112 protein-coding genes, 2 other RNA genes and 4 pseudogenes (1 of these 118 running past the window's edge) are annotated in these 115,343 nt (G+C 38.6%); 91 read left to right on the plus strand and 27 right to left on the minus strand.

All coding sequences use genetic code 11. The features are described from left to right. Positions 1-204: 204 nt before the first annotated feature. Both ACQ5H4_RS14540 and ACQ5H4_RS14545 read left to right on the plus strand, forming a co-directional pair. Positions 205-348: a hypothetical protein gene (locus ACQ5H4_RS14540; RefSeq protein WP_430775709.1), complete on the plus strand. Its 144-nt coding sequence runs from the start codon at positions 205-207 to the stop codon at positions 346-348. Positions 349-411: 63 nt separating this feature from the next. Then, positions 412-1,095, plus strand: coding sequence for a DUF421 domain-containing protein (locus tag ACQ5H4_RS14545; RefSeq protein WP_430775710.1), 684 nt, complete (start codon positions 412-414; stop codon positions 1,093-1,095). Between the two features lie 48 nt (positions 1,096-1,143). Here ACQ5H4_RS14545 and ACQ5H4_RS14550 read toward each other — a convergent pair whose 3' ends face one another. Continuing rightward, complete coding sequence (locus tag ACQ5H4_RS14550) at positions 1,144-1,314, minus strand: hypothetical protein (RefSeq protein ID WP_430775711.1); 171 nt, start codon at positions 1,312-1,314, stop codon at positions 1,144-1,146. 228 nt (positions 1,315-1,542) lie between these two features. Here ACQ5H4_RS14550 and ACQ5H4_RS14555 point away from each other — a divergent pair, with 228 nt between their 5' ends. After that, on the plus strand, positions 1,543-1,860 hold the full coding sequence (locus ACQ5H4_RS14555) for a hypothetical protein (protein WP_430775712.1): 318 nt from the start codon (positions 1,543-1,545) through the stop codon (positions 1,858-1,860). Positions 1,861-1,954: 94 nt separating this feature from the next. After that, complete coding sequence (locus tag ACQ5H4_RS14560; protein ID WP_430775713.1) at positions 1,955-2,587, plus strand: class I SAM-dependent methyltransferase; 633 nt, start codon at positions 1,955-1,957, stop codon at positions 2,585-2,587. 433 nt (positions 2,588-3,020) lie between these two features. Here the strand turns inward: ACQ5H4_RS14560 and ACQ5H4_RS14565 are convergent, their stop codons facing one another. Further along, positions 3,021-4,727: a methyl-accepting chemotaxis protein gene (locus ACQ5H4_RS14565; protein ID WP_430775714.1), complete on the minus strand. Its 1,707-nt coding sequence runs from the start codon at positions 4,725-4,727 to the stop codon at positions 3,021-3,023. A 314-nt stretch (positions 4,728-5,041) separates the two neighbouring features. Between ACQ5H4_RS14565 and ACQ5H4_RS14570 the strand changes: the two genes are divergently transcribed. Further along, the gene (locus ACQ5H4_RS14570) at positions 5,042-5,536 is read left to right on the plus strand and encodes a GNAT family N-acetyltransferase (protein ID WP_430775715.1); all 495 of its coding nucleotides are present in this window, start codon (positions 5,042-5,044) and stop codon (positions 5,534-5,536) included. Positions 5,537-5,577: 41 nt separating this feature from the next. On the opposite strand, the gene ACQ5H4_RS14575 is transcribed toward ACQ5H4_RS14570, so the two are convergent. Together ACQ5H4_RS14575 and ACQ5H4_RS14580 are read right to left on the minus strand one after the other, a co-directional pair. Further along, positions 5,578-5,769, minus strand: a complete 192-nt coding sequence (locus ACQ5H4_RS14575; RefSeq protein WP_119708017.1) for a hypothetical protein — start codon at positions 5,767-5,769, stop codon at positions 5,578-5,580. 31 nt (positions 5,770-5,800) lie between these two features. Continuing rightward, positions 5,801-6,322: a hypothetical protein gene (locus ACQ5H4_RS14580; protein WP_430775716.1), complete on the minus strand. Its 522-nt coding sequence runs from the start codon at positions 6,320-6,322 to the stop codon at positions 5,801-5,803. A 265-nt stretch (positions 6,323-6,587) separates the two neighbouring features. Here ACQ5H4_RS14580 and ACQ5H4_RS14585 point away from each other — a divergent pair, with 265 nt between their 5' ends. Further along, positions 6,588-7,607, plus strand: coding sequence for an STAS domain-containing protein (locus ACQ5H4_RS14585; RefSeq protein ID WP_430775862.1), 1,020 nt, complete (start codon positions 6,588-6,590; stop codon positions 7,605-7,607). 147 nt (positions 7,608-7,754) lie between these two features. On the opposite strand, the gene ACQ5H4_RS14590 is transcribed toward ACQ5H4_RS14585, so the two are convergent. The 3 genes from ACQ5H4_RS14590 to ACQ5H4_RS14600 form a co-directional block, all read right to left on the minus strand. Beyond that, entirely contained in the window at positions 7,755-7,877 is a 123-nt protein-coding gene (locus ACQ5H4_RS14590) for an FbpB family small basic protein (RefSeq protein ID WP_430775717.1), read from the minus strand. 747 nt (positions 7,878-8,624) lie between these two features. Then, positions 8,625-8,804: a hypothetical protein gene (locus ACQ5H4_RS14595; RefSeq protein WP_430775719.1), complete on the minus strand. Its 180-nt coding sequence runs from the start codon at positions 8,802-8,804 to the stop codon at positions 8,625-8,627. Positions 8,805-9,146: 342 nt separating this feature from the next. Then, complete coding sequence (locus ACQ5H4_RS14600; protein ID WP_430775720.1) at positions 9,147-9,539, minus strand: hypothetical protein; 393 nt, start codon at positions 9,537-9,539, stop codon at positions 9,147-9,149. A 252-nt stretch (positions 9,540-9,791) separates the two neighbouring features. Here ACQ5H4_RS14600 and ACQ5H4_RS14605 point away from each other — a divergent pair. The 3 genes and pseudogenes from ACQ5H4_RS14605 to ACQ5H4_RS14615 form a co-directional block, all read left to right on the plus strand. Then, positions 9,792-10,862, plus strand: a pseudogene (locus tag ACQ5H4_RS14605) (PDC sensor domain-containing protein); the annotation flags it as partial. Positions 10,863-10,874: 12 nt separating this feature from the next. Further along, positions 10,875-11,801 carry a methyl-accepting chemotaxis protein gene (locus ACQ5H4_RS14610; protein WP_430775863.1) on the plus strand — a complete coding sequence of 309 codons (927 nt, stop codon included), beginning with the start codon at positions 10,875-10,877 and terminating at the stop codon, positions 11,799-11,801. Positions 11,802-11,906: 105 nt separating this feature from the next. Further along, positions 11,907-12,680 (plus strand): SDR family oxidoreductase, encoded by a 774-nt coding sequence (locus ACQ5H4_RS14615; RefSeq protein WP_430775721.1) that lies wholly within the window; start codon positions 11,907-11,909, stop codon positions 12,678-12,680. A 26-nt stretch (positions 12,681-12,706) separates the two neighbouring features. Here ACQ5H4_RS14615 and ACQ5H4_RS14620 read toward each other — a convergent pair whose 3' ends face one another. Together ACQ5H4_RS14620 and ACQ5H4_RS14625 are read right to left on the minus strand one after the other, a co-directional pair. Next, complete coding sequence (locus ACQ5H4_RS14620) at positions 12,707-13,975, minus strand: MFS transporter (RefSeq protein WP_430775722.1); 1,269 nt, start codon at positions 13,973-13,975, stop codon at positions 12,707-12,709. A gap of 5 nt (positions 13,976-13,980) precedes the next feature. Continuing rightward, positions 13,981-15,282 (minus strand): ATP-binding protein, encoded by a 1,302-nt coding sequence (locus tag ACQ5H4_RS14625; RefSeq protein ID WP_430775723.1) that lies wholly within the window; start codon positions 15,280-15,282, stop codon positions 13,981-13,983. 154 nt (positions 15,283-15,436) lie between these two features. On the opposite strand from ACQ5H4_RS14625, the gene ACQ5H4_RS14630 reads away from it, so the two are divergent. The 25 genes from ACQ5H4_RS14630 to ACQ5H4_RS14750 all read left to right on the plus strand — a co-directional run bounded on the left by ACQ5H4_RS14630 (position 15,437) and on the right by ACQ5H4_RS14750 (position 36,204). Continuing rightward, complete coding sequence (locus ACQ5H4_RS14630; RefSeq protein ID WP_430775724.1) at positions 15,437-15,892, plus strand: hypothetical protein; 456 nt, start codon at positions 15,437-15,439, stop codon at positions 15,890-15,892. A gap of 409 nt (positions 15,893-16,301) precedes the next feature. Then, positions 16,302-16,607: a PTS sugar transporter subunit IIB gene (locus ACQ5H4_RS14635; RefSeq protein WP_251518333.1), complete on the plus strand. Its 306-nt coding sequence runs from the start codon at positions 16,302-16,304 to the stop codon at positions 16,605-16,607. A 12-nt stretch (positions 16,608-16,619) separates the two neighbouring features. After that, complete coding sequence (celB, locus tag ACQ5H4_RS14640) at positions 16,620-17,933, plus strand: PTS cellobiose transporter subunit IIC (protein ID WP_430775725.1); 1,314 nt, start codon at positions 16,620-16,622, stop codon at positions 17,931-17,933. Positions 17,934-17,955: 22 nt separating this feature from the next. Further along, positions 17,956-18,702: a chitin disaccharide deacetylase gene (gene chbG / locus ACQ5H4_RS14645; RefSeq protein WP_430775726.1), complete on the plus strand. Its 747-nt coding sequence runs from the start codon at positions 17,956-17,958 to the stop codon at positions 18,700-18,702. A 13-nt stretch (positions 18,703-18,715) separates the two neighbouring features. Continuing rightward, the gene (locus ACQ5H4_RS14650) at positions 18,716-19,042 is read left to right on the plus strand and encodes a PTS lactose/cellobiose transporter subunit IIA (RefSeq protein ID WP_430775727.1); all 327 of its coding nucleotides are present in this window, start codon (positions 18,716-18,718) and stop codon (positions 19,040-19,042) included. Further along, complete coding sequence (locus tag ACQ5H4_RS14655; protein ID WP_430775728.1) at positions 19,039-20,355, plus strand: 6-phospho-beta-glucosidase; 1,317 nt, start codon at positions 19,039-19,041, stop codon at positions 20,353-20,355. Before ACQ5H4_RS14650 ends, ACQ5H4_RS14655 begins: the two co-directional genes overlap by 4 nt. A 142-nt stretch (positions 20,356-20,497) precedes the next feature. Continuing rightward, positions 20,498-20,719 (plus strand): hypothetical protein, encoded by a 222-nt coding sequence (locus ACQ5H4_RS14660; RefSeq protein WP_430775729.1) that lies wholly within the window; start codon positions 20,498-20,500, stop codon positions 20,717-20,719. 23 nt (positions 20,720-20,742) lie between these two features. Continuing rightward, the gene (locus ACQ5H4_RS14665) at positions 20,743-22,899 is read left to right on the plus strand and encodes a transglycosylase domain-containing protein (RefSeq protein WP_430775730.1); all 2,157 of its coding nucleotides are present in this window, start codon (positions 20,743-20,745) and stop codon (positions 22,897-22,899) included. Positions 22,900-23,115: 216 nt separating this feature from the next. Next, positions 23,116-24,981 (plus strand): GAF domain-containing sensor histidine kinase, encoded by a 1,866-nt coding sequence (locus ACQ5H4_RS14670; RefSeq protein WP_430775732.1) that lies wholly within the window; start codon positions 23,116-23,118, stop codon positions 24,979-24,981. Continuing rightward, positions 24,956-25,543, plus strand: coding sequence for a response regulator (locus ACQ5H4_RS14675; RefSeq protein ID WP_430775733.1), 588 nt, complete (start codon positions 24,956-24,958; stop codon positions 25,541-25,543). The genes ACQ5H4_RS14670 and ACQ5H4_RS14675 overlap by 26 nt, the downstream gene beginning before the upstream one ends. A gap of 38 nt (positions 25,544-25,581) precedes the next feature. Beyond that, a complete protein-coding gene (locus ACQ5H4_RS14680) occupies positions 25,582-27,453 on the plus strand; it encodes a S8 family serine peptidase (protein ID WP_430775864.1) in 1,872 nt (623 codons plus the stop codon). A 120-nt stretch (positions 27,454-27,573) separates the two neighbouring features. After that, positions 27,574-28,080 (plus strand): SH3 domain-containing protein, encoded by a 507-nt coding sequence (locus ACQ5H4_RS14685; RefSeq protein ID WP_430775734.1) that lies wholly within the window; start codon positions 27,574-27,576, stop codon positions 28,078-28,080. A 43-nt stretch (positions 28,081-28,123) separates the two neighbouring features. After that, positions 28,124-28,339: a hypothetical protein gene (locus ACQ5H4_RS14690; RefSeq protein WP_430775736.1), complete on the plus strand. Its 216-nt coding sequence runs from the start codon at positions 28,124-28,126 to the stop codon at positions 28,337-28,339. Between the two features lie 18 nt (positions 28,340-28,357). Next, positions 28,358-28,888: a GNAT family N-acetyltransferase gene (locus ACQ5H4_RS14695; RefSeq protein ID WP_430775737.1), complete on the plus strand. Its 531-nt coding sequence runs from the start codon at positions 28,358-28,360 to the stop codon at positions 28,886-28,888. A gap of 11 nt (positions 28,889-28,899) precedes the next feature. Beyond that, entirely contained in the window at positions 28,900-30,156 is a 1,257-nt protein-coding gene (locus tag ACQ5H4_RS14700; protein WP_430775738.1) for a hypothetical protein, read from the plus strand. Between the two features lie 167 nt (positions 30,157-30,323). Next, the gene (locus ACQ5H4_RS14705; RefSeq protein ID WP_430775739.1) at positions 30,324-30,767 is read left to right on the plus strand and encodes a MarR family winged helix-turn-helix transcriptional regulator; all 444 of its coding nucleotides are present in this window, start codon (positions 30,324-30,326) and stop codon (positions 30,765-30,767) included. Next, entirely contained in the window at positions 30,767-31,279 is a 513-nt protein-coding gene (locus ACQ5H4_RS14710) for a hypothetical protein (RefSeq protein WP_430775740.1), read from the plus strand. Before ACQ5H4_RS14705 ends, ACQ5H4_RS14710 begins: the two co-directional genes overlap by 1 nt. Next, positions 31,276-32,001, plus strand: a complete 726-nt coding sequence (locus tag ACQ5H4_RS14715) for a CPBP family intramembrane glutamic endopeptidase (RefSeq protein WP_430775741.1) — start codon at positions 31,276-31,278, stop codon at positions 31,999-32,001. Before ACQ5H4_RS14710 ends, ACQ5H4_RS14715 begins: the two co-directional genes overlap by 4 nt. Before the next feature lie 100 nt (positions 32,002-32,101). Then, positions 32,102-32,338 (plus strand): hypothetical protein, encoded by a 237-nt coding sequence (locus ACQ5H4_RS14720; protein WP_430775742.1) that lies wholly within the window; start codon positions 32,102-32,104, stop codon positions 32,336-32,338. A gap of 424 nt (positions 32,339-32,762) precedes the next feature. Further along, positions 32,763-33,365 (plus strand): YitT family protein, encoded by a 603-nt coding sequence (locus ACQ5H4_RS14725; RefSeq protein WP_430775865.1) that lies wholly within the window; start codon positions 32,763-32,765, stop codon positions 33,363-33,365. A 6-nt stretch (positions 33,366-33,371) separates the two neighbouring features. Then, a complete protein-coding gene (locus tag ACQ5H4_RS14730) occupies positions 33,372-34,145 on the plus strand; it encodes a polysaccharide deacetylase family protein (RefSeq protein ID WP_430775743.1) in 774 nt (257 codons plus the stop codon). A 141-nt stretch (positions 34,146-34,286) separates the two neighbouring features. After that, entirely contained in the window at positions 34,287-34,604 is a 318-nt protein-coding gene (gene ppnP / locus ACQ5H4_RS14735; protein ID WP_430775744.1) for a pyrimidine/purine nucleoside phosphorylase, read from the plus strand. Positions 34,605-34,767: 163 nt separating this feature from the next. Continuing rightward, positions 34,768-35,214 carry a hypothetical protein gene (locus ACQ5H4_RS14740; RefSeq protein WP_430775745.1) on the plus strand — a complete coding sequence of 149 codons (447 nt, stop codon included), beginning with the start codon at positions 34,768-34,770 and terminating at the stop codon, positions 35,212-35,214. Position 35,215: 1 nt separating this feature from the next. Continuing rightward, entirely contained in the window at positions 35,216-35,440 is a 225-nt protein-coding gene (locus ACQ5H4_RS14745; protein ID WP_430775746.1) for a helix-turn-helix transcriptional regulator, read from the plus strand. A 62-nt stretch (positions 35,441-35,502) separates the two neighbouring features. Continuing rightward, positions 35,503-36,204 carry a DUF4386 domain-containing protein gene (locus ACQ5H4_RS14750; RefSeq protein WP_430775747.1) on the plus strand — a complete coding sequence of 234 codons (702 nt, stop codon included), beginning with the start codon at positions 35,503-35,505 and terminating at the stop codon, positions 36,202-36,204. Positions 36,205-36,257: 53 nt separating this feature from the next. Here the strand turns inward: ACQ5H4_RS14750 and ACQ5H4_RS14755 are convergent, their stop codons facing one another. Beyond that, positions 36,258-37,268, minus strand: a complete 1,011-nt coding sequence (locus ACQ5H4_RS14755; RefSeq protein ID WP_430775748.1) for a DUF3231 family protein — start codon at positions 37,266-37,268, stop codon at positions 36,258-36,260. Positions 37,269-37,476: 208 nt separating this feature from the next. Then, positions 37,477-37,875: a (deoxy)nucleoside triphosphate pyrophosphohydrolase gene (locus ACQ5H4_RS14760; protein WP_430775749.1), complete on the minus strand. Its 399-nt coding sequence runs from the start codon at positions 37,873-37,875 to the stop codon at positions 37,477-37,479. Between the two features lie 229 nt (positions 37,876-38,104). Between ACQ5H4_RS14760 and ACQ5H4_RS14765 the strand changes: the two genes are divergently transcribed. Next, positions 38,105-38,281 carry a hypothetical protein gene (locus ACQ5H4_RS14765; protein WP_430775750.1) on the plus strand — a complete coding sequence of 59 codons (177 nt, stop codon included), beginning with the start codon at positions 38,105-38,107 and terminating at the stop codon, positions 38,279-38,281. A gap of 211 nt (positions 38,282-38,492) precedes the next feature. After that, entirely contained in the window at positions 38,493-39,848 is a 1,356-nt protein-coding gene (gene glnA, locus ACQ5H4_RS14770) for a type I glutamate--ammonia ligase (RefSeq protein ID WP_430775751.1), read from the plus strand. A 73-nt stretch (positions 39,849-39,921) separates the two neighbouring features. Here the strand turns inward: glnA and ACQ5H4_RS14775 are convergent, their stop codons facing one another. Next, positions 39,922-40,839: an AraC family transcriptional regulator gene (locus tag ACQ5H4_RS14775; protein WP_430775753.1), complete on the minus strand. Its 918-nt coding sequence runs from the start codon at positions 40,837-40,839 to the stop codon at positions 39,922-39,924. Between the two features lie 194 nt (positions 40,840-41,033). Between ACQ5H4_RS14775 and ACQ5H4_RS14780 the strand changes: the two are divergent. Continuing rightward, positions 41,034-41,885: pseudogene (locus ACQ5H4_RS14780) on the plus strand (aldo/keto reductase). Positions 41,886-41,918: 33 nt separating this feature from the next. Further along, a complete protein-coding gene (locus ACQ5H4_RS14785) occupies positions 41,919-42,518 on the plus strand; it encodes a histidine phosphatase family protein (RefSeq protein WP_430775754.1) in 600 nt (199 codons plus the stop codon). A 75-nt stretch (positions 42,519-42,593) separates the two neighbouring features. On the opposite strand, the gene ACQ5H4_RS14790 is transcribed toward ACQ5H4_RS14785, so the two are convergent. The 4 genes from ACQ5H4_RS14790 to ACQ5H4_RS14805 all read right to left on the minus strand — a co-directional run bounded on the left by ACQ5H4_RS14790 (position 42,594) and on the right by ACQ5H4_RS14805 (position 46,629). After that, positions 42,594-44,024 (minus strand): ATP-binding protein, encoded by a 1,431-nt coding sequence (locus ACQ5H4_RS14790; RefSeq protein ID WP_430775755.1) that lies wholly within the window; start codon positions 44,022-44,024, stop codon positions 42,594-42,596. Between the two features lie 266 nt (positions 44,025-44,290). Continuing rightward, positions 44,291-45,184, minus strand: coding sequence for an AraC family transcriptional regulator (locus ACQ5H4_RS14795; protein ID WP_430775866.1), 894 nt, complete (start codon positions 45,182-45,184; stop codon positions 44,291-44,293). Positions 45,185-45,735: 551 nt separating this feature from the next. Beyond that, positions 45,736-46,278: a hypothetical protein gene (locus tag ACQ5H4_RS14800; protein ID WP_430775756.1), complete on the minus strand. Its 543-nt coding sequence runs from the start codon at positions 46,276-46,278 to the stop codon at positions 45,736-45,738. A gap of 117 nt (positions 46,279-46,395) precedes the next feature. After that, on the minus strand, positions 46,396-46,629 hold the full coding sequence (locus tag ACQ5H4_RS14805) for a hypothetical protein (RefSeq protein ID WP_430775757.1): 234 nt from the start codon (positions 46,627-46,629) through the stop codon (positions 46,396-46,398). A 221-nt stretch (positions 46,630-46,850) separates the two neighbouring features. Between ACQ5H4_RS14805 and ACQ5H4_RS14810 the strand changes: the two are divergent. From ACQ5H4_RS14810 to ACQ5H4_RS14925, 24 genes and pseudogenes are all read left to right on the plus strand, one after another. Continuing rightward, a pseudogene (locus ACQ5H4_RS14810) lies at positions 46,851-47,458 on the plus strand (transglutaminase-like domain-containing protein). Between the two features lie 176 nt (positions 47,459-47,634). Then, on the plus strand, positions 47,635-47,982 hold the full coding sequence (locus ACQ5H4_RS14815) for a hypothetical protein (protein WP_430775758.1): 348 nt from the start codon (positions 47,635-47,637) through the stop codon (positions 47,980-47,982). A gap of 257 nt (positions 47,983-48,239) precedes the next feature. Continuing rightward, complete coding sequence (locus tag ACQ5H4_RS14820; protein ID WP_430775759.1) at positions 48,240-48,878, plus strand: YesL family protein; 639 nt, start codon at positions 48,240-48,242, stop codon at positions 48,876-48,878. A gap of 119 nt (positions 48,879-48,997) precedes the next feature. Further along, positions 48,998-50,350: an ABC transporter substrate-binding protein gene (locus ACQ5H4_RS14825; protein ID WP_430775761.1), complete on the plus strand. Its 1,353-nt coding sequence runs from the start codon at positions 48,998-49,000 to the stop codon at positions 50,348-50,350. A gap of 90 nt (positions 50,351-50,440) precedes the next feature. Further along, the gene (locus ACQ5H4_RS14830; RefSeq protein ID WP_430775763.1) at positions 50,441-52,273 is read left to right on the plus strand and encodes a sensor histidine kinase; all 1,833 of its coding nucleotides are present in this window, start codon (positions 50,441-50,443) and stop codon (positions 52,271-52,273) included. Then, positions 52,251-53,864, plus strand: coding sequence for a response regulator transcription factor (locus tag ACQ5H4_RS14835; RefSeq protein WP_430775764.1), 1,614 nt, complete (start codon positions 52,251-52,253; stop codon positions 53,862-53,864). Before ACQ5H4_RS14830 ends, ACQ5H4_RS14835 begins: the two co-directional genes overlap by 23 nt. A 167-nt stretch (positions 53,865-54,031) precedes the next feature. After that, a complete protein-coding gene (locus ACQ5H4_RS14840) occupies positions 54,032-54,976 on the plus strand; it encodes a carbohydrate ABC transporter permease (RefSeq protein WP_430775765.1) in 945 nt (314 codons plus the stop codon). A 14-nt stretch (positions 54,977-54,990) separates the two neighbouring features. Beyond that, entirely contained in the window at positions 54,991-55,821 is an 831-nt protein-coding gene (locus ACQ5H4_RS14845) for a carbohydrate ABC transporter permease (protein ID WP_430775766.1), read from the plus strand. Positions 55,822-55,832: 11 nt separating this feature from the next. Further along, positions 55,833-57,650 (plus strand): heparinase II/III family protein, encoded by a 1,818-nt coding sequence (locus ACQ5H4_RS14850; protein ID WP_430775767.1) that lies wholly within the window; start codon positions 55,833-55,835, stop codon positions 57,648-57,650. A 15-nt stretch (positions 57,651-57,665) separates the two neighbouring features. Then, positions 57,666-58,790, plus strand: a complete 1,125-nt coding sequence (locus tag ACQ5H4_RS14855) for a glycoside hydrolase family 88 protein (RefSeq protein ID WP_430775769.1) — start codon at positions 57,666-57,668, stop codon at positions 58,788-58,790. A 26-nt stretch (positions 58,791-58,816) separates the two neighbouring features. Next, positions 58,817-60,667: a DUF2264 domain-containing protein gene (locus ACQ5H4_RS14860; protein WP_430775770.1), complete on the plus strand. Its 1,851-nt coding sequence runs from the start codon at positions 58,817-58,819 to the stop codon at positions 60,665-60,667. Positions 60,668-60,914: 247 nt separating this feature from the next. Then, positions 60,915-61,301 carry a DUF302 domain-containing protein gene (locus ACQ5H4_RS14865; RefSeq protein WP_430775771.1) on the plus strand — a complete coding sequence of 129 codons (387 nt, stop codon included), beginning with the start codon at positions 60,915-60,917 and terminating at the stop codon, positions 61,299-61,301. 548 nt (positions 61,302-61,849) lie between these two features. Beyond that, positions 61,850-62,209: a hypothetical protein gene (locus ACQ5H4_RS14870; RefSeq protein ID WP_430775772.1), complete on the plus strand. Its 360-nt coding sequence runs from the start codon at positions 61,850-61,852 to the stop codon at positions 62,207-62,209. A 56-nt stretch (positions 62,210-62,265) separates the two neighbouring features. Beyond that, positions 62,266-62,541 carry a hypothetical protein gene (locus ACQ5H4_RS14875; protein ID WP_430775774.1) on the plus strand — a complete coding sequence of 92 codons (276 nt, stop codon included), beginning with the start codon at positions 62,266-62,268 and terminating at the stop codon, positions 62,539-62,541. Between the two features lie 304 nt (positions 62,542-62,845). Beyond that, entirely contained in the window at positions 62,846-66,640 is a 3,795-nt protein-coding gene (locus ACQ5H4_RS14880) for a glycoside hydrolase family 30 protein (RefSeq protein WP_430775775.1), read from the plus strand. A gap of 60 nt (positions 66,641-66,700) precedes the next feature. Further along, entirely contained in the window at positions 66,701-66,865 is a 165-nt protein-coding gene (locus ACQ5H4_RS14885; protein WP_430775776.1) for a hypothetical protein, read from the plus strand. Positions 66,866-67,349: 484 nt separating this feature from the next. Next, positions 67,350-68,114 carry a DeoR/GlpR family DNA-binding transcription regulator gene (locus ACQ5H4_RS14890; RefSeq protein ID WP_430775777.1) on the plus strand — a complete coding sequence of 255 codons (765 nt, stop codon included), beginning with the start codon at positions 67,350-67,352 and terminating at the stop codon, positions 68,112-68,114. 221 nt (positions 68,115-68,335) lie between these two features. Next, on the plus strand, positions 68,336-69,223 hold the full coding sequence (locus ACQ5H4_RS14895; RefSeq protein ID WP_430775867.1) for a carbohydrate ABC transporter permease: 888 nt from the start codon (positions 68,336-68,338) through the stop codon (positions 69,221-69,223). Then, positions 69,192-70,076: a carbohydrate ABC transporter permease gene (locus ACQ5H4_RS14900; RefSeq protein WP_430775778.1), complete on the plus strand. Its 885-nt coding sequence runs from the start codon at positions 69,192-69,194 to the stop codon at positions 70,074-70,076. The genes ACQ5H4_RS14895 and ACQ5H4_RS14900 overlap by 32 nt, the downstream gene beginning before the upstream one ends. Before the next feature lie 35 nt (positions 70,077-70,111). Then, positions 70,112-71,419, plus strand: a complete 1,308-nt coding sequence (locus ACQ5H4_RS14905; protein WP_430775779.1) for an ABC transporter substrate-binding protein — start codon at positions 70,112-70,114, stop codon at positions 71,417-71,419. Between the two features lie 7 nt (positions 71,420-71,426). Beyond that, entirely contained in the window at positions 71,427-72,896 is a 1,470-nt protein-coding gene (locus tag ACQ5H4_RS14910) for a CehA/McbA family metallohydrolase (RefSeq protein WP_430775780.1), read from the plus strand. Further along, positions 72,889-73,629: an HAD family hydrolase gene (locus ACQ5H4_RS14915; RefSeq protein ID WP_430775781.1), complete on the plus strand. Its 741-nt coding sequence runs from the start codon at positions 72,889-72,891 to the stop codon at positions 73,627-73,629. Before ACQ5H4_RS14910 ends, ACQ5H4_RS14915 begins: the two co-directional genes overlap by 8 nt. A 25-nt stretch (positions 73,630-73,654) precedes the next feature. Then, a pseudogene (locus tag ACQ5H4_RS14920) lies at positions 73,655-73,894 on the plus strand (HAD family hydrolase); the annotation flags it as partial. Positions 73,895-73,968: 74 nt separating this feature from the next. After that, on the plus strand, positions 73,969-74,565 hold the full coding sequence (locus tag ACQ5H4_RS14925) for a dienelactone hydrolase family protein (protein WP_430775782.1): 597 nt from the start codon (positions 73,969-73,971) through the stop codon (positions 74,563-74,565). Between the two features lie 225 nt (positions 74,566-74,790). On the opposite strand, the gene ACQ5H4_RS14930 is transcribed toward ACQ5H4_RS14925, so the two are convergent. Continuing rightward, positions 74,791-75,381, minus strand: coding sequence for a YczE/YyaS/YitT family protein (locus ACQ5H4_RS14930; protein WP_430775783.1), 591 nt, complete (start codon positions 75,379-75,381; stop codon positions 74,791-74,793). A gap of 18 nt (positions 75,382-75,399) precedes the next feature. After that, complete coding sequence (locus ACQ5H4_RS14935; protein ID WP_430775784.1) at positions 75,400-75,840, minus strand: GNAT family N-acetyltransferase; 441 nt, start codon at positions 75,838-75,840, stop codon at positions 75,400-75,402. 112 nt (positions 75,841-75,952) lie between these two features. On the opposite strand from ACQ5H4_RS14935, the gene ACQ5H4_RS14940 reads away from it, so the two are divergent. From ACQ5H4_RS14940 to ACQ5H4_RS14950, 3 genes are read left to right on the plus strand one after another with little or no spacing between them, the layout of a single operon-like run. Next, positions 75,953-76,405: a MarR family winged helix-turn-helix transcriptional regulator gene (locus tag ACQ5H4_RS14940; protein WP_430775785.1), complete on the plus strand. Its 453-nt coding sequence runs from the start codon at positions 75,953-75,955 to the stop codon at positions 76,403-76,405. 21 nt (positions 76,406-76,426) lie between these two features. Further along, positions 76,427-76,945, plus strand: coding sequence for a spermidine/spermine N(1)-acetyltransferase (gene paiA / locus ACQ5H4_RS14945; RefSeq protein WP_430775787.1), 519 nt, complete (start codon positions 76,427-76,429; stop codon positions 76,943-76,945). A gap of 21 nt (positions 76,946-76,966) precedes the next feature. After that, complete coding sequence (locus tag ACQ5H4_RS14950; RefSeq protein WP_430775788.1) at positions 76,967-77,590, plus strand: FMN-binding negative transcriptional regulator; 624 nt, start codon at positions 76,967-76,969, stop codon at positions 77,588-77,590. Between the two features lie 83 nt (positions 77,591-77,673). On the opposite strand, the gene ACQ5H4_RS14955 is transcribed toward ACQ5H4_RS14950, so the two are convergent. After that, on the minus strand, positions 77,674-78,585 hold the full coding sequence (locus ACQ5H4_RS14955; protein ID WP_430775789.1) for an EamA family transporter: 912 nt from the start codon (positions 78,583-78,585) through the stop codon (positions 77,674-77,676). A 115-nt stretch (positions 78,586-78,700) separates the two neighbouring features. Between ACQ5H4_RS14955 and ACQ5H4_RS14960 the strand changes: the two genes are divergently transcribed. From ACQ5H4_RS14960 to ACQ5H4_RS14970, 3 genes are all read left to right on the plus strand, one after another. Next, positions 78,701-79,606: an AraC family transcriptional regulator gene (locus tag ACQ5H4_RS14960; protein WP_430775790.1), complete on the plus strand. Its 906-nt coding sequence runs from the start codon at positions 78,701-78,703 to the stop codon at positions 79,604-79,606. Between the two features lie 214 nt (positions 79,607-79,820). Beyond that, a complete protein-coding gene (gene ftsZ / locus ACQ5H4_RS14965) occupies positions 79,821-81,104 on the plus strand; it encodes a cell division protein FtsZ (RefSeq protein ID WP_430775792.1) in 1,284 nt (427 codons plus the stop codon). A 129-nt stretch (positions 81,105-81,233) separates the two neighbouring features. Beyond that, complete coding sequence (locus ACQ5H4_RS14970; RefSeq protein ID WP_430775793.1) at positions 81,234-81,812, plus strand: biotin transporter BioY; 579 nt, start codon at positions 81,234-81,236, stop codon at positions 81,810-81,812. A gap of 140 nt (positions 81,813-81,952) precedes the next feature. On the opposite strand, the gene ACQ5H4_RS14975 is transcribed toward ACQ5H4_RS14970, so the two are convergent. Then, the gene (locus ACQ5H4_RS14975) at positions 81,953-82,231 is read right to left on the minus strand and encodes a hypothetical protein (RefSeq protein WP_430775794.1); all 279 of its coding nucleotides are present in this window, start codon (positions 82,229-82,231) and stop codon (positions 81,953-81,955) included. Between the two features lie 709 nt (positions 82,232-82,940). Here ACQ5H4_RS14975 and ACQ5H4_RS14980 point away from each other — a divergent pair. The 3 genes from ACQ5H4_RS14980 (at position 82,941) to ACQ5H4_RS14990 (ending at position 84,658) form a co-directional block, all read left to right on the plus strand. After that, positions 82,941-83,516, plus strand: a complete 576-nt coding sequence (locus ACQ5H4_RS14980; RefSeq protein WP_430775795.1) for a helicase — start codon at positions 82,941-82,943, stop codon at positions 83,514-83,516. Beyond that, entirely contained in the window at positions 83,513-83,944 is a 432-nt protein-coding gene (locus ACQ5H4_RS14985) for a hypothetical protein (protein ID WP_430775796.1), read from the plus strand. The genes ACQ5H4_RS14980 and ACQ5H4_RS14985 overlap by 4 nt, the downstream gene beginning before the upstream one ends. Positions 83,945-84,106: 162 nt before the next feature. Beyond that, on the plus strand, positions 84,107-84,658 hold the full coding sequence (locus tag ACQ5H4_RS14990; RefSeq protein ID WP_430775797.1) for a DUF3231 family protein: 552 nt from the start codon (positions 84,107-84,109) through the stop codon (positions 84,656-84,658). Between the two features lie 155 nt (positions 84,659-84,813). Here the strand turns inward: ACQ5H4_RS14990 and ssrS (ACQ5H4_RS14995) are convergent. Further along, a non-coding RNA gene (gene ssrS / locus ACQ5H4_RS14995) (6S RNA) lies at positions 84,814-85,010 on the minus strand. 188 nt (positions 85,011-85,198) lie between these two features. Between ssrS (ACQ5H4_RS14995) and ACQ5H4_RS15000 the strand changes: the two genes are divergently transcribed. Together ACQ5H4_RS15000 and ACQ5H4_RS15005 are read left to right on the plus strand one after the other, a co-directional pair. Further along, complete coding sequence (locus ACQ5H4_RS15000) at positions 85,199-85,669, plus strand: cytochrome c biogenesis CcdA family protein (RefSeq protein ID WP_430775799.1); 471 nt, start codon at positions 85,199-85,201, stop codon at positions 85,667-85,669. A 268-nt stretch (positions 85,670-85,937) separates the two neighbouring features. Next, positions 85,938-86,159 carry a DUF2933 domain-containing protein gene (locus ACQ5H4_RS15005; protein ID WP_430775800.1) on the plus strand — a complete coding sequence of 74 codons (222 nt, stop codon included), beginning with the start codon at positions 85,938-85,940 and terminating at the stop codon, positions 86,157-86,159. Positions 86,160-86,194: 35 nt separating this feature from the next. Here the strand turns inward: ACQ5H4_RS15005 and ACQ5H4_RS15010 are convergent, their stop codons facing one another. After that, positions 86,195-86,320: a hypothetical protein gene (locus ACQ5H4_RS15010; RefSeq protein ID WP_430775801.1), complete on the minus strand. Its 126-nt coding sequence runs from the start codon at positions 86,318-86,320 to the stop codon at positions 86,195-86,197. A gap of 18 nt (positions 86,321-86,338) precedes the next feature. Continuing rightward, positions 86,339-86,575 (minus strand): PLC family EF-hand domain-containing protein, encoded by a 237-nt coding sequence (locus ACQ5H4_RS15015; protein ID WP_430775802.1) that lies wholly within the window; start codon positions 86,573-86,575, stop codon positions 86,339-86,341. A 133-nt stretch (positions 86,576-86,708) separates the two neighbouring features. Between ACQ5H4_RS15015 and ACQ5H4_RS15020 the strand changes: the two genes are divergently transcribed. Both ACQ5H4_RS15020 and ACQ5H4_RS15025 read left to right on the plus strand, forming a co-directional pair. Next, positions 86,709-87,422, plus strand: coding sequence for a response regulator transcription factor (locus ACQ5H4_RS15020; RefSeq protein WP_430775868.1), 714 nt, complete (start codon positions 86,709-86,711; stop codon positions 87,420-87,422). Beyond that, positions 87,400-88,752 carry a sensor histidine kinase gene (locus tag ACQ5H4_RS15025; protein WP_430775804.1) on the plus strand — a complete coding sequence of 451 codons (1,353 nt, stop codon included), beginning with the start codon at positions 87,400-87,402 and terminating at the stop codon, positions 88,750-88,752. The genes ACQ5H4_RS15020 and ACQ5H4_RS15025 overlap by 23 nt, the downstream gene beginning before the upstream one ends. A 45-nt stretch (positions 88,753-88,797) precedes the next feature. Here the strand turns inward: ACQ5H4_RS15025 and ACQ5H4_RS15030 are convergent, their stop codons facing one another. After that, the gene (locus tag ACQ5H4_RS15030; protein ID WP_430775805.1) at positions 88,798-90,111 is read right to left on the minus strand and encodes an MFS transporter; all 1,314 of its coding nucleotides are present in this window, start codon (positions 90,109-90,111) and stop codon (positions 88,798-88,800) included. Between the two features lie 411 nt (positions 90,112-90,522). Between ACQ5H4_RS15030 and ACQ5H4_RS15035 the strand changes: the two genes are divergently transcribed. Then, the gene (locus ACQ5H4_RS15035; protein WP_430775806.1) at positions 90,523-91,239 is read left to right on the plus strand and encodes a hypothetical protein; all 717 of its coding nucleotides are present in this window, start codon (positions 90,523-90,525) and stop codon (positions 91,237-91,239) included. Positions 91,240-91,380: 141 nt separating this feature from the next. Here ACQ5H4_RS15035 and ACQ5H4_RS15040 read toward each other — a convergent pair whose 3' ends face one another. Together ACQ5H4_RS15040 and ssrS (ACQ5H4_RS15045) are read right to left on the minus strand one after the other, a co-directional pair. Then, positions 91,381-91,893 (minus strand): hypothetical protein, encoded by a 513-nt coding sequence (locus ACQ5H4_RS15040; RefSeq protein ID WP_430775807.1) that lies wholly within the window; start codon positions 91,891-91,893, stop codon positions 91,381-91,383. A gap of 895 nt (positions 91,894-92,788) precedes the next feature. Further along, a non-coding RNA gene (gene ssrS / locus ACQ5H4_RS15045) (6S RNA) lies at positions 92,789-92,985 on the minus strand. A 319-nt stretch (positions 92,986-93,304) separates the two neighbouring features. Between ssrS (ACQ5H4_RS15045) and ACQ5H4_RS15050 the strand changes: the two genes are divergently transcribed. The 8 genes from ACQ5H4_RS15050 to ACQ5H4_RS15085 all read left to right on the plus strand — a co-directional run bounded on the left by ACQ5H4_RS15050 (position 93,305) and on the right by ACQ5H4_RS15085 (position 103,806). After that, positions 93,305-94,762 (plus strand): histidine kinase N-terminal 7TM domain-containing diguanylate cyclase, encoded by a 1,458-nt coding sequence (locus ACQ5H4_RS15050; protein ID WP_488592170.1) that lies wholly within the window; start codon positions 93,305-93,307, stop codon positions 94,760-94,762. 121 nt (positions 94,763-94,883) lie between these two features. After that, entirely contained in the window at positions 94,884-96,068 is a 1,185-nt protein-coding gene (locus tag ACQ5H4_RS15055) for a hypothetical protein (RefSeq protein ID WP_430775810.1), read from the plus strand. 11 nt (positions 96,069-96,079) lie between these two features. Further along, positions 96,080-97,960 (plus strand): hypothetical protein, encoded by a 1,881-nt coding sequence (locus ACQ5H4_RS15060; protein WP_430775812.1) that lies wholly within the window; start codon positions 96,080-96,082, stop codon positions 97,958-97,960. A 104-nt stretch (positions 97,961-98,064) separates the two neighbouring features. After that, on the plus strand, positions 98,065-100,767 hold the full coding sequence (locus ACQ5H4_RS15065; protein ID WP_430775814.1) for a tetratricopeptide repeat protein: 2,703 nt from the start codon (positions 98,065-98,067) through the stop codon (positions 100,765-100,767). Positions 100,768-100,808: 41 nt separating this feature from the next. Next, on the plus strand, positions 100,809-101,198 hold the full coding sequence (locus ACQ5H4_RS15070) for a thiol-disulfide oxidoreductase DCC family protein (RefSeq protein ID WP_430775815.1): 390 nt from the start codon (positions 100,809-100,811) through the stop codon (positions 101,196-101,198). A gap of 14 nt (positions 101,199-101,212) precedes the next feature. Beyond that, positions 101,213-102,097, plus strand: coding sequence for a TIGR01777 family oxidoreductase (locus ACQ5H4_RS15075; RefSeq protein ID WP_430775817.1), 885 nt, complete (start codon positions 101,213-101,215; stop codon positions 102,095-102,097). Between the two features lie 69 nt (positions 102,098-102,166). Next, positions 102,167-102,745 carry a hypothetical protein gene (locus ACQ5H4_RS15080; protein ID WP_430775819.1) on the plus strand — a complete coding sequence of 193 codons (579 nt, stop codon included), beginning with the start codon at positions 102,167-102,169 and terminating at the stop codon, positions 102,743-102,745. Between the two features lie 59 nt (positions 102,746-102,804). After that, entirely contained in the window at positions 102,805-103,806 is a 1,002-nt protein-coding gene (locus ACQ5H4_RS15085; protein ID WP_430775821.1) for a helix-turn-helix transcriptional regulator, read from the plus strand. 70 nt (positions 103,807-103,876) lie between these two features. Here the strand turns inward: ACQ5H4_RS15085 and ACQ5H4_RS15090 are convergent, their stop codons facing one another. Further along, a complete protein-coding gene (locus tag ACQ5H4_RS15090) occupies positions 103,877-105,388 on the minus strand; it encodes a glycine betaine uptake BCCT transporter (protein ID WP_430775823.1) in 1,512 nt (503 codons plus the stop codon). A gap of 295 nt (positions 105,389-105,683) precedes the next feature. Here ACQ5H4_RS15090 and uppS point away from each other — a divergent pair, with 295 nt between their 5' ends. From uppS to ACQ5H4_RS15125, 7 genes are all read left to right on the plus strand, one after another. Continuing rightward, positions 105,684-106,439, plus strand: a complete 756-nt coding sequence (uppS, locus tag ACQ5H4_RS15095; RefSeq protein ID WP_430775825.1) for an undecaprenyl pyrophosphate synthase — start codon at positions 105,684-105,686, stop codon at positions 106,437-106,439. A gap of 144 nt (positions 106,440-106,583) precedes the next feature. Next, the gene (locus tag ACQ5H4_RS15100; protein WP_430775827.1) at positions 106,584-107,129 is read left to right on the plus strand and encodes an RNA polymerase sigma factor SigX; all 546 of its coding nucleotides are present in this window, start codon (positions 106,584-106,586) and stop codon (positions 107,127-107,129) included. Beyond that, positions 107,126-108,259 (plus strand): anti-sigma factor family protein, encoded by a 1,134-nt coding sequence (locus tag ACQ5H4_RS15105; RefSeq protein ID WP_430775829.1) that lies wholly within the window; start codon positions 107,126-107,128, stop codon positions 108,257-108,259. Before ACQ5H4_RS15100 ends, ACQ5H4_RS15105 begins: the two co-directional genes overlap by 4 nt. 66 nt (positions 108,260-108,325) lie before the next feature. Then, complete coding sequence (locus ACQ5H4_RS15110) at positions 108,326-109,261, plus strand: ABC transporter ATP-binding protein (RefSeq protein WP_430775831.1); 936 nt, start codon at positions 108,326-108,328, stop codon at positions 109,259-109,261. After that, positions 109,245-110,114 carry an ABC transporter permease subunit gene (locus ACQ5H4_RS15115; RefSeq protein WP_430775833.1) on the plus strand — a complete coding sequence of 290 codons (870 nt, stop codon included), beginning with the start codon at positions 109,245-109,247 and terminating at the stop codon, positions 110,112-110,114. The genes ACQ5H4_RS15110 and ACQ5H4_RS15115 overlap by 17 nt, the downstream gene beginning before the upstream one ends. Before the next feature lie 230 nt (positions 110,115-110,344). After that, entirely contained in the window at positions 110,345-113,053 is a 2,709-nt protein-coding gene (locus ACQ5H4_RS15120) for a RecB family exonuclease (RefSeq protein ID WP_430775835.1), read from the plus strand. Then, positions 113,050-115,343, plus strand: the 5' portion of a protein-coding gene (locus tag ACQ5H4_RS15125) for a UvrD-helicase domain-containing protein (protein WP_430775836.1). The gene runs 937 nt beyond the window's last position; 2,294 of the gene's 3,231 nt are visible here — the first part of the coding sequence; its start codon is at positions 113,050-113,052; its stop codon lies beyond the right edge, outside the window. The genes ACQ5H4_RS15120 and ACQ5H4_RS15125 overlap by 4 nt, the downstream gene beginning before the upstream one ends.

Consider the following 115,343-nt stretch of genomic DNA (forward strand, 5'->3'; position numbering starts at 1 on the left):
TAGTACACTTGGCGAACCCTTCAGTAGCCCTTTAGGGTTTGGTCAGTAACAAAGGCTTTTAGCCGCAGAGAAAACCACCCGTTCTCACGGGTGGTTTTTATTTTAGCTTTTAAAAAAAGAGAGTTGCCGCCCAGCTCGCTTAATAAATCTAATCGCTCTTGGAGAATCTAACAGTATTCATAACGAAAAATTGGAGGAATCATTTTGGGCGTTGAAGCAGAACAGATTCAGTATTGTGAGAACTGCAAAGAGGATACACTTCATAAAACCTATGAAGATGCGATGGAGATTACCTACCGTTGTACACAGTGTGAAGAAGAGTCAGAGGTATTTAAATCCTTTTTCTAATGGGATAGCAGGTTACATTGGGCTTTGGAGAGTTTCTTTAAAATCATGTAAGGTATTAGAAAGGTGATAGAGTTGGGTTATGTACAGATGCTAGTTGAGCTGGTTGGTGGTTATGTTTTTCTATTTATTATCGTGAAGATTCTTGGGAAAACCCAAATTAGTCAAATCACTCCGTTTGATTTTATATCCGCACTCGTGTTAGGTGAATTTGTAGGAAGTGCGGTTTTTGATCCGAAAATAAATCTTTTGAAGATCTTTTTTGGTATCACGATATGGGGTCTCCTGATCTATATAACGGAATTAACGACCCAGAAATCCCTAAGACTTCGGTTATTTTTAGAAGGAAAACCATCCTTTATCATACTTGAAGGGAAATTAGATTGGAAAGAACTCAAAAAGAATCACCTTGATATTAATCAACTTCAACAATTGCTTCGGTCTAAGGATGTTTTTTCCTTACGAGACGTTGAATATGCCATTTTAGAACCAAATGGCTCAATAAGTATCTTAAAAAAACAAGAGGCAGATAAACCTACATATAAAGATTTTAACTTAAAAATAACCAAACGAATGGTTCCTCTGACCATAATCAGTGATGGGGAAGTCATTATGGAACATTTACAGGAGTCTGGTATGGATTATAAAGGGTTAATCAAACGCCTCAATGAAAGAAATATATCTTCAGTGAAAGAAGTGGCATATGCGGAATGGGAATCAGATAAAGATTTGTATCTTCAGGTATATTAATTGTTTCAGGTATAAACCCCTGTCAATGAACATGACAGGGGTTACCTCTTATTCGTTATCAGACTCTTCAGTGCTTTCTTCAGTGCCTTCTTCCGTTTGGTTTTCTTCTGTTTCAGTTTCTTCTGTTGTGTCTTCGCTGCAGCCTGTGGCAAATCCAATTACCATAAAAGTTGCTAACAGAGCTAATAACCCTTTTTGTAGTTTCTTTAATTTTTCCATTTTCATTGCCTCCTATTTGCGCTTTAAGTAACTTACAAACCTATCATACATCAGAAAAAGCAAGAGAATGTCCAAGTTACCAATTATTTACACAATCAAGAAACAATATTTAACTTTTTAATACTGAGTATACAAAGTTTGCAATTCATTCATAATCCAACGATAATGGCTCCATTGATTAATGGTCATACTATCTTTAATTAATAAAGAAAAAAAAGGAGAGGTACGATGCCTAGAAAGCCTGCACAAACGGAAGAAGAGTCAGAAAAAGAGAAAATTGTCCATTTGCCAAGTAATCAACCGAACAAAGAGGAAGTAGAAAGCCTTTCACATATGTTAGCAGCGGTATTGGAGTATATATCAGATGAAGAGGTAGATGAAATAGATTTTGAATACATATTGGATCATACAGAAGGTCTCAGAAACTGGTGGGAACGTTATCAAGAAAACAACCGGAAAAAAATTGAGGAAGAAATAAGAAATTCTCTAAGTGAATTATCCTTTGAAGAACTTCAAAAAATCCGGGAACAGATCAAAGAAAAATAGGACAGTAGGATCAGAAATTGTAGGGAATAAATGTTAAAATATAAAGAGGAATAATAGTTATCCAAGTGTTGGGTCATTAGTAAAGAGGTGAGTGATGAATAATCGTTGGAATAAAATGATATATAAATTGTGGGGGAACGTGTACGATCAGTTTTTCAATTCAGGAAAATTCCTAAAAGCTCGAAAACAGATATTTGGAAAAGGTATTTTTGAGGGGGATCATCAAAGTATTCTCTTTGTTGGGGTTGGCACAGGAGCGGATCTAGAATTAATCGACCTGAATAAATTTGATATTACTGGTATTGATTACTCGAAGGCGATGTTAGACAAAGCAAGAGAAAAATTTAAAAATTCTTCAGTTGAATTCTTGAATATGGATGCACAAAATATGGATTTTCCTGATCATCAATTTGATTTAGTAGTGGCAAGTCTTATATTGTCAGTAGTTCCTGACGAAGACAAATGTTTGAAGGAGATGGAAAGGGTTTTAAAACCGAATGGTGAGATTTTAATTTTTGATAAGTTCTCTCCAAAGGGTAAAAAACTTTCCATATTGAAACGAGTACTTAGGCCGGTGATACAGTTATTAGGGACTGACATTGGAAGGGATTTCGAAAAATTGTATGAAAATCACAACGAGAACCTATCGATTAAAGAGGATATTCCTATACTATTCAATGGGATGTATAGAAAAATAGTTCTACTAAAAACGAAGACTCAATGTTAGAATGAGGTTCTCTTGGATTTTTGAGATAAAACTCACTCCCTATTAAATAAAATGTCTTGTCCTTAATCGAGTAACTAGCAAAAGTAAAATAAGTGGAGAATTTCCGGTTAGATGAAGAATGGAGCCTCGTTTTGGGGGGAATAAGGGGAGGTTTTCCGCTTATGCAAAGTAAAATCTCCTATTTTATAAGTTTTCTAGCCAATAGTCGGAATCTCTCCTTCTATTCTAGCTTTTTTTCATAATCATTAATACATAGGGGGAATTTCTCCGTCTATTTATCAGCTCGGTTGCTTAAACTAAACCCCACAACCGATAAATAAAGAAAAGACGTATGCCGATTCATACGTCAATTCTTGTGTATTTTAATAAGAAAGTACCCGAAAACGGAACCCTTTACCATGTAACTCTGAGCTTTTTAGATCCTTTTGAGTAATTACAACACCTGGAACTTCGTTAACTCTTTCTTTAACTCCTCTGCTAAATGATTTAATGCGAAGGCAGATGCAGCCATTTCCTGCATAGTAGCCAATTGTTGTTCAGATGCAGCAGCTACATTTTGAGAGTTAGAAGATGTGTCTTGTGCAATGGTAGCAAGAGATTGAACGTTATTTGTAATGTTTTCCGTGGTCTTAGCCATCTGTTCGGCAGAAGAAGATACCTCGTGAATGCGATTGGTAACGATTTGAACAGAATCGAAAATTCGTTTGAAGTTCTCTCCAGTTTCATGAATGACCTTTGTTCCAACCTCGACTTCCTTTAATCCATCAGCCATAGATTCTACTGCAGTTCTTGTATGAAATTGAATTTGGTGAATCAGTTTCGCAATTTGGTCGGCTGAAACTTTTGATTGCTCCGCTAATTTTCTCACTTCATCTGCTACAACAGCAAAACCTCGTCCATGGTCTCCTGCACGGGCAGCTTCAATTGCTGCATTTAGCGCTAATAGGTTAGTTTGATCGGCTATCCCCGTAATGACACCTACAATTTGTCCAATTTCCTTAGAACTTTCGCCTAACGTAAGAACAAGATTAGAGGTGTGACCAACGGATTGTTGAATCGAGTCCATTTGTTGTACCGCATGTTGAACCAGTTCATTTCCTTCCTTTGCTCGTTGAGTAGAATCTTGAGATGCTACAGCCACTTGCTTGGAAGCTTGGGCGATTTTTAACATATTATGAGCCATTTCATTCATTGCCAAAACGGTTTCTTGTGAACTGACAGAAGATGTTTCAGCACCTGACGCAATTCCTTGGATAGAGAAAGTAATTTGTTCGGCTGAAGAAGAAGTTTGTTCAGCGGAAGCATGAAATTCCTGTGAAGCAGCAGCCACTTGATTGGATGTTTCAGCGACCTTTTGTATTAATGACTTTAAATGATTTACCATGATGTTTGAGGCACCGATTAAACGTCCGAGTTCATCTTTCGAATTGGTTTTTAAGTGATCTCCACGTAAATCACCACTAGCGATTTTTTCCAACCGTTTAACGACTAGAGAGATATTATTCGAAATCACTTTAGCATTATATAACCCAATCACAATCGCAATCACAATCGCGATAAGAGAACCAAAAGTAATCAGACTCTCAGAGCTATCAGCTAAAGATTCCACATTCTCTGCTTGAGTCACTGTAATCTGATTTTGCATGTCTACGACTTTTACCCACGCATCGATGGCTTCCTGGCTGTAAGGTAAGCATTCTTCCTCCATTAGGGCAATGGCGCCTTCCACGTCTCCACTATCATAAAGAGGAATAATTTCATCGGTTACAAGTTTTCTCCACTTACTTGTTTTTTCATCCGCATCCATCAATGCAGACTCGATTTCTTTAGAAATACGACCTTCATTAATCGCTGCTAATAAGAGTTCTTCGGTTTCTTTTGCCATTTCTGTTTCAGCTAGAAACTGCTCTTTAAATTCACTATCATTAAAAAGTATGTAATCTCTGGCGATTTTTGCTCGATTGGCCACACTAAAGGTCATCGAATTTGCAGCTTCTAAAAATTTCATATCGTTTGCTGTGATGTCTTCTACATCATTAGATATGGAAGAAATCGAAAAGAAGCTGTAGGAGGCAATGACGACCAATATAGCAAGAATCAGACCAAAACTGAATAATATTTTTCCCTTAATACTTCTCATAAAAAATTTCCCCTTTTGAAATTAAGATATGATGCTAGACATAGGTGGATCCAAGAAAAACGTGGACTAAACAAAGGTTGCGGTAAAACTTTTGTACTGAATTGTCACTCGGGTCTTTTGGTCTATAATTAAAACAAAAAAATAGTTTGAATTAAAGATAAAAAAGTTCAAACTGACTTCTATTTTTGCAACCTATTAAGCATTTTAGTATCCTCGTAATTAGAACTTTATTTTATACATGAGAATGCTAGAAGACAATTTTGAATGTGCTGTAACTTATGAATTTAGAGAACAAGAGGGGGAAATATATCAAGATGATTACTTTAAGAAATGTTCAATCTACAGATTTAGAACAGCTGTTATTAATTGAGAATGAAGGGTTCTCTAAAGAAGAAGCTGCCACAAAAGACGCATTTGTCGAGAGGATACAGTTGATACCTGATACATTTATTGTGGCAGAAAAGGAAGGGGAGATCCTTGGGTATATTAATGGTCCCATCATTAATCAACCTTTCATAACCGATGATCTTTTTGAGAAAATCAATGAGAACCCGACAAAAGGAGGGTATCAGAGCATCTTAGGACTAGCTGTGTCCATACAGGCAAGAAACAAAGGAATTGCAAAAAACTTGATTGAAAAAATGGAGGAGCTTGTTGAAAAAAATGAAAGAGAAGGAATCACATTAACTTGTAAACATAATTTAATTACTTTTTATGAAAATTTAGGTTTTGTTAACCATGGATTATCCGAATCACAACATGGAGGAGTAAGATGGTATAACATGGTCAAACGAAACACTCTTGCATAGAAAAAAGGAGGACATCCTTTAAGAAAATGTCCTCCATTTCATTATCGTTGATTCGTATGAGTGGGACTCGATAACGAGTAGCTTTTTATCATTTTTTGTAGATTAAGATGTCCTTCTCTTAATTTGATCGTTTCTTGTAGGATTTTCTGGAATCCTTCCAGATCGCGATCAGATGCATTTAATACAGATTTAGGTATCGCCTCTACTAGTTGTTGTAAGTTTAAGTCTGCCATAAAATGACCACCTTTCATTGTAATTATAAAATTATTTAAGATTCATTTTTTCGTAGTGTTCATAAAACACTTTAAATAGTCTTTCATCCCCACCACGATCTGGATGAAGGAATTTTAGTAGTTTTTTTAGTTCTTTCTTTAACAAGTCCTTGTCACCATTCTCCTCAACTCCTAAGAGGGAGTGGATGGAATAAGGGGCAGGCCCGAATAATGATTTCTCAGATCTGACCATTTTTTTCAGTGAGAGAACTTTGGCTCGTTCAATTCGTATAGTTATTTCTAGTTCTTCCATTTTCTCTTTTAATTTTGTGTTTTCATGAAACGTTTTTTCCCAATGCTCATAATCAACGCCAAATTGTTGACTCATTCTCTCATTTTTCTTTTCAACAATAAAAGTAGCTAAATCAAAAGGGTCAATAGAAAAATTGATGTTCAAATCCTTTGTTCTTTTGGCCCTTATTTTTCCATCGAGAATCCAACGAATCACCGTCTCTTCATTATCCGCGATGCCTTCACTCCGAAGTAATTCCGTAGTTTCTTTCACATTTAACATAGTATCAACTCTTTAATATTACTTGTAAATTTAATGTATCATACGATTCACTGTTACAAATTTACAGGTTTGTTTAAATTAGATGTTAAATGTAACTAATATAACGATTATATTAAATTTCAAATTTGAAAGAAGGGAATTTTGAGCTATTTTATCATATAAATGGAAAAATATAAGGTTTATAGTAAAATTAGGGAGGGGTTCCATGTAGCTGGGAGGTTTTAAGGATTTGGGTGCAGATATTACAAGACATGAGGTGGCAGGAATGAGCAAGAACTCGAAAGTTAATATAGAAGGTCTTGATTTTACTTGGGAGGTTGAAAAAGGAAAGTTTCAATATGAAAATCAAGATGCTGTCCTTTTTTGGATCAATAGTGCTATGAAGTCTTTTTTTGACACCATTGAAGAGGTATCTGGGGAAGAGGCATCCAATTTGGTCCTTGAGACGACCGGGTATCGTCAAGGGATTGTAGTAGGGGACTATTTTCGGAAAATCAAGGACTTTGATGTGTCTGAAGCAGCAGAAATGATTACCAATACATACGCCTCTGCCGGTTGGGGAAGAGCTGAAATAAAGCACCTCGATTATGAAAAGAAAACGCTTGAGGCTCATATCCGAGACAGCTGGGAATACAAAATTAACTTGGCACAAGGGAAGAATAAAGGATCTGCTTTTTTAGCGGCTCATTTTGCTGGGCTATTCACTAGCCTTTTTGGAGAGAACATTTGGTACGAATATGAACAAGACCAACTCGAAGGATCTGAGTACAGCATTGTTAAATACTTTCCTTCCAATATTACGGCGACCACAAACATACACCAGTTAGCTCGGAAAAACGAGTCTGAACAGATTTTACGCTTAGAAAAAATGGTGGAACAGAAAACAAGTGAGCTTCGGAATTTGGTAAAAAAACTATCTTCTCCGATCATACCTGTATTCGATGGAATTGTTGTTGTACCACTGGTCGGGAAATACGAAGAGGACCGGTCCGAAGATCTTATGATCAACACCTTAAACAATTTGCCTAAGCATAAGGCTAATTATCTTATTCTTGATTTAACAGGTCTAGATACAGAAGTGGACCATTTTACGATTGATCTGATTGTAAAAATTGGCTCAGCAGCTTCCTTAATAGGTACCAAATCAATTTTGGTAGGTATTTCTTCCAACTTAGCCATTAAAATGGTTGAATCTCATGTGACACTTGGTCGTTTTGAAGTATTTCAAACACTTCAGCATGGGATTCACTATGCACTATCTCAGATGGGAAAAACAATTAGTTAACCTTTGTGAGGCAAAGTGTAGGTAGTAGTCGATAATGGTCGTTTGCAGTGAAAAATGGTTGGATATGACCTATATTGAAACCTGAGGGTATGTTGTTGCTTTTAAATAAACGAAGGCCCCATTCTTGTTCGAGAGGGGCCCTACCTGTTATTGCTTTATAATTTTTTCTTCTACGCGCTTTTCAATCCTCTCAACTAGTAACTTATCCTTTAATAATTCCTCTTTATTTCGTTTCATGAGTTCTTCTAAAGTTAGTTTTCCGGGTTTCATCTCTTTCTTCCTTCCTGATATTAAAATTTGATTTTTCTGACAATATGTTTCAATAAAAAACCTCTACCACTATGGTAAAGGTTTAATGTAAATAAACCTTTACAAACAGGTAAAGGTCTTGCTAACAACGACAAATGGTTGCCAACAAAGCCGGGAGTGAAGTGACTCCGTAATGACGACTTTGCTGTAAAAGCTACTCCCCTTTAAGGAGATATTTGTTTGTATGTGTTAATGATAAAAGATTGTGAATTATTAGTCAAATAAAATGCACTACTTTAGAAAGGAAATACAAAGATTTAATTGGTAAAAGTGATTGAGTGCCACATACCTAGCCGCACATTTATCGGACTTCTTATGGAGCAGGAATTATTTTAAGATTAGCGGATTACCTGCCTAATAAAATTGACTGCTCCGTACTGGTGTCACTAGCAGGAATCAAATTGGGATCGGAATACTCCGTGGATTCGGACTCCCAAGTGCAAATTCCTTGGTGTTTGGTCTGAATCCCCCTTGGATTCGGACTCTCAAGTGAAAATTCCTTGGTGTTCGGTCTGAATCCCCCTTGGATTCGGACTCTCAAAGGCAATTCCTTCAAGTTCTGTCTGAATCCACTTTGGATTCGGACTCCCAAGTGCAAATTCCTTCAAATCCTGTCTAAATTTCCTCTAGATTCGGACTCTCAAAGGCATTTTCTATCAAGTTCTGGCTGAATACCCCCTAGATTCAGACTCCTAAGTGCAAATTCCATCAAGTCCCGACCATGGCGAGCTTCATAGTCATTAATAATACAATACCGAACCCAAGCATGGGCATAATCATAAATGAGTTCCAAAGAGTGCGGTTATGTATCGTTTGTAAAAGAGCGGTAGAAGGGGAGCTGTTTGTTTCATTGATCACCGCTTCTAAAATGTCTCTTAAGCGTGGCAAGTTAATCATGGGTCCCATAATAGTCATATAGATAAGAGTGCTAACCAAAGATCAATCCAACCCGTTCCCCAACCACAAGTCGTAAATACAAATATAAACCAGGAAATAAAATAAACACCAAAAAGGAATTGGTAATTCAAAGGCGCTTTCGAAATGTGGTTCCGAATGATTCGCATGTATTTATTCATGGGTTTCGAAGGTCGATTCCGAATGATTCGGAAGTATATATTCCTAGTTTGGAAGCTGGCTTTCTAATCATTCGTAAGGTAAAAAAAGTACGATGCAGGTTTTCGAAGGTTGTTTCCGAGTCGTTCGAAGGTTGTAATGAAATCTAAATAACCCTTATTCAATACCTATACGAAACAATAATATTGCAAGAAAAGCAGTAATTGGAGTCATTATGATGGTTTCAAAGAACGACGTAGATGCTAAGTTTCCAAGCGTATTTAGGATCATAAGAACAAACATAACCCAAATCCCCATATTTATCATTCTATTGAATTGACCCTTGAAAAAATATCCTGCCTTTACTCCAATTACAAAGAGAAACAGGATTTGCAAGGAGATGGATATAGTTTCAAAGATGTACATGTCGGTCGAATTGTTTAATCGGCCTCCCCAAATAAAATGATAAGGAATGACTTGAAATAGGATCAGTATATGCATGAAAAGGGCTAATGTACAGATGGTTATGATACTAGTACTTGCAAGTTTAAAACTGATGAATTTTTTCATTTATATCCTCCCATTAAAACTAGGTTTCACTTTTTAATAGTATTCATTGGGAAAGGAGATATGTTAGTTGAGCTTTATTATTATCTAGCCACACACCTGCAACAATTGGAAATTAAGTTGTGTAGGATTTGGCCGATATAAGTTAAGAGGGAACTAGTTATTATCTGAAATTTATATATACAATCACACAACAAGCATTGATTTCCTGGAGGTAGGTTTATGATAAAGAGAAAAAGTAGTATTAAAATGAAAATGCTCAGTTTGTTTTTACCTATTATTCTTATTTCAACCATTGCAATCACGACTTTAAGCTTTTTTAGCTCGAAAAGTGAAATTACTGTGCTTACAGATTCTAGTGTAAGTAACCAAATGGCAACCGTTTTAGAGGAAATGGAACATGGTTTTACAGCCCATACAAGGCTTGCTGAATCCATTGCCACGTTGTACAAGGTAAAAGGGAACGCTCTAGTCAAAGAAGATTATAAAAAGGCCTTAGAAGAAACCATTAAATTAAACGCCAATACGTTTGGTCTAGGTATCTGGTTGGAACCATTCCAATATAACCAAGATACTGAATTTTTTGGACCGTATGTGTATAGAGATGGAGAGGCGATTTCTTACACAGAGGAGTATGAAACTGCTGATTATAACTACCCGGAGCTAGATTGGTATATTCAGGGTAAGGAAGTAGGGGAAGGGAAGATCGCATGGTCACCGCCTTACTATGATGAGGGATTAAATAAGACATTAATCACCGCTTCTGTTCCGATTTTTGTTGATGGGAAGTTTATTGGAAATATTACAGCAGATTATGATTTAACAACGATACAAGACTTGATTGTTACTCAAACGTTTGAACAATCAGGCCATCTGTTCCTTTTAGGCTTATCGGGAGAATTTATTGCTCATAAAGAAAAAGCAATGACAGATAACATCATGGATGATTCTGAGCTAAAACAATTAGGTGAAGAGATCCTTGGTCAAGAAAATGGAAACATGGTTTTTACAACGAACAATCAGGAATGGGAAGCTTTTTACTCTACTTTTCCTGAAACAGGATGGAAACTGGTAGCGGTAGCGCCTGAGAGTGAACTATATGATGGGGTTACTTCTCTACTAGTAAAATCCGTTGGTATTACTGCCTTCTTTTTACTAGTGTCCATCCCTTTAATTATGGTATTTAGTTCGAGCATGTCAAAAAAAATGAAGCAGTTTGTTGAAAAGATCGGATTCCTTGCCGAGGGTGATTTAACCAATCCGATCGAAATTAAATCAAATGATGAACTGGGACAAATGGGTGAGCATTACAATCAAGCATTAAATCAATTAAACCAAATGTTTTATACCATTCGTTCCTCTTCTGAACAAGTAGCGGCAAGTGCAGAAGAATTATCGGCGAGTGCCGAACAAACAAGTTCTTCTGTAGCGGAAGTGGCCGGCTCTATTCAAGATGTGGCTGCAAATAATAATGAGCAAAACAATTACACGAGTCAAATGAAAACTAGTACGAGTGCTATTTATCATCGCATGGAGCAAATTACGTCCAATATAGAAAATGTGAAAAACTCTTCTGCTCAAACGACGATTCTTGCCCAAGATGGAACGGACGATGTAAAAAAGGCTATTGAACAAATGAATGAAATCCATTCAACGGTTCAACAAACAGCTCAATCCATTGACCAATTGGATAACAAATCCAGAAAAATTGAAGAGATTGTTGGCCTAATTAATTCGATCGCTGAACAAACCAACTTGCTGGCATTAAATGCAGCGATTGAAGCCGCTAGAGCAGGGGAGCATGGAAAGGGCTTTGCTGTTGTAGCAGATGAAGTAAGAAAACTAGCTGAGCAATCAGGGAAAGCTACTGGAGATATTAAGGAATTAATTCACGGAATTCAGAATGAGATTAGTACTTCTGTATCAGTTATGAAATCTAGTACAGAGTCAACTCAGTCAGGAATTCATGTGGTCGAACAAACAGGACAATCATTCAATCAAATTTATGATGCGATTGGAAATATGACGAAGCATACGGAAGAGGTGTATCGCTCGATCGTTCATATCCTTAAAGAAGTCGATCAAATGAAAGATGTAGTAGATGCGGTGAACGAATTGGCTGTAACCAATGATGAAAAAGCTCAAAATGTATCAGCAGCTACGGAAGAACAAGCTGCTATGGTGCAAGAAATGACGGCATCAAGTGAAGCATTAGCTCAAATTGCAACCGATCTTCAACTAGAATTAGCCAAATTTAAACTATAAGAAAGGGAAGGAAAGATGGAAATTGACCATCTTTCCTTCTTTCGTTTCATTTTGTAAAATGAGAAAGTGTAGAAAGATGGAAGAATGGCTGTTGGAGGAATATTAATGTACCCATTAAAAGAAAAAATCGCTATTGTTACAGGGGTTAGTCGGCTGAAAGGAATTGGCGCGGCTATTTGTCAGGAGTTAGCGGAGGCAGGCTATCATCTGTTTTTTACATATTGGACCGAATATGATCAAACGATGCCTTGGAGTGTTCAGAGTGATGAGCCAGCTAGATTAAAAGAAGAACTGCTGAAAAAAGGGGGGAAGGTGGGGTGTATGGAGTTAGATTTAACGCTAGATGATGCTCCTACACTGCTACTCAATCAGGTTTGCGAAGAGTTAGGTGAGCCTGATATTTTAATTAATAATGCCGCCTACTCTACGAATAATGATTATTCAAATGTAACGATTGAAGATTTAGATAAGCATTACCTTGTAAACATTCGGGCAACGACATTTGTTAGCACCACATTTGCTAAAAGGTTTCAAAAAAAATCAGGTGGAAGAATCATCAATCTTACTTCCGGTCAATTTAAAGGACCAATGCCAGGTGAATTAGCGTATGCTACCACAAAGGGGGCCATTGATGCGCTAACGATTACACTGTCTGCTGAAGTGGCTCCTTTAGGTATCACGGTGAATGCCGTGAACCCAGGTCCAACGGATACAGGATGGATGACAAAGGAATTGAAAGAGCAATTAACGCCCATGTTTCCTTTCGGGCGAGTAGGGATGCCTAGTGATGTGGCAAAAACAATTAAGTTTCTTGTCAGTGAAGAAGCGGACTGGATCACGGGACAGATCATTCATTCAGAAGGTGGATTTAAAAGATAACAAAAAGGCGGGGGAAATCCCGCCTTTTACGTGACGCTTAGAATCGTCTTTTCTTCCTTTTTAGGTTCCTGAATTAACATAACTCCGACTAATCCCATAAATGAAAAAAGCACGGGAATTAAAAACCCATAATGATACCCAATATGTATCGCTTGTTGAGGGAATACATCTAGTACTTTTCCAAAAATACTTGGTAATAAAACAGCACTTAGAAATCCGCCTGTATTGGCAAATCCTGATACCACGCCAACTTCTTCTATTGGAAATGACTTTCGTACGACAGCAAACGTTAATGAACTCGCACCATTTCCAAATCCAATGATAAATAGCAAAGCGACAACCATGAAAAAGGAAGGATTCACACCAGCAAAAAACAGTCCTCCCCAACTAAAAAAGACGGTTATATGAATGAGGGTGTAAACTCTTTTGATCGAATCTAATCTACTTGTGATCCAACTGATTAACGGTCCACCAATAATGGAGCCGAATAGGCAATACATTATCAGTTGGCTGGCCTCAGCTCGTGACAAGTCAAACACTTGAATACCATAAGGAACACCCCATGAACCGATAAAACCAATATAGGTACCGACGATTCCAAAGTGGCAGAGGAACGTGGCCCAACCTTGCTGAGTGGAAAACACTCGCTTTAGAATCACCCAAACACTTTCACGCTTTTTGTTGGAACGTTTTTTTGATGTTGGAGTTTCTTTAAATAGTTTTTTAGGTTTGGAAACTAGAACGGTATAGAGAAGGACGGATGATGCTATTAAGATGAGCCCGATGGTAAGAAAGGGTGTTCTCCAACCGGAAAAAGAAATCCACGCAGAAAAGGGAACCGTTGACGAAAGAGATCCAAGACTGGCTGTCATCGAAACTACACCTAATAAACTGATAAATTCTTGAACTTTGAACCACTGATTCATAATTAAAACAAAGTTAACAAAAATCGTGGCGTCTCCCATACCCACTAATATTCGTGAGAGTAATAACACATACTCATTCGGGGCAACACTGTAAATCACGCTTCCGATTCCATTAAGAAGGGTTCCAAAAATAAGAAAATGATTTGGGCCAAATCGATCAGACAACAATCCGACCGGTATTTGCAGTCCTGCATACGCCAAAAATTGAATACCTGTAATTAGTCCTATGAGAGAAGCGGAAACTTGAAAATCAGTCATTAATTGGTCGGTAATGAGCCCCGGTGCGGTTCGTTGACTGACGATTAAAAAATAGGCAAACAAGACGGTACCAAACACGACCCATCTATAGCTGCTTTCTTGTTTGTTCATGGTGATTAGATCCCTTCTGAGTGTTCTATTTCAGTGGATGTATTACTCCGAAAGAATCCACCTAAATCGGCGATAGAAGGAAAGATAAAACGAAAGGTTGTCCCGATACCGACTTCGCTTTGCACACGAATCATCCCATTCATGGCTTTCACAATACTGTATACCACCATCATCCCTAGACCAGTACCCTTTGACCCTTTGGTGGAATAATAAGGCTCTCCCAATCGATCCAATTGCTCCTTTGTCATTCCGATTCCGTGGTCAATAACTGATATGATTACATTTTTTTTGCTTTTATCAGTACGTATGAGTAACTGACCTCCGCTAGGCATGGATTCAATTCCGTTTTTTATCACATTCAAAAAGCATTGGTGAAACTTTAGGCGATCTCCGAAAATATATCCTTCTTTTTCAATTTGGGTAATGACTTCAACTGAATTTTGATTCGCAGTGGGTTGTAGCATTTTTACAATAAGAGTGAGTTCCTTACTAACATCAATGGGTTCCACTTGTTCTAAAGCTGGTTTTGAAAAGGTTAGGTAATCTTTGATGACCTGTTCCGCTAAAATCAATTCATGTGAAATGATCTTTAGATAGTCTGTATGTTTTTGTGATGTTTGAGGGCCTTCTAAAAGCAATTGAACAAAACCTTTAGCTGAGGTAAGGGGATTTCGTATCTCATGGGATATGGCAGCACCCATTTGTTCCACGACTTCTAGCTTACCTGATTTAATTAATTGATTTTGTAAATGGAAATTCTTTATAACAAACTCACTCGTTATGGAAATCATGGCGATGCCTAAATTAGGAACAACTAAATACGCTATGTATGCATCCAAACGATTAACATTTAAATCCATAAATACCAAAGAAGAAACAGTTATGATACTAAGTACAATACCAAGTAAGATGGAAATGACTACCCGACGTGATGGACGTTGATTCCAAAACCAAGGGTAAATTTTCCAAAAGAAAAAGGCTAACGGTAAATAAAGGACGATATTTGCATAGAATCCCGTATCGATTCCATATAATCCTCTAATAAAAATAACCATGATAGAAAGGAGGGGGCCAATACCTAAGTAAAGTCCACCAATCAATACGGGAAGCTCTCGTAAATCCATTGATATATGTGGTACGGGATGGTATGAGAACTGAAAGCATGACCAAAGGAGAACGATGCCCCAAAATAATGAAAACCGTTTCGAAATTGAAAAATTTCTCATCTTGGCCGACCATACAAGGGCAAAGAACAGGATAATGATGATTAAGGAAAGATTAAAAAAGAAGTGTTGAGTGATTTCCATGAGACTTCCTCCGACAAATGCAACCATTTATTCTATTATATATAGAGTGATTAGAAAAAACATTAACATATTTCACGTTACTTTCTTGCTGTTGTAATCAAATTATAATATGGAAATTTATGTTACGATAGAGGTAAAAATAAAATGAGGGAGCGTGAAAGGGATTTTATCTAGAAAAATCGTTGCTGCATCCATATCGGGGTCAATTTTTGCTATAATTTTTGGTTTCGTTTTTAATTCTCTCGGTGTAGGTAATAGCCAAACGTATTTGGTTTCCACTATAATGAGCATTCCTTTTTATATGATGTATAGCTTTCCCGTTATTTTAGTTTATGGGGTAAGTACATCGATGATTAGTGACAGAATCGGTGAGTCTATTTCAAAACAGGATAAAATGACCGAATGGGTCGTTTCAGCCATTTTACATATTCTCTTTGGCCTCATCTTGAAGTGGGTTAGTCTTTTAGCAGCCGTCTTATTTTTTATAACCGATCGGGCTTTAAGAAGAAAGCCTCATTACCGGTGGGGAGAAGCGTTGAAAAGTTTGTGTATACCTATTGGAATTTGGTTGGTATGTATGGGTATGGTTTGGGCTGGTTTTTTTATGTAGCGCCGCCTTTGCCGTACGTTGTGTAAGAAAGTTTTAAACCACCACTCCTCCAAGTGGGTGTCCGCAGAAACATTCCTGCCTGTCCTCCAAATCATATAGATGAAGACATGTCATTCCTGATTCAATGTTAAACTCCCTATTACAGCTTAAAGGTTAAAACTTACTTAAGAATACGAACAACGCAGCTTTTATTGATATATTAATATAATAATTGGTGATTGTTCAATGGTAATTGCATCCTAATTCCCCCCCTCCAAACCAGAGTCTCATCAAAATAACCACCACCCAAATTTAGAACCATTTTTTTCACTTTTAGTTGGGAAAAGAAGAATATGAAAACGGTTTCAACATAAAATGAAATACACCGAGAATCAACCAGCTAGAATTAAAACGAAAGGGAGGGGACAAAGTGAGGATTTTATTATGTTGTGCCGCGGGAATGTCTACAAGTCTATTAGTGACGAAAATGGAGAAGTCCGCGGAGGAACAGGGGTTAGAGGCGAAAATTTGGGCGGTATCCGCGGACGTGGTTCGAAATCACGTCGACAACGCAGACGTGCTGCTTGTGGGTCCGCAGGTTCGCTACATGCTGCCTCAACTGAAAAAACTTGGCCAGGAAAAAGGGATTCCGGTGGACATGATTAATACCGTGCACTATGGAACATGTAATGGCGCCGAAGTGTTGAAATTTGCAAAACAGTTAGTCACCAAATAAGGAGTGATTGGAATGAGCAAATTTACGGATGTGTTAGAAAACAAGGTTATGCCAGTGGCTGGACGCATTGCCGGCCAGCGTCATTTACAAGCGTTGCGTGATGGACTTATTTTAACAATGCCTCTTATTATCGTAGGTTCGATTTTCTTAATACTCGGATTTTTACCGATACCTGGTTATGAGGAGTTCATGGCCAATACGTTTGGGGATGCTTGGTTAACAAAGCTGCTCTATCCTGTGGGTGCGACCTTTGATATCATGGCGCTCATCGCCGGATTCGGGATCGCTTACCGGTTAGCGGAAAAGTACAATGTGGAGCCATTGTCGGCAGGGGCAATTTCCGTTTCCGCGTTCTTACTCGCGACTCCATTTGAAGTGTCCTTTTTAGCGGAAGGTGCCTCAGAAGCGGTCATGGTTGGCGGTGCGATTCCTGCTGCTTTTATGGGAAGTAAAGGGTTATTCGTTGCGATGTTAATCGCGATGCTGTCTACTGAAATTTATCGATACATTATCCAGAAGAATATTGTTTTTAGACTGCCTGATGGGGTTCCACCTGCAGTTAGTAAATCATTTGTTGCGTTAATTCCAGGTGCGATTGTTATTTTCGTTGTTTGGATTTTACGTATAGTAGTAGAAAATACCGACTTCGGGAGCTTACACAATATCGTCGGAGAGCTTCTTGGGAAGCCGCTCGGCGTGCTCGGTGGAAGCTTGATTGGTAGTTTAGTAGCTGTTTTCCTTGTGCAACTCTTATGGTCATGTGGATTACATGGTGCATCTATCGTTGGTGGCGTTATGGGTCCGATTTGGTTAGCGTCAACGGATGCAAACCGTCTTGCTTTCCAAGAGGGAGCGGAAGAGTTACCGAATATTTTCACGGCTCAGTTCTTTGACTTGTTTGTCTATATCGGAGGATCTGGAGCGACGTTCGCGTTAGTGGTCATGATGCTACTAAGGGCACGAAGTCAGCAAATGAAGCAGCTCGGGCGGCTAGCGTTCGGACCGGGACTTTTCAATATTAACGAACCGATCACGTTTGGGATGCCAATCGTCATGAACCCGCTAATGATTGTTCCGTTCATTTTAGCACCACTTTCGATTGTGATTACCACTTATATCGCAATGAGCACCGGTCTTGTAGCGAAACCAGCTGGTATTGCGGTGCCATGGACGATGCCACCAATTATCGGAGGCTATTTAGCAACAGGAGGGAAAATCTCTGGAGCCCTTTTACAACTCTTTAACTTCTGCGTCACCTTCGCGATTTACTATCCATTCTTTAGAATGTGGGATCGCCAGAAGTATGCGGAGGAACAAGGGAAATAAAGCAGCATTTTAGGAGGAGCCTATGACCAAGTTAGTAATCAATGCCGATGATTTCGGGTACTCGAAAGGAGTCAACCTCGGAATTCTTGAAGCATACAAACACGGAGTTGTCTCCTCAACCACCATGATGGTCAATATGCCTGGAGCTGCGCATGCCGCAGCTCTAGCGCTTGCCCATCCAGGGTTGGGAGTTGGCATTCATCTTGTTTTAGACTGTGGGAAACCGATCCATCCAAATGTACCGTCACTCGTTGATGAAACGGGACGTTTTTACAAAATGGAGGAAATGCTGAAAAAAGCAAAACTTACCGATATCGAAAAAGAACTTAATGCTCAAGTGGAGCAATTTTTCAAGTATGGTTTATCTCCGACGCATTTGGACGGGCATCATCATGTCCATGGAAAAGAAATGGTTTATCCGATTGTGGAAAAATTGGCCAGAAACTACAAGCTACCCATTCGAAAAGTGTCAGCGGATAACAATCATTCTAGCAATCAGCTTCTACAAACCACTCAAACGTTCTTCTATGAATTTTATGGAAACACATTAACTCCCACTTCTCTCATAGATTTAGTAGTGAAGTCCACTTCCTATGAAACTGCAGAAATCATGTGTCATCCAGCGTATATTGACGAAGAGGTGTTAACGGGCAGTTCGTACAATGTTGAGCGTGCACGGGAGTTATCGATTTTAACCCATCCAGAAGTCAAACAGGTGATGGAAGAAAACCACATCGAGCTTGTTACATACAAAGACGTGATCAAGTAAGAGGGGGAGAAATATGGAACAAGAACAAATTGTGTTTCAAATCATTTTACACGGGGGAAACGGCCGAAGCTCTTCGATGGAGGCGATTATTGCGGCAAAGGCAGGCGACTTTGAAAGAGCACGGGCTAAGCTTCAGGAAGCAGCCGATGAGTTACATGAAGCTCATAAAATACAAACCAGTCTCATTCAATCGGAAATCCGAGAAGGTCCATCTACGGTCTCGCTATTAATGGTCCACGCACAAGATCATTTAATGAACGCGATCGTTGTAAAGGATCTGGCAGCCGAATTTGTGGATTTGTATGAATCACTTGGATGTTCACAGGGGGATGAAGGATGACAAAAAAACTGAAGGTAGCCACGATTGGCGGAGGATCTAGCTATACTCCGGAATTAGTGGAGGGGTTTATTAAACGATACGACGAGTTCCCAGTCAGTGAGCTATGGTTAGTCGATATTGAGGCTGGAAAAGAAAAGCTTGAAATCGTCGGAAACCTAGCGAAACGAATGGTGAAAAAAGCGGGACTACCGATTGATGTCCATTTAACATTGGATCGTCGAGAAGCGTTAAAGGATGCAGACTTTGTGACAACTCAGTTTCGGGTGGGATTGCTAGAAGCTCGCGCGAAGGATGAGCGAATTCCGTTGAAATACGGCGTACTTGGACAGGAAACAAATGGTCCGGGAGGCTTGTTTAAAGGATTACGGACGATTCCTGTGATTTTAGACATTTGCCGGGACATGGAAGAACTTTGTCCGACCGCTTGGTTGATCAATTTTACAAACCCTGCTGGAATGGTGACAGAAGCTGTTCTTCGTTATTCTAATATTAAAAAAGTCGTCGGGCTCTGTAATGTACCGATTGGCATGGTAATGGGGATTGCAAAGCTGTTGGGGGTGGAACACTCTCGTATACGTATTGATTTTGCGGGGCTCAATCATATGGTGTATGGCCTCGATGTGTTTGTGGACGGGGAAAGTGTGAAGGAAAAGGTATTCAGCCTGTTAACGGACCCGAATAACACAAGCTTTGTGAAAAACATCCCAGGATACGGGTGGGAGCCACAGTTTTTGAAAGCACTAAATGCCCTGCCATGTCCGTATCATATGTATTATTACAAAACAAAAACAATGGTCGAAAAAACGCTTGAAAGTGCCGAAAAAGAAGGCACGCGCGCCGAAGTCGTTCAACGGCTCGAAAAAGACTTGTTCGAGTTATACAAGGATGAAAACCTAAACATCAAACCACCACAGCTCGAAAAACGGGGAGGCGCGTATTATTCGGATGCTGCCGTTCGACTGATTACTTCTATTTATAATGACAAAGGCGACATCCAGCCAGTCAACACGATGAATGCCGGTGCGATCGCAAGCATTCCGTTCGACTCTGCCGTGGAGGTAAGCTCCATTATCACAAAGGACGGTCCACGCCCGATCACGATGGGGGATCTTCCGGTGGCTGTTCGTGGATTGGTTCAACAGATTAAGTCGTTTGAGCGGATTGCAGCGGAAGCAGCGGTTACGGGAGATTATGCGACCGCGTTACTTGCGATGTGCATCAATCCTTTGACACCGTCGGATACGATAGCAAAAGAAATTTTGGATGAAATGCTAGAAGCGCATAAGGAGCATCTGCCTCAGTTTTTTAAATAATAAGATTGAAAAACGAGTATAAATTTATACTCGTTTTTCTTATGTGTAAGGGAAAAAGACATTAGACCCTCATAAACCAATAATTCCTTTCGAATTTTTATAAACGGGCTTTAAGTATTTGTGTAGCAAAGGGGAATTTATTTTGAAGGAATTTAACATTTGTTATATCTATGATAATGATATTAAACGAGAAAAAATCATTACAAACCTAGATATGCATAAGGTTGAAATATTACATGAAGTATTAGAAAAGATTAGTGGCTATGGTTCCTTTATCTTACATGGCGAGCAAGGAGATACTTTAATTCAAACTTCTTTAGTGCGCTATATAAAAGTATCTGAAAGAAACGTCCGATCTATTTAATGAGTATGTGGGAGAGAATTTGAATGGCTGAAGAAAGATATAGATATCGTCACGAACGAAAGCAAGCAGAAAAAGAAAGAAAACATCAGCAGAGAAGTAGAATAAAAAAAGGGAAACACTTCAAAATATTGCTATTAATTTGTAGTGTCATAGTGTTCTTTGTATTCGGAGCAGTAGCAGTAGCCTTTGCTTCTATGGTGAAGGATGCGCCAGAATTAGACCCTGCCAAACTAGTAGACCCGCTTTCAACAAAATTCTATGATATAAATGGAAACTTTATATATGAATATGGGTTAGAAAAGAGAACGAAGATATCCTATGAGCAAATACCAAAGGTGTTGGAACAAGCATTTATAGCGACGGAAGATTCCCGATTCTACGAACACCATGGAATTGACCTGAAGAGAACGACGAAAGCCATTTGGGTGAACGTAACAGGAGACTTTGGGTCTCAAGGTGGAAGCACCATTACACAGCAAGTGATCAAAAATTCATTCTTGAATCCTGAAAAAACCATAAAGAGAAAAGTACAAGAGTGGAATTTAGCGTATCAATTGGAAAAAAAGTATTCCAAACAGGACATATTGATGATGTATTTAAATAAAATATATCTTGGTAACCGTTCGTATGGTGTAGCAGCTGCAGCCCAAAACTACTTCGGGATTGGGGAAAAAGATTTAAAAAACTTAACTCTTTCACAAGCAGCCTTATTGGCTGGATTACCTCAGAGTCCGAATAATTATGATCCGACGATTCCAGAGAACGTGGAAGCTGCGACCGAGCGTCGAAGTATTGTGTTACGGTCGATGGTAAGAGAAGGTTATATTACAGAACAACAGATGGAAGAGGCAGCAAGAGTACCTGTGACAGAAGGGGTAATCCCTAGAGATCAGCAACCAAATATGCCTTATGAAGCCTTTCTAGATGCTACATTTAAAGAGGTAAAGAAGAAACTAAAGGATGTTGATATCAGTACGGATGGGTTATCGATATATACCACTTTGGATCCTAAAGCTCAGGAATATGCGGAAACGATGTTAAACACAAATGAGATCGTTCGATATCCAGATGATGAGTTTCAAGGTGCTTTTGCCTTCTTAGATACGAAAACAGGTGAAGTGAGGGCAATTGGAAGTGGGAGGAACCATTTTAAAACAAAGCTTCGAGGGACGAATATGGCAATAGAAATGCAACGCCAACCAGGTTCTACATTTAAACCGATCTTTGACTACGGTCCTGCCATTGAACATTTAAAATGGTCTACAGGGCATTTAATCAATGACCAAGCCACATCATACGAAACAGGTCAACCCCTGCTAAACTGGGATAAACAGTACCATGGAATGGTAAGCATTCGAAAGGCACTTCAATATTCTTATAATATTCCAGCCTTACTTACCATGAGAGAAGTTGGGATAGAGAAGGCAAAAAACTTTTCGGAACAACTGGGTATTTCTTTCCATAACGGTACGGTATATGAATCTTATTCCATTGGAGCCAATGCGGTGAATCCTTTATCTATGGCTGGTGCCTATAGTGCTTTTGGGAACAACGGAGTCTACAATCTGCCTCATTTTGTGAAAAAAGTGGTTTACCCGGACGGAAAAGAAGTGAATTTTACAAACGAACCAAAGCAAGTGATGCAAGATTATACTGCTTTTATGGTAACGGATATGCTTCGTACTGTGGTCGATTCGGGTACGGGTATGATGGCAAATATCCCTGAATTAGATATGGCTGGAAAAACGGGGACAACAAATTTTAATGCGGAGACACGAGCGAAACTCAATTACCCTGAAAATGCGACAAATGATAGCTGGTTTGTTGGTTATACACCGCAATACACCATGGCTGTCTGGACTGGATATGTGAAAAATGAACCGAATATATTCATGGCTGGTGATACCACTAAAATCGCCCATGTCATGTTTAGAGAAATGATGAGAACCTTCAACACAGACAACAGTCAGTTTTTACAACCTGCAAGTGTGTACAGTGAGAACAATGAATGGTTTATAACAGGGGTTCCATCAGCAGAAACTCCAGCCCAAACCATTATTAATAAAGGACCAGAAAATCCAGTTAGCCATCAAAATAAAGCATTTAAGGATTCAAAACAAAAAGGGAAAAAACAGCAACAAGGAAAAGGCAAAGGAAATGGCAAAGGGAAAAATAAATAGCGAAAATCTATTTAGTAGTACCAAAGTAGTAGAGGAGATAATCCTTTTGCCGAATAGGCAAGGAAGTAAGAGTTTGAGAAAATAACAGAAACAAACCGGGTTCGGTTTGTCCCAGTATCGGTCAGTGCTTACCATTGGACTGGTCTGGGTTTTTTTCATATACTCAAATTACAATTGACTGAATATTTGAAAATATTATAACAGGAGGTGCATGCGATGACCATTCTCAAGAAATTGCAGCAAAGTGAAAAGGCTTCACGTGTGGCGATTATGGTGGTTTCATTAGTGGGTGGAATGGTATTTTTACAATTTGGAATCATGAGCCTAGATCCCCTACATGACCCATTTATTTTTGGACTTTTAGCTTTTTTTCTTTTTATCGTAGAATTTTATCCGATGCCAATTTGGAGGGGGTTTACATCCATTAGTTTTCCATTAGTGTATGCCATTTTTGTAATGGAGGGGTTAGGGTATGCGATTGTTACGTATGCGGTAATTCTTTTTACGATCAATCTAATAAAAAGAAGACCGTTACGAATCGTCTTCTTTAATCCTGCACAGCTGATCATTAGCTTGCTTTTGGCGTATTATTTTGGAAAGACCTTCTTTTCTTATTTACCTGTCAACGATTTTTCTCCGATCTTCCAAGGGATGATCTCTATCACCTTAATAATGACACCCTTCTATCTAATCAACAATACAATAGTAGACTTTATTTTAACGATTAGACCACAGCCTTATACATATAAAATTTGGAGACAGAAGTCCTTTCAAGAATGGAATAGTTATGTTGTTTCCTTTATTTATCTGAGTTTGTTCTATATTTTGGGGAATCAAAACAGAGGCGAGATTGATGCAGTTGCTTTCTTTTTTTTCTTCTCTCCCTTAGTGGCAGTTGCCTTGCTTTTTTCGATTATCACTCGTTTAAGAAAGGAGAAGTTCCGATTGAAGGCTCTATTTAGCATATCAACGGAACTGAATAAAAAGATCCCTACGGAGGAGTGGGTGGAGGTGTTAAAAACTCAATTGCCTAATTTTATTGAAGTGGACGCATCAACCCTATTTATTAAAGAGAATGAAACATTTTCACTGAAATTTGCCACTGGTATACTGACGAATAATGTTCATAATATAGAGTCTGTTCAAAGTGCTCTAACTCAAATTAGTAAATTAACCATTTTTCACGATAGAAAAAAGGATGGCGGTCCCGCAGCCTTGTTATTTGATGAAGAGTGTCGAACGTTTTTGTATGCGCCATTGGTCATGGATGAAGAGGTTGTGGGGCTATTCATATTTGGACGCAGTCGGACGAAGAGCTTTTCAGAAGAGGATTTGCAGTCTGCTGCCACGATTGCGAATCAGCTCGCTGTCATCATGAAGACGAAGCTTCTAATCGCGGAACAGGAAAAAGCAGTGATTTTAGAAGAACGTAATCGAATTGCTCGGGAAATTCATGACGGAGTGGCCCAATCTCTTGCAGGTGCGGTTATGAAACTCGAAACAGCGGAAAGAAAATTTTATAAGATGCCGGATGAATCCCTTCACCTCATTCAAGATAGTAAAGAAAAGCTGCGAATAAGTCTAAAAGAGGTTCGAGAATCGATTTATGCTCTAAGGCCCTATCCAACAGAACGGGTTGGGTTGATAGCAGCCATCACATCGAGAATTCAATCCCTTTCACTAGAGCATTCATTAGACATTCATTTGGAGACTAGGGGAGGAGAATATCCTTTAAGTTCGATGGTAGAGAAAATTATTTTTGATACCTTCCAAGAAAGCATGCAGAATGCGATTAAACACGCTCATGCGAGTAGGATTGATATACTCTTAAGTTATCAAAAGGAACATATGCTATTAAAGGTTAAGGATGATGGGGCTGGTTTCTCCTTATTCCAAGCTATGATTAAAGCGAGAAATCAACCCCATTTTGGCATTTTGCATATGAACGAAGCAGCAGAGAAAATCCATGCCTCCCTTCAGATTGATAGCAAAGAAGGGAATGGAACAGAGATTACGTTAACCGTACCGAAAATGGGAATTGAAGGGGGAAGGGTAAATGATCAAGCTTATGCTAGTCGATGATCATGCGGTACTAAGAGATGGCTTAAAGAATATTTTGGGGATGGAACAGGGAATTGAGGTAGTTGGAGAAGCGATTTCTGGCAGTGAGGCCGTACAGAAGGCTGCTAGCCTGTTGCCTGATGTGATATTAATGGATATTAATATTCCTGATATAAATGGGATTGAAGTGACCAAGATGATTAAACGTGATTTTCCAATGATGAAGATTTTAATCTTGACGATGTACGATCACGATGAATACTTCATGTCAGCCATTAGAGAAGGAGCCGATGGATATTTGCTAAAAGATGCCCCGTCACAGCATGTCGTTGATGCCATTTACTCCGTTACGAAGGGGCAGTCTGTGATTCATCCAGCGATGACAAAAAAGTTTTTAAACTTTCAAAAGCCACAACAACCGCTAAGCGAAGCAAAGGAACTTTTAACAGAAAGAGAAAAGGAAGTGTTACTTTGTCTTGTTCAAGGAATGAATAATAAAGAAATAGGTGAGGCTCTTTTTATTAGTGATAAGACCGTGAAAATCCATGTTAGTAAAATCTTTAAGAAGCTTGAAATAGCTTAGCGCCAGAATTATTACCGATTAGTTATGTAGAAAATGTCATTAATACCGATACGAATTCTGGTCACGGAACACATGTAGCTGGGACTGTAGGTGGAACAGGAGCAAGCTCAGGAGGAAAGTATGAGGGAGTAGCTCCAGGAGCGGACCTAATCGGTTATGGATCGGGTGCCGCACTTTTTATCCTTGATGGAATTGGCGGGTTTGATTATGCGATTACTCACCAAAGGGAATACAATATTCGTGTAATCACGAACTCCTGGGGTTCTTCAGGTGACTTTGACCCAAATGACCCGATTAATCTAGCGAGCAAGGAGGCTTATGATAGAGGAATTACGGTCTTATTTGCAGCAGGAAATGAAGGACCTGGAGAAAACACACACAATCCTTATGCGAAAGCTCCTTGGGTTATATCGGTTGCAGCAGGTGAAAAGGATGGGAAGTTAGCGGATTTTTCATCTAGAGGAACAAAAGGGGTTGGCGGAACGTTTGAACTGGATGGACAGAAATGGAGCTGGGAGGACCGACCGACGATCACGGCTCCAGGAGTAGACATTATCTCTACTCGTGTTTTAGCACCAGTTTCCTCATTAGGAGCAACATCTGATGCAGAATATATTGAACCTGCATACTTACCTTTTTATACGACTATGAGCGGTACATCGATGGCCACCCCTCATGTTGCTGGTATCGTGGCACTATTATTAGAAGCAGACCCAACACTATCACCAAACGAGATTAAACAAGTGTTACAAGATACGGCTTCAAATATGCCAGGGTATGAGACATGGGAAGTGGGGGCAGGATATGTCAATGCCTACTCGGCCATTGACCAGGTCATGTTCCAACGCACATACGGGAGTACGGTGAATGAGAATCAACGTTTTCATAGTTTTGTTGACTCTAGTACAGATAGGAAGGCATTTGAAGTCAACTATAATCCAGTCACTTTAAGTTCGAATAGTTATACCTTCCAAGTAGAAGAGGGAGTATCGCAAGTGGCAGCAAAAATCAACGGGGAAGGATTATTGGGTCAGACGGGAAACCCGATTAATCTAGTGTTAATTTCACCAGATGGGACGGAATATAGTTCAGGCGTTAACCTTTTATTCCCTCTTTATTATGACCGAACGGTTTCCGTAACATCTCCACAAAAGGGAGAGTGGAAAGCCGAAATTCGAGGCTTTAGAGGCGACGAATTGAACCCCATTGGTGCAGCTTTACCAGAGACTGTGAAAGGAACATTAGCTTTTTCAAAGGTTAGTGGCTTTTCTGGCTTATCCGATATAGATGGTCATTCAGCAGAAGATGCGATAAAAATGACTGTAAATGAGAGATTGATAGATGGGTACGATGATGGAACATTTAAGCCGGATCAAAATTTACTTCGTCAAGAATTGGCACGTTCCCTCGTCATGGGAGCGGGTGTAAGACAAAGTTTATCGACTAAAGTTAATGATGTGAGCGGTGATGCTTTACCATTTATTCAAGCCGTCATAGGGAAAGGGGCAGCCATTCGTGATCGTGGATGGACAAATAATGGTGTTATGCAGCTTGATTCAATGAATCAATTCAATCCAAATGGAGAGGTTTCAAAGGTTGATTTAGCTTTTTCATTGGTTCAAGCGCTAGGTCTAGAAAAAGAAGCTAGAGAACACAGCGGAGATGTGACCGTTTTGTACAAAGGGGAACGAATACTCGTTAAAGACAGCGATAAGATTTCTGCAACCATGAAGGGGTATGTTCAGTTGGCTCTAGATTTAAATATTTTAAATGCTAGCTTTGTGGTGAAACAAGGACCATATGATCTTTTTCCAACGATTGAAGCAAATTTTACTCCGGGTCAAAAGGTGACAAGAGGAGACTTTGCGGTGGCTTTTAGTCGTTATTACAGTGCTTGGTTTGGACAATAGCCTAAAGTAGCGTACTCTCAGCAAAAAAATGCTGGGAGTTTTTTAGTAGAAGGTACTTAAATTTTCGGAAGAAAACCACCATTTCTATAGGTCCAAACTATTAATATAGTATTAATAGGATTGAAATTAATAGATTTGGAGGCGATTAATGTCAAGGATTCTAAAGGCAAAATCGTCAAAACACTACAAAGTAACATCAATAAGTCAGCCGGAAAATATAGTTTGGTTTGGGATGCGGCAAAGAATGCAAATGGAGCATATACGTTTGAGATCATTGCTTCAGATGAAGCGAAAAACCGCTCGAGTGCACCCCATAAATTCACTTTGAATAATGTGTTTAAAGGGAAAATCACGGTGAACAACGTGTTCATCAGACAAAAAACATCTAGCAGCTCGAAGGCGTTAGGAAGGCTGAACAAGAACAACGAAGTGGTAGTTTTACAAAAGACAGGTTCTTGGTACTACATTCAAAGCGGAAAAACAAAAGGTTATATTACTTCTATACAAATTACGAATAATCAAAACTGGTCGAATCAAGAAAAATCCCCCTTTTGGGCATCAAAAAAGTACGGGTTGAGTGTAATTTCAGGTAGTTTTATTTGGAATCGGATATCAATTATATATTAGAGATGGTAAAATTTACATAAGAATAAGCTGAATGGAGGTTCCTATGGAAGTAATCATCGCGAGTATGTTTTCCGCACTCATTATCCTGATAACTGTATTATTTATGATCAGAGTACTGTATATCGGTTATAAACGAAAGGAAATCAATTTTCGTCAGTTATTCGTGTATGTATCTTCAGCGGTTGCTATCGGGGCATTGATTGCTATTAGTCTACCTTTTGCATATGCAAAGCTTTTTCATTGGGTGTTAGGAGTATAAAAGGAGGGAGTAGGTTGAATGACGTTAGTAACCGAAAGATTAATATTAAGAAAGCTCGAGGCAACAGACGCCAATCGAATCGAAAAATTAGCAGGCGATCACGAGGTGGCGAAAACCACCCTCAACATACCACATCCATATCCAGAGGGTTCAGCTGTTGCATTCATACATAGTGCGCTAGAATCGGAGAGAACAGGGAAGCTTACCACCCGTGCCATCATTGAAAAAGAAACGAACGAGTTAATCGGACTGATGGCCATTAGCATCCATTCTACCTATAACCGTGGGGAACTTGCGTATTGGGTCGGAAAGCCTTATTGGGGACAAGGCTACGGAACGGAAGCCGCGAAGGCAGTTCTTCAATATGGATTTAAAGTACTCGAGCTTAACCGAATTTACGCCCAAAGCTTTACCACCAACCCAGGCTCGTGGAGAATCATGGAGAAAATTGGACTTAAATACGAAGGAACCTTGAGACAGCATGTGTCCCGCTTTGGTCAATACTACGATTTGGCTCAATACGGCATCCTTAAAGAAGAATTTAATTAAGGAGGACTGAGTTGGAGAAGCAGACTGAGAGAAAGCGAGATTATAAAAAGGCCCTACTTTGGTTGATCGGGTTCACGATTGTCACAGTAGTTATGATTTATTTTGACAAGCAAAAGGTGTACAAAGAAGAGAAGCCACCCGTTCCGGTCATTTCTTTAGGTGAACAAAAAACACAAGTCTTTCTTGGTTCTTATACATGGAATGACGGTGAGGTAAAAAAGGAACTGGCTGACCTTAAAGACGTCAATTATAAACAAGTGGAATACCGAGATCAACTCCATATTGATTTCCCAGAAGGAAAGGAACCTTTGTACATAGCAAAAGGGGCGTACGATCCGAATGGAAAGGCTACGTATCCAATTCCTAGTATGTTTAATGATGAAAGTGTTAGCTTTTTGGGGAATTATCCAAGCGTCCTGACTCTTTCTTTAAAAGCTTACTGGAAAAATGGTAAGCGAGCGGAGTATATTGTTCCTTTAAACGTTGAGCCAGTAGCTCCAGAAAAAGAATATTTACCCGTTAACAAGGGGTTCTATTCCTTGCTTGGTGTTTACAACGGTGACTCAGAGTTGAATACAACGATTCATCAACAAATTTCAGAGGCTTCACCGAATTTTCTGATGGAGTATAAGGGATATGTTCATATAGAAATGGCCAAGAATTATTTTCGAGAGCTACAAATAGAAAGTGGCCCATTGTATCTCCTGTTTTATGAAGAAAAAGAAGTTTTTCGAACAGATTCTGAAAAGGCATTATTCCAATATATTAAAGACCACACGTATGTTAGTAGAGAGACGATAAAAGGGATCGTAACGAAAGTGGATCGGGAATTAGGGTTCATTTATGTGGATGACTACCCTTTTTCACTAACGGATACATTTATCCGAGTGGGGCAAAACATTCAACTAGAAGTGGGGAATGTGAGCAAGGAACTTCCTTATCTGCAAGTGGTGGAAAAGTTCGAGGTGCTTAAAGAGCCCGATAAAGTTCTTCTGAATAAAGACTGGTTATCCAAAAAGGAAGACAAATTATCACTTTTGGTCATAGGAGATGAAGCGTTCAGCCACCCCTTTAAAAACCCGCAAAAAGATGATTTGATTTTAATCGACCGGATCACCATGAAGGAGTCACTTTCCTCCTTGGAAGGACCATCAATTTTTGTGTTTAATACAGAAGAGCTGCTTTTTCAAACGGAAAGCTACGACAGTCTACTAAAATATTTATTTGAAATGGAACAGTTGTTGCCTTTAAAGGAGGATCTTGAGTAATATTTTTACCAACGGCAAGCTGGAGACCATAATAGGTCCTCAGCTTTTTTTTGAACACATTCCCATATTTTATATAGATATAAGGTAAAATATGGTGTAATATTTAAGCGTAGTTAACTATTAATAAAAAATTAACTATTAATCATTCTTAAGAAAGGAGAACTCTAATGGATCTAAAACAAATGCTGATTGAGGCCAATCGTTTTTCAGAAGATATCAAGTTTGTTTTTATCAATGAGTACAAAAAATTACTCGACGAAAATGAGTTATCTCAGAAGCAATCACTGGTTTTAAGTATATTAGATAAAAAGCATCGCCTCACGATGAACGAGATTGCTGAAATCATTAATGGTACCCCAAGTGCAGCGAGTCAGTTTATCCAGAAACTCGAAAAGAAGCAATATGTTAAAAGAGAGACGAATAAGGAAAACCGAAGAGTAGTGTTTGTGTACCTTGATGAAAAGGGGAAGCAATTTTTTACAGATATGATCGCCATAGATGAAAGGGTGTTAGAAAAGTATTTCCTGAGACTGCCAGAAGAAGATATTATCAAATACCATGAAATATTGAAAAAGCTACACCATATTGTGGTGAGTGGAGGAGAATCATAATGGAGTCTACTGTTGAGTTGAACCGTCAATTTACGTATCATAAAAAGTCTGGTTATACCGGGTTTATTTGGGCGATGGTTGCTGTATGTGTAGTTGAGACGGTTGGTGTCTCGTTTCTTCTATACAAATGGAGTCCCATTCTTCATTGGATCCACTTATTCCTATCCCTTTCCACGATTTTGTTCCTGATGATTGATTTACGGGCAGTAATAAAAAATCCAATCCTCATTCATAACCATCAACTTACCATTAAGGTAGGCATTCGTCCCGCCATCAGAATCCCACTATCTTCGATTAGCACCATCAAAAGTGGGAAAATCAACTTTGAACAGGATCGAAAAAATAAAGACGTGCTCGACCTCTCCCTATTAAGCTTTGACGAACCCACTTTTGAAATCGTTTTATCAGAGCCGATCCAAATCAAAAACAAGAGCATTCAACGTATCTTTTTCACCATCGACGATGAACGCCCCTTTTACGAACTAGTGAATCAAGGGAGGGAAAATCATTGAGTATATTCTATTGGATCGTCCTTTTATTTCTCGTTATGTACGAACCCGTCTATGGTTACTTTGATTATCAAAAATTTAAAAGTAGAGTCGGACAAAATCCGTCGGAGAGAGTGAAGTATTATAAAAAAGTCATGCTCGGTCTTTGGATTCCGACCGTTATAATTTTAGTAGTAACTGCATTTGGTCCCTTGAACTTCCAAGACATTGGCTTAAAACGAATCAACATTAATACATCAACTTTAGGACCTTGGGTCACGTATGGTTCTTTCGGATTAGCGGGAATCTATTTGGTTAGTCTCATATATTATTTAATAGGATCTAAGATTAGTATAAAAATGAGAAACGACATTGCTGAGCTAAAGAAAAGAGAGCACGAGAAAATCGCGTTTAAAGACATCTTGCCTCATTCGAAAGAAGACAAACGCGTATGGACGTATGTGTCTTGGACAGCGGGAATTACGGAAGAAATCATTTACCGAGGCTTTCTGATTTTTGCCCTTTTACAGCTGTTTCCAGGTTTTCCTATTTGGCCTGTGTTGGTCTTTTCCTCCTTGCTATTTGGTTTGGCCCACACTTACCAAGGGTATCTAAATGTTCTTAAGACCTCATTTTTCGGTTTGTTTTTCACTATATTATATATCGGATTAGACTCGATAGTCCCCCTAATGATTTTGCACTTTTTAATCGATTATGTTGGAAAGATCGGGGATGATGAGGGATGAAATAACCCGATTTGTTTAATACCTATTTTAACAAGTGCTTTCAGGATAATTATGGTAAAATTTAAGATGAGATTTCAAAATTTTCTGGAGGGATTATCTCATGGAGAAAATTTTAGTGAAAACAGGGATATATTCATTTATAGGTTCTTTCTTTTTATTAATTATTTTTATGAAAAGGGAACAAGACACGATAGATGTAGATGGGATGACTACATTTACGGTGACACCTTACCCAGAGTTTTTCTTTACTATTTTAAGATATTCGGTAATTTCTTCAGTCATTGCAGTGGTACTTGTATGTGGTTATATACTGACAAATAAGAACAGTTCGAAATAAACTTAACAGATTTATTTTTGGTTTATGATGGAGCGTAGTTTTTTAAGCACCCGAGTGGAGAAATTGGCGGAGAAATTCCGCCTATTGGCTCGAAAAAGTCGAAAAGTAGAGATTTTTCTTAGCATAAGCGGAAAAACTCCTCTTATTTGCCCCGTAACAAGCTCCATTTTGCCTCTAACGGAAAAATATCCGCTTATTTTACTTAGCTGGGTACACGATTAAGGACAAAACATCTTATATTTAAAAGGTTTTATAGATCAATAACGATGCCCATCTGACTGTCATTTCGGCACGTATTTTAAAAATAGTACCTCAAAACAGAACCATTTAAATTAAGCCCTAGTGGCTTTTTTTATGAAAGAAACCACCATAAAAAGCATATATTAAGGACAGGCCATAAATAGTTCGGAGATGAATCAACATGGTGTATTTCCTTAAGAAAACGGGAATTGTCCTGCTCGGCAGTATGTTATTGTCTTTTGGTATCAATTTTTTTTTAGTTCCCTTTGAGGTACTTGATGGTGGAATCATTGGGATTGGTTTAATTATCAAGTATTTAACGGGGATACAAGCGGGTTTAGTCATTATTTTTTTGAGTGTTCCGATTTTTGTGCTAGCTTGGTTATATAACAAAAATTATTTTTATAATAGTTTGCATGGGATGCTTATCTCTTCCTTTGTCATTGATTTACTGGCCTCTTCTCAATTTTTACCATCTGATATGATTTTTCACCCGATAGTTAGTTCGATATTGGGAGGGGTTTTTATTGGAGTGGGTATTGGAATCATGCTTAGATATGAAACAAGTACAGGAGGAACAGACCTCATTGCCCAATTTATTTCTAAATTTTTTAACATCAATGTTGGAATAACGATATTTTTAATCGATACGCTTGTTATTTCCTTGGGAGGATGGCTCATTTCCAAAGATACCTTTCTTTTATCCATTTTAACTGTAATTTTTGTAGGTTTATTTACTAGCTTTTGTACATGGAACCTCAAAACAGAAAACGAAGGGTATTTGTAAGTGTTTATGAACGGTAAGACTAAAGGTATTCAATATGAGGAGTATTATGAAAAAGAACGCTGTGGTTTTCCGTGTTTTCTACTTGTTCTGCTTCCATCACAAGTAGTTGCTCAACAAAAGATTCCTATTCTAATTTATCATTCGATCGATGAATTTAAGGGTGTGGGTTCTAAAGAGTTATATGTAACACCTGAAAATTTTGAAAAACAAATGATTTATTTACGAGATCATGGTTTTACCTTATTAACGTTTGAAAAATGGGAAGATCGAAATAAAGTAAAAAAACCGATCTTCATTACGTTTGATGACGGATACAAAAACAATCTGAATGCTTTTGCTATATTTCAAAAACTAAAAAGTGAAAAGTTTCAACCATCGGGTACGATCTTTGTTCTTTCTGACTTTCTCGGCCGTTCCAACCGATTATCACCATCGGATTTGAAAATGATGGTGGATTCGGGTATGATCTCGATTCAGTCTCATACGGCTACACATCCTGATCTGACGAATATAACCAATTTTGATTATGAACTAAAGAAAGCTAAAGAAAAAATTCAACACTCAACGGGCAAACCAGTGATTGCGCTTGCTTATCCATATGGTAATACGAATAAAAAGGTGGTAGAAGAAACGAAAAAATACTATAGGTTTGGACTAACGACAACTCCAGAACTATTTACTGAAAAAGGCATGAAAGATGAGTTTTACTTTTTACCAAGAATGTATATTAAGTATTCCACAACAATGGAGGAATTTGGAAAGATTGTTGAGGGAGAATGAAATATGTCTATAGATCGATTGTGAAATGGCGTTTTAATAGAATTGGAATAAAATTGAAACTTCTCGCGACTCTCAACTTTTTGTTCCCCAATTAATGATTTTATGTTTAAATGAGGACAGAAAAGGGAGAGGATGGATCCAATGGCAGAATTTACGAATGTAACAATCTCTACAAAGGCAAATATTTACTTTGAGGGAAAGGTAACAAGTAGAACCGCAGTTTTTCAAGATGGTACTCGAAAAACGTTAGGAATCATGCTTCCAGGAGAATATGAATTTTCAACCTCTCAAAAAGAAGAGATGGATATTCAAGCGGGAGTCCTTGAATATAAATTACAGGGGCAAGATTGGAAGACGATTGAAAATAATGGCGTGTTTTATGTACCTGCAAACGAAAGCTTTTTATTAAAAGTGCATTCGGTGGTAGATTATTGTTGTTCTTATCTTTCTGAGGAATAAATGGCTAGATTCATCACAATCAAGGCCGGCACACTGTCCAAATGTGTCCGGTCTTTTTTTTTTTTTTTTGGTAAAATTTTCTTGACTTGATGTAAAGTTTATTATACATTGTGGATAATAGGTTTTACATTATGTAAAAGTAAGTTGACAATGGGAGGTTATTATGACGTATCAAGAAAAGAAAAGTATCGTGTCAATGATCAGTGCTATTCTCATTTTCGGGTTTTATTGTTTGTATATGTACCCTCAATATCCCGAAGGTGGGCTAGAGTCTACTGAAGCCTTTCGTTTTTGGGGTAGCTTCGTCCTCATCTTAACGGTTGTTTCAATCGTCGCTCACATTGTAATTAGCATCATCTTTAACATCGTCTTTAGAATGACAACCAAAGAAAAGGAACCGAATTTTGCGGATGAATTGGATAAGTTGATCGACTTAAAAGCGTTCCGAAATTCATTTTTTGTGTTTGTGATCGGATTTCTTCTTGCGATGGGATCACTGATTCTCTACCAGCCGTTACACGTAATGTTCATAATCTTGATCATTTCGGGCTTTGTTTCCGATGTGACTGGATCAGCTACGAAACTTTATCACTATCGGAGAGGAGTGTAATATGGGAAAAAATCTTGTCGGCAATCACATTCGAAAATTACGATTTAATCATGATGAAATGACCCAGCAGCAATTAGCTGACAAGGTGGGTGTTACAAGACAAACCATCGTGGCTCTCGAAAAGGGAAACTATTCCCCATCTCTTGAACTCGCTTTTCGCATTGCTCATGCCTTTCACTTGCCGTTGGAAGAAGTATTCTTTTATGGAGATGACCCAACGCTGTAGAATGTTTGATTGTTGTTGCTGTACCGTTTGTCAATTTATGAACAGAAGGGGATAAATAAATAATGATAAACAAAAGAGCAGACAAACTAGTGGGAGTATTGTTTATTCTAGCGGCCGTTTCGGCGGTAGCGGGTGTGATGTTATACGATCCGATCTTAAACGGTTCCGATTACTTGATCAATGGTTCCAAACACGCGAACCGAGTTATATGGGGAGCGTTAATGGAGTTAATTCTTGTCGTTTCAGTGGTGGGTACAGCAACGACGATGTTTCCGATTTTAAGAAGATATAACGAAACGATCGCTTTGTGGCATGTTTGTTTTCGGTTTCTTGAAGCGATTGTCATTACGATTGGTGTGATCAGTGTGCTGTCCCTTCTGACGTTAAGTCACACATTTGTTGCATCTGGTGTTCCAGATGCTGCAGCTTTTCAAACGTCAGGTACCGTATTAAAAGCCATCCATGAATGGACATTTATGCTAGGGCCCAATTTCATGCTCGGTATCAATACGATGATGTACAGTTATATATTTTATAAAACCAAGCTCGTACCGAGGTTTATCCCCATTTTGGGTATGACCGGGGCAGCTCTTGTGTTTATTTGTGCCTTGTTAGTTATGTTCGATATTATAGAACAAGTGTCTGTTTGGGGTGGGTTGTTGGCACTGCCAGTAGCAGCGAATGAAATGATTTTAGCTGTGTGGTTGATTCTGAAAGGATTCAATTCCTCTGTAACTTCTAACTTATTTTCAAAAAAACAATAGAATAGGGGAAACACGGAGAAAATTTGGGGTTTTCTCCGTGTTTTTTGTATTACTCAATTTCTATTTTTAATAATCTGATTCCGAACCTCCATTTGTGGAGGTTCCTCAAACCAACCATTCTTAATTTTAATTTCGATTCCTTCTTGTGCGTAAAGATAGACGTCTTTAGCTAGAAGCATGGATTTCATAGAAAGATCATTTCTTAAACTGAAAAAAGCACCGGTACCAGTTCCTACAAGGCCAAATCCATTGAGGATATAAATGCAATGCATCATGAGTTTGTCTGAAAATGGAGCGACAGTTGAAGTAGTGACCGTACCTCCACTAGTAGCAGAGAGCTGTACATCTCCTTCACGAAGGATGTCTTCCATCATTCTTATTTGTTTTTGTGCTAGTTTTTTTCCTTTCAGAAAGTACTCTCTCACATCTTTCTTTTGAGCGCATTGTGCAAAGCCGGTTATGAGTTGCATCCCGATGTTGTTTGACTCTAAATTATGATGGAGAATACCAATTTCTAGGTCATTCAAAGCTCTTTTATCTCCTAAGAATTTGAGGCCTTCCATGTATTTTTTACTTTTAATAAACTCGGTTTTTTTCGGCATGGTCACTTTTGGAGGAAGGGCAAGAATTCCCCTCTCAAGCAAATAAGAAGTGGAAAGCTTATAAATTTTTTGGGTTACAGTCGTTAGTCCCTCATAGATTTGCATCACTTTCGGGTTGTAAGTCATATTCATACCTAGAGTGTACAAGCCCATGCTAACTTCCTTTAATACACGGATAAACATGATATCAAAGCCATTGTCGTATAATTTAGGAGCCTCTAAATTTACATCTTCTTTAGTAAATCCAACAGGTATGACCATTCCTTGTTCAGTCATTAATTGCTCGATCTCTCTAACAAAAAAGTTCAGCTCCTGCCATAATCCGCCTAGGATATTCCTAGCTTCTGTATCATCTGCTTTCTCAATGAAATATTCCAAAAATCTCATAATTAGTGTTTTTTCTTGATAGGTCTGCCATAGAGAGCCTATTTCAGATACACTTATTGGATTAGTCAAAATCAATTTGTGTCCCTCCAATGGTGAATACAAAAAATGTTTTTACTTACTAAAATTTCCATATATTACTGAATAATACCAATTAATTGCATTTAAAAATAAAATGAATCACATAGTGGATGGTTTCCGGTGGGGAATTATATCATGGTGAAATCAATCGTGGAGAATCATTGCCGATTAGCTGGGGAAGAGTGGACCTCTTTCCCAACTACTCCTATGTCCATTCCTTCTTTAACAACTCGACAGCTGGAATATCGGCGGAGGCCCAAACAAGGGAAGAAAGATGTTCTCGTTTCAGCCAAAGGAGTTTTGAGTGTTCACTCGGTAGCGGAGTGCCCTCCACCAAACGACATTTGATCGTAATCAATTGAATAATAAACGTGTCATATTCATGGATATGCTCGTTATGTAATTCATCGGGTTCGATAATACAATCTAGTTCTTCGTGGATCTCTCGCTTGATCGCTGAATGCAAATCCTCGTTCTCTTCGACCTTTCCACCAGGAAACTCCCACAGATTTGGCATGGTCATGGTTGGAGAGCGGAGGGCGCATAAAATTTCTTCCTGTTCATTTTCAATCACAGCAGCCACGACTTTAATTTGTTTCTTCATGTTGACCTCCCAGTAGGTTTTTACCATTAGAGACATGTAAAAGTAGTCTTGTCCATGAAATATGAATCATGCGAGAAAACGGTTTCAATAGTATAATAGAAGAAAGAAGGAAAATTTAGACGAAGCAACAAGAAAAAAATGTAGTTTTACAAGCTTTGGCCTCATACACATAATAATACCTAATTTTGTTGGAAACAAAACCAAAAAAGATTGAATGGGAGTGAGGTCCATGAAAAAGAGTGAATATTTATTCTTCTGCCAGCATTGTGGAGTGCCTCAAAGAATTCCAGAGTTTGCCTTAAAAACGTACCTGTGTGATGACTTAGTGAAGAAATATTATTGTAACAATTGCAACCGAGAAAATAAAATTCCAGAATACGTGAAAAAATTGAAATCGGAGCTCTAGGTAGAGCAATGATTCCACATATGGCTAGACAGATACCATGTAAATGCTTACATGGTATTTTTTTATTGGTTTAGATTTTTTTAAAAAATAGTAGATAGAAAAAAAGTTATCAAAAAATTTAAAAAAGATGTTGTCGAATTCTGAAACATCTATTATAATTCATTTTAATGAATGTCATATAACATAACACAATGGCGGGGGATTATCTAACATGACAAAAACTTTAGTAGAATTAGAAACTTCAACTTTAGACCAAATTAAAGAAACGATAAAAGAAAAAAGTGTAGAACTATTACACTTACAGTTCGTTGATATTGAAGGAATCTTAAAGCATGTAACAGTAACAGTTGAGCAATTAGAGGATGTAGTAGAAGGAAAAATGATGTTTGACGGATCTTCTGTTAAAGGGTTCTCCCCTATTAATAAGTCCGACCTTTACTTACAACCGGATTTAACAACATTTGCTGTTCTTCCTTGGTCAGTGGAAGAAGGGTATGCGGAAGCTAGATTTTTATGTTCTGTAAAAAATCCAGACGGAACACCATTTGATGGAGATACTAGAAATGTTTTAAAGAAAACAGTTGAGCGTGCGGCTGAAAGTGGATATACGATTTCAGTTGGACCTGAGCTAGAGTTCTTCTTATTCAAAACAGACGAAAATGGCTATGCAACTCAAGAACTAAGTGATAAAGGTGGCTATTTCGAGCCGTCACCACACGATCTTGGTGAACGCGTTCGCTTAGAAATTTACCGTGCGTTAAAGGCAATGGGCTTTACAATTGAAGCATCTCACCACGAGGTTGCAGAAGGACAGCATGAAATCAATTTCAAGTATGCCGATGCTTTAACAGCAGCAGATTTGTCTACTACGTATAAATGGGTAGTTAAGACCGTTGCTCAGAAATTTGGATTGCATGCAACATTTATGCCGAAGCCAGCATTCGGAATCAATGGCTCTGGTATGCACGTGAACATGTCATTCTTTGAAGGAAGCGAAAATGCCTTCTTTGATCCATCTGATGAGTTACAATTATCAAAGAAAGCTTACCATTTCATTGCAGGTGTACTTGAAAACGTAAAGAGCTTCGCGGCTGTAACAAACCCGCTAGTAAACTCTTATAAGCGTTTAGTACCAGGCTATGAAGCACCTTGCTACCTTGCTTGGTCAGCATCTAACCGATCTGCTCTTATCCGTATTCCAGCGAAGAAGGGGCTTGCGACTCGTGTAGAATTACGTTGTCCAGATCCATCTGCAAACCCATACTTAACGTTTGCTGTCATTGCGGCTGCAGGTTTAGATGGAATTGAAAAAGAACTAGAAGCTCCAGCTCAGATTAACGAAGACATCTTCCACATGACAGATGAGAGAAGAGCTCATTTAGGAATTGAGAACCTTCCTGGTAGCTTAAAAGAAGCAGTTGTTGAATTAGAAGCAAGCAACTTTGGTGCTAAAGCATTAGGCGAGCACGTATATGGTGAGTATGTGGCAATGAAAAAAGCAGAGTGGGATAGCTACCGCATCTCGGTTCACGCTTGGGAAATTGAAAACTATCACTCTAAATTCTAATACTAATATAGAAGAAACCAAGGATGGAACATATATGTTCCATCCTTTCTTTATCAATAGACAAATTATTCGCTTATGCGTTTTTCTTTTTATCATAGGTTTCTTTCAGTCGCTTGATATCCTCTTTAGGTGGCAACCCAAATAGTCTAGAATATTCACGGCTGAATTGGGAGGGACTTTCATAGCCTACTCGGAAAGCCACATCGGCAGCACCTGCCGCCTCAGTTAATAGCAAATGCCGAGCTTCCTGCAGTCTCAGTTGTTTTTGGAACTGGATAGGGCTCATGGCTGTAACCTCTTTAAAAAGTCTATGAAGGGAAGAGACACCCATATTCGCTATTTCCGCCAGTTCCTCCACTCGAATAGGCCTATCAAAATGATTCATGATATGCTCAATCGCGTCACTGATTTGATAGGTAGAACTTCCTTCAACAGCAATTTGCCCCAGCGCATCACCATGTCGTCCTTTTAGAACCCTATAGATAATTTCCTTTTTGATAAGAGGAGAGAGGATCGGGATATCTTCAGGATGGTCAAGCAAACGAACCAATCTGGTTACGGCTTCTAACAAAGGTAATTCTATCAAGTTGACATACATACCTCTGTTCTTATTTTCTTTTTTATTCACACCTATTTGAAAATCTCCTAAAACTTCTAATATTTCATTTGGCGTAAATTCAAGTTTAAGAGCCAAATATGGAACCTCGGAAGAAGCTTCCGTTAATTGTCCGATAATGGGTAAGTTAACGGATGAAATAAGATAATCGGCAGGTCCGTACCTAAAGAGCTCTTGTGACAGTAGGACCTCCTTCATCCCTTGAACGACGATGCATAAGGAAGGGTTAGTAACTCCGTAAAATGGCCCGGCTTCATTCGAGTAACGAGAGAAAAATAAATACGATATAGCCGTCTCATGACCACCGTCCTGACTGGTGTGCGACTTAATGAGTTTGGTAAGTTCACCCCGGTAATTATGGATTTCTTTAAACATTTGGATCTCCTTTGTTCCGTTATTGTATTTCAATTGTAAGGGATGCAGTTCTGTTACGAAAGGGGAGAGAGAGAATTAGGCAAGGAATTGATAGGAATATGATATCAGGCGCCTAAGGATCTGCTGCATAATAATTATTATAAAGCTTTCTTAAGCAGATAATGGATGAAATATAAAATACAGGAGGAATTTATATGCAAAAATTAATATTGAATAATGGGGTAGAGATGCCCATACTAGGCTTCGGTGTTTTTCAAATAAATGATCTAGAAGAATGTGAACAAGCCGTTTACGATGCTTTTATGGCAGGCTATCGTCTGATAGATACAGCTGCCTCTTATTTAAATGAAGAAGCTGTGGTTAGAGCTATTAAGCGGAGTGGTGTACCAAGAGAGGAATTGTACATTACAACCAAACTATGGGTTCAGGACGCTGGTTACGAGAGCACAAAGAAAGCATTCGCAAAATCACTGGAAAGACTGCAATTGGATTATTTAGACTTGTATTTAATTCATCAGCCATTTGGTGATGTACACGGTTCTTGGCGTGCGATGGAGGAATTATATCGAGAAGGTATCATCAAGGCGATCGGAGTAAGTAATTTCCATCCAGACCGTTTGATTGATTTAATCCTTCATAATGAAGTGGTTCCTGCGGTTAACCAAGTGGAAACGCACCCGTTCAACCAGTAAATAGAAAGTGCTATATTCATGAAAGAGAATAATGTGCAAATACAGTCTTGGGGACCTTTTGCTGAAGGGAAAAATGATATTTTTCAGAATGAAGTATTAGTTTCTATTGCAGAAAAGCATAATAAATCCGTTGCCCAAGTCATTTTACGTTGGTTGGCTCAAAGGGGTGTCGTTGCCATTCCAAAGTCAGTTCGTAAAGAGAGAATGATTGAAAACTTCAATATCTTTGATTTTGAATTAACTCAAGGAGATATGGAGCAGGTTTCCACTTTAGATATGAAAGAAAGCTTGTTCTTTTCACATAGAGATCCTGAAATGGTGAAATGGATTGGTACTCGTAAACTTGATATTTAAATACTCTTTTACGTTTCAATAAGGGGGATACAAATGAAAAAGACGATATATCTCATGAGACATGGACAAACATTATTTAATAAAAGAAGGAAAGTTCAAGGTTGGTGTGATTCACCACTTACAGAACTAGGAATTATACAAGCAGGGACTGCTGCAAAGTATTTTATAGAGAACCATATCGTTTTCGACCATGCCTATTGTTCCACATCTGAAAGAGCAAGTGACACGATAGAAATTGTGACTGATCTGCCTTATGCAAGATTAAAAGGATTAAAGGAATGGAATTTTGGTACTTTTGAAGGTGAAAGTGAAGATTTAAATCCTCCACTGCCTTATAGGGATTTCTTTGTTAATTATGGTGGAGAAGAAGAAAAAGAATTTCAAAGAAGAATGGTTAATACTGTCCAAAAAATCGTAGAAGAAGATAATGAAGTCGTTTTAATCGTATCTCACGGGGCAGCTTGTAGAAAATTTATGCAGTATTGGGAACATACAAGTTCCATTAGACAAAAAGAACGACTTGGTAACTGTTGCATTTTGAAATTTGAATATGAGAACAAAGAATTTAAATTAGTAGAAATTATTAATCACGATTTTAGTAATTTAAGTGAAGCTTCTCCGGTACTAACTTGATAGGATATGTGAAGCTAGGGCTGCCGTTCGCGACAGCCCTTTTATTTGTATTTGTTGAATAAAAATAAGGACAATTTATGTGTCACTTCCCAATTGCGGGATGATAATTTTAAAGTGGGTTCCTAATGATGTACTATCCACAACAACTATATCCCCACGGTGTTCAAAGATGATTTTTTTTACAAACGGAAGTCCCATTCCTGTTCCATCATCTTTGGACGATACAAAGGGATCAAAGATATGGTCCCAATCAGATTCCGGTATGCCTTTTCCCGTATCGTAAAAGTCAATCACAATATAATCTTCATTCATATTTGTAAGAATCGTTATCTTGCGTTCTTCTCTACCTGGGGGAGTCGCTTCTGAACTATTTTTAATTAGATTGATAAACACTTGCTGCAAATACGATTTATTCACAAACGCCTTTAGAGATTGATAGGAGTCAATTAACTCAATATCGATATTGTTTTGCTTGGTAAATTCGCTAGACAGTTCAATCGAATCTCTAATGATAGAGACAATGTTCTCCGTCTTAAAGCTCATTTTAGAATGAACAAGATATTCGTTATAATTGAATGATAGTTGTTCTAATTGTACCGTCGCTTTATAGATCATATCCAAGGCAGCCTGCTGCTTCTTAGTCAGTTCTTTATCTTCCTTGATAAGCTTTGAGAAACCTCTGATAATGGTCGAGGTATTTTTCATTTCATGTATAAGACTTCCAACAAAGTTACCCGTAAAGTCTAACTTTTTTTGCCTTTCCTTAAGTTGGGAATAATTAAACTCAATAATGGCGTTCAATTTAATAAATTCAAATATAACCATTATTGAAAAAATAATTACTCCTAAACTCCCCATGATGATTCCTGTTTGAGGATTAAAGTTAAACAATCCAAGTAGAAACAAAAGTAATGTATACATGGAGAATTGTTTTAAGAAACTCCTAATGTGTGTGTTGCGAATTTTTGTGGAGATATAGAATAAAAAGAGCAAAAATATAATTAAACTAGCCATGTGAAAAACATAAAGCGCGGCCCATTCACCGTAGACAGGAAAATAAAACTCAATATCAGATGCAGAAATACGTCTTGTTTCCAAGCCTTTCATTCCAAAGTCTGTCCAACTAATGAAATAAACAAATGAAGTCCATAAAATTAAAGCAATCATCATTTTCTTGGTAAATATAAAATTTACGACTCTATTTAAGATAGAGTCATTTTTTAAGGTAACCGAAAAACTTTTTATCGTACAATAGGCTACAAAAAATATAGCTGGTACGGAAAAGGTTGGTGCAAACCTTAAGATTCTAAATAACCAAAAAGCTGATTGTTCATCTAACAGATCCGTGAAGTAAAGTACACCTATCCCTTGTTGCCAACCCGATATCATCACCATTAACAAGGTAATCCCTAGAGTTAGATTCGACTCTTTATAAATTTTAGTAACACTAAACGCTAACACAATAGGGATCATGCCAATAGCGCAAACCAATAATCCAATAATCATACAAGGTTACTCCTATTACTCTAAACTTAAGGTTTATGATCGTTTAGTTTTCCATAACTACATAGCCATAAACTAAAATTATAACATAAACAAAAACAAATCCTACCCATTTAATAAGTAGAATTATTATTGGTTATGAAGGAGGGGGAACACGAAATAAATAAGAAGTTATGCCATACCTAAACCAACTAATAGTCTGTTATCATATAAAAATATAAAGGATGGTTCAGATGCTTCAGAATTAAGCAAGGAACCATCCCTTTCATTTATAGTTTGGACATCTGTTGTTTAACCGGAATATAGATATCCATGACTTTGTTCTCGGTTCTATGGCATCGTTCATCATATAGCTCAATATCCAAGATCCCAGCATGTTCATAACCGGATTGAGGGAACCATTCTGTGAACACATAACTCCATGTGGACTGAATGGAAGTGGTAAATGCTGCATCATCTGATTCCGGCGTTGTAAACACAGCATATTGCATCTCTGGGAAACTTCTGTACACTAACCCTTCAGGTGCTGGAGTTCCTTCAGCTACCTCCATTCCGATCAAATACACAAACTCACCTGTTTCAGGGGAAAAATCAGTACAAATCCCAAGCTCTTCTTTGCAGTTTAGGGGATTTGGTATGTTCTGATATAATTTCTTTTGAAGGTATAATTGCCAAAATTCTGGAATGTCTTTATTGTTTTGACCGTCTATATTTCTTGTTTTCAGTTCATATCCAATGATGTGAAATTGAGGTTTCGTGATTAACTTTGGTTCCATGATTTGTCCTCCTTGGACGCTTATTTTATTAAGGTAGGCTCTTCCACGTAAGGGACCAGATAAAGCATGGGCGCTTCGATATTGATTAGGCGAAACTCCATAAAACTTTTTAAAAGCCCGGTTGAATGACTCGTGGTATTGAAAGCCCACATCCATTGCAATAGTAATCACCTTTTCATCTGAATAGTAAAGTCGCTCTGCTGCACGTGTAAGACGTCTTTTTCTCACATAATCCATGACCGATTCTCCAACGAGTGCTTGGAATACACGATGATAATGAAAAGGAGAAAAGCATGCAATTCCTGCTAGTGTTTCAAGTGTTATGGTTCCATGCAGGTTCTCTTCAATGTAATCTAACGTTCGTCCGATACAAACTACATAATCGATTCCCTTCACCTCCCTATAGCTAATATAACCGTACACAGATATCCGTTCTTAACCAAATTTGCTATATTTATCATACACTGACGTAGCAGGGATTTGGTAGATAACCTGTTTAGAAAAAGAAACCAAATAGGCTGAATATGAAGTGTTTTTTTAAGTTAAAGGATTTCACCATTATTAAAAAAACAAAAATTTCATCTAAGAAGGATATTTGACGTTATAGGCAATAAGTCCAAACCGGATTAATAAAGATGTAGAAGAAGTTAGAAGAATCATTTAGAACAGTGGAAGCACTTGCCGATGTTATTGAGAAAATACTAAAAAAGCAAAAATGATTGATAGTAAGACTAAATCTATTACTGTTTTATGATCAGCTATCGGTCGAGCATGACTGTAATCAATGGGATTATGGAATAAATAGTTAAAAAAAGCAGTTGATTTCTATTCGAATAAATTAGATGAAATTTGGGAGTAGTTTTTTATAGATGTACTTAAGGGGAGGGTATTAATCCAAGGAGGAGAGATGCCCCCTTACCTTTAAATGGCATATCAACTCAGAGGTGTAGGAGAGAGTAAGAGTTCCCAAAAAAAGCTAAGACGATTAAAAAACTACTTAGATTTTTAGTAAATCGATTATTGTTTGAGTAATGCTCCTTAACAGATGGAAGAAGAGTAATGGATTGAATGGAAATTCCTAGGAAGATGTAGAAGACGTGAATAAATGCAACGGCTTGAATCATATACATTTCGACTGTAATCCAAATAATTAAAATAAAACCAATGTATAGAGAATAATTCCATGCCCAATGTATTTCTTTATAAAGGCGAAGCTTTTCAGCGATTTCTAGCGGCTTTTCAGAGATAAGGAAAACGGCAGTTACTAGTGGAAGAATACCTAATCCAACAAAAAGTATTATGCCTGGGATGAGGAAATTATCAAATGGGCTATTCTGCAACATAGTAAGAGGCATTGACAAAATCGAACCGTCAGGGAATATAATCAGTACCCCTCCGCCAAAAAGTGCACCGATTCCAAGTAAAAAGTGTAAACAAATTAACAAATAGCAAGCAACAGACTTTTTTTGTTTCGCATCCATTAAAATCATCTCCAGAAAAATATGGTTTCAAATTGATTTTACAGAATTCCCAATACTATAGGATGGTTACACATGACGGGGCTGTGAACTTTTTTTGAAGGTTCTGTAACTTTTTTACTACCTTCCTACTTTAGGTTTAGTAAAAATCTTCCCATTGTTTAACTCACACCAATTTTCTAATTCATCATATGTTTCCTTGTTTCCGTATTTTGCTAAAAAATCCTCCTTCGTTTCGAATACTTCCATTAAACCTTCTTCTATTAATACAGTCATTCGAAAAGGATTTAGTTGAAAAACCTTTGAGACAGCTATTAACTCACCGATATGAACAATATTAGCGATATCTTCCATAATTTCATCTCCTTTTACTGTTAGAGATAGTACTACTTGAGTATTATTTTCAGTTTTTCTGGTACTATGTATTATTTCACTAACAGAAGAAGGATTAAGATTCCTTTTCCTTATGGACTAAACAGGTTACTCAATAATAAATCCTTTAATTCTATTAATAAAAGATTTATAATAATGTTTGAATTTACATATTTATTCAATTTATTATAGGGGGAAGGGTTGTGAGTTTCTTTTGTGAATCTGAAAAACTAGATGAATATTTACTCGAATTAAATGAAGTTAATTATTCTAATCCAAAAATAAAAAAAAAGCAGCTGAACTTTTCAATCCAACTCAAACGGAAATTGAGAAAGCTAAAATAGCTTTTGAATTTGTTCGTGATGAAATTTCTCATTCTTGGGATATTCAATCGAAGCGAGTTACTTGTAATGCTTCAGACGTATTAGACGTTAAAGAGGGAATATGCTATGCAAAGTCACATCTATTAGCGGCTTTATTGCGTTCACAGGGAATACCAACAGGTTTCTGTTATCAAAGATTGATGTTATTTGATACTCCAGATAAAGGGTATTGTATTCACGCTTTAAATGCTATCTTCTTTAAATCACTTAATAAATGGATTAGAGTAGATGCTCGTGGAAATAAAGAGGGAAATAATGCGCAATTTTCAATTGAAGAAGAAAAATTAGCTTTTCCCATTAATGAAAAACTTGATGAAAAGGATTATCCAGTTATCTATGCTAAGCCTCATCCTAAAATTGTGGCTGTTTTAAAAGAAAATACAAATACATTAGAAATGTATAAACATCACTTGCCAGAGAGTTTGTAGTTGTTTCACTAACGGATGCGTGTCTATGATAAGTAGAGAGGCATCTTTTTTATTGAAGTAACGGGGAGTTTTTTGGAAGAAGGAATTGTATATTAGAATGAACAACTCAAATCAAAAGAGTTGCGAAGAGCTGGAAATAGTGAAGAAACATAAAGTTAATACCAGAGGAGCCAAAAATGAAGTGTTATTGTGAACTACAAGAAACATACAAGTTAAAGGTCGAAGGTGATGTTGGAGCTGACCCTATATGGTGTAGTCAATGTGGATGTAATTTTGATTTAGATGATATACCGATCTCAAATGAATTAAAAAGGAAATTAAGTGAGTGGGCAACAAGATACGGTGAATGGATTGATTGGGATTTAGACCAAATAATTGAAAATGGTGTTGATATAGAAGAAGAACATAATAGGCAAGGTTCTTATTTAACAGAAAAAGTTAAGCTAGAGCTCAACGGTAAATATAGAATAAAGTTTTCACCTTCGTCAATGGGAAGAAGTTATGCAAGTAAAAAACGCTTTTAAAGCAACTGAATGTAATTTTGGTGAGGTAGTATTATTGTTGTAATTGCACCCGGGAAAAATCGGATTGAAGATTATTTTAAAAATCAAAAATGAATTATAGAAAGTTTGTAGGATGGAGCTCAACGGTTCCATCCTCTTTTTTTATCCAAATAGGTAAAGATTTTTGTATAGACTGTCAAAATAATATTTATACCATTCTTGTAGAAGTTTATAAAATAAATAAAATAGCATGTAAAATAGGGAAGGAGTGTATATGGATGGATGTAACAGGGATGACAGGAAAACTTTATCAAGCTTGTCAGTGGATTTCTCGGTTGGCCTATTTGAATCTAATTTGGTTGGTATTTATTGGATTGGGGCTGGTGATCTTTGGTGCTGCACCTTCGACTGTAGCTATGTTCACTATTATTCGTAAATGGATACAGGGTGAAAGAGAGATGCCTATTTTTTCAACATTTATGGAGATTTATAAAAGGGAGTTCTGGACATCCAATCGGTTAGGGGTGGTGTTAATTGCTTCTAGTTTTGTCATTTGGTTTGATTGGCAGTTAATTGGAGCGTTCCAAGGAACGTTATATCCGATCTTAGCCGGGTGTTTAATCGGTGTGACATTGCTTTTTATGGTGGTTTTGATTTATATTTTCCCCGTGTATGTTCATTACGAAAATAAAACGTTCCAGTATATAAAAGTGGCGTTTTTGCTCGGGATTTCCTATCCGCTCTATTCATTTGTAATGCTACTGGCAGTTTTCTCTGGGGTAGCAGTTAGTATTTTTTTCAACGGGGCAGGATTGCTCTTTTTGGGGAGTGGGATCAGTTATATACTAATGTACACATCTAATCTATTATTTAGTAAACTAGCTCAAAAATATGATGTATCTGTGTCAAGTTCATAGATAGTAGTCAAATAATTCTCATAACAAGTAAATTTATTGATATGTTGGGAAAAAATGATTTTGCTACACTTGTTTTGTAAGGGTTTACAATAAATAAATAAGTAGTAGGGGGAAAGGCAATGAAAAGGAAGATCTGGTCCATATTCGTGTTAGTATCTGTCTTTTGTATCGTATTAGCAGGTTGTTCTGGAAACAGCACAAAGGAAAAAGCTTCATCCGAAACAAAATCGGATGAAAAGGTAACGATTAAGTTCCACACTCACGGAAACGAAGCATCATACAACTGGAAGGAAACGATCGCTGCCTTTGAAGAAAAGTACCCTAACATCAAAGTAGATTTAGTGATTCTTAGTGAAAAGGGAGATACACAGGAAGCAACGAAAAAGCTAGACTTAGCTGCTGCATCAGGAGAGCAAATGGATGTTCTTATGTTTAGTGATCCTGCAAGCTATGCACAGCGTGTAAGTATGGGAATGGTTGCTCCGATTGATGAGTTTATAAATGAAGAAGGTTACAAGGTTACGGAAGAATATAAGGTAGATACACAAATTGACGGGAAGTATTACTCTCTTCCGGGAAAATTTAATCCTTGGTACGTTTTATTAAATAAAGACCACTTAGATGCTGCTGGATTAGAAGTACCAACTGATTGGACATGGGATGAATTTACTGAATATGCGAAGTCAATGACAACGGATGACCATTATGGAACATACTTCCACGGACCTCAAAACGGTGGTTGGATGGAATTTTTAAAGCTGGCTCTTGCTAGTGAAGAGGATAATACGGAATTCACAACGGCAGATGGAAAATCAAATCTTGACCATCCACTGTTCAAAAAGACGCTTGAACTTCGTTTGAAAATGGAAAAAGAGGATAAATCAGCTGTTCCTTACACAGATATTTTATCTCAAAAACTACATTACCGTAACCAGTTCTTTAATCAGGATGCAAGTTCTATCCTAATCGGTAGCTGGATGAATACAGAGCTTGGCGGAACGGAACAGTTCCCATTAAACTTTAATGTAGCGGTTGCTCCATATCCGAAGAACGAGAAAGGTTCAACAGGGGGCTTCACACCTGTAACAACGGACTTCATGGCGGTTGCTGGCACATCCGAGCATAAGGAAGCAGCTTATCAATTTATTCGTTGGTATACAACGGATGGGCAAATTGTTCAAGGGAAAAACATTCCTTCTTGGAGCAAGGTAAGTGAAAGTGACTTAACGGGCATTGTTGACAAGATTCTTAGTGGTACCGTAAGTCCTGAAAAAGTGGATAAAGACTCTCTAATCAATGTGTTAACAAATGCGAAGTCCTCCAAGATTATTTCACCTGTTTCTTATCAGGCTGAAATTTATAAGGTAATCAATGAAGAATATGAAAAACTCATCTTTGGTGAACAAGATGTAGAGAAAACGATTGAAGTTTCTCAGGAAAGAGTACAAGGAATTATTGATAGTAATAAATAAGGATAGACAGTAAATAAAGAAACATTAATAATAGAAAGAAAGGGTTGTAAACGATTACAACCCTATCTTTGTATTAAAGGGTGTTAAATGATGAAGAAGAGACATTGGAAGCTACAGCCGAAGTCGTTTAGGTTTAAAGTAATTTTTATTTCGATTATTTGTCTGGTGATTCCTGCGACCATCTCTTTGTTTATTTATAATTATCTAACAACAGACACCTTAAAGGAGCAGGCGTTAACAAATGCCAATCGGGAACTGACCATAGCTAATGAATATGTAGAAAAGCTACTAGAAGACATGCTATACATAACAAACTTTATCCAGCTTGATGCAGAGATGAACACCATTTTAAAAGAAAAGGCAAAAAGCAGCACGCCATCCACACCATCAGAATATAAGAGTTTTATTGATGAAAATAGAATCAATAAAACGATTGAAAATATTACATTGGTTGGCGAGAAGTCGTATGTAACGATTTTATTGAAAAACGGGAAGTCTTATACCAATTATGCTAGCTGGGAATATGATCCTAATCAGTTACTGAAAGAAGATTGGTTTAGTCAATTAGACAATCTCCAAGGATATGAATCGTTATGGATTGGAAGTCAGCCAACCATGATTAAATCGGAAGTGAAAAACAATCCGTACCAAATATCTGTTGCTCGAACTCTAAGAGATGAGAACGTAAAGGTGTATGGCTACGTGATTGTCACGATCATGGAGAATAAAATTAATGATCTTTTTAGTGGCTTACATGGTCACGAAGAAATGATGTTATTAAACGCTTCGAATCAAATCCTTTCCCATCGCGATGATTCTAGAATCGGTGAAAAATTTCAATATAGTTCCCAGCTAAAGGAACAGAACTCATCTAATATCTTTCAAATTTCTAAAAAAGACTACCTAATTGCTGAGCATAACATCTCCTTCACAGGGTGGAAGCTGGTATCCATTGTGCCTTACAAACAGGCTGTAAATAAAATTAATTCAATTTTCAATAAAGTATTTGTGGTCCAAGTGGTTTCCTTTGCTCTATTTTTGTTCCTGATGGCGTATCTTCTTCGAACGATTACCAAACCAATTGTTCATCTGGGCAATGTGGCTCAAAGCGTAAAGCAGGGGAATTTAACGGTTCGTTCCCGAATACGTAGCAGGGATGAGGTTGGTAGACTATCGGATTCCTTTGATCATATGTTAGATCGCGTCAATGAAATGATTGAGGAGATTACAGTAACACAGGAACGGAAAAGGAAAGCGGAGCTCGCGATGCTGCAAGCGCAAATCAATCCTCATTTTCTATTTAACGTCCTGAACTCGATTCGAATGAAAGTGTTTGTAAAGGGAGATAAGGAAAGTGCCAATATGATAAGCTCCTTGTCGAAACTATTACGTATGACCATTGATAAAAACAAAGAAACAATTACATTTCAAGAAGAAATTCAAATTGTCTTGGATTATATGAATCTCATGAATATGAGGCAAAAAGAGGAAGTAAAGGTAGAGCTTCAAATACACGAAGAAGCGAAAGGTTTAAGAATTCCACGATTTATTTTACAGCCAATCATCGAAAACTCTATCATTCATGGGTTGAATCAAAGTGAAGGCACCATTGTGGTAAGAACAGAAAGGAAGGATTCTCAATTGATCATTGTCATTGAGGATGACGGACAAGGAATGGATCACGAATCACTCGTTTCTTTACGAAGAAAGATAAGTCAAACGTCCGGAGTCGATTTTATCAGCAGTGAAAACACAAAAGGTTTCTCGTCCTTAGGGTTATCGAATGTGTATGAAAGAATGTTTATTACTTTTGGTAAATCCTTTCATATGGATATTCAAAGCAATCCTGGAGCAGGTACAAAAGTTTTTCTAACGATTCATAAAGGGGGCTGTCATTCTGATGTACAAAGTGATGCTAGTTGATGATGATTATCCTGTGATTCAGTTATTATCTGAAACCATTGAATGGGAGCAAATTGGAGTTTCTCTCCAAAGCACACATGAAAACGGTGCTAGTGCCTTTGAAAAGGCCATGGAAGATATGCCTGATATCCTGATTACCGATATCGGGATGCCCAAGATGAATGGGATCGAGCTGACGAAAAAATTAAAAGAGAAAAACCCTCATTTACAGGTTGCGATCCTATCTTGTCACTCTGATTTTGTCTATGCACACCAAGCATTAAAACTTCAAGTTCAAGATTATCTTGTTAAAGACACCTTTGATCCTGATGATTTATGTGAATTAATCAAAAAATTCAAGTTGTCACTGGATGAACGAAACCGTAAAAAGATCAAACAAATTCAGCTACAAGAGATGCTGGATCGAAATATAGAAAGTGTAAAACAAAGATTTATTCAAAAGGTAATTGATACGGCTGATATTGACGAGAAAGAAAGATTAGCAGAGTGCAAATCTCTAGGTTTGAATATTGATCAAACAGGCTATGTCGGCTCTTTGGCGATGATTCATAACTATGCGTTAGTCAAAGAGAAATTTGTGTCTGAAGATACTTTGATGTTCGCCCTTAATAATGTGGTCACAGAAGCGATGGAGAGATTTTGTTCAGGTGGAGTTCATTTTCAATTAGGACCAAGAGAGCTCTTTGTGTTCTTTCCTACCTCATTAGTGTTAAAAAACAATGCTATTTCTGAAGTAAAAGAAAAAATGAAGCTCATCCAATATGCCATAAAAAAATCAGCAGGTATTTCTTTGTCCTTTATAGTAGGAGATGGTTGTCAATCCGTTTTAGAGTTTAAAAGAGAAGTAATTGGTTTGATTGAAAGTAAACAGCAGAGTTTTTATATGGAGCCTGAGGCCATCGTTGATAGGGAGCGAGGGCAGGTATCGCAGACGGAGGAGCTATTTTCTAAATATGATCAAGCGGCTGCCGAAATGAGAGAGCTCATCATGCTTCGAGACAAAGAGCGGATACCTGTTTTCGTTAACAAGTGGATAGGGTATTTTAAAGAGTATCAATTCCCGCCGGAAATGGTAAAGGACTGGCTCGTAAAATTATTATTAGACTTAAGAGGTAAGCTTCAAGCCTTACAGTTTTTCCGATCCACGAAATCAGTCGAGCCTATGCATAATGACATTCAAGAGATTCAATTTTTAAGTGATCTACATATATGGTTGATTCGTTACTTAGAGGCGACTTTATCGAGAGTAAACGAGGTTTACGAGCAAACCCGCCGAAAAGAAATACTAGATGCATTTAAATATGTTTCCTTGCATATAGAGAAGAAGATTAGTCTGGATGAGGTTTCAAGCCATCTTTATTTGAATCCAAGTTACTTTAGCCGTTTGTTTAAGAAAGAGGTTGGAGAGACGTTTGTTGAATACGTAACAAAGATGAAAATAAATCGGGCGAAGGAAATGCTAGAGCAAACAGCTGATTCTGTAGGGAAAATATGTGAAAGATTAGGCTACGACAATCAAAGCTATTTTATAAAAATTTTTAAAAATTATGTCGGAGTCACACCGATTGAGTTTCGAACGGGGAAGATGTAAAACAGAATATATTTAACTTGGCGTCCATCTTCAGCAAAGATGGACGCTTTCGTTTTTTAACAGCTAGAAATAAGTCAAAATAGTATAGAGATACATCAAAATACTGTTAATCAGGAAAATTAGTATTCTTTTATAATAAAACTATACAAAAGATCGAGGTGAAAAAGATGAGTGCCAACACTGAACTCTCCAAATCGACACAGGTGACTAAAAGAAGTAGGACTCAAAAAATCAATAAGGAGAAAACGGAAAACGTTGCTGGTTTATTGTTTGTCTCTCCCATGCTCATTGGTGTGTCTGTTCTTGTATTAATTCCGATCTTGGCTACATTTTTACTGAGTTTTGCTGAATGGAGCTTTATTACACCATTATCACAATTAAAATGGGTTGGATTTAATAATTTCACAAGACTGTTTCAAGATCCGATTTTTTTAAAGTCGATTTTGAATAATGCGATTTTTATCCTTACCGTTCCCATCTGTATGATTATTTCCTTGTTACTGGCTATTACAATTGATCGAAATGTTTATTTTAAGGGATTTTTTAAAGTAGCTTTCTTTATGCCTTATATCTCGAGTGTGGTAGCCATAGCCGTTGTTTGGCAAGTATTGTTTCATCCTTCTGCAGGGCCAATTAACCAAGTGTTGATGTCTTTAGGAATTGACAATCCTCCGAAATGGATTGCTGACCCTAACTTCGCACTAATATCCATTATGCTCATTCAAGTCTGGGTATCAATTGGATTTAATATGATTATCTTTTTAGCAGGATTACAAAATATTCCGAAGGATTTATATGAAGCAGCGGATATTGATGGAGCAAATGCGTGGGTGAAATTCAAGCATATTACCGTACCGATGATCTCTCCAACGTCGTTTTTCCTCTTCATTACGGGAATTATCTCGACCTTTAAGGTATTTGATCTAGTCGCGGTATTAACAAAGGGTGGGCCGATGCATTCGACCTCCATGATTGTTTGGAATCTTTATGAAACCGCTTTCGTGAATTTGAAAATTGGTCCTGCCTCGGCAATGGCCGTTGTTCTTTTTGTCATTGTTTTTGCGATTACCATTATCCAATGGATCGGACAGAAAAAATGGGTGAATTATTAAGGGGGGAGTAAGAAATGAGGTCATTAGGGGTGAAAAAAAGTATCATCACCGTATTGATGCTAGCAGTTAGTGTGTTGTTTCTATTGCCTTTTGTCTGGATGCTTTCAACGTCCTTTAAAATCGAAGCAGATGTTTTCAAATTTCCGATCCAGTGGATTCCGGAAAGATGGAATGGCTTTAATAACTATAAGGAAGTATGGTTTGGGGATTATCCTTTTTATGTTTATTACTGGAACACCATTAAAGTAACCGTGCTAACGACATTGGTTTCTGTTGTTGTATCTGCACTTGCGGCTTACGGATTCTCAAAGGTAAAGTTTCCTTTTGGAAAATTCCTTTTTATCATCGTATTAGCGACTTACATGGTCCCACCACAGGCCATACTTGTTCCTCAATTTATTTTATTTAGGAAAATTGGTTTATTTGACAGTCACTTAGGGTTAATTCTACTTGGAAGCTTCAGTGTACTAGGAACATTCATGTTACGCCAATTTTTTATGAGTATTCATAATGATCTGATTGAAGCGGCAAAAATTGATGGGGCGGGTCATTGGAAAATATTCTGGTCGATCGCTTTACCAATCGTAAAGCCAGCGATCGCGACTTACGGAATTCTTCGCTTTATATGGACCTGGAATGATTATCAAAATCCATTGATTTTCCTACGAACAGATAGTTTATTAACGATTCAATTAGCGATGCAAAAATTCACCACCATCAATGGAGAATTCTACTCCTTAATTATGGCGGCAGCGGTCTCAGCCATCCTCCCGTTAGTAATTGTATTTATCATCGGTCAAAAGCAAGTTATTGAAGGAATTGCCTTAGGTGGAGTAAAAGGCTAGGAGGGGAAACCTTGATCACAACAAGCTTACTAGATATGGAAGCCCCACTTTTGTTTAAAAATCATGAAGAGAAGATTGTCTGGTGGAAGAATGTAAGAAACTCACCTGCCTACCAGCCATTACTGGATGAAATTAGAATGGAGGCAATAAGACTTCTCCAGGAAAAAGAGCAGGAACTGAGCTACTCCTTGTTCAAGCTCTTTGAAGAGAATGGCACTCGAGTGGAATATGAAAAGGTGTATTTTGAAAAGAGACGGCGTCTAAGTACATTTGGAATCATGGTTTTACTTGAACCGGAAAATTGCGTGTATCGGGAGGAACTAGAAAATACAATTTGGTCGATTTGTAATGAATATTCCTGGTGCCTGCCTGCTCATCTATCAAATACGAGCGAGACGTCAACTAGGATTGATTTTTCCTTAAATACCTTAAACAAACAAACGTACTCTATTGATTTGTTTGCTGCAGAAACCGCTTTTTCCTTGGCAGAAATCATGAAATTAACGGAGGATTTTTTGTCACCTCTCATATGTAAGCGTATTTATGAGGAGATATATAAGAGAATCTTCACATCATTCATGAACTCAACCTTTAAATGGGAAACAGAGACCCATAATTGGGCAGCCGTTTGTGCTGGTTCGATTGGTGCAGCGGCCTTGCATCTTATAAACGATAAAGATGAGTTAACGAGAATTATAGAGCGTGTGCTGCCAGCGATGGATGGTTATGTTAGTGGATTTAAGGAGGATGGCTACTGCCTGGAAGGCTATGGATATTGGCAGTATGGTTTCGGCTATTATGTGTATTTTGCCGATTTATTAAAAAAACGAACAGCAGGGAAACTTGATTTATTTGCTTCTGAGAAGATTCATCAAATCGCTCTTTTTCAACAGAGATGTTTTTTAAACGATCATCTTGTTGTTAATTTCTCCGATGCTGTCCCGAAGGCATCCGTATTTCTAGGGCTTAGTCATTATTTGAGTAAGATCTATGATGATTTCGAAGTTCCGAAAAAAGAGCTCCGTGCCAAATATTCCGATGATCATTGTGGCAGATGGGCTCCGGCTATTCGAAATATATTGTGGTTTGATGAACATGCAAAAGAAACCATTTGGGGAAAAGGAACGTTTTTCTCAAAGGAATCCGGATGGTATATCTCAAGGTATCAGGACCAATCAGGAAATTACTCCTTTGCGACGAAGGCTGGTCATAATGACGAGCCGCATAATCATAATGATCTAGGTCATTTTATCCTGCAGGGAAACCAAGAGGTATTTTTAAAGGATTTAGGGTCTGGTTTGTACACGAAGGATTATTTCAGGGAAAAACGCTATACCTTTGTGGGGAATGGGTCACAAGGGCATTCGGTTCCGATCATTAACCATCAATACCAGGTGGAGGGTGAAACTCATTATGCTAGATTTCTTCAAGTGGATGTGGGAGAAGATGAGGATCATTTGAAGTTGGACTTCGGAAAAGCGTATGATGTTGAACCATTAAACGCACTCACTCGTTCCTTTGTATGGGTGAAAAAGAATCTGCCAAAGCTCATTATGGAGGATAATTTTTTATTTACTGAACAGCCAGTTTCTATTATTGAACGACTGATTGTTCCTTCTTTACTAATCACAGAGGAAGAGGATGAAGTGATTTTAGAAGGGAAAAATAGGTTGCGAATCTTGTATGATAAAAGATTGCTTTATTTAGAGGTGAAAAGGTTCGATTTTGTGAACCATTTTGGTGAAACAGAAGAAAACGTAATGCTGGACTTTACTGTATTAAACCCTAGCAAGGATTGTCAAGTAGAGTTGATTTTTCAATTTGAATAAGGAAGGATGAAGAAAATGGTCGAAAAAGATACTTGGATCAACGAGGCGTGGGAGCAAATCATTCATAAGCTAGACCGAACAAGTAAGCGAATTGGTGCGAATTTTCCTCATGCTAGTAAAGATGGTCAATATGATCTAGCAGAGCCTTATTGGTGGACTGCTGGATTTTGGCCAGGAATTCTGTGGCAGGTGTATCGGGATACAAAGAACGAGGAATTGAAGCTACTCGCTCTCGAATGTGAACGCAAGCTGGATGATGTTCAGCAGAACTATTATCGACTAGACCATGATATGGGATTTATGTGGACCTTAACAAGTGTGGCTCATCATAAATTATTAGGTAATGAGGATTCCAAGCGCCGAGCTTTACTAGCCGCTAATCTTTTAATGGGCCGATTTAATGTGAACGGAAACTTTATAAGAGCATGGAACCCTTGGACCGAGGGGGAAGACAATAGTGGTGTGGCAATTATTGATTGTGTAATGAACCTTCCTTTATTGTACTGGGCCTCTGAAGAAACCAAGGACCCACGATTTAAAAATGTAGCAAAAAAGCATGCCGATACCGTGTTGGAGCATTTTATCCGAGGTGATGGTGCCGTTCATCATATTGTGAGATTTGATCCTGAGACGGGAGAAAGAGTAGAAGCTTTAGGTGGCCAAGGGTATGCACCTTTTTCTGCATGGTCAAGAGGAACTGCTTGGGCAATCTATGGATTGGCTTTAAGCTATCATCATACCAATCAAGCGAACTACTTAGAGACAGCAAAAAGAGTTGCACACTTCTTTCTTTCACATCTTCCAGAGGATTTGGTTCCTGCCTGGGATTTCCGTCTTCCGAGTGGAGTAGAAGCACCAAGAGATTCGTCAGCTGCTGCAATTGCAGCGTGCGGTCTCCTTTTAATCGCTGAAAAGGTTAAACAAACCGAGTCCCCACTATATCAAAAGGCAGGGGAGAATATTTTAAAATCTCTATATATGAACTATGGAGATTGGGAGGGCACGGAAGAAGGGTTGATTTTACAAGGAACCAGCCACTTCCCGGAAGGAAAATATACGAACAACCCACTGATTTATGGAGACTATTATTTTGTAGAAGGCATTTCCAAATTAAAAGGATATGACGAGTTATTTTGGTAGCATTCTGTTGAAGGAGGCATGGGGCAATGTTAAAGCTGGAATTACCTATTCAAGAGAATCCATTAAAGACAAGAGAAGACCTCATTACATCGCTATCTCAAATCATATCACCGCTGAAAACCTTTTATAGCAAAGGAAAAGCCAGACTTGAGCTAGGCAGCACTGGAACAAGCTACGCGGATCCCGTTGCGGGGATGGAGGGTTTCTCAAGAATCCTTTGGGGGCTTGTTCCCTTATTAGCCGGTGGAGAAGATTCAAAATACTGGGATGATCATTTAGAAGGAATCATTAATGGAACCAACCCGACTCATGAGGAATACTGGGGAGAGATTACAAACTATGATCAGCGTGCCGTAGAGATGGCTGCGTTTGGCTATGCCCTTGCTCTCATTCCTGAGAAAGTTTGGGATCCGTTGGATGACCTTGAAAAAGAAAATCTATTTCAATGGCTGAATCAAATCAATCAATTTGATGTGTACGATTGCAATTGGCTCTTTTTCCCTGTGCTTGTGAATCTTGGTTTAAAGAGTGTGGGACTCCCGTATGACCGGGAAAAATTAAAGAGAAACCTTGATCGAATCGATGAATTTTACTTAGAAGATGGCTGGTACGCTGACGGAATGGATGCACACTGTGACTATTACGGGCCATTTGCGATTCATTTTTATAGTCTCCTATATAGCAAGCTTATGAGAGACGAAGAGCCTGAGAGGTCAGAACGTTACCGAAGCAGAGCGGAAATCTTTGCAAAGGATTTTATCTATTGGTTTTCTAACAATGGTTCCTCCCTTCCTTATGGGAGAAGCTTAGCGTATCGATTTGCTCAGTCCGCTTTCTGGAGTGCGCTTGTATATGCGGAAGTGGAACCCTTTTCCATGGGTGTGATGAAGGGGATTTTGTTAAGAAATCTTCGGTGGTGGTTCCGTCAACCAATCTTTGACGCAAAAGGACTACTCACCATTGGCTACCGTTACCCGAATTTAGTGATGGCAGAAAACTATAATGCACCTGGTTCGCCTTATTGGGCGCTGAAAACCTACTTGGTGTTGGCTTTACCTGAGGATCATCTTTTTTGGACAACGGATGAGGAGCCATTACCGGTTTTAAAGGAAAAAGTGACACAAGCCTCTCCACGGTTTATTATCCATCGTCAAGAGGAACAAGATCATGTGGTTGTGTTTAACGCGGGGTATCAGCATACAAATGACCACCCTCACACACAAGCCAAATATGAAAAGTTCGTTTATTCCAACTTCTTTGGTTTTAGTGTATCTAAGGGAGAGTGGGGATTAGGGCAAGGTGCGTTTGATTCGATGTTGGCTGTGAGTGAAGGGGACAATATTTATCGAGGGAAACGAACATGTGAGGAATATCGTGTAGATGATGATGTGGTCTACACAAGATGGAAGCCTTGGAGGGATGTGGATATTCAAACATGGCTCGTAACAGGTGCTCCTTGGCATATTCGTATCCATCGAATTTCTACGGGTAGGAATCTCGATGTTGCGGATGGTGGGTTTGCCTTGGGATTAGAAAATAACCAAACGAACGGTCAAGATACTAAAATCCTTCAACAATCCAAACTTTGCGCAAGTTTTTTTCCATGGGGGGCAAGTGGCATTCAAAGCCTGGATGAACATGGTCAGGCAGAGCTCATTTACGCACATGCCAATACAAATATCATGCAAGCAAGAACCGTCATTCCTACCATCAAATCTAGCTTTAAACCTGGTACACATTGGGTGATAAATGCGGTGTTTGGAGAAGTAGGAGCAGATGGAGTGATGAATGAATGGGAAGCGGTTCCAGAGGTTAAGGTATACGATGGAAAGATCGTAGTTGGTGAAGGATCGGATAAGATTATTATTCCCTTTTAACTTTTATAGTCAAACAGCTGTCATAATCGATAACGGATCAGTTTTAATAAGAATACATCAATTATTGAAGTCCAATTCGCGAGTAAATTGGACTTCTTTTTTATGAAAAATTAAACCTGAGTTGTTCACTTAACTAAGTATGTGGAAGGTTAAAGGATTTAGTTGGGGGGAACATTAAGGGGAATGTAATAAAAGTTTAGCATTATTACACTAACTACTTACGCAAGTTTAAGAAAGGATGATCATTGTGGATTTCCATTATACGGTAGAGACTGGTAAAACAATAGAGGAGAGTATAGAGTCTTTGGAAACAAGTTTAAAGAAGGAATCTTTTGGAGTACTCTGGACATTTAATATCAAGGAAAAGCTAGAAGAAAAGGGTTTTAGTTTAGACGAACCATTCTTTGTTTTGGAAGTGTGCAACCCTGAGGAAGCGGAACGCGTTATTAAAGAAAATAAATTGGTTGGATATTTTCTCCCTTGTAAAATAGTTGTTTATAAGGACAATGGAACAACCAAAATAGGATTACCAAAACCTTCAGCGCTTATCAATATGCTTGATAATAATGAATTAAAAGAGATGGCCAAAGATATAGAAAAGCGGCTGATCGATTGTATCGAAAAGGCATTATGATGGAGAAGGGTATATAGAACTGGTACAGGTTGATTGATATGGATTCATTTGCGTTTGCTAATCAGAAAATGGTTCATTCAGAGTAAAAATATAGACAAAATCAGGTGGCCATGAGTTAATCAAGCACGAAGAAGAAAATGATGTTTAAAATTTTGGATTAAAACAGGATGAGACAAAGGGAACCCGTTTGGGTTCCCTTTTCTTATAGGTAAATACAAAGATCCTTCAAGTAGTCCTGGCTTTATTTATTCTAGCAACATTCATAAAAATTTGGTTGGATATATTGTAATGTCAAAAATTGCCTGTTTTATAAAATAAGATGGTTTTCGAATAATAAAGAAAAGTCTGCCACCTTTAAGGGCGTATGATTTATAAAATAGTCTCTAAGAAAATAGGTAAGTTTGTATACTATAGATAAAACATATTCTAAATAAACGGCTGTCACTAATGATAGCCGTTTATTGGTTTTTGTTCCTAGTGGGAGTAAGTTAAGGAAACTATGTAACATAGCAGATATTACCTCCGACTAATTAGCTGAGGTGATTCTTATGTTAAGGGTAGCAATGCTTTTTCTCCTTATTTTAGGCCTGATTGTTTTTATACTTGGTTATTTAAATAGTTATCAAATTGATCACGAACGAGAAGATACTAAGATTGACATTGAGTTATCTGACAAGAAAATCATACAAGGGAAAATATTAGAAATAAACTCAACAAGTGTTTTTCTTGAATTAATTGGTGATTCAAAGAATATATCACACACAATAAGGGTCAGTGTAGGCGATGAGAAGATGTTAGATAATCTAGTAGAAGAACAACATATTTTAGTTTGGTACGATTACATTAGAGAGTCTTATCCTCCCCAGACACGAGGATTAAAAATTGAACAGTTTGATGGCCATGAATGACGGCCTGGCTAACTATAAATCAGGAAATAACGTTGATATGGGTAGGAGGGAGCAAAATGAAAAAATTCAGTTGTTTTGTTATATTGGTTTTATCATTGCTTATCGTCAATGGATGTGAAAATACAAAACCTAAAATAACAGAAGAACGAGCGAAATCCATAGTGATCGAACATCATACTAATAACAATGGAAAAGTAGACATAATTTCTGTAACTCATAAAAAAAATGAGTATATTATTGTGTGGGAGAAAAAAGAAAACTGTGAGAATGGGATAGATTATATTGATGACCAAAATGGAGAAATAAAGGAGGGGCAGACTACCATATGTTAGTTCGAAAGTTAATTTGAAAATAAAGGTCTTGAAACCTGTTCTTTTAGAGGGCGGGTTTTTGTGTTTCTATTCTACGAAACTCATTAAAAAGGTCAAAAAAAGCGGTAAGGTAGTCAAGAAATTAGTATAGAAATCCAAACCAACTATGAAATAATGAAAGCGCTAACAATAAACTTTGTGTCAATCAATTCTCAGTTAGAACTAATGAGGGAACCCTCACTAGCTAACATAACTATTGGAAAAGAGGAGGGACAGGGGAGGTACTTAGAATAACAAGGAACGAAGGGAAGGGAAGATGCGAAACATGACAAGGAAAAGGAAAAAGTTTAAGAAAATCATCGGAAGTATCTGTGTGACTTCCATGCTATTTGGCTCAGTTGCTTTTGTAGATACAACGAAAACAAAAGCGGAAGTTCCTACAAAAACCATCACGATCGACGGAAACAACGTTGATAAATATAACCGGTTCAAAGGCTTTGGGACGGTAACCGCGAACAATACTTCACGGCTTATGATGGATTATAAAGAAGAGCATCCAGAGGAATACTGGGACATGATGCATAAGCTCTTTAATAAAGATACAGGTGCTGGACTCGCACATGTGAAAGTGGAGTTGGGTGCTGATGTGAATTCCTCTTCTGGTACAGAACCAGCCACCATGCGTTATGCAGATGAACCAGCCAATGTTCTTAGAGGAGCTGGATTCCAATTTGCTGCAGATGCCAAGTCGATTAATCCTGATATCACTGTTGAAATTTTACGATGGGGTGAACCGCGCTGGACATGGGATGGGGCTGCAAATAAAGAATACGAGAATCGTTACCAGTGGTATAAGCAAACAATAGATGCCGTGTATAAGGAGTACGGATTTAAACTAGATTATGTGGGGATTTCCCAAAATGAACGAGCTCAAAATAACAATGGAAAAAATGAGCTAGAATGGCTGAAATATTTTACGACAAAGATTAAACAGGAACCAAATTATGAAACCGACTACAAAGATATCAAACTAGTAGCAGCAGATGGATACCGAGATACATCCACCATTAGCCGCACACTTCTCAATAATCCCAATTTAATAGATGAAATTGATGTCATCAGCTCCCACTATGGACTGACGGGTTCGAATGAAATGACTCAATTACAGAATAAACTTATTGCAGAGGGGAAGAAGCCGAAAGAAAGTTGGGTGTCAGAGGGAATTGCTCCGATGATCAATGCGCGGTACCGCGACAATATGGAACCGCAATATAAAGGACTTGGAGGCAAGGCAGGGATCATTGATGTGACCTCACGTATTATTTCGGTATACTCATGGACGGGAGCAGGAAACAACCCGCTTAATGCCGTTTCCTTTGACTTTCAACCTTCCGTTGCCGCTTTTTACGAAGGATCTGCTTATAATCCAAAGCACTTGATCAGTGCCTATGACCCGTGGTCTGGGTTTTATGAAGTGGATGGGGGAGTACAAGGAGTTCGTCATGTGATGAACTTTGTTGGCTATGATGACCATGCCACACCTGAGAACGAGCGTTGGCAGTATGTGAAGGGCGCAACCTATAGTGATGGGGCCTTTTTTGATGGTGGGGTAGATGTGGATACGAGTACTCATAACTATTTAACATTAAAAGACCCTGAGACAGATGATTATTCAACTGTGTTTGCTAACAACACAAAGGATACACGCAAATATAAGATCGAAGCGAAAAATTTAGATGGAAAAGAGAATGCACCTGTCTATGTGTGGGAAACACGTGGGCCAGATCAGGGAGAAGCGATTGATGCGAACTGGTTTAAGAAAGTAAAGGTCATTCAACCGGAAAATGGAGTTTATGAGGTGGAAGTGAAGCCTTATTCCATTGTAACCATTTCCACGTTAGATAAAGAATCAGAGGTAGAAGGCTTTGAATATGAGTCAGACCCAGTGGATGTGTCAAAGGATACCATCCTTCCATTACCGTATACAGATGATTTTGAATACAAAAATTATCCAAAGGATGAAAAGGGTAGAGATTATGTGGATCGTCGAGGTGGAACTCCACGCTATACGACCGATCAGCTGGCTGCCTTTGAAGTAGTGAAAGAAGCCACCAAACCAGTGGCTAGTGGAAGTGCTGAACGTGCGAATTTAGAAATCCCAGATGCGAAGGCTCATGGAAATATGCTTCAACAGAAAATTTCACATGACATCATCGGCGCAGATTGGGCCGTATGGGGAGGAGTAGACGGATCTGCCTCAAATAGCAATCCAAACACGACTCTTGGTGATCATCGTTGGGTAAATTACAAAGCATCATATGACTTTTTACTAGATACTCACACACCTGAGGTGGCAGGAAGAAGTAATTACGCCTTAATCGGTGTTCGTCAAATGAAGGCAGGCGGAAATGATTCCTATGCACCATACAATGCTCGTGTCTTTTCAAATGGAGATTTCGAAATTCTGAAGCTTGGAAAAGTAGTGAAAAGTGGAACACTTGAAGGGTTTGACAACAAAGTTTGGCATAATCTAGCCTTCGAAGCCAAGGAAAATGTTTTCACATTATTTGTGGATGGTAAAGAAATCTCTTCCTATACGGATGAGCAATCCACCGTTATGTCAGGAAGGGTCGTTATCGGATCTGGTTATTATGAAACTCTATACGATAATCTCCGTGTAGATCCAATCAAAGGGTATACCTATGAATCACTGAAAATTGATAGTGCGCAAGGGAAGAAATATTCTTCCGAGGAAGAGGCATTACAATCGCTAGATTCCTTGAATCCAATTGGATTTGTTGGAAAGTGGGACTATACACAAGCTGGCTATGCCCATTTTAACCGAACACAAATGACCGCTAAATCAGACGCTCCTGTTTGGAACGGAGTAACGGTTGGTCATAGAGATTCAACCACTGTACAAGGAACACTAAATAAAGTATTTTACTCAAGCGGCTGGTCCTCCAACAGTTCAAATGCATGGGGAGGAGTAGGAGCATCCTTTGAAATTCCGTTTAAAGGAACGGAGATCAGATTATTTGGAGAAACCAATCCATCAAACGGTAAGGCTGATGTGTATTTAGACGGACAGTTAGTCGGTGAGGCAAACTATGTCAACAATAGCAGCATTACGCAGATGGTGTGGTCAGCAACAGACCTTGAAGATAAACCGCACACGCTCAAAGTGGTATCAAAAGAGAAGTATATCAGTCTCACCAAGGCTGAAATTGAGACGAGTGAACCTGTTTTAGCAGTCAAGAAGCTAGGACCAAGTGACATCGTTAAAATATCTGATGAATCTCTCATTGGAACGGAAGAAAATACCGTGTACGCTTTTAGAAAAAATGCATCATGGGGCTCCAACTCTACGAATGCCTGGGCGAGCTTCGCGGATGATCCGTATATTGTCATTAATTTTACGGGTAGCGGCATTGATTACCTCGCAGGAACAGGAGAGAAATCTCTCTATAATTTTGAACTAGATGGAAATGACTTGGGGAACTTCGCAGTCGACACCGGCACAGGCATCAGATATTCAGTGAGAGGCTTGGAAGAAAAACCTCATACACTAAAGGTCTCCCTAAAAGATAACGAACAAAAAGAAACCTTTATGGACTATAGAGGAGTCCATATCTACCATACACCTAGCTTTGTTCCAAGCAGCAGTATGGTCTTCAATTTTGAAGGATCAGGCTTTAACCTATTTGGTTCCACACCGGATGCATTAATTGACGTGTATGTTGACGATCAATTAATAGAAGAGAATGTAAGAATTCATTCAAAAGGTGATCGACAAACATCCTATAACCTACGTGGCCTGAAGGATAAGAAACACACCGCAAAAGTGGTCGTAAAGGGCGGGACGTATGTTCTAGACGGAATAGATGTGATTAATGGTCGGAATAAAGTAGAAGTAAACAAAACAAATCTAGAAGAATTATATAATGCTAATAAGGATTTAGAACAAAAGAACTATCCGGAAGATAGTTGGAAAACATTCCACAAATCCCTTCAAAGAGCAAAAGAAGTGTTGAAAAACCCACAAAGTAGTTTGGATGAAGTAGTAGGTGTGAGAAATGCTTTGCAAAAAGCGGTCGAGGGATTGACTGTAATAGAATAGAATAGATTGAATTGGGTTATGGGGACAGGTACACTGTCCCTTTTTTTAGAAGAAACGTGGATGGATAAAATGAGAAAAGATATAAGGGATTCTATTTTATTTAAGAGCGTTGAAGAAGGGGTGTACCAAACGGTACTATCTGAAAAGTCAAATGTGTTATTCCGCGGTAGTGTATCAACCAATATTCCGTATAGTTCTGATAAGATTCAAACAGTTGGAATATAGGGTTATCAAGAAAATGATGAAGCCACGTTATTGAGCGTAATTTCATACGATGAAGAAGTAGCATATATAGAGGCTGGAGTCGAGCCTTATGTAGAGCAAGAAAGGAAAACAAAAAGTGATAAAAATTAAAAACCTAGAACCACTTGAACTGCACCCCAATTGTTAGACATGTAGCTAATAAAATTGGAGGTGCAGTTTTTATATGGCTAAATTTAGTTTAGCAATCCTTAAATAGTGGAGTTCGCTTTTTTAAAGTAATGGTCCGTTTTACCTTTATAATGAAATATTGAACCAGAACGGGAATGGAAACGTATAGCAAGTATCCTTTATTTAAGGATATTTTGGATAATTCTTGTAAAGTGATCGGTGTTACGGGAGGTTCTCTAACTAGTATTGAATATCTATTGAAAAAGAACAGAATGTGATAATATGTAAATTAGATTGTGTGTTTTTGTGTTATTTTGTGATGTGGGGGTGGAGAAGAATGCTTGTTAAAGAACGGTATGATAGGATTAGGGAAAAACTTGAAATTTTCCATTCTGTTAGGGTTCAGGAGCTTGTGGAGGAGTTTGGTGTTTCTACTGAAACGGTAAGAAGAGACTTGGAGTATTTGGAGTCAGTAGGTGTACTGAAACGAGTACATGGTGGGGCTGTGCTTGAAAAGGATCATTCAAAGGAACAGTCATTTATTAAGAGAGAGACTCTTTTTATTAATGAAAAACGAGAGATTGCCGAGCACGCCACTCAGTTTGTAAAGGAAGAACATGTGATTGCCATGGATGTAAGTACGACCAATACTGAGATTGCAAAGGCACTGAAGACCAAGTTTAAGAAATTAACTATCATAACGAATTCATTACCGATTGCTTATGAATTATCTTCTATGCCACAATATACTATTATTTTGGCAGGTGGCACACTAAGAAATGAAGAGCTGTGTGTGGTCGGGGAGCATGCAGAATCGTTTCTTTCCCAGTTTCATATTAATTTATTTTTCATGAGTATGAGTGGGGTATCTCTTAATGCCGGACTAACAGACTATGGAGTTGGAGAATGGAATATTAAAAAGAAAATGCTAGAACAATCAAAAACTACATATGTCGTGGCGGATTCTAGTAAGTTTGATGCAGTATCGATGTTAAAAGTTTGTAGTTTTAACCAAATTGAAGGAATTATTACGGATTCAAAGCTACCACCTCAAATTAAACAGAACTATTTAAATAAGGGGATTCGAGTGATTCACTCATAGAAAAGAAGCACTAAGATAGGTGCTTTTTTTTTGTGCCAAAATAGGGCAGGCTTCTTCAATTAATATTTGTGTGGGTTTTTGTGGAGAAAAATGTATTATTTACGTTTTACATAAACTCTCTTAATAGTGGCTAAATATTTCACTTATACAATGAAACTATCAATTGAAAGGAGAAAAGTATGGAGACGATTGTACCGAGTAAAAAGAAAGAACTGCTTTATATGAAGCCTTTTCCTATTCGTACTTCTGAAAGTATGATTGCGTGGCTGTTTATGCTTCCAGCCCTTATTCCGTTAACTCTATTTTATGTGTATCCGATTCTACAATCCGTTTATATTAGCTTTACCAATTGGGATTATATTAGTCCTGAATACGATGTGGTTTGGTTTGAGAATTACCACTACTTATTAACGGATCCTATTTTCTATGAAGTACTATTAAATACCGTCTATTTCTCAGTAGGAACAGTGATACCCACTGTGTTTGGCGGATTGCTATTGGCAAGTCTGATTTCCAAAGATGGAAAAGGGATGTCCGTTTATCGAACGGTGATTTTTTCACCTTGGGTAACTCCAACTGTTGCGATATCTATAGTTTGGTCTTGGATCTATGAACCTAACGTAGGTTTGGCGAATTGGTTGCTATCTATTTTCCACATACCAGGTATTGAATGGACAAGTAGTTCGACCTGGGCTCTGCCAGCAGTGATTATCGTGACTATTTGGAAGGGGATTGGTTGGGCAATGATTTTTTATATGCATGCTCTCCGTAAGGTTCCTATTGATCTTTATGAAGCGGCAGAGTTAGATGGTGCAGGTAAATTTCGTAAGTTTTTACATATTACATTGCCGCTTATTTCACCAACGACTTTATTTCTCGTTATCATTACAACAATAGATTCCTTACAAGCCTATGACCAAATTCAAGTTTTGACTCAAGGTGGACCAGCAGGAAGTACAAGGACCATTCTTTACATGTTCTATCAATCAGCTTTTGAGCAATTCGACATGGGCATGGCTACGGCAGTTTCGACCATCCTAGTTGTGATTACTGCCATTTTAGCTGGGATTCAATTCTATGTGTCAAAAAAATGGGTTCATTATCAATAAGAGGGTGTTTACACTGGATACGATTCAAAAGCGAGTTTCACATTCTATCAAACATATTGTGTTATTGTTCGTTAGTTTAGTTATGTTCTTCCCATTTCTTTGGATGGTAACAAATTCTATCAAAACAACCGAAGAAATCTGGTCCTTTCCACCAACGTGGTGGCCGGAAAACCCGCAATGGCATAACTTTATAGACGCATGGAATGCTGCGCCATTTGGGCTTTATATGCTGAATAGTACATATACAGCAGTTGTTATTGTAGTGATTCAGGTGTTGAATTCTGCAATGATTGCTTATGCATTTACTCAATTTCGATTTCGCGGGAGAAACTTACTTTTCGGTATTATCTTAGTTTCGTATATGGTGCCGGTTGCGGCTACGTATGTTCCGAGCTATGTGCTTATTTCAAAAATGGGATTAATTGATACGCATACTGCAGTAATCATATCTAATGCATCGACAGTCTTTGGGATATTTCTATTCCGCCAGGCCTTTTTACAAATTCCAAAGGAGTTAATTGAGGCGGCAAAGGTTGATGGAGCTAGTCACTTTAGAATCCTTTGGTCTGTGATTTACCCATTAACAAAACCAACCTTTATTACCTTAGGTTTAATTAGTTTTATTGGAATGTATAACAACTATTTATGGCCATCTCTTATTTTAAACACTGAGGAAAAGCTATTAATTACAAAAGGCTTGAGACAGTTCTTTATTCAAGAGGGGGCTTATGGAATAGAATGGCCATTAATTATGGCAGCAAGTACCTTCACTGTTGTTCCGTTACTCATTATCTTTGCCTTTGTCCAGAAATGGTTCGTTAGAGCAATTAGTGACCATGGCTTAAAAGGATAAACCCATATATTCTAATAAAACTAGGAGGAAACATAATGAAAAAGCTATCAGGATTATTGATGATTTTTGTTTTATTTGTTTCAACGTTAGTAGGGTGTTCAACTTCTGAAACTACTAGCTCTCAATCAGAAACATCGAAGAAGGGTGAGCCAATTAAGATCGAGTTTTGGTATGGTCTTGGTGGTCAACTAGGAGAAAATGTAGAGCGTTTTATTAAAGAATTCAATGAAAGCCAAGATGAAGTAATTGTTACAGGTGTGGCACAAGGGAATTACGAAGAAACGGAACAAAAGCTTCAAGCAGCGATTGCAGCTAAGAAAGTTCCAGCAGCTGTGCTATTAGGAAATGACACAGTTCTAACTTTTGCAAATAAAGGCATTCTAGCACCGATGGATTCTTTTATCTCGGCAGACGACCAATTTAATCGTGAGGATTTTGTTGAGTCCTTCTATCAGCAAGGTAGCATGAATGATAAGCAATATGCTCTTCCTTTATATGGTACAACTCAAGTTATGTATTACCACAAAGGTATTTTTGAAGAGGTAGGTATTTCTCCAGAAAGCTTGAATACATTTGAAAGCTTAAAAGAAGCAGCAGCCAAAATTAAGGCTGAAAAAGGAATTCATGGCTGGATGCCAATGTGGGGCTCAGGAAATTTAATGGACTTTGCAATGAGTAATGGTGCAAGCTATTTAAGCGAAGATGGGAAAAAAGTGATGATTGATTCTCCTGAATGGGTAGAAGCTTGGGATTACATTGGAAAAGCAATTCATGAAGACAAGACAATGGCGATTAACCATGGTGGCGAAGGTTGGGCATATTGGTATAAGACCATTGATGACGTATTACAAGGACGTGCAGCTGGCTACACTGGTTCATCGGGAGACCAAGGTGATTTGGATTTTACGAAGGTTGCTGCTTATCCACAACCAGGTTGGGAAGACCATGCAGCGGCACCACATGCATACGCATTATTAGCGTCAATCCCTGCATTAGCTTCACCTGAAGAGCAGGAAGCAGCATACAAATTTATCACATTCTTTAATAGTGCTGAGAAAACGGCCGATTGGTCTATGAATACCGGATATATAGCTGTTCGTAAATCAGCTCGAGAAGTGGAGAGCTTTAAGAAATTTGCAGAAGAAAACCCACAAATTTTAGTTCCATTAAAGCAAGCTGAAACAGCAACCCCACCATTTAATGATCCAACAGGTGGAAAAATTTTAGATGCACTTTCAAAAGCGGCAGACAAGGTAGAGATTGAGGGCGTACCTGCTGCAGAAGCTTTAAAAGCTGCAAAAGAAGAAGCTCAACGTGAGCTTGATAAAGTGTTAAAGAAGTAGGCGACGCATGAATACCACTCAAATGCAAGAAGTAAAGGGTGTCATGGTGGCACCCCTTACTTTTCAAAAGATACTTGTCCCTCAACAGTATCAATGGATGAAAATAAATATTGCCATTTCGGAAAAATCGTGGTTAATGGTGATGGTGACAGATTCAAAAGGAACCATACGTTTACAAGGCTTAGTAATCCAGAATAAAAAAGAGTTTATTTTAAGTACAGATTTTATGACATCAAGTTACTCAACCGTTCCAGGAATGATAACGGAGGGGGAGTGGACGATTGAATTAATAAAAATGAATGATAAAGATGTTCCATTTACCATCCATTTCGAATTTGGAGACGAGTCATTACAGGTTTTACATAATCACTCATTTACAAACTATACTGGTTTGCAAAGTGATAAGGGATTCGTTTTGAATGATTGGAACCCAAAGGAAGTTCGTACAACAGAGGAAAAGTGGTATAAGGGAGATTTCCATACACATACCTTCTTATCTGACGGGAAACTTTCACCAGAGGAAGGAATGGACTCCGCTCGAAACATGGAATTAGATTTCTTTGTTGCAACGGATCATAATATCTTGCCTACAAAGTGGCTTAATGATCCTATTCTTGTCATTCCGGGTATAGAAGTTACCTCATCTAAAGGGCACTTTAATGCTCTTGGCCTCTCTAGCTGGATTGACTGGCGGTTATCCTCTAGTGATGGGGGAATGGAAACAGAGCAGGGAATGAATCGGATTCTAAAGGAAGTGAAGGAAAAGGGAGCCATACGGTCAATCAATCATCCCATGCTTGCGCCTTGGAACTGGACGTTCCAAGAAACAGAGTTAGCTGAATTGGATGTTATAGAAATTTGGAATGATCCAACCTTCCCAGACAATGTAAAGGCAACTGAAGAAGCACTTATTTTATGGGACACCCTTTTAATGGATGGGTTTATAATTTATGGAATTGGCGGTTCTGACTCACACATGCGCCCAACGGAAACGTATGAAGAGGGAGGACTTCCCTCACTAATTGGTGACCCTGCCACTTACGTATGGGCAGAAGAGCTGTCAGCACATGCTATTCTTGACTCTGTTCGTAAAGGGAATGTACATGTGACAAGGGGGCCTGTCCTAAACCCGATTCATAAACATCAAGGGAAGCGCATTCATCTTGGTGAGGTATTCTCAAATGGAGAGACTCTTTCAGAAACAACCTTCGTGTTAGATTACTTAAATTGTCGTGAAGGAAGTTACCTTGTCCGAGTGATTGACGGGAAACGGACAAATGCAGGAGTGTTGAATGACGAAGGACGCTTTACTGAGACGGTTGAGTGGAAGGAAGGCTACCATTATCTTCGCTATGAAATTCGTTCCAAGTCGGATGAGCTATTAGCCTTTATTAATCCAATATTTACAGGTGCAAAAGAAAGAAGTTTACGAGTATGGAAAGATTTATTAGAGAAGGTAGGCTATTTCCGTGGCTAACATTAAAGGAATCCTTTTTGACAAGGATGGAACACTCATTGAATTCACCGGGCTGTGGAAGGCCATTGCAAAAGGGCTTGTTGAGGAATTAGTCGACCCACATAATTTCTTATTGAAGGAAAAACTTCTTGGAAAGATTGGTCTTATAAATGATGAGGTGAGCCCTACAAGTATTCTTGCATCAGGAACTACAAAGGATATTGCTGATGCCTTTCGTCAAGTACTATTAGATGAGCACGTTATATTTCCTGAACCCTTGTACAGTTGGATTGAACTAAAAATTCTAGAGCTGACAAAACAAAATATACATGCTGTAAAGCCTGCTGCTAATTTGAAACCTCTTTTTGACAGATTAAAAGAAAAAGGGCTAAGAATGGGTGTAGCAACAGCGGATGATCAAGAAACAACATTACTTACGTTAGACTTATTAGGATTGACCCACTATTTTGACTTTATTGGAACCTCAGACAGATACGAGAAAAAACCACATCCTCACATGATGGAGGCATTTTGTGAAGTAGTTGGACTTTCGGTAGAAGAAGTCGTAATGGTTGGGGATACGAGCGTAGATATCGCGTTTGCAAGGAACGCGCGATGTCAATATGTGATTGGTGTTCACTCCGGAGCGGGACAAAACAAGGATCTCCAAGGCGCAGATTTTCTCATTCCCTCCATTGATGACTTAGTAGATTCAAAACGTAGATTTATATGGGAACGGGCTGTCTCGATATAAGAGGCAGCTTTTTAAAATGCAGTGGATAGGGGGTGGTTTACCTGACAAACGCATATTTGAATTAGCCTTAAATAAGCTTAATGTGAAACCGGAATCTGTATTATTCGTTGGAGATGACATACAAAAGGATATTGGTGGTTGTCAAAATGAAAATGCAAACATAAAGGGCATATGGTTCAATCCTCATAGGATCAAGAATGATACCGAAATAAAACCATATGCTGAGATTCATTCTTTTGATAGATTATTAAGTAATGTTACATAATGGAGTTTAGTCGAAAAGAAACGGTATAATATGGTACTAGAATCGTGGAATTATCAGTTCAAGGGGGTACCTAAATGATTCAAATACGCAAAAAGTCTGATACTCTAATCATAGTCATACACGAAATTTATGGTATTAACCATCACATGCAGAGTTTTTGTGAATTAATATCAAAAGAAGGTTTTGACGTCATTTGTCCAAATTTATTAGAAAGAGACATAACGTTTGATTATTCCCAGGAGGAAGTAGCTTACCATGATTTTATGGAGAGCATTGGATTTACACAAGCTCAACATAAAATACAAGATATATTATCTGACGCTAAAGGTGAATACCAAAAGGTATTTATCATTGGATTTAGTGTAGGTGCAACGGTGGCTTGGTTATGTAGTAAGGAAGAACGTGTCGATGGAATAGTGGGATACTACGGTTCACGCATTAGGAATTATGTAGAATTAAAACCTAAATCTCCAACAATGCTAATATTTCCAGAGGAAGAACAATCCTTTCATGTGGATGAGTTAATTGCAAATTTAGATAACAAGAATATTAAAGTATATAAATTTAACGGAAAACATGGGTTCAGTGACCCTTACTCTCCTAGATATAACGTTCTATCAGCTCAATTAGCATTTAGTAAAACGGTAGATTTTATTATAAAACATAGTTAACACAAGATATTCAATGGAAGATACTTCCAATTTTATTACTCGTTCTAACGAAGATGATGCTGTCATGAAGAAAATCATTAAAATATTCCTTTACAATAAAAATAGTAAAGGAATACAGGCACTACCAGCCTAAATACTGCTCCCATTGGGTCATACCATCAGGTGATGACTCTTTTTATTTTGCAACTAGATGTTAGTAAAGGTGTTCATACCACCGTACACACGTTATATCCGTGCTAATACTTTTTCAGTAAACGGCATAAAGAAATTAAGTATTAGCCCTCCGAAACAAACGGTTAATAAAGTTCCTATGCCAATAGGTCCCTTGAAGATTAGTGCCATGATCAAGAATACGAAGTAAATGATGGTTCTCGAAATGAATATATTTATTCTAGTTAATTCTTGTATGATTAAGGTTAATCGGTCAACGGGAATCGTTGCAAAATTTGTGTGTAAATATGTTGCAGTTCCTAATCCTATAAAAACTAAGCCAATTCCAAAACAAACGGCTTTGCTGACCCATAGTTCGGGTGTTATTATATTTTGCAATAAAAAAAGCCACATATCAATTGCAATCCCCGTTATAAATGCTGTTACCAACCCCAAGATTTCTGGTTTTTCCCTTTTTAAAATCGAATTACAACCTATCAATAGTAAAGCGATTAGTATTTCCCAACTTCCCACAGTAAGCCCTACATTGTTTGATAGTCCTACCAAAAGTGCATCAAAAGGGGAAGTTCCAAGATCTGATTGGATAGTGAAAGAAATACCAAGGGTTAATAGTAAAATTCCAAATACAAAAAAAACATATTTCACTTTCCTCAACCTCATCATTTATTTACAAGACAATTGTTTGAGCATGAGAATATGTGGGATCCCATCTTCCATAAAGATAGGTGATGAAGTATGAAACCCGAGTTTTTTATAAAAACCTTCCGCCTGTGTTTGCCCATGTAATTTAACCTGTGACACTTCCTGTTCTTCTGCAATTTCTTCTAACGCTTTTATAATGATTTTTCCAAGGCCAAATTTACGGTAAGGTTCAAGGATGCAGATTCTTTCCAATTTGCCTACTCCATCAATAAATCTAATCCTTCCCGTTCCGGCTGGTTGCTCATTGTAATGGACTAAAATATGTTCGCAGAGTCCATTTAGTGTATCAAATTCATCAAATTCATCCTCTAGTGGTACGCCTTGTTCTTTCACAAATACTTCTTTTCTAATAGCAAATGCTACCCTTAATTCTTCATCGTTCGTTGCTCTTTTTACATTCATATGAATCAGTCCTTTTAAGTTTTTTTGTTGCAAACGCAACAAAATTAGGTTAAATTTAACATAAACCATTTTTGTTGTATTTGCAATAAAAATATATGCTAAGGAGGTAATTATGAAGGAAATTCTTCGAGAAATTGGAATGATAGCTAGGGCATTAGATTCTATAAGTAATATAGAATTTAAAGAATATGACCTGACAAAAGGGCAGTATTTGTACCTTGTGCGAATATGTGAAAACCCGGGAATCATTCAAGAAAAATTAGCTGAGATGATAAAAGTAGATCGAACAACAGCTGCTCGAGCGATAAAAAAACTTGAAATGAATGGCTTTATTGAAAAAAAAGAAGATCAACATAACAAAAAAATCAAAAAACTCTTTGCAACCCAGAAAGGGGAAAATGTTTTTCCTTTCATTAAAAGAGAAAATAATTATTCCAATATTGTGGCATTAGATGGGTTTACCGAAAATGAAGTAGAAACCATTTTCAATCTTCTTCAAAGAGTAAGAAAAAATGTAGAAAAAGATTGGGAATATGTAAAAAAGGGAAACAAGAGAAATTATTGATTAGATAGAGGAGCTATTTAAATGACTATAAATATTAAAAAATGTACCCTTGAAGATTCGCACCAACTTCAAGAAATTAGTTATGAAACTTTCAATGAGACTTTTAAAGATCAGAATTCACCCGAAAATATGAAGGCCTATTTGGAGAGTGCATTTAACTTAAACCAATTAGTAAAGGAGTTATCCAATAATTCTTCAGAATTCTTTTTTGTTTATTTTGAAAATGAAGTGGCTGGCTATTTAAAGATCAATACCAATGACGCTCAGTCTGAAGAAATGGGTGATGAATCACTTGAAATCGAGAGGATATATATAAAGAACAAATTTCAAAAACATGGACTTGGAAAATATCTGCTAAATCAAGCAATAGAAATTGCGATGCTGCGTCAGAAAAAGAACATCTGGTTAGGCGTATGGGAACAAAATGAAAATGCTATAGCTTTTTATCAGAAAATGGGGTTTGTTCAAACAGGAGCCCACTCTTTTTATATGGGTGATGAAGAACAAAAGGACTTTATCATGACAAAAACACTCATATAACTTTTTTGAAAGGTGGATATTATGTATATTCCAAACTATTTTAAGATCACAGATGAAACAATAGCCTACGATATAATGAAAGAACATGGTTTTGCGACTCTTTTTTCTAGGCACGATGGAATGCCATTTGCCACTCATTTACCGTTAATTTTGAACAAGGAACATACATACTTATATGGACACTTTGCTCGTCCAAATCCTCAGTGGACAGATATCAACAATCAAACCGTTCTAGCTATTTTTCATGGTCCACATGGTTATATTTCCCCATCTTGGTATGAGACGAATAAGGCAGTTCCAACATGGAATTACGTGACCGTTCATGTTTATGGAGAAGTCGAGCTTTTGGAGGACGAAAAGGAGTTAATGAATTCCTTACATGAAATGGTATTGAAATATGAAACTCCTGACAGTTCATACAGATTACAGGATGTAGATCCTGAGTTTCTCGCTGGTATGAATAAAGCAGTTCAAGGTTTCAAAATAAAAATCAATAAAATAGAAGGAAAAGCTAAGTTAAGCCAAAACCATACATTACAGCGACAAGAGTTAGTTATTAATCAACTAGAACAAATTTCAAAAACAGATGAACAACAGATTTCCTCCTTAATGAAGGCAAATGTAAAAAAAGGCAGTGATTGCTGAAGCAATAAACGATAGGCTATCTCTAATTACTTTTTTTAGTGAAATAAAGCCCCTTTTAGCCATGAAAAAGGGGCTTTTGCTACTTAGTAACTAACCTCTGAGTTAGATGCTTTACTCAAGGCCAATAATACAATCATGAAAAGGATACAAGTGGTACCAACCCATTGAAACATGCCAAAGGGTTCTTTTAACCAAAAGACAGTAGTTAAAACAGCTGCAAGTGGCTCGATACTTCCTAACAGGCTGGATTCTTTAGGTAAGAGACTTTGCAGACTTTCAATATAAAACCAAAAGGCAATCATTGTTCCAAAAATAATAACGAAAACGAGGTATAGATAAGCTTCTAACGGTAACGCCTTCAAATCTATTTGCCAAGGGGGATGGATAAAACTTAAGGCAACACCACCGATGATCATCGCCCAACCAACAATAACAAGGGAATCGTATTGCTTTAGTAAGGGAATGGCATATAACGTATAAAAGGCAAGTGCAACTCCAGATAAAACACCCCAAATAACTGCAAGTGGTGGTACAGATAATTGTGAGATGGATCCATTTGTTAATAAGAAAAAGCTCCCAACTAAAGCTAGTGAAACGGTGATCAAATCTCTTTGTGTAAATACTGCTTGATGGCGTAAAACCACGTAAATGATAATCATTACAGGTGCTAGATATTGTAATAGGGTGGCCACCGCAGCATTTCCGTGTTGAATGGAAGCCATATAGGTGTATTGAACCGCAAGCATTCCAAGTAACCCGAATATAATCAAGGAAATAGCGATGCTTTTGGTTTTCCAAACCCCAAGGATTTGGGCACGATCTTTTCCGAAAAATTGGATCGTTAAAAGTAAAAATCCAGCGATCAGCAATCGCGTCGTTACCAGCCAATCAATATCGATTCCATACTGTTCAAATAGTTTTTTTGCAACAGTTCCTCCAATACCCCAAAATATTGCTCCTGTCATCACTAGAAAAATCCCTTTGTTTCTACTCATTTGGTTTCTCCTTTAAATACAAAAATAGTGCTATAATATGTACTATTTTACCTAAAAAAACCATGTAATAATATCTAAATTGAATAGAAAAATATAAGAATATTGAGGTAGGGTTATGCAAATAAAAAACTTTATGGTTGACCATAGTTTAAAAGAATTAACAGAACATCGAACCGTGGTGTTACCCTTTGCCTGTTACGAAACGACCATTAATCAAAAGATAAATGGATATATCCCACTTCATTGGCATGAGGAATTTCAGTTTGTTCTCGTGATAAAAGGAGAGGCCCTTTTTCATATCAATGAGGAAACCGTTACTGTTCGAGAAGGGGAAGGACTTTTTATTAATGCTGGCTGCCTACATATGGCAAAAGATAAGAATGAGTCTGGCTGTGTCTATATTTGTTTGAATGTTTTACCAAGCTTTGTCCTCTCACAAGAACTGTATTCCACCTTCGTATACCCATATATTCAGGCGACGAATATCCCTTATTTACTTCTAGACCCCAAGGAGCATTGGGGGAATACGATTCTAGATTCAATGATGAAAATCAGTCAGTTGGTCAAAGAAAACCCTCCATATTTTGAAATCGATATCAGTGTCCATCTCACGTTCATTTGGAAGAATCTTATCATGAATGGTGTTCCGTTAGTGGTCGAACAGTCGGAAATTGTAAAAAGTCAACGAATGAAGCAAATGCTCCATTGGATCCATCAGCATTATGCGGAAAAAATACTCTTAGAGGATATTGCACGAGCCGGCCAATTAAGCCGATCGGAATGTTGTCGCTATTTCAAACGAATGCTAAAGAACACACCCTTGAATTATGTCACCAATTACCGAATCCAAAAAAGCTTAATTTTATTGCAGCAATCTGATTCCAATGTGACAGATGTTGCCTATCAGGTAGGATTTAACAGCACAAGTTATTTCATTGATAAATTTCGAAATGCGATGGGTATGACACCGTTAGGCTATAAAAAGTATAAGAGGAATGGAACGAATAGACTTGAACCATGAGGGGCGTTTTGTGGCAAAACCAAAGGCTTTTTTTCTATTTGTAAACACTACCGAGTCGCTTGTGCATTACTCACAGATGTATGACACTTTATTACTGTAAAATTACAGTTCTATAACAAATCGCAGAAAAAGACAGAATTTCCAAGTTGGTGGCGAATTTTATAGGTATAGAGAAAAATAGGGGGCAATATCTGAAGCTTTAGGGGGACTATATATGCTAGAATTTGAAGCCAACATCGATCAATTTGCCACTATAAAAGTAATTGGGGTTGGCGGCGGCGGAAATAATGCGGTGAACCGGATGATTGAGGATGGCGTGCAGGGAGTGGAGTTTATTGCCGTGAATACAGATGCACAGGCTCTTAACATGTCAAAAGCAGAGGTCACGATGCAAATCGGCGGTTCGCTAACCAGGGGCCTGGGGGCCGGTGCCAATCCTGAAATCGGCAGAAAGGCTGTTGAGGAAAGCAGACAGCAGATCAGTGATGCCTTGCAAGGTGCGGACATGGTGTTCGTAACGGCCGGAATGGGCGGCGGAACAGGGACTGGAGCTGCGCCGGCGATTGCCCATATCGCGCGCGAACTTGGCGCACTTACCATTGGAGTGGTGACTCGTCCGTTCAGTTTTGAAGGCCGCAAGCGGGCACAAAATGCGGCAGCCGGAATTGAAGAGATGAAAAAAGCCGTGAATACGTTAATCATCATTCCAAACGAGCGGTTGCTGCAAATTGTCGACAAGAAAACGCCGATGATTGAAGCCTTCCGTGAGGCGGACAATGTCCTCAGGCAGGGTGTGCAGGGCATTTCCGATTTGATCGCCGTGCCAGGCTTGATTAACCTGGACTTTGCTGACGTGAAAACGATCATGTCCAACAAAGGAACGGCGCTTATGGGCATCGGAGTGGCTTCAGGCGAAGACCGTGCTGCCGAAGCTGCCAAGAAGGCCATCTCCTCGCCGCTGCTTGAAACAAGCATCAATGGCGCGAAAGGAGTGCTGATGAACATTACAGGCGGCATGAACCTCAGTTTATATGAAGTCCAGGAAGCGGCCGATATTGTGGCGGCTGCAACAGATGAGCAGCTTAACATGATTTTTGGATCGGTCATCAATGAAAACCTGAACGAAGAAATCATGGTGACCGTGATTGCGACTGGCTTCGATCATGATGAGGAGGAAGCTCCGCCGTCGAACACATCACGTCGTACTAGAGACAATATTGCCAATTCCCGTGAGCAATACCAGGGTCATTATAGACAGCGAGAGCCTGTTTCCCATTCAGAATCGGGGAATTACGGCCAATTCCAAACCTACAGCCAGTCCGGAAGCTACGGTCAATCCAACAACTACAACCAGTCTGGAACCTACTACAGCCAATCCGGCAATCTAAGCCAGCCGCCTGCCTACGAAGAGCCCGCGAATTTCGAACGGGGTACCCAGCAGCAAGACGACTCGCTTGATATTCCATCGTTCTTGCGGAAGCGAAGCAGTAGGCGGTAAACCAACGAACAAAAAGGCCAAATCATTTGCGATTTGGCCTTTTTTGGGGTTGACAAATTTTTTTAATATTTATAAAGTTTAATTGTTAACCTAATTTAAAAATAGTTTACATTTAGAGAGGAGAAACAAATGAAAAAGGAACAATTGAAATTAAGAATGATGATTGTAACAGCACTTTTTGCTGCAATCATTGGCGTAATGGCTCAAATGACCATTCCACTTCCGCTCGTTCCAATTACAGGACAAACCCTTGCCATTGGCTTAGCAGCAACAATCCTAGGTTCTCGATATGGAACCTTATCGGTCATTTTATATTTAATTATTGGTTCTGCAGGAGTCCCAGTATTCGCTGAATTTTCAGGTGGAGTTTCCAAACTTTTCGGACCTACTGGAGGTTATTTAGTTGGATTCCTTCCAGCTGCCTTCCTAATCGGATGGTATATGGAAAAAACAGCCTTCAACTTCAAGAATGCTATGATTGCTAACAGTATTGGAATGCTCGTTACTTTGGCATTAGGCACGGCTTGGCTAAAGATTGCTGTCGAGCTTTCTTGGTCAGCTGCTTTTGCAGGAGGATTTACTCCATTTATTATTGGTGGGTTAATCAAGGCTGCCCTTGCTTCGTGGATTGGTGTTTTAGTTCGAAATCGATTAATTTCTGCTAGGCTATTGTTTTCAGAAAAAATAGACCAAACAAAATCAGCCTAAATTTTTATTGATTTGTAGTTTATGCTTTAGCTTGATTTTAGGGGAACGTAGTAATATTTTGTATTTACGTTAATTTGGTGTTTGTTGAACAAGAGGTTACCTTCTTGTTCAACAAATTTTCATTATTAATAAGTGATCTTTTATTTAATTGACACAGCAATTTCGTTTAAACTATTAAGAATCGTTGGTTTATCTCCACCACAATAGAAAGCTGTTACCAACTCATAGCATGTATCCTTATTTATTAAATAACAACGATGTGTTCCCATATCGTAAACAAAGTGACTTTGTTCTTTTCCTTTTGTTCCATCAAACACTTTATAATGACCAAGGTCAAATAATTCTCGAACACCACTTTGGGCCAAGTCTAGAAATTCTTCTCTTGATACCTCTCTTAACGCCACTAGTCCTTCTTTCATATTAAAACCTCCAATATTGATTCTATAAATTATATTTTGTAATTTTATATTATAATGACTTCTAAACTAGAATAATTATAAACTAATATCTAGTATAAAGCAAATATCATTTCGAATAATATTAAAAACTCATTATGATATCTAGGAATCAATTATCGTAATGCATCAATATGAGGTACTCATGGATTTATGAGTTGAATACAATATCTTGTCCTTAATCGAGTAACCAGCAAAAGTAAAATAGGCGAAGATTTTTCCGTTAGATGAAGAATGGAGCTCGTTTCGGGGTAAATAAGGGAGGGTTTTCCGATTATGCAAAGAAAAAACTCTACTTTTCGACTTTTTTGAGCCAATAGGCGGAATCTCTCCTTCTATTTAAGCTTTTTTTAATAATAAATAATAATTAAGCGGAATTTCTCCGCCAATTTCTCAACTCGGGTGCTTAATCTGATCCACCAACCGATAAGCGCGGACCCTCTTGACCATTCATCGACCAGCTTGTAAAGATAGAAACGTTAATAAATAAAAGATGTATTTGAATTCATCCGTCAATTCTTGTGTCTTTTAATAAGAAAGCACTCGAAAACAGAACCCTTAACATTAGTTGAACCCCTTTTTTTGCTATAGAGTAGGTAAGTTACCCAGGAAATTTATGAGTATTTATTGAATATCATTATATCCGTTCATCCCTTGTAAGGAGTGACTATAAATGCGTATCCCAAATGTAAAGATATACCCTGATTGCTCATTTATAACTAGAACAGTAGATGTTGGTGGCCTAACGAAATGGGAACTTATCGAGAAATTGCAACAAACTTTTATATTGATTAATGAGTATGGGAAAAGGCTGTTGGCTGATGACAAGTTTACGACCTCTGAAATAAAGTACAGCCTGCCGACCGTTGAACTAACCGTTGGGAATCTTGGCTTTCCTGATGGAGCTACTACGGTTGAGATCTTTAACAGAGCGAAAGAACTTGGGTTAGAATTGTGTCCGATTGAATTAGGTCCCTATTTAAGACTAGAGTATCTAGATCAGCCTGAGGGGTCTTCAGGAAATCCATTACAGCAACAACAAGCTCCATCAGGCTCCATCACCATCGCATCTGAAATACTAACCGAAGATGATGATTTTCCGAAAGGATTTTATCTTAGACGAATAAACGGAGTCTTATGGCTACGCGGATACCTGGCAGACCATCTGCATGTTTGGAATCCTGATAACCATTTTATCTTTTGCAAAAAGGAAGAAGAGAGAAATCATCAGGGATTTAAGGAGGGGTGAGTGAACTGAGGAAGATTCTAAGTTTATGCCTTCTCTTGTTATTGGTTTCCTGTCAAACGGTAAGTGATAGTTCTTATATTACCGAAGAAGAAGTAGTAAAGGTGATACAAGAGAATGGAATTCAATTAGTTGAAGCTGATTTTCCACGAGGGAACGCTTTCGGGTCCGAATTAAGAAATGTAACGCCAGGCAGCTATCTGTTAAATGAGAAACCGCTTTTTATTTATGAATTTGAAAATGAAAAGGAAATCGAGAAGGCGATAAGGGAATTTGCTAAAAAAACCGAAACAATGGAATTAGTTTCTTCTAGTATGTTTGAAAAGAGAAATATCTTAATCTTTTATGTGCATGAACAGGATTTTGATTCAGAATTAATCCCCTTTGAAAAAGAAATACAAGGAACATTGGATCGTATAAGTGAGGGATAATGGTTCATGGGGACAGGTACACTGTCCTACATTCACTTAAGTACTTCACTTTAGTTCATGAAAGGTCGGAAATTATTTTAGCATTAGCTGTCGCTCCCACTGCATAATAACTTGGTAAATGACAGAAATTATGGAGGATGTAGGAGTTCAGGAGGGAATGACATGTTAAATATCATAGAAACCATCATGGATGCTATGAAATCACAATCTGACCAAGACAAAGACCAACCTCTTCATGTTGGAGAAGTAATGGCGTGCTGGATTTACTTATCAGGTCTTGAATTAGCTAAAGTGTCTGTACAAGCGGGGATCAATACTACGACTGATGAGGAACTAAAATCAATTCTTGAAGAAGATTTAAAATTAGGGAACAGTCAAAGGGAAAGACTTCATGAGTTCCTGGTGAAAGAAGGGGTTCCGTTACCTCCTGCCCCGGAAGATATGCCAAAATCAGATGCCAACAGTATTCCTCTTGGCGTTAAATTAACGGATGATGTTCTAGCAAACGAATTATCTTTAAAAATTGTAAGTTTAATTATGCAAGCTGCAACTGCAGCTTCCGAATCCATCCGTACAGATGTGGGTTTATTGTTTATTCAGTTTCAAACTGAGAAATTTGCATTCGCTACTAGATTAAAACATTTAATGCGTAAGCGAGGTTGGATTCGAGTCCCACCGTTTTACCTTCCACCTGGCTCCACGAATGAATCCTAAGGGACAGGGTTAACTGTCCCGCTTTTTTTATTTTGAGATATTCCAGTTTTAATGCGGAGGAATGGTTTGTTTTCAAAAAATTCACCACTAGCTGACTTATCTTTTTTGACAATAAAAAAACAGCTTCCAAAGGAAACTGATCTGCTTTACTATATGTATCTGCCGCAATTGCCGTATAAAGGTATAAGAAAGTTTTAAACCACCACTCCTCAAAGTGGGTGTTCGCAGAAACATTCCTGCCTGTCCTCCTAGTCGTATAGACGGAGACTTGTCATTCGTGTTTCGATGTTAAACTCCCTATTACAGCTTAAAGGTTAAAACTTTATTATGAATACGAACAATGCAGCTGATGTACTTATACTACTATGAGTTGATTTTGAATTCAATGGTAATCATTCCTCATACATCCTCTAACTTACTCTTGTATTACGATGAAATGCCTCAACCCAACCTGATGGGAAATTTGTCTGCGTGGAGTGATGTATTAATTTTACCCTTGAAAAAATTGTAGTGTTTTCAGGCTTAGGGCTTCTTGTGTTTTTGTTGGGAAGAGAAATACAAGCCGAATTAACCGGTTACTTCCAATGGTTTAGAAAAATAATTGGTCCGTTATTTATTTTTGTAGGGTTATTTATGCTTCAAGTTTTTCGATTTCCATCTCCCTTACCGCTATTTGAACAACCGAAGCAATTATTCAAAAAAGGGAAATGGGGTTCTTTTTTAATGGGTGTTAGCTTTTCTTTAGGATTTTACCCAACCATGTTTGTCTTGTTTTTTATTACCTTAATGCCGATTGCTCTTTCTACAACTTTTGGTGGGGTGTTACCTGGAATTTTTGCCATTGGTACGACGATTCCGTTGTTAATCGTCCTAGTATTGATTTGGTATTATGGTGCTAGCGGAATTTTTATGAAGAGAGGACGCAAGATAGGGAATATTGTTCAAAAGGCGGCAGGTGTTATTTTCTTAGTGGTTGGAATACTAGATACGATTACCTATTGGAACATTTAACTTGTGAAAAGCTTGTGAAGAAATGGCTCAGTTATCAGGAAATGCGTTAGAAACTGGGATCGGAACAGGAGCAAACCTACCTTTTCTAGATAATACATTTAATTAAAAACCTATGAAATTATTATTATTACTACAGAATATTAGGACACTGGTGAAAAAGAAAAGGGCTGAATGATTTGTTCATAATCTCCAATTTTTGTTCACAATTTCTCGATAGAAAATCCTTTTTTTGAAGTTACACTTTAGAAAATATGAAGGAGTGATATCGGTGGAATGGTTATTATTACTAATTTGTCCACTCATGATGCTTTTTATGATGAAGGGTCATTTTTGGGGGCATAAAAACAGTCATGGAGGGCACTCTCATCAACACCATGACGCACAAATTTCAAACAATGTACTAACTAAAGTAAAAGATCTTGAGTTAGAGAACGAAAAACTTCGAAAAGAAATAAGTGAGCTCTCTTCACTGATTAGAAAAGAGGTGTAGACGAAAAGAGGGTGAGATCCACCCTCTTTAAACAGTTAATTAGCTTTATCAGATTTTAATGCTAGTTTTACGGCAAAGTAGACAATGATTCCAATTGTGGCTAGGTTAAGCGCCCATCCTAGTAATCCTACACTCATCATGTCAAACCCGAATCCACCCATCATAAGTGTTCACCTCATTTAAAAGTTGTTCATCATATTTACTGTATTTGTATTTCCCATCATTCCTCCATCTCCGTGGCAAGAATCATACATTTCCTTTAGTTCTTTCGTTGATAAATCAGGATGCATTTTCTCCATATACGGCTTCATTTGTCCGAAATTCAATAGTCCTTCTCCATTTGACTGAGCATACGTAAAGGTTCCTGCCCCGAAAATAACGCCTATACTTAAAATCCCTACAACTAATTTTTTCATGTTCACCTCTCCTTTCTTGATTTCATCTTATCCTTAAGAAATGAAGTTCTTATGGAGAACTTATGTGGAAGTTGTGAAGATTGATGGATTTGATTTGTTTAATGATAAAATATCAACAAGGAGTGGGACGACAATGACAAAAATTTTATTAGTTGATGATGAGCATATGATTTTGGAGGTGCTAGACGCTTACTTTCAAAAAGAAGGATGGGAAATCTTCACCGCTTTAAATGGGCTTGATGCCCTTAAAAAAGCAAAAGAGGGTCATCCTGATATCATTATCTTAGATCTGATGTTGCCTGATATATCTGGAGAAGAAGTGTGCCGATTAATAAGAAAGGAAAGTAATGTACCCATTATCATGCTTACCGCAAAATCTTCTGAGGAAGATTTAATTCATGGTATTGTTTTAGGGGCTGATGATTATGTCAAAAAACCGTTCAGCCCAAGAGAAGTAGTAACACGTGCTCAAGCATTAATTCGAAGAGCGACAAAAATGGAATTTCCGAATAAACTGTTGTTTAATGACAACCACTTGAAGATTGACACCTTTAAGAAGGAAGTGGTGTTGGAAGGAGAAGAAGTTGCTCTAACACCAATTGAATATAAAATTCTAGTATCAATGGCAAGTTATCAAGGAAGAGTGTATAGTCGTTCGGATCTGTTAGAAATGTGTCAGGAAGATGGAGCTTACTTTGAAGGATATGAACGGAGCATTGATACGCATATAAAAAATTTACGTAGAAAAATTGAACACAATCCGAAGCATCCAAATTATATTCTGACTGTGTTTGGGATGGGCTATAAGTTTGGAGGGAAAGCAAATGTTCCGGACACTGCGTTCTAAAATTCTCTTTTACTTTTTATTGTTATCGCTTTTCGCTATTTTCCTGACTAGCTTATCAATTTTATGGGGATTTGAGCAGAATTTTACGAGGTATATACAAGAGGATCGAGAGAAAAGTATTCATGTAATCAAAGAAGAAATAATCCAGGAATATGAAAATACAGGGAGTTATGTCAGCAATGAACTAATGGGTTTATTACATCAGCAAGCGATGAACGATCGTTTATTTTACCAGCTATATGATATAAGTGGTCAAGGGATAGCTGATACAACGAACATGCTTGGAATGATGGGAAATACGGGAACAGGAGAATACCAATCGGAGTTGTATGAAATTAAGTTAGATAATCAAACGATTGGTACAGCAAAAGTCTATTATCCAAAAGGTCTTCTTGGGGCAGAATCTACTTTCTTTCAATCCATTCAGCAATCGATTTATGGAGCAGCAATCATGATCCTAATCGTTTCTATCCTATTTAGTATGTTGTTTTCGAAACGATTGACATCGGGGTTTACTAAGTTAACAAGGGCTGTTCGTGAATTGCAGAGTCATAGGAGCGGCATTCGTATGCCTGTAGAGGAATTAACCGTAGAAATGGTACCTCTTGCTCAATCCTTCAATGAACTAGCCCAATCTCTCTTTAAAGAGGAAACCCTTCGGAAACGATTTACAGCTGATCTTGCTCATGAACTTCGAACACCTCTAGCTACATTGAGGAGTCAAATAGAAGCATACCAAGATGGAATATGGGAGCCAACGTCCGAAAGATTACAACAAAGCCATAATGAATTAATGCGCTTAGTTCGTTTAGTGAATGAAATGGAGAATCTTCTAGCAGCAGAAAATCCACAAATTAAGCTGCAGAAAACGGAGATTGAACTTGGAGAAATTCTCATGCATGTGAAAAGTCAGTTTGGTCCTTCATTTCTTGAAAAGGGTGTTCATCTGAAGGTGATAGAGCCTGTGGAAGAATATTTGATGGAAGCGGATAGAGATCGAGTGATTCAAGTATTAACGAACATCATTAATAATGCTCTTCAATATACACCACCTGGCAAAGAGGTTGTTGTTTCAATTGTTAACGAAACTCAGTTCGTTGGTTTTGCTATCAAAGATGAAGGGGTAGGAATTAGGAAGGAAGATCTACCCTATCTATATGAAAGGTTTTTTAGAGGAGATAAATCAAGGGACAGAAAATCTGGTGGGATTGGGATTGGCCTTTCCATTGTAAAAGCATTAGTTGATGCCCATCATGGGAAAGTAACAATTGATAGTCAATTAAACGAAGGGACAAAAGTGACGGTATTATTTCCTCTTCTTTTATTATAGAGTAGAGAAGGACGGGGGCATCATCCTGTCCTTCTCGTGGTGTTTTCACTCTATTCCGGTTTTTCTTCGGAATAAAACTTCAGGTACCCAGTTATTAAATGGTTGGGTACGATGCTGAGAATGTTCAATTAACACATGAGGTGCATCCTTGGGTTTGTCTGGTTTTAATGCAGCTTTTTCTAATGAATTTTGTAAAGGTTGCCATCTTTTTATTAATAATACGACTATAAATAATAAAACTCCAGTGATTAAGAAAGTAAACCAAGGAAGAATGTTTGTTTCCTCTAATAGTCTCCCACCGATGGATTTTCCCCCAGCTTCACCAAGTCCAGATACTACATTTGATAAGGCAAAGAATAATCCGATTAGTTCCGCTTTGGATAACTGTGAGATTGTGCTATCAATGGTAGGTAAAATAAGCATTTCTCCAAACACAAAGATTGCTCCACTAAAAACTAAGTAGATAAATGACTTTGAAAAATATAAAGAGAATAATCCGACCCCAATTAGGAGAATCCCCCAACTAAGGGCTGATAAAGGGTGAACACGGTCAATATATTTCTTCGTTATCACTCCTTGTAATGAAATGACGATTAGACTATTAATAGTCCAGATAAGGGCAACATTTTTAGGTTCGGGTAGGATAAGGTTTGCTCTTAATGGCAAAGCAAGGGAAAGTTGTGCGTATAGCATCCATATAAAGATACTAATCATACTAAAAACCATAAATGGTTTATTTTTAAACGCTTCACGATAGGCGCTAGAAGGTACTTTTGGGCATGCGAAATCCCCACAATTTTTAGGAAGTAAAATCCAACTCTTTAAGGTTAGGAGGAGGTAAATAATTCCTGCTATCCAAAAAATTAGCTTTGACGTTCCTATAAACAAAAAGAACACAATTAAGCCAGCTGTTGCAGTCCCAATATTAGCCGCAATTCCTCGAAAAGAAAAGGCTGTTGTTCGATTGTTTTCTGAAGCTAATGCCGCAATGGCAGCTTTTGTAGAAGGGGCATTTAATCCATTTCCTAATCCCATAATGGTGGCAGTTATAAAAAAAGGCCAATAAGTTGTAAATAGACCAAAGCCCATAATTCCAAATGAGCCAATGAAAGCACCTAATCCGATAATAAATCTTCTTCCAATTCGATCCGCAAGGACACCACCTGCGATACTCCCAATTTGAAAAGCAATAGCAATGCTAGCCAAAATGGTTCCAATCTGTACTGTATTTAAATTCGCATTATTCTTTAGCATGATCGGTAACATGGGAAGAACTATATAAGTGCCTAAATGGGATAGTAGAACACCAAGAAGTAATATGAGCAGAGGTTTTTCTAAGTTTCTTAAACTTTGTAGCATTGATACCACACCCTCACGTTTTATATTGTATTTGGAAAGGTTTCTTTACCTCCGTTACCAAATACTCATCTAGCTTTTTATTTTTGTTAAAATTAATAAAAAATATGTATTTTAGGATTATATTTAAAAAATAGGGCCTTATTTTCACTACAGTGTTATAAAAGGGTTCATCTCACTCAAACGTTAGGTGCTTAAAGATACGAATATTGAGTAATACTTCGGACATAGTAAATTATGATATTAATATGGGAGGGAAGCAATTAGTCTGGTTATCCCCCAATTGCTTCGCAAAACGAGGAGCTTGCAGCTGTGAATCCAAAGGTTAACACAACAATCTATAAATGAACCAACAAAAACTTTCATGCAAAATCAATTCAATCTTATTAAAACGATTTATAAGGAGAGAGTGATTTGGAGGGTAATCAACATCAACACCACCATAAACATTCACATGGAACCCATGTGAATGGATTGAATACTTCAAATAATAACGAGATGGTCATCGATGTTTCTTATGAGGAAGGAAAGGTAAAGCTCCATTTAGCAGACGTAGAAGGAAAACCTACCATATTAGAAACCACACATGAAAAAACAATGCATCTCATTATAGTAAGTAATGACTTAGAAGAGTTTTACCATTTACATCCTGAACAAATTAATATGCACGAATTTGTGGCAAAAGTTCCGTTAGCAAAACCATCCTATACGGTATTTGTAGATATTAATCCTAAGGGCATAGCTTATACTATTCAACCTCATCGCTTGAACTTAAATTCTGATCTTCTCTCTAATAAGGCTATGCTTAACAAAGAGAGTAATTGGAGAAAAGAAGTAAATGGAAGAATTGTTGAACTGGTTTCCAAATCCATGGTTGTAAATGAACCAGTGACGATTTCTTTTCAAATAGAAAATGGAACCCCACAACCCTATCTGGGCGCATTAGGACATGTAGTAATTATTGATCAAGAAGTGGAGCAATTTCTACACGTTCATCCTATATCAGAGAAAGACACAGCTTTTCATACCCAGTTTGATAAATCAGGATTATATAAATTGTGGGTAGAGTTTAGATTTGAAGGAACTGTAGAGGCTTTCCCGTTTGTGATTGAGGTACCAGAACATAAATAAGTTAACTTTATCGGTATTTGTTCAGCTATGTATCTGCTGCATTTTGGGGATAAGAAATTCGTAATCCAAAAGACACTCCTCAAATGAAACAGAGGAATGTCTTTTGGATTAAGGGAAATAGGTTTTTAACGGAAAAGTTTCTTAATCTATTAATAAATGTTTGTTACGTTTAATGATGTCCTGTTGTTGTTCTATTGAAGACATGGGTGGCTTCTCGTTAAATGCCTTTGAAATAAATCTGGAATACTGCTCTTGAAGCTTTGCTTGCTGCATCGACATTTCCTTGTGAATGGCTTTTACTTTAGGATCCTTCATCATAAGTGCAGAAATAAAGTTCAAATTCGCCATATTTTGACCTGTTGATCTTCCTTCAATCGCAACTGGTTTATCTTGTTGTGCAATCGGTCCTTCAAGTGAGGATGGAAGAAGGTCTAATTGAATGGGTGCAAGATTTACTTCGTTTGTTCGGTATGGATCTAGGAGTTCTAGCATGACTCTAATGTGATCCTGCATAACCATGTATTGCTTTTGAATGATTTGTTTTAAAATCGGGTGCTTTGAATGGTAATAATAAATTCTTAGTTTATATAAAACCCCTTCATGAGTGGTCAAATGTTCGTTCATTAATTGAACATCAATTGTAGGTAAGATCAACTTTTAGCCCCTCCCATTTGTAATCTATAGGTATATATCTATAGGCTATGTGAGATCTCCATTTTTGTTCATATATTGTATTTAGCAAATAGGGAGGCACATTTTTAACATAAATGTGATTTTTAGATGTAGCTTCGGATTTTCAGTAAACGATAGATAATAAAATCATCGGAATAAATTTTTAGATAAAATTGCCTACATGGTTAAAAATACCTGTACTCGTTCAACAGCGACTACGGATATTTTTTAATTTTTACTGGAGGTCCGAGGGAGGGGAAATGGGGTTCACTAAAAGCCCTTCTGAAAGTGCCATCTCATATAATTTTCTCATGTAGATTAACGGTAAGTGACGTAACCAAATATAAAACCCTCCAGTGGGTTTTTCCCAAACGGCTAGATCGGAAAAATACTTGTTCAAAGCTTCTAAAGTAAAATCTATTCGTGTTTTCAATTATTACCTTACTTAGGTTGCGGGAAAAAATTTTGAAGTATTTCTCTTAACTAAAGGGGGAAATAGTGAAAATGCATCGGAGTATCCGTTGCCTTTTTCCATCATCTTTGGGTAAAACAATAAAACTTCCAGTTATTAGGAAAAGACAAGAATAAGTAAATTGACTAAAGAGTTAGTTGCTTTCGAGGGATTTCTAAATAAAGGAATATTTTTTCTATTCTTGAAGTACCTAGTAAGTTTGTAAAAGAAAGATTCTATGGAATAGACTGGATGGATTAACTATCTTCTTCTTTTTTTGATTCGTTTCTTCCTAATCACTAATCCTAAAATACCACCTGAAAAGAAGATAATAAAATGATTTACATTAATTTAACCATTAACAATGGTAGAAGCAATTAATATGATTAAACTGATTCCCATTATGAGAAATGCTTGTTTAGCTATGTATCTGCCGCAATTGCCGTATAAAGGTATAAGAAAGTTTTAAACCACCACTCCTCAAAGTGGGTGTTCGCAGAAACATTCCTGCCTGTCCTCCTTGTCGTATAGACGGAGACTTGTCATTCGTGTTTCGATGTTAAACTCCCTATTACAGCTTAAAGGTTAAAACTTTATTATGAATACGAACAATGCAGCTGATGTACTTATACTACTATGAATTGATTTTGTATTCAATGGTAATCATTCCTCATACATCCTCTAACTTACTCTTGATTACTATGAAAAGCCTCATCCAATAGAGTTGAGGGGATAATAAATATTTTCGACAACATTTGAAAAAATTCTACATTTATCATTCGCTTGTGCTAAATTAAAGGAAAATACTTTCCTATAGAGGTACCGCAAAGTGAATTCGGAATTAACCGCTTATATCACCCTTATTTGTACATCAAGTGTATTAAATTTGTATCTATTTTTTACGTGTTTTTCAACCGTCACAAATATACGAAAATCGCCCATTTGTTTCTTCTTTATACAGCAGCTACAACGATTTATTGTTTAGGTGCTGCGTTTGGCATGATGGGTACGACCGTTGGACAATTAAAGTTTTGGACAACGATTCAATATGTGGGCATGCCCTTTTCTCCACCATTGAGCTTATTGTTTACGATGCAGTTTTTGGGATTGAAAGTCACAAAAAAACGGATGATCGCTTTTCTGATCATTCCTTTTATTAGCTTAGTGATGGTGGCGACCAATGATTGGCATCATCTTCATTATCGCGTGTTCGAAGTGGATCCAACGCTCGGAGCGCCTTATATTCACTTGGAAATCGGTAAATGGTATGTGGTACATGGCATTTTCACGTTCTCATGTTTGTTTGCTGGATTTGTCCTCATACTTGCCCATTGGAAGGAAACAGCCAAAACGTATCGTCCTCAATTGATCGCTCTGATGTGCGGGCAATTAGTTCCGATGATCACGGCTTTTGTTTATCTGATCGGTTTAACACCTCCAGGGGTGGACCCTGTCCAAATGGTTCGTTGGCTTGCGACGCTCTTTTATTTATGGGCGATTAGCTCTTCACGTCTATTTACGATTATGCCGATTGCTAAAGATGAGATCTTTAATAGCATTAATGATGGGGTCATGGTGTTGGATAATTCCACTAGATTGATAGAGTTTAACAAAGCCTGTAAAAAGATGTTTCCTCAATTGAACAAATCCATGTTCGGGAACGATCTTGAAAAAGTTTGGGAGGATCTGTCGGGGACATCTATTCCTTTTACACTAGACGCGACCGAGCTTCATCAGGAAATCGAGGTTACAACTGCCGAGGAGGACAAGAGAATCTATCAGGTACGAACCTCGTTATTGCAGAATTCAAAAAATAACAAAGGATTATTGATTATTTTTACCGATATCACAGAGGTCAAGAGACTGCAGCTTCAGTTAGAGCGCCAAGCGTATTATGATGAACTCACCCAAATTTATAATCGCCGGGCGTTTTTTCAGAAAAGCGAACAAGATTTTGACAGGGCCATGAAAGAACCGGTTGATTTTACCGTGATTTTAATGGATATTGATTATTTTAAAAAAGTAAATGACACCTATGGACATCATGTGGGTGATCAATTACTCATTCATGTAGCAAAGGCTTGTCAAACCCAATTACAGGAAGGAAACATCTTTGCCCGATATGGCGGGGAGGAATTTGTTTTTGCAATCAAGGGGAGGACAGCCAGAGAAGGCGACGTGTTAGCCAATAAGATACGGGCCTATATTGAAGCCCACCCGCTAATATGGAGTGAAGGTGAGATTCCTGTCACGGTCAGCATGGGAGTGGCTGAAGCAACGAATAAGACAGGGACGACACTCTATCAGCTACTGAATCAAGCGGACAAAGCCTTATATATAGCGAAAGAGAACGGACGTAATCGGGTTCAGGTTTATTTAGAACACTCAGTTATCTATTGATGCGATTAAACCCTTACAAAGTAGGGGTTTTTCTGTTGGATCATTCTAATATACCTATTCTATTATTACGAAACTCGCAAATTTGGTATAATAGTACCAATTCATACATTTAGGTGATGCAATGCGAAAATACGATGAAGTACGAAGAAAAAAGAACACAATCATATCTGATCTAAGAGGACAAACCGAGAGCATTCAACAACTCGCGAAGGAATCTCGTAGAGTGGCAGAAATCAGTAAAAATGCTCCAGTGATCATAACCGATCTGGATCGACAATTTGAAAAGGCAACCAAATTAGAAGGAGTGGATATCACTTTTTTATTATTTGCCACCGCTCTTCAATGTGTCAGACAGTACATAATAGGAACATTGACTCAACGAACGGGAGATCAGGAAGCAGCGAAAAAGGTAAAGGGTGGAGAAAAAGAAAAATCCAATCGGTCACATAAACTTTATCATCCTTCTTTAGAGGAAATTATCACTAATCCCGTCCCGTTCGATGCGATATACGGTAGTAGGGAGCGTGGCTTGAATATTGGAGGAGGATTTAATCATCGCGCTAAAACATTAGGACATGATCCGATCCTCGGGTGGATTTTTGGAACGATGAATATTGCAACAAGTACGCTGACAATCGCGGAACTGGGAATTCCGAGATCCTTCCATATTAAAACCGGTTATACAGCCCTTGGACATGCTAGAGATAAAATTGATCAAAAAGCCAATACGCTTAAAATCATAGAGTACTCGAATGAAAAGTTATTCCATGAGGGAATACAAGGAAAACAAATCATGGGAGTTTCCTTGTTAAAAGAGGCACAACATTTACGATCAGATATGTTTTCCACCGTGAGTTTGCCCCTCCCTTTAATCTCTTCGATTTCGGTAGAGTATGCAAGCAAACTAGCAGATTATGGTTTGGACATGGGGAATGTTATCAAAGTAGGGAGTCAAGCAGTATTCGCCATGTTAATTAACTCATTGGTGGCGATGATCCATGGGCTATTTTACAAGGAAAGCAAATATGAAAGTTGGAATCTGTATTCGGTAAAAACTAGGAGAATCCTAAGTTATTCAATTGTGATAGCTTCTGCTAGCAATGTAATAGCGGTTGCTATAGCTGCGGCAATCGGAGCGAAAACAGGGAACGAAGCACTTGTAAAAAAATCGCTTAACTACTTGGACATTGGTGGCATCATGGTGACGATTTATCGGATCGTTAGTGACCAAAAGTTTATTAAAGAAGTGAAACAAGAATTTATGTCACAACATTTTTACGATCTCGTCATGGGTGACAACAATTAGGAGGACCTGCCATGTCAAATAGTGTTTTCAACAAGGGAATGGTTGCAGGAGCAAGACCATTTGAAGAAAAGTTTCAGAAACAAGCAGAGAAATTTGAAACAATCGCAAAAAATATCAATCAGAAACTAGATGATATGAGTGAAATGAACGATTTTATCATAAATGAATTAAACACAATGGAAAAAAAACGTCTGTACGATTTGAATACGGTAGTCGATATCGCGGAATTAGGTGAGGATGAAAAAGAACTATTACTTGCAGTCTTGTACACTTTAGCGAATATGAGCGAACAGATAACCCCATACCAGCAAACCTTCCTGCGATCGGTAAAGAACTATTTGCAGATCACAAATGGGCAAACGGTCGTCGACCTGGCTGCGATCGAGAATATGGAAAGCATCAATGATCAAAAGGCCATTCTGCAAGTAATAATGGAATTTCTATTTTTACAGAATGCTAGTCATAGCTACATGGATGAATACAGTGAGGTCATGGACTTTTTTAGCGTAAACAAACGAGGAGTCAGAGAAATACAGGAATGCATTGACCGTATTTACAAGGCAACCGGATTACAAGGAGTGGCAGAAAACTACGGTTATGTACCCGAGGAACCTGAGGAGATCAAGGTTAATCAAGAGCAATTTACAAAAGACTACTCTTCCTTCGAAAAACAAAAAATCACAGAAAAAATGATCGTGCCAGCCGGTGAAGTAAAGACCCTGGAACATCTAAATCTCGTGTTTGAAGACTGTATTCATGTGGAAGCAGGCGGCACCTTACTCATCAAAAATTGTTCGATCAAGGCAAAGAGATTGTTAGATACGGCGATTTCATCTGATCGTGGAGAAATCACGATGGATGGATGTGTGGTTGATTATTATGGATTAGACGGGAAGCAGTATTTCACGTTGCAGAATTCGAAACTGCTCATACAGAATACGGAATTGATTGACTGTCATCGATTACTTACCGATTCGAGTGATGAGTCAGTGATTGAAATGTATAACTGCTCTAGTAATGCTTTAGGGATCGGTGTTACGCATAACATGCGGACGAATCATTTATCTTTGATCAATTGTAAGTTTACCTCATCTAATGACGGCAGTGGGGACTACTATACGTTCAATAACAGACAGTGTGCATTTAACTCGAGAGATCTGAATGTAAAAAACTGTAGTTTTACTGATTTTAAATACGGCGTTTTTGAAATCGTGTTTCCTTTTTTCGGAGACAATAATAAGGATGCAATTAGGATCACTGAATCGGAATTTATTGCTAGTAATGGAGTGATCGATTCATCACATGGGATAAAACCAGTAGTAATCTCCAAGTGTAATTTTGTAGATTGCATAGATGTGTTTACAGGTGGAGGAACGAATGAAGAAACTCCAGTAGTATTTACGGATTGTCAATTAATCCAATGCAGAGGACTGATTGGAAATGGCAGTGGTTCATTTCAATTTTTAAACACGATCATGGACGAAGGGTTCCTTTTTTTACAAACTAGTGGCCGTGTTAGCTTTGAAAATTGTGAAATGAGTAATTGGAATTTAACTAAGGTGTTATCAGACTTACATGCTTATAATTATTCTAAAGACATTGCGATAGAAGTAGGACTCAAAAGTGTGTTTAAAGGTTGCAAATTCACTAACATAGATACTAGAGGAAGCGATCAAGGAGTATCGGATTATTTCATAGGTGGTAACTCGAACGGTGCCTCTATTTTTGTTGACTCCTGTGAGTTTGAGAATATCCTGGTTAACAATGAAATGTTTAGAAAGGTAAAGCATTATACCTTGTACACAGGCACCATATTCACAAGAGCTAAACAAAAATCAACCTACACCCAAATTGAAATAAGAAATTGTCAGGGGATTGAAAACACGATATAGCTATTAGAGAAATGTCAGGCTCACCTGACATTTTTCTTTTTCCCAGCTGCTAAATAGTTCATGTTAAAATATTCCTATATACTAAAGCCTTTTGAGGAGTATCTATGCTAAAACCAAAACGCTCGATCAAACAATTAAAAGAAACCGCGTCCCGGCAGTTTACCGACCGTGAGGAGCCGAGACGTTCGTATATCAATGCCTTCCAATCTTTATCACCCGAACAATACAAAGTACTTGTCTATTACGGAGTGGGTGGGATTGGCAAGTCAAGATTGCAAAAAGAACTACAACATATTACCAGCTCACTCGACCACACAGCCATTCAAGTCACGATCGATTTTCGCGAAGAAAAACACCGTGACCCGTCGGAAGCACTGATTTGGATGCGCCAGCAATTAACGCAGGAGCATCATATCAAATTTACGACCTTTGATTTAGCGTATGCGATTTATTGGAGTCGGATGAAATCGCAAATCACGATGAAGTCTGAACGAAAGACGATTCCCTTTTTAGAAGAAGGTAGCTTTGTCGCTGAATTAATTACCCAGCTTGAAAATCTCCCGGTCGTTCAATGGATTCCGAAGACGATAAAGCTCATTGATGGCCTATCCAACTACCGGGATGTGATGCAATGGTGGAATGGAATCGGCAAAGAGATCCTAGCCGACCTAAAGGACATGCACCCAAAGGATATTGAAGACATGCTTCTGGTGTACTGGGCGGCAGATGTAATTAGCTGGTTGGAAAAAAACAACAGAAAAGCCGTGTTCTTTTTGGATACCTATGAAGCATTATGGGAAAAGGATCGTTCCATCGGTTCCTTCCATGAAAGAGACGAGTGGATTAAGGAATTGATTCTGCAATTTGATGAGGTTTCGGTCCTAAACGTCATTTGTGGACGAGAAAAACTCGTGTGGGAAAAAAGCAATCCGGAGTGGAAATCGGTAGTCGAGCAGCACTTAATGGGGGAATTATCTCCAACCGACTGCAAAAGCTTCCTGAATTCGTGCCTCATTTCAGATGAACACATCCAAGAGGCGATTATCCAAGGAAGCGAAGGACTTCCGTACTATTTAGACTTAATGGTAGATACGTATCAGCTGATCTCGAGAAAGCAAGTGCCTGAAGTCGCGGACTTTTCAAAGAGTCCAGAAGAAGTGCTTCATCGCTTTTTAAAATATTTAGATCGACCGGAAAAAGAAACCTTAAAAATCCTATCGGTTCCAAGATTTTGGACAGAGGACCTTTTTGTCGAGTTAGTTACTGAATTCAAAACCTTTTATCCTGTGACCGCCTTTCCCGAGCTTTGTGAATTTTCCTTTATTCAAGAGCTAGACCAAGACGGATCCTGGTCGATGCATAAGTTAATGAAACAAGGACTGTATCATCAGGTGGAGAATCAAACACCATCACTGTTCCAGCAAGTCCATAGGTTTCTTCATACCTATTATTCTGCAAGACTGGAACATCAGGAGGAACTTCCAACCGTTTTTGTGGAGGCCCTTCATCATGGGGAAAGAGTTCTTTCCTCCAATGAATTAGTCGACTGGCTATCCAAGAACTCCGTTGCGATGACAAATAACGGGCATTGGAGCTCGTTAATCAACGAGTACGAGAGATTAATGGAGGAATACAGTGACTGGAAATTACAAACGCTGGTACAACAAGGTCTATGTGAACTGTACTTGTTAAACGGACAATATGAGTTAGCCGAAAAGCGGGCGAATAGAGCTATTCAGCTTTTTCAAATACAGGGTGAAGGTCAGACTCAAATCGCCTATCTTCAAAAGAAGCTGGGAGATTTGTACCGAAATACCAATAACTATGAAAAAGCGGTGTATTCATTTGTGAGTGCGATCCATGAACTTGAAAAAATCGAAGAAGATCCACAAGTCTTACAAGAGATCGCTTGGATGGCCACTCGACTAGGAAAAATTTATAAACTGCAATCCAAATACGACCTAGCTCAGCAATCGTATCAACTGGCATTAAACAAGTGCTCTAGGTTATCGGAATGGGGTGAACCATCAGCTGAACTATACGCCACCCTCGGGCAAGTGCATGAAAAATTAGGAGAGTTACAGAATGATGAAGGGTCACATGGCGAGGATCTTCATCATTTTTACCAATCCATTCAAGCATATGAGCAGGCACTGTCATCGAAGGAGCTAAAGGATACCATCACGATCCGTGCGCACCAAGGCTTGGCCTATAAACGTCTGGCGGAGGCCATTTCTACTGAAAAAGAAAAACTAGCAAACTTCCATCAAGCGATTTCCATTTACAATGAAGTGATCGAGAAGGCACCGGAATATTTGGATGGCTATGAAATGCGAGGACATGCGTCAGTGGACCTGTTGGATCTGTACGCCGACCTAGACCAATTCAGGCCAGCCTATGAAAGCTTTCAACTCGCCGTGGAGTCTTTTGAAAAAGCGCTTGAGCTTTCGGAAGTCCAGGGCAGTTCGAGAAACAGGCTCAGTTCTGCGTATCGTTCACTAGGAAGATTGTATAGAAAACAAAAGAACTACTCATTAGCCATTGAAGCATTCCAAACTTCACTGATCAAAAGTGATGAATTGTTCCAGCATTCAGCTGAATACATTTATGCCCACAACAGCCGAGGCAAGATCTATCGGGAAATGGGAGATTGTTATGTAGATATGAAGGAAGTGGAGCTGGCAATTAGCTCCTATGAGATGGGAATAGCATGCTTTAAGAGGCAACTGGAACATTCGCCTGGCTCCAAGACAGCCATGGTGAATATTGAGAGATTAGAGAAATTAATCGTTCGTTTTTTAGCATAAGATGAGTAAGTAAAATTCTTATATTGAAAAGAGGTGAGGGTATGAACAACATTATTTTGTTCGATGGAGAATGTAACTTTTGTGATCATAGCGTTCAATTTATCATCAAGAGAGATAAAAATGCCGTATACAAATTCACCTCGCTACAAAGTGACGTAGGGCAAGAGATAAAAAGAAAGTACCAAGTGCCTGAACATATTGACAGCATGATCTTAGTTAGGGACGATAAGTGTTACTTTAAGTCTGCAGCAGCTCTTCGGATCATCAAGCACTTATCAGGCGGTTGGAAGCTCTTATACGTACTATCGATCATACCAAAACCCATACGAGACTATTTCTACGATATCCTTGCCAAGAATAGATATAAATGGTTTGGAAAAAAGGATCATTGCATGCTACCGTCACCAGAAATAAGAAAACGCTTTTTATAGAAAGGGAGAGGCCTATGAAAAAAGTGGTTATAGCCGGGGGGACTGGTTTTATCGGCGAATACTTTCAAAAGAAATTCAAAGACCAAGGATACGACGTGAAAATTATCTCGAGGCAAAAACAGCATATTTCATGGGAAGACAAGGAAGATATTGTTGAAGCTCTAGAGGATGCTGAACTCTTAATTAACCTTGCAGGTAAATCAGTCAATTGCCGATACAACGAGGCAAACAGGAATGAGATCATGAACTCAAGGTTGAAGACTACAACGATCCTTGGAGAATCCATTCAAGCGTGTACCAATCCACCTAAGACATGGGTAAACTCCAGTACAGCAACGATTTATCGACACGCAGAAGATCGCCCGATGACGGAAGAAAATGGAGAAATGGGTTCGGGTTTTTCGGTAGATGTCGCAACCAATTGGGAGAAAACTTTCTTCTCCTTTGACCTTCAGAACACCAGACAAGTCGCACTACGTATAACCATCGTTTTAGGAAAAGACGGTGGAGTCATGACTCCTTATAGAAATTTAGTTAAGTGGGGTCTAGGAGGGAACCAGGGGAACGGAAATCAAAAGTTTAGTTGGATTCACGTCGAAGACTTATTTCAAATTGTCCTATTTTTAAAAGATAGAAAAGATCTGAGCGGGGTGTTCAACTGTTCATCCCCAGCCCCTGTTAGCAATTACGAGTTCATGAATACCCTCAGAAAGACGATGGGTGTCCCGTTTGGATTACCAAGTCCGAAATGGATGTTAGAAATCGGTTCTATACTCATCAAAACCGAAACGGAATTAGTGTTAAAAAGCCGTTGGGTGCTTCCTGATCGATTACAACGTGAAGGCTATACATTTGTCTACCCAACCCTTGTTGAGACCTTACAGGACATACTTAACTAAGGAGTATGAAGAAAGAGGAGTCGATTTCATGAGTAAAGGTTCCACACTCTCATTCAGCATAGGTGAGGCATGAGAAAGTTACTGATTGTCGGTTTAGTGATATTGGCAGCCATAGGACTCGGTAGTTGGGCTCTCACTTCTGATTTTGAATTTGGTAAATTCGACGACTTTGAAGAAGCACTACAAAAAGGGATCCCTCATCAAATTAACCATATCGTTCATAAAGATAACTACGAAGGTGTAACCATTGTGATGTATACGACATTTCCCGACCAAATGGAACTACCCCTCGCAGACTATGAGGCCCTGGCTGTTGCATTTTTTAAAGGTAGCGACAAAGAAGGTTGGGAAAGCATTGGCCACCATGGATGGAGTCACTATGAGAATGACAATATGACACTTTATAGTGAAGCTCTTCGTGACTACGACCATCAAGGCAATACCCTTCATGATTTCTACGTGGTGTTTGGAGAAATTAATAACCCCAATATTGTTAAAGTGGAAACAAAAACACATGAGGAAGAAACCTTTGAAGAAGCGAAAATTATTAGTAGCAATGGATTACGATACTATTTCCAAATAGGAAGAGAAATGATTGTTAGAGGTCTATCTGGTAGTGGAGAAGTGATTGACAGGCAAGGTGGTTAAGACCCTGGAGGTGGGACTTCTAACTAGAAAATATGTAAAGAGAGAAAAGGGGAATTTCCATGCTTGAAGATACAACCGGTGTCCGTCTCCTCGCGTTAAAAGAAATCTTTCTTCGAGAGACGGATGAAGTCAAACAGCTTTCCATTAAAGAATTGGTGGAAAAGCTACAAATAGAAATACCAGGATGTACGGCTAATGAGAAAAAAGTAAAAGAATATATCGAAATCTTGAAAGCTACCGGCTTTGAGATTATTGATAATACCGAAAAGTATGGGAAGAAATACTACAGTCACCAAGATCGATTATTTGAAAAATATCAATTGAGACTGTTAATTGATCCGATTCTATCGGCTCGTTTCATCACGGAAGAAGAAAAGAGAAACATCGTATCCAACGTGAAAAAACTGACCAGTAGCCATGTAGCAAAGTCTCTTCCAGATCCAATTGTCTATCAGCAATCCATTAACCAAGATTACAACCTAATCAAATTACATATTGATAAAATTCATGATGCCATTTTTGAAAGTAAGCTGATTAAATTCCAGTACGGAGACTTTAATATTGATAAAGAGTTTCAACTGCGTAAAGGTGGGGAGCATTACCAGATCAAACCACTAGCACTCATTTGGGAATCGGACTTTTATTACTTAATTGGAGAAGATACGAAATACAGTGAAGAAGACAATCCTCGAAACTACCGATTGGATCGAATGAGGAATGTCCAGATTACAGAGAACAAGTTTGTGAAAAATAGGAAAGACATCAGTAGCTATGTTCAACAATCCTTTCATATGTTTGGAGGACAAGATGAAGTGATCACACTGCAATTCCACTTAAATCGAGTCGCTCTCAATGGAGTCATTGATAAGTTTGGGGTGGATGCAGACATTAGAAAGGGAGAAGACAACACCTTTATTTTAAAAGCAAAAGCGAAGCATAGTGAAGGATTGAAGGGGTGGATTCTTGGATGGGGAAGGCATGTGAAAGTGTTATCTCCTCCATCACTTGTAGAGGATATGAAACAGGAGCTAGAGAAAATGATGAGGGCCTATGAAGAATAGGGAGTAAAAAAGGATTGATGAGCAAAACCGTTCTTTGCTCATCAATCCTTTTTGTTCCTTCTATGTTACATTACACCTTTCTTTTCCGAATCTGGCCAATGCCCAGTTCTTTTGCTTCTTTGCGTAACGCTATTATGAGACTGATGGTCATTAAAGCGATAATGATTGAAAATGGTAAAGCTGCGATAATCATCATATTTTGTAATGCCTGAAGACCGCCTGAGTATAGAAGGGCTAGGGCGATGGCAGAAAGTAAAATCCCCCATGTGAATTTGATTTTATTTCCAGGAGTGTGTGATCCATTTGTAGTCATCATCCCCAGCACATAGGTTCCTGAATCAGCAGACGTAATGAAAAAGGACCCTATCAGAACCATGGCCGTGATGCTTGCGACTAAAGGAAATGGATAATTCGCAAAGACGCCAAATAACGATTCTTCTGGAGATAGACTTGATATATTGGCAACCCCATTGTGTTCTAGCGAAATGGCTGAACCTCCGAAAGCGGAGAACCATAAAAAAACAATAACGGATGGGATGAGTAGAACAAAAAATACAAATTCCCTAATACTCCGCCCTCTTGAAACACGGGCGATAAAGATACCGACAAAGGGTGACCAAGCAATCCACCAGGCCCAATAGAAAATCGTCCAAGCATTGATCCATCCACGAATGTCCTCATTTAAAGGAGCAATTCGAAAGCTCATCTGTGGTAATGTTTGAATGTATGTACCAATCGTATTTGTAAATAAATTGAGAATAAATAATGTGGGACCAAATAAAAACATTATTAAAAATAAAGCACCGGCTAAAATCATATTTGCGTTAGATAATATTTTTATTCCTTTTCCTAGCCCTGACATGGCGGATAGTAAAAATAAAACAGTTACAATGGCAATAATAAGGAATTGTACCCCTATCGTTTTAGGTACTTCAAATAGATAGGCCAATCCTCCATTGATTTGAACGGCTCCAAATCCAAGCGATGCGGCCACACCAAGAACAGTGGCTAATACAGAAAAGGTGTCAATCGCTTTTCCTGTTGGTCCGTTCACTTTGTCACCGAAAATAGGCTCTAATGTGGCACTTATTAACCCCGATTTATTTTGTCTAAATTGAAAATAGCCAATGGCAAGAGAAACCATGGCATAGATACTCCAAGCGTGAATGCCCCAATGAAAGAAAGTAAATCTAAGGGCATCTCTGATTGCTTGATTGGTACCAACTTCCCCTGTTGGAGAACTTATTGCATAGTGGCTAAGTGGTTCGGACGTGCCGTAAAAGACAAGTCCTATCCCCATTCCCGCACTAAATAACATCGCAATCCAAGTGGGGGTAGAAAATTCCGGTTTCTCATCTTGTCTTCCCAGCTTAATCCGTCCAACTGGTGAAATTAAGAAATATAGGCAAATAACAAGAATGATACTAACGAGGATAAGATAATACCACCCAAATGCATCAGAAAAAAAAGCTTGAATATTTGAGGTGATTTCCTCTAACTGATTTGGAAAGATGACACCAGCAAGAACGAGAAGGGATAGGATAAATATCGAAATGTAAAACACTACATACGGTTGTTTCATTGCATTAGCTCCTTCATGAGTAACAATACTTGTAGTATTTGCTCTATTCGCTTTTATAATGTAAGTAAAAAAATAGCAAGCAAATGAGAGATCATCGTTAGGAAGAAATGTATAACGGTGCAGGAGTTGAACAAAAAAATGAGCGTTTTAGTTATAAACATTCCTTTAAAATGAGGAATGTTTTTTTATGATATTACCGATAAAAATTATGTAAAAAGAAATAAAAATTTATTGTAAAACAATAAATAATATGTTAAATTTCAAAATGACAAAAAAATCAGAGTAGGTGTTTTTAATGAACATTCCTTTTCTTACGAACAAACAATTAGAAGAAACTTTTCATTATTCGGATGAAAATACTCCGGAGCATATAGCCATCATTATGGACGGAAACGGACGCTGGGCCGAGAAACGAGGCCTGCCTAGAGCAGCTGGCCATAAAGAAGGTCTTTCAACCGTCGTAAAAATAGTAAAGATGGCAGTGAAATGTAAGGTGAAGGTGCTGACGCTTTATACATTTTCCACGGAAAACTGGAAACGTCCAAAACACGAGGTAGAGTTTATATTGAGACTTCCCAAGGAGTTTCTATCTATTTATCTACCAGACCTTATATCGAATAATGTACGCATAGAGACAATCGGTGATCTGGAAAATCTTCCTGTCTATACACGTGAAGCCGTACAGTATGCAATGGATCGTACTAGGGATAATGATGGTCTTCAACTGAATATTGCGCTCAACTATGGTAGCAGACACGAAATTCTAAAGGCGATGAAAGAGATGCTAGCAGATATAAATGAAGCAAAATTGTCACTAAATGAACTGGATGAACAGCACCTTTCAGAATACCTCTATACAGCGGGTATGAAAGACCCGGACCTTCTTATTCGTACAGGAGGAGAAAAACGGCTGAGTAATTTTCTTCTTTGGCAGCTGGCCTACACCGAGTTTTGGTTTACCGATGTGCTCTGGCCAGATTTCTCTGAGATGGAATTTCTTCGTGCGTTGAAAGAATTCCGGCAACGAAAAAGAAGATATGGCGGAATATAGGAATATGGTACGGCCACAAATGGCTCTTTGGGATTCTGAAAATGATGAAGAAATAAAAATCAAATAAAACAAAATGAAACCTGTCACAAAAATCTTGATTCTGGTGTCATTATAGTGAGAGCTCTTAGAAAGGAGGACATGATGATGGAGGTGAAGGCGAATTTGTCGGAAAACAAGAACCATCCGTCAAAAGAAGAAACGTTTCAGGACTTATTTCAACAATATTATTCTCATGTCGTTCGAAAAATAATGATCGTGGTGAAAGAACAATCTCTTGCAGAAGATATTGGGCAGGAAGTGTTTGTAAAATTATACCATACAGATCGAACAACGATTGATCATATACCAGGCTGGCTCACAAAGGTTGCTATAAATACGGCTTATAATCATATTCGAACGGAAAAGCGCCATCATGCTCGTAAAGATAAACAAGCAATCTATGAAAGTGAATCGGTTGGATCAGTGGAAGATAGATATTTGGAGCTGGAAGTTATCCATGAAGTTCAGCAAATATTAATGAAATTACCCGAAAGAGATCGTGACCTTTTGATGATGAAATATTCTGGCTACAGCTACGAGGAAATAGCTAAAAGTAGAGGGATGGAAAAGGTATCGATAGGAACGTTACTGGCTCGGGCAAAAAAACGCTTTAAAAACTTTTATATGGAGGAAAGGAGCGAGGAGACATGACTTGTCATGAGATGGGTGTGCTGCAGGCTTTTTTAGATGGAGAAGTCAGCCGTGAGGAGAAAAAACAAATCATGAGGCACCTAGAAAGCTGTCAAACCTGCCGTGAAAACATGGAAGAATTGAAAAGCCTTCACTCCTTTTGTGAGAAGACACTAGAGGTGAAAGATGTAACCATTGACACCGATCAGGCATGGGCAAGGTTTGAGAAACATGTTCTAAATAAAGAAAATCAGAAAAAGGTCGAAAAAATAAATGTTTCTATGAAAAGGAGATGGAGTACGATGCAAACAAAAACCAAACGTTTACTACTTTCAGGGGCGGCGGCTGTAGCGATTTTTGGCTCATTCACTATTCCTCAAGTGCAAGCCGGTGCTAGTCAATTTTTATCATTATTCCGTGTAGATCAATTTGAGATGGTGAAGTTAACGCAAAATGATATAAGAGAAATCGAGACTTGGGTGAGCGAAAATAAAGCAGGAACATTAGATTTAAAGGGAATTGGTAAGTTAGAAGTGTCAGAGAACGCTGGAGAGTCGAAGTATTATGAAACACAGGAATTAGCTGTAGAAGCTGGCTATCAAGTGCCTACACTAGAGAATTTTGAAGTCGAGGGAGTAAGCGTGACTCGAGCAACAACGATCACGTTTACCTTAAATGTTGAAAAAACCAATCAACTATTATCTCAATTAGGTTCAGAACAAGAGTTTGATGCCGCATTGGATGAAAAGCCATTCTCTGTATCAACATTTGATGCGATTAAAACAGACTATACGACGAACAGTCAACGCATCTCCTATATGCATACAAAATCTCCAGAAATCAAGGTTCCAGAGGGAGTATCTGTCGAGCAGTTAAAAGCTACGTTACTATCACTGCCGTTTATTCCTGAAAATGTGAAAACACAGCTGGCAGGTATAGATAATTTGGAAACGACCTTGCCCATTCCAGTAGTGGAAACAGAAGGAGCGAAGGTGAGCGAAGTTCGAGTAGGTGAAGCTCAAGGCTTTGCTGTAGAAGGTGAGCAGCAATCATCCATCGTATGGGAGGAAAATGGACATATTCATGTAGTCGTTTCTGAAGGGAAAATGGGGAAAGACGAATTGACACAATTACTTACACAAATGAAGTAATAAGGAAGAGTTCAGGGCGCTCTATTTGCGCTCTGAATCTTTCAGCTTAGTTATGGGGGAAAGATGATGAGCGTGATTCAGACGAATTCTTTAACAAAAACATATAATGGAAAAGGTGGCATTTCGGATGTGACTTTATCCGTGGGTGAGGGAATAGTATATGGCTTTTTAGGTCCGAATGGCTCTGGGAAAAGCACATTCGTTCGTACCCTTCTTGGATTATTAAAGCCAACTAGCGGAGAAGGGTATATTCTTGGTGAACCCATCGGAACGACCAAATCACGGGAACAAGTTGGGTATTTACCAGAGTTATTTCGATACCCAGATTGGCTGACAGGAAGGCAATTGCTAGAATGTCATGCGGAATTATGTAAAATACCCGTTCGGCAACGAAAGAAACGAATCGAAGAAGTAGTAGAATTGGTCGGAATGACCGGAAGAGAAACGGGGCGGATCAGTGGATTTTCGAAAGGGATGTCGCAACGAATTGGGTTAGCTTGTGCCATTCTAAATGATCCTAAGGTCATTTTTCTGGATGAGCCCACTTCTGCACTGGACCCGATTGGACGGAAAGATGTACGAGATTTGATGGTCTATCTTCGAGATCAAGGAAAAACCGTCTTTTTAAATAGCCATTTACTTTATGAAGTCGAAAGTGTATGTGATACAGTTTCGATCGTTCATCAAGGGGAAATGGTGGCACAAGGACCGTGGCGAGAATTAATGATGACCGAAGCAAAAGTGGAAGTGGTCACCGATCAGCCTATCAATCTGCCGTTTCCTTCGTTTGTAACACAGTATCAACAAGTAAACGAGAAAGAAGCTCGTACTAGGTGGATCTTACAGCTTGAAAACGAAGGCGATATTCCAAAAATCATTCATTATTTTTCTTCCCATCAGGTGGCTATCTATGAAGTGAAACCCATCACGCCTCATTTAGAGGATGTTTTTTTGCATTGGGTGAATCAGAAAAAGGAGAACGCTCATGTGGACAATCAGTAAATTAACTTTTAAAGAAATCATCTCCAAACGGATCTTTTTAATTACGATCATTATGACGTTCGTTTTTCTGGCACTTTATGGAACGGCCATTTATTTTGCTGCCAAGGAATCAGCCGATGCGACTGGTGCTGTTCAAGGAACAGAACTTATGTTAATGCAGCAGTTTGTCGCTTCACAGCTTTTAGGTGTCGGACTATATTTTGCATCATTTATTACAGCGTTGCTTGCGATCCTGTCTAGTGTTAGTGCGATTTCAGGCGAAGTGTCTAGTCATCAAATTGATACATGGTTGATGCGACCGATCTCTAGAGCGCAATTTGTGTTAGGAAAGTTTGTTGGATTAGCTCTTCTCATGATTGCTTATGCCGTCGGTCTCTTTTTTAGCATCGTCGCTCTCCATCAAGGAATTGGAGGAGAATGGATGGCCCTCAACATCCAACCCATTCAGATGATCAAAGCTGTCAGTGTATTTGCGATTCAGCCGTTTGTTTTGATTGCCTTTGGAATCTTATTAAGTACAAAAATGGCCACTTTAAATGCAGGAATCGTTTCAATTATTTTGTATGGAGCGGCCTTTATCGGTGGCTTTATTGAACAATTTGGAGCAGTCATTGAAAAAACGAATCTACTTAATATCGGAATTATCATGAGTCTTATTTTTCCCATTGATTCAATGTACCGGAAAATGACCATTTTCTTATTTGATACAACGGATAATCCTTTGTCAGTAGCACAAGGTGGAATGTTCACTAGCATTTCTAGTCCTAGTAATGTCATGATCGTGTATGCGGTACTATATGGGGTTATTGCCGTGATGGTTGCAATTTCTAGTTTTAAAAAACGTGATGTGTAAATGTAATCAATGAGTGAAGAGGAGCAGGTTAAAATCTAGCTTCTCTTTTTTTATGTTTATTAAAAAGTAAAAAATAGACAAATATTTGGTATGATCGTTTACACTGAAGAAGACAATAAAAAGTTAGGAATGCCAATGAAGATTAGGGTGTCCCAAAAATGGACCACCCCTTTGCTTATAATAGAAAAAAACAAAACATCCTGTTTGGACGATAAAAAGGAGGACCAATGATGAAAATCAACCTCGGCTTTTGGCTGGATTCTGCCTCATATCCGGACGCGCTACATGGCCAAGAGGCATCTGCAGGTACAGTGGTCACGGGATTCAACGGCTTACTTGGGATTTTGGAAACACAGTTAGGCTTAACCTTCCCAAAGCAATCAGAAAATCTGCGAATTGCTGAATGGCAAGAGTTGTTGCGAAAACATGACAATGCGAATAGGTTATATTCGCAATCCTATCAAACCGATTCTTGGAACACAGCGAGAGAATTGCTGCGTCGTCGGGATGAGCTCGTCTTAGCTGGCTGGGACCCGACGATCCATATGGGCGGAAGCAATTGGTTGGAACTATTAGGAGAATTAGAGAAAACCAATCAAAACCGTACATGGGGATTGCCGGATCGCGTTCGTGCCCTATTAGCTAAGCTCGATGAACCGGTACAAGTACATATCGACACCATCACGCTCGTCGATGAGGACGAAACCTTATGGGACCCTTGGTGTAAGCAGTTGATTGAAAAATTGAACCATCATGGAGTGGAAATGGTGAAAGCTCCTGTTGAAAAAGAGAACCAAGAGGAGCGCACCACAGATCTTTCTCTTCTAAAAAGTGTTCTAGCTGGAGAATCATTGTCTCAAGAAGCAAAGGGGGACGGAAGTATACTTCTCGTTCGCTCCGAACAAGAATGGGATGCCGCTGATTTTCTAACGAGCTGGCTGCAGGAACATGGCACCGAACAGACGGTCATTATTAAGGGCGAAGGATCTCTACTGTTGGACGAGCTTCTTCACCGCCGCGGCGTGGCAGGAGCCGGGGCAGAGGAGGCTTCGAAATGGCGTGCGGTTCTCCAGGTGTTGCCTCTCACGATTGATACCTATTGGAACCCGATCCGAGTCGAGCGAATGATGGAATTGGTCACGATTCCCTCGTCTCCTATTCCAGGTCGGATTCGTTATCGATTGGCGACGGCTTTAGCGAATCATCCAGGAATTGGTGGTCCTGTTTGGACAGAGGCCATTGAGCAAGGACTTCACCATTATGAAGAAACATGGGTGGAAGAAGGGCTGGACGATCAGGAAAAGAAAAAGCGCCGGAAAAAGCTTGAAGAGAAGCTGGATTTGTGGGTTCGTCATGAGTATTATGACCCGAATGAAGGAATTCCGTTAGAAACCTTCGTTCACATATGTCAAAAAGTGAGCCAATGGGCCGCAACCACCTATCAAAGAACCCATGACCCGATCTATGCACAAGCCATCAAGCATGCGCAGGAAGTATTAGATGGAGTAAGAACGCTCGGTGTATCCTCCGTCTCTCAACTGCAAGTCGGACGAATCATGGACTCGGTTTTAGGAGAGAGAGCCAAGCTATCTCATTACGGAGAAGAAGTGGCCCCATGGCAGGTGGTTAATCATCCGGGGCAGATTTGGGGTCAAGCCGACACGATCCTTTGGTGGGGATTTCTTAAAAATAGGTCAGGACCAAGCATTCGAACGTGGACGGTAAAAGAACGGAATTGGCTCAAAGAGCAAGGGTTCTTCCTTACAGAGGAAGATGTTCGACGCCGTCGAGAAGCTGCTTCTTGGCAGAAAGCGATTCGTTATGCCAACCGAAAACTGATTCTGTTTGCTCCGGCCAAAGTAAAGGGAGAAGAAATCCCGATTCACCCTTTATGGGATGAAATTCGCTATGCGGTCGTGAAAGACCATCATACAGAGAAGAAACTCACCGTGGACCCAGCGGAATGGCGGAAGCAGCCAAGTGTGACTTTATTTGAAGAGCAAATTGATCGTGTGGGGTTGAACAAACGGAACATCCCGGAACCCATCCGAACGTGGCAGGTACCAGAAAAAGTGGTTCTCCCTCGTGAAGAGGAATCGGCAACAAGCTTTGAGAGCTTAATCGGTTGTCCGGTTAAATGGACGTTCCGCTATGCAGCCAAAGTGAAACCCGCTAGTGCCCTTTCGATCCCTCATGAATCGCTCATGTTAGGGAATTTAGGACACGTGATACTAGAACATCTGATTACGGAAAAATCCAGCTGGAGCGAGCAGGAAGTACGCTTAAGAGCAGGGGAATTATTTGATGAGCTGATGCCAAATTTAGCGGCCCCTCTATTAGAACCAAAAAATAGCATTCGTCGTAATGAAACACGAAGACATTTGCAAACTTCTTTACAGCAATTTTTCAAAGTCTTACATCAAGCAGGCGTTCAGATTCAACATACCGAGCTTGAATTGCAAAAACCGTGGAGCGAAGGTGTCGAGTTCAAAGGAAGATTGGATTTGGTTGGTGAAACACGAACCGGGAAAAAGATTCTCTTTGATGCGAAATGGTCGAGAAAACCGAGCAATTATAAAGAGCGCTTAGAAAAGGTATCGATCCAGTTAACACTCTATCATTGGCTGTTAGCGGATCATGAGGATGAAGAACTGCCTGTCGCGTATTTCATGCTTCGTAGCGGACATTTTTACAGTTTGCCACACGAAGACTTTCCCGAAGACTACCATGTGCCAGGACCATCACTTTTAGCGAATCATGACATGGTGCGAAAATCGGTAGAAGACGTTTGGACTCAGCTTCAACGAGGAACGGTTATTGCTCCAGGTGTACCATCAAGAGATGCAGAGGAAGCGGGCTCTTTCGCCTCCATCATTGACCCACCTTGTATGTATTGTGAATATCAGAATCTATGTGGAGTAAGGAGAGTGACCACATGAGCGGAAAATTAACGATGTTAAGTGCAGGTGCGGGAGCGGGGAAAACCTTTCGTTTATCAGCCGAAATTGTCAAAGCCATCCAAAATGGGGTGCCTCCGGAAAACATTATGGCCACCACGTTTACCACAAAAGCGGCCGATGAACTGATAGAAAGGGTGCGTCTGAAATTGCTGGAAGCAGACGATGCGGAATCAGCCGCGCGAATCCTCGATGGCTATGTGGGAACGATGAATAGTGTGTTTGGCCGGCTGTTACGAGAATTTGCACTTGAAATGGGCCTTTCTCCTGTTCAAATAGTGTTAGCCGAAACAGAAGCAACCGTCCTTTTTGATACGGTGGCCGTGGAGGAAATTGACAAATTTTATCGGGATTACCGACTCATTTTTGAACGCTTGGGTCAAGAAGATTGGCGTAAAAAGGTGCTTGAGATATTGAAGCTAGCTCGTGAGAATGGGCTGAGCGCAGAGGATGTGAAAGCCTGTGCCGATTATTCGTGGAATACGATGATTGAATGGCTTCCCACTCCACTAGAAAACCCTGCTAAGTTGGACAACGAGTTAAAGGCGGCCCTGAACTTTGCGAAGCAAGAACTTCCAGGGGAAGATACAACAAAGAAAACCTTGGATGCGGTAGAGTTGATCAAAACAGCGCTTGCCGATTGGGAGCGGAACGGCTCACTCACCTGGCAAATGTGGGCAAAACTGAGTAAGCTCGATGTCGGGAAAAGCAGTCGTGACGTCGCTTACCCTATACAAGAAACGGCTTCCGTTCATTTCCGCCATCCCGGCCTGCATCAAGATATGAAAGACGCCATTTATGGCTTATTTCTTTGTGCGTCGGAAGCGATGGAAACGTATAAAGTCGAAAAAAGCAAACGAGGCTTAATCGATTTTACGGACCAAGAGTCGCTCGCCCTTCAATTATTAAAAAATGAACCAAATATTGAGGTGTTAAAGGATCGAATTTCGGATGTGTTCATTGACGAGTTCCAAGACTCAAGCCCACTACAAATAGCATTAAATATGCAGCTTCGTGAAATCGCCCAAAAGGCTACATGGGTGGGTGATGTAAAACAGGCAATCTATGGCTTTCGAGGAACCGATCCTGAACTGATGCAAACCGCGATGACGAGCATTCCCGATTTGGACATCGAAATACTCGATGCGTCGTATCGTTCCCGCAAATCTTTAGTTGATTTCGTGAATGCGATATTCGTGCCTGTGTTTGAAGCCAGAGGGATGAGAGCAAACCGTGTCGCTTTAGACCCTAAGCGAGAGGACAAGCCTGAACAAGCCGTAGCAGTGGAAGCCTGGTCCTATCTGAATTCAAAAAATCAAAATGCCGACGCCGCTCATTTGGCTACTGGTGTTCAGAACATCTTACGTCAAAAAGAACAGTACATCCTTATCGATAAAACCACCCGTGAGCCTCGATCGCTAGAAGCTGGGGATATGGCAATTTTATGCCGATCCAATGATGAGTGCGTGAAAATCGCCACCGCACTTTCTAAGCTAGGCATTTCTGCGACTGTTGGAGAAGGCGGATTGATGGCCACCTCTGAAGTCGTATTTGCTGTAGCGGCTATGCGGTACTTAGTAGACGCGAATGATACGTTGGCACTCGCTGAATTGGTCCACTTTTCTTCAGACACGTGGGGAGAAGGACGTTGGCTGACTGATTGGCTACAAACTGACAAAGGAATGGACACGATTAAGACGGAGCCGTTGATCCAAGGTTTGGACCAGGCTCGTCAGAAAATCGTTCAAATGAGTCCTTCTGAAGTGTTGGATTTAGCCTTAGTTACTTCGAAGGCAGACGAAGTTTCACTAAGCTGGGGACAGGGAAATCAACGCTTAGCGAATTTGGATGCACTAAGGAAACTGGCTACCAAGTATGAGGATCTGGCTGGAACCAATGGCACAGCCGCCACCTCGGTTGGATTTCTATTATTTCTAAATGAAGTCGAAAGAGACAAAGATTTAAATCTCGTCGCTGAGTCCACGGATGAACATGCCGTAAGAGTACTCACCTATCACAAGGCAAAAGGGTTAGAATGGCCTTTCGTAATTATGAATTCCTTGGAAAAATCGTCTGAAAAAAATGGGCCTCCCCCGGTATTCGATCGACCGATGGCAGTCAGCTCCACCCCATTTAATGTGGAAAATCCACTTCATGGTCGCCGGCTATATTATTGGCCGTGGCCGTATGGAAAAACCTATAGCAAGGTGGGGCTAGACGCGCATGTAGCAGAGGCACCAGAACTACAGCAACGAAAACAGCAGCTATTAGA

The sequence above is a fragment of the Bacillus coreaensis genome (genome assembly GCF_050586445.1).
Taxonomy (GTDB): Bacteria; Bacillota; Bacilli; order Bacillales; family Cytobacillaceae; genus Robertmurraya_A; species Robertmurraya_A coreaensis.

What these genes read in the sequence shown, in the direction of transcription:
- ACQ5H4_RS14560 (WP_430775713.1), top strand. Translation starts at nt 1,955, where the DNA reads ATGAATAATCGTTGGAATAAAATGATATATAAATTGTGGGGGAACGTG.
- ACQ5H4_RS14695 (WP_430775737.1), top strand. Translation starts at nt 28,358, where the DNA reads ATGACGTTAGTAACCGAAAGATTAATATTAAGAAAGCTCGAGGCAACA.
- ACQ5H4_RS14675 (WP_430775733.1), top strand. Translation starts at nt 24,956, where the DNA reads ATGATCAAGCTTATGCTAGTCGATGATCATGCGGTACTAAGAGATGGC.
- ACQ5H4_RS14720 (WP_430775742.1), top strand. Translation starts at nt 32,102, where the DNA reads ATGGAGAAAATTTTAGTGAAAACAGGGATATATTCATTTATAGGTTCT.
- ACQ5H4_RS14590 (WP_430775717.1), bottom strand. Translation starts at nt 7,877, where the DNA reads ATGAAACCCGGAAAACTAACTTTAGAAGAACTCATGAAACGAAATAAA.
- ACQ5H4_RS15115 (WP_430775833.1), top strand. Translation starts at nt 109,245, where the DNA reads ATGTGGACAATCAGTAAATTAACTTTTAAAGAAATCATCTCCAAACGG.
- ACQ5H4_RS15085 (WP_430775821.1), top strand. Translation starts at nt 102,805, where the DNA reads ATGCTTGAAGATACAACCGGTGTCCGTCTCCTCGCGTTAAAAGAAATC.
- ACQ5H4_RS14625 (WP_430775723.1), bottom strand. Translation starts at nt 15,282, where the DNA reads ATGGAAATCACTCAACACTTCTTTTTTAATCTTTCCTTAATCATCATT.
- ACQ5H4_RS14575 (WP_119708017.1), bottom strand. Translation starts at nt 5,769, where the DNA reads ATGGCAGACTTAAACTTACAACAACTAGTAGAGGCGATACCTAAATCT.
- ACQ5H4_RS14960 (WP_430775790.1), top strand. Translation starts at nt 78,701, where the DNA reads ATGCAAATAAAAAACTTTATGGTTGACCATAGTTTAAAAGAATTAACA.
- ACQ5H4_RS14745 (WP_430775746.1), top strand. Translation starts at nt 35,216, where the DNA reads ATGGGAAAAAATCTTGTCGGCAATCACATTCGAAAATTACGATTTAAT.
- ACQ5H4_RS14940 (WP_430775785.1), top strand. Translation starts at nt 75,953, where the DNA reads ATGAAGGAAATTCTTCGAGAAATTGGAATGATAGCTAGGGCATTAGAT.
- ACQ5H4_RS14805 (WP_430775757.1), bottom strand. Translation starts at nt 46,629, where the DNA reads ATGGAAGATATCGCTAATATTGTTCATATCGGTGAGTTAATAGCTGTC.
- ACQ5H4_RS14860 (WP_430775770.1), top strand. Translation starts at nt 58,817, where the DNA reads ATGTTAAAGCTGGAATTACCTATTCAAGAGAATCCATTAAAGACAAGA.
- ACQ5H4_RS15090 (WP_430775823.1), bottom strand. Translation starts at nt 105,388, where the DNA reads ATGAAACAACCGTATGTAGTGTTTTACATTTCGATATTTATCCTATCC.
- ACQ5H4_RS14815 (WP_430775758.1), top strand. Translation starts at nt 47,635, where the DNA reads ATGAAGTGTTATTGTGAACTACAAGAAACATACAAGTTAAAGGTCGAA.
- ACQ5H4_RS14665 (WP_430775730.1), top strand. Translation starts at nt 20,743, where the DNA reads ATGGCTGAAGAAAGATATAGATATCGTCACGAACGAAAGCAAGCAGAA.
- ACQ5H4_RS15020 (WP_430775868.1), top strand. Translation starts at nt 86,709, where the DNA reads ATGACAAAAATTTTATTAGTTGATGATGAGCATATGATTTTGGAGGTG.
- glnA (WP_430775751.1), top strand. Translation starts at nt 38,493, where the DNA reads ATGACAAAAACTTTAGTAGAATTAGAAACTTCAACTTTAGACCAAATT.
- ACQ5H4_RS14775 (WP_430775753.1), bottom strand. Translation starts at nt 40,839, where the DNA reads ATGTTTAAAGAAATCCATAATTACCGGGGTGAACTTACCAAACTCATT.
- ACQ5H4_RS14880 (WP_430775775.1), top strand. Translation starts at nt 62,846, where the DNA reads ATGACAAGGAAAAGGAAAAAGTTTAAGAAAATCATCGGAAGTATCTGT.
- ACQ5H4_RS15075 (WP_430775817.1), top strand. Translation starts at nt 101,213, where the DNA reads ATGAAAAAAGTGGTTATAGCCGGGGGGACTGGTTTTATCGGCGAATAC.
- ACQ5H4_RS14750 (WP_430775747.1), top strand. Translation starts at nt 35,503, where the DNA reads ATGATAAACAAAAGAGCAGACAAACTAGTGGGAGTATTGTTTATTCTA.
- ACQ5H4_RS14740 (WP_430775745.1), top strand. Translation starts at nt 34,768, where the DNA reads ATGACGTATCAAGAAAAGAAAAGTATCGTGTCAATGATCAGTGCTATT.
- ACQ5H4_RS14925 (WP_430775782.1), top strand. Translation starts at nt 73,969, where the DNA reads ATGATTCAAATACGCAAAAAGTCTGATACTCTAATCATAGTCATACAC.
- uppS (WP_430775825.1), top strand. Translation starts at nt 105,684, where the DNA reads ATGAACATTCCTTTTCTTACGAACAAACAATTAGAAGAAACTTTTCAT.
- ACQ5H4_RS15070 (WP_430775815.1), top strand. Translation starts at nt 100,809, where the DNA reads ATGAACAACATTATTTTGTTCGATGGAGAATGTAACTTTTGTGATCAT.
- ACQ5H4_RS15105 (WP_430775829.1), top strand. Translation starts at nt 107,126, where the DNA reads ATGACTTGTCATGAGATGGGTGTGCTGCAGGCTTTTTTAGATGGAGAA.
- ACQ5H4_RS14650 (WP_430775727.1), top strand. Translation starts at nt 18,716, where the DNA reads ATGGAACAAGAACAAATTGTGTTTCAAATCATTTTACACGGGGGAAAC.
- ACQ5H4_RS14855 (WP_430775769.1), top strand. Translation starts at nt 57,666, where the DNA reads ATGGTCGAAAAAGATACTTGGATCAACGAGGCGTGGGAGCAAATCATT.
- ACQ5H4_RS14885 (WP_430775776.1), top strand. Translation starts at nt 66,701, where the DNA reads ATGGATAAAATGAGAAAAGATATAAGGGATTCTATTTTATTTAAGAGC.
- ACQ5H4_RS14935 (WP_430775784.1), bottom strand. Translation starts at nt 75,840, where the DNA reads ATGAATGTAAAAAGAGCAACGAACGATGAAGAATTAAGGGTAGCATTT.
- ACQ5H4_RS14705 (WP_430775739.1), top strand. Translation starts at nt 30,324, where the DNA reads ATGGATCTAAAACAAATGCTGATTGAGGCCAATCGTTTTTCAGAAGAT.
- ACQ5H4_RS14875 (WP_430775774.1), top strand. Translation starts at nt 62,266, where the DNA reads ATGAAAAAATTCAGTTGTTTTGTTATATTGGTTTTATCATTGCTTATC.
- ACQ5H4_RS15055 (WP_430775810.1), top strand. Translation starts at nt 94,884, where the DNA reads ATGCGAAAATACGATGAAGTACGAAGAAAAAAGAACACAATCATATCT.
- ACQ5H4_RS14670 (WP_430775732.1), top strand. Translation starts at nt 23,116, where the DNA reads ATGACCATTCTCAAGAAATTGCAGCAAAGTGAAAAGGCTTCACGTGTG.
- ACQ5H4_RS14825 (WP_430775761.1), top strand. Translation starts at nt 48,998, where the DNA reads ATGAAAAGGAAGATCTGGTCCATATTCGTGTTAGTATCTGTCTTTTGT.
- ACQ5H4_RS14765 (WP_430775750.1), top strand. Translation starts at nt 38,105, where the DNA reads ATGAAAAAGAGTGAATATTTATTCTTCTGCCAGCATTGTGGAGTGCCT.
- ACQ5H4_RS14950 (WP_430775788.1), top strand. Translation starts at nt 76,967, where the DNA reads ATGTATATTCCAAACTATTTTAAGATCACAGATGAAACAATAGCCTAC.
- chbG (WP_430775726.1), top strand. Translation starts at nt 17,956, where the DNA reads ATGACCAAGTTAGTAATCAATGCCGATGATTTCGGGTACTCGAAAGGA.
- ACQ5H4_RS14785 (WP_430775754.1), top strand. Translation starts at nt 41,919, where the DNA reads ATGAAAAAGACGATATATCTCATGAGACATGGACAAACATTATTTAAT.
- ACQ5H4_RS14580 (WP_430775716.1), bottom strand. Translation starts at nt 6,322, where the DNA reads ATGTTAAATGTGAAAGAAACTACGGAATTACTTCGGAGTGAAGGCATC.
- celB (WP_430775725.1), top strand. Translation starts at nt 16,620, where the DNA reads ATGAGCAAATTTACGGATGTGTTAGAAAACAAGGTTATGCCAGTGGCT.
- ACQ5H4_RS14970 (WP_430775793.1), top strand. Translation starts at nt 81,234, where the DNA reads ATGAAAAAGGAACAATTGAAATTAAGAATGATGATTGTAACAGCACTT.
- ACQ5H4_RS14955 (WP_430775789.1), bottom strand. Translation starts at nt 78,585, where the DNA reads ATGAGTAGAAACAAAGGGATTTTTCTAGTGATGACAGGAGCAATATTT.
- ACQ5H4_RS14835 (WP_430775764.1), top strand. Translation starts at nt 52,251, where the DNA reads ATGTACAAAGTGATGCTAGTTGATGATGATTATCCTGTGATTCAGTTA.
- ACQ5H4_RS14550 (WP_430775711.1), bottom strand. Translation starts at nt 1,314, where the DNA reads ATGGAAAAATTAAAGAAACTACAAAAAGGGTTATTAGCTCTGTTAGCA.
- ACQ5H4_RS14600 (WP_430775720.1), bottom strand. Translation starts at nt 9,539, where the DNA reads ATGAAAAAATTCATCAGTTTTAAACTTGCAAGTACTAGTATCATAACC.
- ACQ5H4_RS14585 (WP_430775862.1), top strand. Translation starts at nt 6,588, where the DNA reads ATGAGCAAGAACTCGAAAGTTAATATAGAAGGTCTTGATTTTACTTGG.
- ACQ5H4_RS15025 (WP_430775804.1), top strand. Translation starts at nt 87,400, where the DNA reads ATGTTCCGGACACTGCGTTCTAAAATTCTCTTTTACTTTTTATTGTTA.
- ACQ5H4_RS14910 (WP_430775780.1), top strand. Translation starts at nt 71,427, where the DNA reads ATGAATACCACTCAAATGCAAGAAGTAAAGGGTGTCATGGTGGCACCC.
- paiA (WP_430775787.1), top strand. Translation starts at nt 76,427, where the DNA reads ATGACTATAAATATTAAAAAATGTACCCTTGAAGATTCGCACCAACTT.
- ACQ5H4_RS14730 (WP_430775743.1), top strand. Translation starts at nt 33,372, where the DNA reads ATGAACGGTAAGACTAAAGGTATTCAATATGAGGAGTATTATGAAAAA.
- ACQ5H4_RS14610 (WP_430775863.1), top strand. Translation starts at nt 10,875, where the DNA reads ATGTTTTATACCATTCGTTCCTCTTCTGAACAAGTAGCGGCAAGTGCA.
- ACQ5H4_RS14790 (WP_430775755.1), bottom strand. Translation starts at nt 44,024, where the DNA reads ATGATTATTGGATTATTGGTTTGCGCTATTGGCATGATCCCTATTGTG.
- ACQ5H4_RS15015 (WP_430775802.1), bottom strand. Translation starts at nt 86,575, where the DNA reads ATGAAAAAATTAGTTGTAGGGATTTTAAGTATAGGCGTTATTTTCGGG.
- ACQ5H4_RS14890 (WP_430775777.1), top strand. Translation starts at nt 67,350, where the DNA reads ATGCTTGTTAAAGAACGGTATGATAGGATTAGGGAAAAACTTGAAATT.
- ACQ5H4_RS14620 (WP_430775722.1), bottom strand. Translation starts at nt 13,975, where the DNA reads ATGAACAAACAAGAAAGCAGCTATAGATGGGTCGTGTTTGGTACCGTC.
- ppnP (WP_430775744.1), top strand. Translation starts at nt 34,287, where the DNA reads ATGGCAGAATTTACGAATGTAACAATCTCTACAAAGGCAAATATTTAC.
- ACQ5H4_RS14870 (WP_430775772.1), top strand. Translation starts at nt 61,850, where the DNA reads ATGTTAAGGGTAGCAATGCTTTTTCTCCTTATTTTAGGCCTGATTGTT.
- ACQ5H4_RS14840 (WP_430775765.1), top strand. Translation starts at nt 54,032, where the DNA reads ATGAGTGCCAACACTGAACTCTCCAAATCGACACAGGTGACTAAAAGA.
- ACQ5H4_RS15010 (WP_430775801.1), bottom strand. Translation starts at nt 86,320, where the DNA reads ATGGGTGGATTCGGGTTTGACATGATGAGTGTAGGATTACTAGGATGG.
- ACQ5H4_RS14655 (WP_430775728.1), top strand. Translation starts at nt 19,039, where the DNA reads ATGACAAAAAAACTGAAGGTAGCCACGATTGGCGGAGGATCTAGCTAT.
- ACQ5H4_RS14820 (WP_430775759.1), top strand. Translation starts at nt 48,240, where the DNA reads ATGGATGTAACAGGGATGACAGGAAAACTTTATCAAGCTTGTCAGTGG.
- ACQ5H4_RS14555 (WP_430775712.1), top strand. Translation starts at nt 1,543, where the DNA reads ATGCCTAGAAAGCCTGCACAAACGGAAGAAGAGTCAGAAAAAGAGAAA.
- ACQ5H4_RS15060 (WP_430775812.1), top strand. Translation starts at nt 96,080, where the DNA reads ATGTCAAATAGTGTTTTCAACAAGGGAATGGTTGCAGGAGCAAGACCA.
- ACQ5H4_RS14900 (WP_430775778.1), top strand. Translation starts at nt 69,192, where the DNA reads ATGTGTCAAAAAAATGGGTTCATTATCAATAAGAGGGTGTTTACACTG.
- ACQ5H4_RS14710 (WP_430775740.1), top strand. Translation starts at nt 30,767, where the DNA reads ATGGAGTCTACTGTTGAGTTGAACCGTCAATTTACGTATCATAAAAAG.
- ACQ5H4_RS14980 (WP_430775795.1), top strand. Translation starts at nt 82,941, where the DNA reads ATGCGTATCCCAAATGTAAAGATATACCCTGATTGCTCATTTATAACT.
- ACQ5H4_RS14690 (WP_430775736.1), top strand. Translation starts at nt 28,124, where the DNA reads ATGGAAGTAATCATCGCGAGTATGTTTTCCGCACTCATTATCCTGATA.
- ACQ5H4_RS15080 (WP_430775819.1), top strand. Translation starts at nt 102,167, where the DNA reads ATGAGAAAGTTACTGATTGTCGGTTTAGTGATATTGGCAGCCATAGGA.
- ACQ5H4_RS15065 (WP_430775814.1), top strand. Translation starts at nt 98,065, where the DNA reads ATGCTAAAACCAAAACGCTCGATCAAACAATTAAAAGAAACCGCGTCC.
- ACQ5H4_RS14975 (WP_430775794.1), bottom strand. Translation starts at nt 82,231, where the DNA reads ATGAAAGAAGGACTAGTGGCGTTAAGAGAGGTATCAAGAGAAGAATTT.
- ACQ5H4_RS14845 (WP_430775766.1), top strand. Translation starts at nt 54,991, where the DNA reads ATGAGGTCATTAGGGGTGAAAAAAAGTATCATCACCGTATTGATGCTA.
- ACQ5H4_RS15030 (WP_430775805.1), bottom strand. Translation starts at nt 90,111, where the DNA reads ATGCTACAAAGTTTAAGAAACTTAGAAAAACCTCTGCTCATATTACTT.
- ACQ5H4_RS15100 (WP_430775827.1), top strand. Translation starts at nt 106,584, where the DNA reads ATGGAGGTGAAGGCGAATTTGTCGGAAAACAAGAACCATCCGTCAAAA.
- ACQ5H4_RS14800 (WP_430775756.1), bottom strand. Translation starts at nt 46,278, where the DNA reads ATGGATGCGAAACAAAAAAAGTCTGTTGCTTGCTATTTGTTAATTTGT.
- ACQ5H4_RS14565 (WP_430775714.1), bottom strand. Translation starts at nt 4,727, where the DNA reads ATGAGAAGTATTAAGGGAAAAATATTATTCAGTTTTGGTCTGATTCTT.
- ACQ5H4_RS14895 (WP_430775867.1), top strand. Translation starts at nt 68,336, where the DNA reads ATGAAGCCTTTTCCTATTCGTACTTCTGAAAGTATGATTGCGTGGCTG.
- ACQ5H4_RS14760 (WP_430775749.1), bottom strand. Translation starts at nt 37,875, where the DNA reads ATGAAGAAACAAATTAAAGTCGTGGCTGCTGTGATTGAAAATGAACAG.
- ACQ5H4_RS14990 (WP_430775797.1), top strand. Translation starts at nt 84,107, where the DNA reads ATGTTAAATATCATAGAAACCATCATGGATGCTATGAAATCACAATCT.
- ACQ5H4_RS15120 (WP_430775835.1), top strand. Translation starts at nt 110,345, where the DNA reads ATGAAAATCAACCTCGGCTTTTGGCTGGATTCTGCCTCATATCCGGAC.
- ACQ5H4_RS14570 (WP_430775715.1), top strand. Translation starts at nt 5,042, where the DNA reads ATGATTACTTTAAGAAATGTTCAATCTACAGATTTAGAACAGCTGTTA.
- ACQ5H4_RS15110 (WP_430775831.1), top strand. Translation starts at nt 108,326, where the DNA reads ATGAGCGTGATTCAGACGAATTCTTTAACAAAAACATATAATGGAAAA.
- ACQ5H4_RS14905 (WP_430775779.1), top strand. Translation starts at nt 70,112, where the DNA reads ATGAAAAAGCTATCAGGATTATTGATGATTTTTGTTTTATTTGTTTCA.
- ACQ5H4_RS14830 (WP_430775763.1), top strand. Translation starts at nt 50,441, where the DNA reads ATGAAGAAGAGACATTGGAAGCTACAGCCGAAGTCGTTTAGGTTTAAA.
- ftsZ (WP_430775792.1), top strand. Translation starts at nt 79,821, where the DNA reads ATGCTAGAATTTGAAGCCAACATCGATCAATTTGCCACTATAAAAGTA.
- ACQ5H4_RS14615 (WP_430775721.1), top strand. Translation starts at nt 11,907, where the DNA reads ATGTACCCATTAAAAGAAAAAATCGCTATTGTTACAGGGGTTAGTCGG.